Genomic DNA, 113,591 nt, shown 5'->3' with positions numbered 1-113,591 from the left:
GCCAGGGCCAGTGTCAGCACCAGCATGACCCGGTAGTCGCGCCCTGCAGCGTCCGGATGGGGCGCGCCGGGTGCGATGATGGCTGGAATCGGCAGCACAGTCAGTAGATTGAAAAGGTTGGAGCCGATCACGTTACCGATGGCGAGGTCATGCTGACGCTTCAAGGCGCTCGCGACACAGGCGGCCAGCTCGGGCAGGCTGGTACCTACCGCCACGATGGTCAAGCCGATGACGAGTTCGCTGATCCCCAGGCTGCGTGCCAGTTCGCTGGCGCCCCACACCAGGGCGCGGGAGCTGAGTGACAGCAGCAGCAAGGTGCCGATCAGCCAGGAGAGTGCGCGCTGCAGCGTCATGTCGGGTATATCATCGGTCGGGACGGCGTCAGGTGTGTCGGCGCGCACCAGCCACCAAATACTGAAAATCATCAGTACTACCAGAAGCAAGGCATCGAAGCGCCCCAGGATGCCGTTGGCCAGGGCATAACCGGTGACGCCGGTCGCACCGAGCAGTAGCGGCAATTCTCGGCGTACCAGCGAGAAGGGGACCGGGATGGGGCGCACCAGTGCCGTTGCTCCCAGCACCAGGCCGATATTGGCGATATTGGAGCCCAGGGCATTGCCGATGGCCAGATCCGGCAGGTCATCCAGCGCGGCGAACACGGCGACCACCATCTCTGGGGCCGAAGTGCCCATGGCCACGACGGTCATGCCGACCAGCATCGTGCTCATCCCGGTGCGGCTGGCCGTGGCTGCCGCAGCATTGACGAAGCGGTCGGCGCTCCAGGTGAGCACGGCAAGGCCCAGGGCGACTGTAACGAGCGGAAGTAGCATGGCATCGATCTGAGCGATGAATGAGGTCGCATATTAGACGTGTTAGGCGGTTCGGGTGCAAGCCACGATGCGGGTCGGGCTGGCGCCAGGCGGAAGAGTTAGGATACGATGTTCGATAATTTTTCCTGGATTTTAGCGGCATGATCGATTCCCTCTTCGTGGAGGTGGACAACCTGCATTTCTCGCGCGGTGAGAAGGTCATCTTCGACGGCGTTGCAATGCAGATTCCCCGTGGCCGAATCACAGCCATCATGGGCCCCAGCGGAACCGGCAAGACGACACTGCTCAAGCTGATCGGCGGACAGCTGGTGCCCGATGCCGGGCGGGTCCGGATTGCGGGTCAGGACGTGCACGCCTTGTCGCGCAAGGCGCTGTTCAGCTTGCGCCGACGCATGGGCATGCTGTTCCAGAGCGGTGCGCTGTTCTCCGACCTCAGCGTGTTCGAGAATGTGGCGTTTCCGCTGCGTGTGCATACCGATCTGCCGCAGGCGATGATTCGCGACCTGGTGCTGATGAAGTTGCAGGCGGTGGGGCTGCGCGGGGCGCGGGAGCTGATGCCGGCGGAGTTGTCGGGAGGCATGGCGCGACGTGTCGCTCTGGCGCGTGCGATTGCGCTGGACCCCGACCTGGTGCTCTACGATGAGCCGTTCGTGGGCCAGGACCCGATTTCGAAGGGCGTCCTGGTGCAGTTGATCAGGAGGCTCAACGAGGCGCTCGGCCTGACCTCCATCGTGGTGTCGCACGATATCCAGGAGACGCTGTCGATTGCGGACTACGTCTATGTGATAGCCGATGGCCAGGTCATGGCCCATGGCACGCCCGATAGTCTCGATATCGACGATGACCCGCGCGTCACCCAGTTCGTGCACGGTGAACCGGATGGCCCTGTGCCCTTTCACTACCCGGCGCCGGACTACTTCCGCGATATCCTCAACCTGGAGGGGCGGCCATGATCGGTCGCGTCATGCGCCTCGGGCGGCGTGGCTGCGATGTACTCGAAGCCTTGGGTAGAGCGGGCTTGTTCCTCGTCCAGTCATCCATCGGTATTCCCTCCCGCGAAGGGTGCTACTTGTGGCTGCGACAGATGCACTTCATCGGCGTGCTGTCGCTGGCCATCGTGCTGGTGTCGGGATTGTTCATCGGCATGGTGCTGGCGCTGCAGGGCTATACCATCCTGGTCGACTTCGGTGCCGAGCAGGCGCTGGGTCAGATGGTGGCGCTGTCGCTGCTGCGTGAACTGTCGCCGGTGGTCGCGGCGCTGCTGTTCGCCGGGCGTGCCGGCTCCGCACTGACCGCCGAGATCGGCCTGATGAAAGCCACCGAACAGCTCACCAGCATGGAGATGATCGGCGTCGACCCGCTGCGCCGAGTGGTGGCGCCACGGCTGTGGGCTGGCTTCGTCGCGCTGCCGATGCTGACCCTCGGCTTCAGTGTGGTCGGTATCTATGGCGGCTATCTGGTCGGCGTCGAGTGGCTGGGGGTGTTCGAAGGCTCCTACTGGGGCAGCATGCAGGCCAGCGTCGATTTCGTCTCCGACGTCGGCAACGGCATGGTCAAGAGCCTGGTGTTTGCCTGGGTGGTGACCTGGATCGCGGTGTTTCAGGGTTACGACCTGGTGCCGACATCGGAGGGAATCTCGCGTGCCACCACGCGTACGGTGGTTTACTCCTCGCTGGCGGTGCTGGGCCTCGATTTCGTACTTACTGCGCTGATGTTCGGAGGTTTTTCCTGATGCTCGTTGGATACTTATCGCTTAATGGAGAGGCAGCATGAAGCGCAGCAAGACAATGGAGCTGGGTGTCGGGCTGTTCATGCTGGCCGGCATTCTGGGGCTGCTGATTCTGGGTCTTCGGGTCAGCGGGTTGGCCTTCTCGGCAGCGGACGAGAGCTTCCGCCTGGAGGCCAATTTCGCCAATATCGGCGCCCTCAAGCCGCGCGCGCGGGTTACCATGGCGGGCGTCACGGTGGGGCGCGTGAGCGGCATCGAGCTGGACACCGAATGGTACGATGCCCGGGTCCTCCTCGAACTCGATGCCGAGCTTGAGGATCGCCTGCCGCGCGATACCACGGCGGCCATCCTGACTTCGGGCCTGCTGGGTGAGCAGTATGTCGGGCTCACGGTCGGTGGGGATCCCGAGATGCTGGGCGATGGCGACACTATACGCGACACCCAGTCTGCCCTCGTGCTGGAGGAACTGATCCAGCAGTTCGTGTCCAATATGGTCAGCGACTGATTCGACTACTACTTCTTGTGTCCTTATTTCATTCGAGGTCGATCCATGCCCCAGATGACGCTTTCTCTCGCTCCGTTTCGCCGCTTGCTCCTCGGGTTGGTCCTGGCCCTGGCCAGCCTGGCCGTGTCGGCTTCATCCGAGCGCAGTCCCGAGCAGGTCATTCGGCACAGCATCGACGAGCTGATGGGCCAGCTCGATGGGCGAAAGGAGTATTACGCCGACCATATCGACGAGCTCAAGTCGCTGGTGGACGACAGCCTCGCGGATATCGCCGATTTTCGCTACATCGGCGCCAGCGTGATGGGGCGCTACTTCCAGAACGCATCGCCCCAGCAGCGTTCACAGTTCGTCGATGTCTTCCGTCAGACCCTGATCGATACTTATACCAAGGGGCTGGTGACTTTCGATTATCGTGAGCTGCGCGTGCTGGAAACCCAGCGTGCGCCGCGTCACGAAGACCAGGCTTCCGTGGCCATGGAAGTCGTGGCAATGGATGGGGCCGTCTACCCGGTCAGTTACACGCTGCGTCAGTCCGATGGCCAGTGGAAGGTAGTCAACGTCATCGTCAACGGTGTCAACCTGGGTCTCACCTTCCGCAACCAGTTCGACCAGGCCATGCGTAACGAAGGTCGCGACTACGATGCGGTAATCGCCAACTGGTCGCCGGAGATTGCCACCGAGGAGTTGGAGGAGGGCAGCGGCGCATGAGTCGGCTGCTCGAGCGAGGTGGCGTGCGGTTGGAGTCCGGCCCACAGGGATTGGCCGTCAGCGGTGATGTGGATTTCGACATTGCCGCACTATTGGCCGAGGCGGGCAGCACCTGGCTGATCGAGCAGCCCTCAGGGTCGGGCGTGGTGCTCGACCTGGGCGGTGTCGAGCAAGTCAGCAGTGCCGCACTCAGTGTACTGCTCGAGTGGACGCGTCAGGCGCGTATGGCTGACGTCGAGATTCTTCACGTCAGGCTCTCGGCGCCGCTGGTTCGGCTGACACAGGTGGCAGGACTGGACGAGCTTCTGCCGCTTGCTGGCGAGGCCTGATCCGCGGTCGGCAAAGCCCGGCTCCGGCATCGCCAAGTGCGATGCTTTTCTTTACCATGTAGGGATTCTTGTTCCCGGCACTGGCCCTTGGTGGGCCTGCGTGCCGCTCCATTCGTCCCACAGGAGTTCCGTTCTTCATGCAACCCAGTGACGTCAAGGCGCTGCTCGAGGCACGCCTCGAGGATTGCGATTTCTATATCCAGGGCGAAGGCTGCAACTTCCAGGTCATCGCCGTGGGCGATGCCTTCGAGGGCTTGTCGCCGGTCAAACGACAGCAGTTGATTTATGGCGCCCTTGCTGAGGAGATTGCCTCCGGTGCCGTGCATGCCGTCAGCATCAAGACCTACACGCCGGCGCAGTGGGTTAGCGCGCCGGAGAATGCGGCTTCACCCAGCCAGGGCGCCTGACGGTCGAAAACACATGGACAAGTTGATCATTACCGGCAGTGGCCCCGTCGATGGCGAGGTCTGGGCCAGCGGTGCCAAGAACGCGGCGTTGCCCATCCTGTGCGCTACCTTGCTGGCCGACGAGCCGGTAACCATCGGCAACCTGCCGCATCTCCAGGACATTACCACCACCCTCGAGTTGTTGGGGCGCATGGGCGTCGAACCGGTGATGGGCGAGAAGATGACCATCCAGCTCGATGGCTCCCAGGTGCGCGACTGCCACGCTCCCTACGAGCTGGTCAAGAAGATGCGCGCCTCGATCCTGGTGCTTGGGCCATTGCTTGCGCATTTCGGCCATGCCGACGTATCGCTCCCGGGCGGCTGTGCCATCGGCTCGCGGCCGGTGGACCTGCACATTCGCGGTCTCGAAGCCATGGGGGCGGAAGTTCGCGTCGAAGGCGGCTATATTCGCGCCAAGGTCGACGGCAGGCTCAAGGGTGCCACCATCTTCTTCGATACCGTCACCGTCACCGGCACTGAAAACCTGTTGATGGCTGCAACCCTGGCGGAGGGCACCACGATACTCGAGAACGCCGCGCGCGAGCCCGAGGTGGTGGATCTGGCCGAATGCCTGATCAAGATGGGTGCGAAGATTCGTGGGCACGGCAGCAACAACATCATCATCGATGGCGTCGAGCGGCTGCACGGCGCTTACCATGACGTCATGCCCGACCGCATCGAAACCGGAACCTTCCTGGTTGCCGCCGCTCTCTCGCGGGGCCGTGTGCGGGTGCGTAAAACCCGTGCCGACATCCTCGAGGCGGTGCTGGCCAAGCTCGAGGAGGCCGGTGCAAAGATAACTGTCGACGATGGCTGGATAGAGCTGGACATGGAAGGGCGTCGTCCGCGTCCGGTCAACATCCGCACCGCACCGTACCCGGGCTTCCCCACCGACATGCAGGCTCAGTTCGTGGCGCTCAACGCCGTGGCGGACGGTGCCTCCCATGTGGTGGAAACCATATTCGAAAACCGCTTCATGCATGTGCAGGAATTGAACCGCATGGGAGCGCAGATTGCGCTGGAAGGCAACACTGCCATGATTGCCGGGGTCGAGCGACTCTCGGGCGCCCCGGTGATGGCAACCGACCTGCGTGCTTCGGCCTCGCTGGTGATCGCTGCGATGATGGCCGAGGGCGAGACTTTGGTCGATCGTATCTATCACATCGATCGCGGCTACGAGTGCATCGAAGAAAAGCTGCAACTGCTGGGAGCCCGGATTCGACGCATCCCCGGTTGAGGGGGCAGGCGAAGCCCGCAGCTTCCGACCATAGGCGAGACCATGAGCAAGCAACTGATTCTGGCCCTGTCGAAGGGCCGCATCCTTGACGAGACACTGCCACTGCTGGCGGATGCCGGCATCGTGCCGGCGGAGGACCTTGGCAAGAGCCGCAAGCTGCTCTTCGACACCAACCTCGACGACGTCAAGCTGGTAGTGATCCGCGCCACCGACGTGCCGACCTACGTGCAGCTGGGCGCCGCCGACCTGGGCGTAGCGGGCAAGGACGTACTGCTCGAGCATGGTGCCGAGGGGCTCTACGAGCCGCTGGATCTCGAGATCGCCAAATGCAAGTTGATGACGGCCGGCATTGATGGCGCCGTTGCCGCCCGGGCTCGCCGCCGGGTGGCGACGAAGTTCGTCAACGTGGCGCGCCGTTACTACGCTGAGCAGGGCATCCAGGCCGAAGTAATCAAGCTCTACGGGGCCATGGAGCTGGCTCCCTTGATGAACCTTGCCGACGAGATCGTCGATATCGTCGACACCGGTAACACCCTGCGTGCCAACGGCATGTCGCCGCGAGAGCTGATCGCGCCGATCAGCACGCGTCTGGTCGTCAACAAGGCCGCCATGACCATGAAGCATGAACGTCTCAAGCCGCTGATCGCGCGGCTTTCTCAGGCGGTGGAGCGACGCCGCCCGGCGGTAGAGCTCCCCACTACCTGATCGGGGAGCACGACAACATTCTTACGTGGAGGCGAATGCCATCATGAGCGAAACCCTAGCTGATTCCGTCGACATGGCCCGTCTATCCACCAAGGATGCCGACTTCGAGGCGCGCCTGGATGCGCTGCTGGCCTGGGAAGGCGTTTCGGGTACCGAGGTGCAGCAGCGAGTTGCAGAGATCATCGCGGCGATTCGTGAGCGGGGCGACGCGGCCCTGATAGAGTACACCGGGCGCTTCGACCGTCTGTCGGTATCGACGATGGACGAGTTGACCCTTGGTAGCGAGCGGTTGGAGCGGGCCTATACCGGCCTTCCGGCTGAGCAGCGCGAGGCGCTGGCGCGGGCCGCCGAGCGCATACGGGCCTATCATGAGCGTCAGAGACCGACTTCTTGGTCCTACGTCGAAGAGGACGGCAGCGTTCTCGGACAGCAGGTCACACCGCTGGATCGGGCCGGCATCTACGTGCCGGGCGGCAAGGCGGCCTATCCCTCGTCAGTATTGATGAATGCCATTCCGGCTCACGTTGCGGGGGTGCGCGAAATCGTCATGGTCGTGCCTACCCCCGATGGGGTGCTCAACGAGCTTGTCCTGGCGGCGGCCCACCTGGCCGGGGTGGATCATGTCTTTACCATTGGCGGGGCTCAGGCGGTGGCCGCCCTGGCTTATGGCACCGAGACTGTGCCGCGGGTCGACAAGATCGTGGGGCCGGGTAACATTTACGTGGCAACCGCCAAGCGGGCAGTCTTCGGGCAGGTGGGTATCGACATGATTGCCGGTCCCTCGGAGATTCTGATCGTATCCGACGGTGGTACCGATCCGGAGTGGCTGGCCATGGACCTGTTCTCCCAGGCCGAGCACGACGAGGATGCCCAGGCACTGCTGGTCAGTTGGGACGAGCGTCACCTGGCCGAGGTCGAAGCGGCCATTGCCAAGTTATTGCCGACGCTGGAGCGGGCGGAGATCGTGCGCCAGTCGCTGGCGCGTCGCGGGGCCCTGATCCGCTGCCGCGATCGGAACGAGGCCGTGCGCCTGATCAATCGTATCGCCCCGGAGCACCTCGAGCTTTCCATGGCCGAGCCGGAAGCGTTGCTGCCAGAGGTGCGGCATGCCGGCGCCATCTTCATGGGGCGTTACACGGCCGAGGCGCTCGGCGACTACTGTGCCGGACCCAATCACGTGCTTCCGACCTCGGGTACGGCGCGTTTTTCTTCACCGCTGGGCGTCTATGATTTCCAGAAGCGCTCTTCGATCATCCACTGCTCCGAGAGCGGGGCATCGGCGCTGGGTGCGATCGCTTCGGTACTGGCTCGCGGCGAGTCGCTGACGGCCCACGCGCGTTCCGCCGAGTACCGCATCAAGCCTTAGTGCCACAAACATTAGTGCCCGTAGTGCCAGGCACTCGTCAGCGCTCGTGAAGCCGGCTGGGCGGTAGCGGGCGCTCACCCACCTCCAGGTCGACGGTGAACTTCTCGCCACTGCGCACCACGGTCAAGGGAAGCGTGGCCCCTGGCTCGATGGCTGCAATGTCGCTCATGGCGGCGCGGGCATCGAGGATGGGGCGACCATCGACCTCCAGCAGCACGTCGCCTGGGCGCAAGCCGACCTCGTCCGCGGGTCCGTCCGGCACCACACCGGAAATGACCACGCCGCGTGGTGCCTGCAGGCCGAAGGAGGCCGCCAGGTCCTGCGTCATCTCCTGTGCTTCGATGCCCAGCCAGCCGCGAATCACGCGGCCCTGGGTTATCAGGGCTTCCAGGATGGAACGTGCCAGCCGCGTGGGAATGGCGAAGCCTACCCCTTGCGAGCCTCCCGAGCGGGAAAAGATGGCGGTGTTGATCCCCACCAGTGAACCCTCGGCATTGATCAGCGCGCCCCCGGAATTGCCCGGATTGATGGCGGCGTCGGTCTGGATGAAGTCCTCGTAAGCACTCAGCCCCAGGTGGCTGCGCCCGGTGGCGCTGATGATCCCCATGGTGACGGTCTGTCCCACGCCGAAGGGGTTGCCGATGGCCATGGCGATATCTCCCACTGCCACATCCCCAGTATCGGCGAGATGAATGACCGGCAGTTGGTCCAGATCGATGCGCAGAACGGCCAAGTCGCTCTCGGGGTCGGTGCCAATCACTTCCGCGAGCGTCTCCCTGCCGTCGCGCAGGGCCACCTGGATCTCGTCGGCGCCATCGATGACATGATGATTGGTCAGTACGTAGCCATCCTCGCTGACGATGACGCCGGAGCCCAGGCTCGACAGCCGGCGCTGCTGGGACGGCAGATCATCGGCGAAAAATTGACGGAAGAACGGATCCGACATCAGCGGGTGCTCCTCGCGCGCCACGACCCGCGACGAGTAGATGTTGACCACTGCCGGTGCGGCTTTTTCGACTGCTGTCGAATAGCTGACCGGCCCCTGCTGGCGCGAAAGTGGAGGGGCCTGCTGAAGCTCGGGGGAGGGTCGCGACACTTGCTGCACTTCGGTGGGCGGCGCTGATTGGGTGGGGCTGTCCGGTGCCGACGAGCTTCGCAGCAACTGTGGAAAGGTGTTCAGCAAGACAATGGCCAGCAGCACGCCGATGAGGACGGGCAGGGTATAGGCAATGAGAGAACGACGCATGCGGCGTTTCCTGGTCGGCGGGCAGTCGATGATATCCCGCTCAGTCGTTACAATGGGGCCGATTGTAACACTGTCATCGAAGTGCTGTCCGGGAGGCAGGAATGATTTTGCGAACCGACGTGGTGCGGGCCTGCGATACCCTGCTCAACGCCCCCGCGTTCAAGGACTATACCGTCAACGGCTTGCAGGTGGCGGGGCGTGACGAAGTGCGGCGCGTGATGAGTGGCGTGACGGCCTGCCAGGCATTGCTCGACGAGGCGGTGGCGTGGGGAGCGGACCTGCTGCTGGTTCATCACGGCTACTTCTGGAAGAACGAACCGGTGGCGATCACCGGCATCAAGCAGCGGCGCATTCGTACGCTGCTGCTCAACAACATCAATTTGCTGGCCTATCATCTGCCGCTCGATGCCCACGCCGAATTGGGCAACAATGCCGAACTTGCCCGCCGGCTCGGCTTTCGGGTAGAAGGTTGTGCCGACGGTGAGCTGGGCCAGGGACTGGTGTGGCTCGGCAGCCTGCCCAAGGCCGCTTCCCCCTCGGTCCTGGCTCGCCTGGTCGCTGATCGTCTGGAGCGCGAGCCATTGCTCATCGAGGCGCCCGGCGGCGGTGATATACGTCGTGTCGCCTGGTGTACCGGTGGCGCGCAGGACATGATCGTCCAGGCCTGGGAGGCCGGCGCCGAGGCGTTCATCTCGGGTGAGATCTCCGAGCGCACCACGCACCTGGCGCGTGAGCTCGGCATTCACTATCTGGCTGCAGGTCACCACGCCACCGAGCGCTACGGCGTCCAAGCCCTAGGGGCATGGTTGGAGCAGGAGTTCGACGTTGAGCATCGCTTCGTCGATATCGACAATCCGGCCTGACGTGGGAGGGGCTGGCGATTAGTAGCGCGGAGGTTGCGGAGTCGCGCTCTTGTCGTCGCTGGGCTTGAGGCCGAAGTCCTCCGATAGGGTGCCGCCGGAGCCATCGGCGTAATCGCGCGGTGCCGGTATGTCGTCGCTACCGGTCAGTGCCGGTTGGTCGGCCGACTTGAGCTGACGGGCCGATTCGAGCTGATTGGACGACTTCGACTGGTTGTTGGTGGGAGCATCGCAGTGCAGCGTGCTGGCATCCTCGGTCAGGCGATGCTCGAGGGTGCGCATTTCGCGCTGGATGTTGCTTACCATCATGCCGACTTGGCTGAAGTGTTCGTTCATGCCTTCGCGAAGCTCGTTCAGCTCGCGTTCACGCTCAGCCGCCTGGCGCCGCAGCTCCTGCGTGCGGGTGGCCGAGGCGCCAAATGCCCGATAGCCGATGGCGCCGATGCCAAGGCCGATCAGCAGGCTGACGATAGCCACGATCCAGTTCACATTGCCGTAATCCACAAAATTCTCCCTGATACAGAAACACGCCGGTGCTTTGCCACCGCCCGGTTCGGGCCATGTCTGGCCGGCCCATTATAGAAGCGTTGGCAGTCGGCGGGTCAACGCTCGGTGATATCGCCTGTGCCCATTTTTCTGCGCGCGGCGCACGAGATGCGTATAATGCAGGGCCTGCAACGATACGAGCCAGATCAGCAAGGAATCTTCCATGTGCGCGACCGTGACGTCTGCGGGTTCCCCCTCGGCTGCTGCCGGTACGCCGTTGGCACGCTACCGGGCCGACCTCGAGCGCGATGATTTTCACTACGACCCTGCTCAGGAGCAGGCCGTCGAGCATTTGCAGCGTCTCTACGACCGGCTCGTGGCCTCGCCGAGGGCCGAGTCGCGGGCCGTGACTACCGGGCGTGGCCTCAAGTCCAGGGTGGCGGGCCTATTCGGCAAGCGCGGCAAGGAGGAGGAAGAACCGGTTCTGCCTGCGATCCAAGGGCTCTACTTCTGGGGCGGGGTGGGGCGTGGCAAGACCTATCTCGTCGATACCTTCCATGAGTCCCTGCCTTTTCCGGACAAGATGCGCACCCATTTTCATCGCTTCATGCAGCGGGTGCACAACGAGTTGGAACACTACAAGGGCGAGAAGAATCCGTTGAGGCTGATCGCCGGCAAGTTCGCCGCCGAGGCGCGGGTGATCTGTTTCGACGAATTCTTCGTCAAGGACATTACCGATGCCATGATCCTTGCCACTCTGCTCGAAGCTCTGTTCGAGCGCGGCGTGGTGCTTGTGGCCACCTCGAACATCGTTCCCGACGAGCTGTACAAGGATGGGCTGCAGCGTGCTCGCTTCCTGCCGGCCATCGACCTGATCAAGCGCCACTGCCGCGTGGTCAATGTAGATTCGGGTATTGATTATCGCCTGCGTGCGCTGGAGCGTGCCGAGATATTCCATGCGCCGCTGGATGCAGCGGCGGAGCGTGAAATGGCGCGAAGCTTTCATGAAATCGCCCGGCACGACGGCGAAGCCGATGTGTCGATCGAGATCAATCATCGCGTGCTACGGGCTCGCCGCCTGCATGACGACGTGGTGTGGTTCGAGTTTCGCGAGCTGTGCGACGGGCCGCGTAGCCAGAACGATTACATCGAGCTGGCCCGCGAATTCCACACGGTACTGGTTTCCAACGTGACGAGGATGGGGGCGGCGACTGACGACCAGGCGCGCCGCTTCATCAACATGGTCGATGAGTTCTATGATCGCGGCGTCAAGCTGCTGATGTCGGCCGAGGAGCCGGCAGCGTCGCTCTATGCTGGCGGGCGGCTCGAGTTCGAGTTTCAGCGCACCCTGTCGCGACTGCAGGAGATGCAGTCGCACGAATATCTCGCACTGCCACACAAGCCGTGATCGAAAGCCAGATAAGGCTTTAATCCTTGCGCGCAATTCCTGTAGAATATGCGCTTCTCGACCGTTGTCGCTGCTTGTTGGGCAGGGCAACCAAGAAAAATAGGGATGATTCCGATGACACGCTAGGTGTTCGGGGTCCAATGCACTTGATTGATCTTGTGGTGATTTCTCCATGAAAACGTTCACTGCCAAACCGCAGAGCGTGCAGCGCGACTGGTATGTCGTCGACGCGGCGGACAAGACGCTCGGCCGTCTGGCCACCGAAATCGCTCGTCGTCTGCGTGGCAAGCACAAGCCCGAATTCACCCCTCATGTCGATACCGGCGATTACATCGTCGTGATCAACGCCGAGAAGGTGCAGGTTACCGGCAACAAGGCGAAGGCCAAGACCTACTATCGGCACACCGGCTATCCGGGCGGTCTTCGCTCCATGAATTTCGAGAAGATGATTGCGCACGCACCGGAGCGCGTTATCGAGTCTGCCGTCAAGGGCATGCTGCCGAAAGGCCCGCTGGGGCGCGCCATGTACTCCAAGCTCAAGGTCTACGCCGGCGCCGAACATCCGCACGCCGCCCAGCAGCCGCAAGAACTGAACATCTGAGGGGATCATCACCATGGCACAACAGTATTACGGTACCGGGCGCCGCAAGACATCTACTGCCCGTGTGTTCCTCAAGCCGGGGACCGGCAAGATTACCGTCAACAGCCGTGAGCTGGACCAGTACTTCGGTCGCGTTACCGGCCGCATGGTGGTTCGTCAGCCGCTCGAGCTGACCGAGACGACCGGCCAGTTCGACGTCTATGTCACTGTCAAGGGCGGCGGTGGTTCTGCTCAGGCGGGTGCCATTCGTCACGGCATTACCCGTGCCTTGATGGAGTACAACGAGGACTTCCGTCCGGCACTTCGCGCCGCTGGCTACGTTACTCGCGACGCACGCCAGGTGGAGCGCAAGAAGGTTGGTCTGCGCAAGGCGCGTCGCCGCCCGCAGTTCTCCAAGCGCTAATTGCATCAAATCGGAACAAAAAGCCCGGGCGTTTGCCCGGGTTTTTTTATTTTTATTTCAAGTGATTGCGATTCGAATTCCACCTTTGTCAGGACTGTTTCGCCTTGTACGAAGCGGCTTGATTCCTTAATATATGGCGGATTTGGTATCCGTGGCTACGGAACTCATTCCGTGCGGTTCAACGGGTAAGCTGATGGGAGAAACCATAAAATGGCAGACAACGGCGTGAACAAAGGGCGGCGCCGTCTACTCCTTGGTGCCACCACCGTCGTAGGGGCGGTGGGGGCCGTGGGAGTGGCGGTTCCCTTTGTGGCTTCCTGGCAGCCGAGTGCCAGGGCAAGGGCGGCTGGGGCGCCAGTAACGGCGGATGTCTCGAAGCTCGAGCCGGGGCAGCGCATGACCGTCGAGTGGCGCGGGAGGCCGGTGTGGGTTGTACGGCGTACCCCCGACATGATGGAGCGTACCGAGAATCTCGACCCTTCCCGTCTGGCCGATCCCGATTCCGATGAACCGCAGCAGCCAAGCTACGTCACCGGTCCGTTACGCTCGATCAAGCCCGAAATCGGCGTGCTGATCGGTATATGTACCCACCTGGGCTGCTCGCCGCTGTTCCGCCCCGAGCCGAACGCCGAGGGAGTGGGGACGGACGACTGGCCGGGTGGTTTCTTCTGTCCCTGTCACGGTTCACGTTTCGACCTGGCGGGTCGCGTGTTTCGCAACGTGCCGGCGCCGACCAATCTTGAAGTACCGCCGTACCGCTTTGAGAGCGACAGCGTGATTGTCGTCGGCGAAGATGAGGAGGCCGCCTGATGGGTAACCCGAACCGTGTCAAGGCAGAAAGCGGGTTCATGCGCTGGGTGGATGACCGCTTCCCCGCCACGCAGATGTGGCAGGAGCACCTGTCCAAGTACTACGCACCCAAGAATTTCAACTTCTGGTACTTCTTCGGCTCTCTCGCCCTGCTTATGCTCGTCAACCAGATCCTGACCGGCGTATGGCTGACCATGAGCTTCAACCCTTCTGCCGAGGGCGCCTTCGCTTCCGTCGAGTACATCATGCGCGACGTGGAGTGGGGGTGGCTGATCCGCTACATGCACTCCACCGGCGCTTCCGCCTTCTTCCTGGTGGTCTACCTGCACATGTTCCGTGGCCTGCTCTACGGCTCCTACAAGGCGCCTCGGGAGCTCGTCTGGATCTTCGGCATGGCGATCTACCTGGCGCTGATGGCCGAGGCCTTCATGGGCTACCTGCTACCTTGGGGGCAGATGTCCTACTGGGGTGCCCAGGTGATCATCTCGCTGTTCTCGGCGATCCCCGGCATTGGCCCGGACCTGGCCCAGTGGGTGCGTGGTGACTTCCTGATCTCGGGGATAACCCTCAACCGCTTCTTTGCTCTCCATGTGGTGGCATTGCCCATCGTGATCCTGGCGCTCGTGGTGCTGCACATCATCGCGCTGCATGAAGTCGGTTCCAACAATCCGGACGGTATCGACATCAAGGCCAAGAAGGACGAGGCCGGCAAGCCACTTGATGGCATTCCTTTCCATCCGTACTACACCGTCAAGGATATTTTCGGTGTGGCGGTGTTCCTGTTCGTGTTCTGCGTGGTGGTGTTCTACTTCCCGGAGGGTGGCGGTTACTTCATCGAGAAACCGAACTTCGAACCTGCCAACCCGCTGAAGACGCCTGACCATATCGCTCCGGTATGGTACTTCACGCCCTTCTACGCCATCCTGCGGGCGATCAACTTCTCGCTCTTCGGACTGGACGCCAAGTTCCTCGGCGTGGTCTTCATGGGGGCCGCCATTGCCGTGCTGTTTGTGCTGCCCTGGCTCGATCGCAGCCCGGTGAACTCCATGCGCTACAAGGGCTGGATCTCCAAGGTCATGCTGACGCTGTTTGCCATCAGCTTCGTGGTCCTCGGTGTGCTGGGCGTGTTGCCGGCAACCGATGGGCGTACCGTGCTGGCGCAGGTCTGCACGGCGATCTATTTCGCCTTCTTCCTGCTGATGCCGTTCTACACGCGGATGGAGAAGACCAAACCCGTTCCGGAGAGGGTGACTGGCTAATGAAAAAGCAACTGTTCGCACTGCTCTTCGCGCTGGTACCCTTCACGGCGATAGCCGCGGGTGGCGCGAGCGTGCCGTACTCGATGACGCCGGATCTCCACGACAAGGCGTCCCTGCAGCGGGGCATGAAGCTCTTCGTCAACTACTGCATGGGGTGTCATTCGCTCGAGCACCAGCGTTTCGCGCGTGCCGCCGAAGATCTCAACATCCCCCAGGAGCTCGTCGAGGAGAATCTGATCTTCTCTTCGGACCTGGCTTACAACGACCAGATGCATAATGCCATGAGCACAGAGGACGGGGAGAGTTGGTTCGGGGCGCCGCCCCCCGACCTTACGCTCGAGGCGCGCCTGCGCGGTACCGACTGGATCTACTCATACCTGTTGACCTTCTATCGCGACCCCGAGCGGCCTAATGGGGTCAACAACGAAGTGTTCGACCTGGTGGCTATGCCCAATGTGCTGGAGCCTCTGCAGGGCGTGCAGGAAAAGGTCTGTGCCGAGACGGATCGTCCCGTTCACGGGGCGGAGCTCGACCCGCTGACCGGCAAGTACCAGTCCTGTGAAGTGCTACAGGTAACCCAGCCGGGAAGCATGGAGCCTGAGGAGTTCGAGGAGGCGGTCTACGATCTGACCAATTTCTTGGCCTACGTAGGTGAGCCGACCAAGCTGCATGCTCAGGCGCTGGGTCCGAAAGTGCTGATTTTCATCTTCATTTTTGGCGTTCTGGCGTACCTGCTCAAGCGCGAGTACTGGCGCGACATCCACTGATTCGGTTGAATCGGTCGGTTGTGCCGCAGGGGGCGCATGGTCACATGCCATGCGCCCCCTGCGTGTTGTTTCAAGTCAGAGAATACATGCCACCCGTAGCCTGGGGGGGCGTGCTATCATGCTGGTTCGAATTGATGCGAGGATTGTTACATGGGTGTAGTGGCCAAGCGGTCGTCGATGATCTTCTACTCGGGGGGCGATGACCACCTTAGTCATCGCGTACGTATCGTGCTCGCCGAGAAGGGTGTCGCGGTCGATATCGTCGAGGTCAATGGTGACCAGCGTCCCGAGGAACTTGCCGACCTGAACCCCTACAACAGCGTGCCTACCCTGGTCGATCGCGACCTGGCGCTCTACGAATCCAAGGTCATGATGGAGTACTTGGACGAGCGCTTTCCTCATCCTCCGTTGCTGCCGGTGTATCCCGTGGCGCGAGCCCAGAGTCGTCTCTGGATGCACCGCATCGAGCGGGAGTGGTGCCCTCTCGTCGAGCAGATCGAGAGCGGCGGCAAGAAAGAGGTGGAAAAGGCGCGCAAGGAACTGCGTGAGAGTCTGGTCGGTATCTCACCGATCTTCGAGGACGTGCCTTTCTTCATGAGCGAGGAATTTTCGCTTGTGGACTGCTGTATCGCGCCGATTCTATGGCGTCTTCCGGTATTGGGTATCGAGCTTCCGGAGAAGCAGGTCAAGCCGCTCGTCGCCTACATGGAGCGATTGTTCGAGCGTGAATCCTTTGTGTCGGCGCTGAGCGAGAACGAGCGCGAAATGCGCGCCTGAACCTGGCGTCGGGTCTGCCCGACGCCGACAGTCTGGAGGGCTGAACGCAATGTTGTCGAGCCGCCCCTATCTGGCCCGAGGCCTCTACGAGTGGCTTCTGGACAATGAGCATACTCCTTACATCGTAGTGGATGCCGAGCAGCCAGGCGTCAGCGTGCCACGCCAGTTCGTGCAGAACGGTCAGATCGTGCTGAACGTCGGGCCTACTGCGGTGCGCGATCTCCATATCGCGAACGATGCCGTCAGGTTTCATGCTCGCTTCGGTGGACAACCCATGCAGGTCGTCGTACCGATGCAGGCCCTAGTGGCCATCTATGCCAAGGAGAACGGTGTGGGCATGGTATTCGGCCATGAGCCGACCATGCCGATGCCTCAGCGCGAGGAGGATGCTTCCGGGGACAAGCCCGAGCTGAGTAGTGTCGATATAGACCAAGAGCGGGACGACACGGCCGCGAAGTCGGAGCAAGACAAGGCGTTTTCCGCTGGCAGGACGACTTCCAAGAAGCGTCCTTCGCTGAGAGTGATCAAGTAACTGACGATCATGACGACTACGTAGCAGAACGGCAGGCCTCGGCCTGCCGTTCTGCATTCTGTGTTCTGAAATGTGCGTTCAGTCGAGGTAATCGAAGACCTTTACGATGCGCTGGATTCCGCCGACATCGGCAACCGCGTTGACGATGCGATCCGCCTCGGCCCGTCTGACCATGCCCATGATGTAGACCGTGGCATTCTCGGTGATGAAGCGCAGCCGGCCGGTATCGATGCTTTCGTCTGCCGCCAGGGCCGTGCGGATGCGGGTATTGGTCCAGGTGTCCGAAAGGCGCTGGCTTGCCGGCAGGTTGGCGGCGATGGAGAGTTCGTTGTGTACGTCGCGTACGTTGCGTACCTCCAAGGCCACTTCGTTGGCCTTCTGTTTCAGCTCTTCACTGGGTACCTGGCCGGTGAGCAGCACGATACCGTTGTAGCTGTCGACATTGATGCGGGCATCGCCGAGCCGCGCATCGCTGCGGCGCAGGTTGTGCGAAATCTTGGTCTCGATGCTCTCATCTTCTACTTGGGCGCCAAGCGTGCGCCTGCCGTAGTTTTCGTCGATGGTGCCGGGATTGGTGACGCCGGTTACCGCGGTACAGCCGCTAAGGGCCAGAACCAGGGAGGTCAGAAGACAAGCGAAGAGTCTGGTTGAGGTCATTGGGATTACTCGCTGCTGCCGAAGAGTTGTTCATCGATGAGGTCGCACAGACAGTGGATCACCAGCAGGTGAACCTCCTGAATGCGCGCCGTGGAAGTGGCCGGGACGCGAATCTCGCAGTCGTCCTGGCCAAGCAGGGAGGCCATGTCGCCACCGTCGCGGCCGGTCAGCGCAATGACGGCCATGTCACGGTCATGTGCGGCCTGAATGGCCTGGATGACATTGCCTGAATTGCCACTGGTCGAGATGGCCAGCAGGATGTCGCCGGGCTGGCCGAGGGCCCGGATTTGCTTGGAGAAGACTTCGCTGTAGCTGTAATCGTTGGCGATCGAAGTCAGCGTCGAGGTGTCGGTAGTCAGAGCCAGCGCCGGCAGGCTGGGGCGCTCTCGTTCGAAACGGTTGAGCAGTTCGGAGGAGAAGTGCTGGCTGTCGCCCGCACTGCCTCCATTGCCGCAGGCCAGTATCTTGCCTTCGTTGACCAGGCATTGAACCATCATCTGGCTGGCAACCTCGATGAAGGGGGGTAACACCTCACTGGCGTAGGTCTTGGTATCGATGCTGGCGTTGAAATGGCCGAGTATGCGTTGCTGAAAATCCATTCTGTCGAGTCCTGTCGCGGAACGAACGATAAGGCCGGTCAGAACGCTTCGAAGGCGCCCTGTACCCATTCGAAGTCGAGCGCGGGCGGGATGCCGGTCACGGCCAGCACGTCGAAACGGCAGGGACATGATAGCCGGTTACGCGCCAGATAAAAACGCGCCGCATGGACCAGTCGGCGCTGTTTGGAACCAGTGACGGTCTCCAGGGGATGGCCGTGGCGCGCGTCAGCGCGGTGGCGAACCTCCACGAAAACCAGGGTTTCGCCATCGCTCATAACCAGGTCCAGCTCGCCACCTTTGAAGTGCTGGTTACTGGCTATGAGAGTGAGGCCGCGTGCCGAGAGCCATTCGGCAGCGAGGCGCTCTATCCTGGCGCCACGGGCACGAGCGTCAGTGGGACCGGTCATTCGCCCTGGCCAGCGCCGAGGGGGTCAAAGGTCAGGATAGGGCGCGGTACACCGCGGTCGAAACGTGCCCAGGGCAGCTGCCGCTCGATGCGACCGTCGCGTCCGGGCACCAGCAGGCCGGTGGCACCGAACATCTCGCTTTCGGGAAGCAGCTGGAACTGCGGCAGCCGACGCGCCAGCTCGTAGGCGTCGACGCCCATTGCCGTCAGGCGGAAAGTGGAAGAGTCGGCATCCTGCTGCAGTTCCTGAAAGCTGGCGAGGTAGGGTAACGCTTCCACGCCACCCACGGCAGCGTCGGGGATCTGCCAGGGAATGTCGACGAAATTGACCTCGTCGAGGTCATGGTCCAGCAGCGGCTGAGGGCGGCCTTCGTAGAGATGCGAGGTAGCATAGATCGGTAGGTCCGCTGCATCGTAGTAGTCGAGAGTCGGCGGTACTTGGCGGGCATAGCTGGGCAGGGCCAGCAGGAACAGCATGTCGGGGCGGCCACCGGCAAGAGCCCGGCGTGTGCTCTCGGTAGCGGAGCCGCGTGGATCATAGGCGACGGTATTGGTGATAATCCCGTCACGATTGCGCCACTCTTCCTCGAAGGCGCGGCCGACCCGCGCACCCCATTCATTGTTCGGCACCATCAGGGCGCTACGGCGATGGCCATCCTCACGGGCGCGTCGGGCGACCTGGCGCGCCTCGTCCTCGGCAGACAGGCCGTATTGAAACAGCCCCTCGGCCTGGTTCATCGTACCTTCGCCGTAATTCAGCGCCAGCGTCGGCAATGGAACGCTGTCACGGGTCTCGAGTTCGCTCACCTTGTTCTTGTCGAGCGGGCCAATGACCACCTGGGCGCCAAGGTTGCGCGCTTCGCTATAGAGGGCATCGAGATTGCCCTGGCTGCTATCGAGGAATGTGAGGCGTACTCCGCCATTGCGTTCCACGCTATGTAGGTGGTGAACGCGGATGCCGGTGCGGATCGATTCGGCAACGCTGGACAGGGGGCCGTCGGTGGGCAGGAAAACGGCGATATGGCGCACTTCCTTGCCGCGCAGTTCACGCAGAGCCAGAAGTTCGGCAGGCACGCTGCGGGCTGCCGGGTGCTGAGCGTTGCGTTCACGCCAGGATTCCAGGCGAATGAACAGGCGCTCGATGTCGCCGTCGCTTTCACGCACCAGGCTGGCAAGCTCCAGCCAGCCTTGGGTGAGCTCGTCGGCGCCTTCGCTCAGGCTGGCCAGTCCGCTGGCTTCGAGACGGGAAAGCGAGGCCCAGATGAGATCGTTGAGCGCTTCCCGATCGGTACGCGCCTGCACGTACATCAGCATCTCGGCGGCGGCGCGATGCTCGTCGAGCTGTGCCAGGGCGCGGCCCATACGCTCGCGCAAGATCAGGCCGGCATCGTGCGGTAACTCGATCTCGTCGAGCAACTGGCCGGCCTGAACAACGGCCCAGGGTTCATCGAGCTCCTCGCCGAGTTCCGACAGCAGCATGGCCCAATGCAAACGGTAGTCGGGGGATAGCCGGGCATCGTCGATCTCGAGGGCAACCTCCAGCGCCTGGGTACGCTGGCCGCGGCGTGCTAGGATATCCGCCGCTTCGAGTCGGCTGAGTGCCGCCTGCTCGGGGGCTTGTTGCTCGGCTTGCTCGAGAAGGTAGCCGGGATCATCGTCGGGCACGCGCTCGATGAGGCCGGGCGGGGCGCAGCCGGCCATCAGAAGGGCGAGGAGCACGATGGCCAGCAGGCCGCGGGGCATTTTCAGCATGTATTCTTCCTTGTCTGCAGGCTCAGAGAGGCACAGGTCCGGCTCTGGGTCCGACGATCAACCATATTCGGCCAAGCCCGACAGTCTCCCTGAGGAACCGCCATGTCTGACACTGATCTGGGCACATTGTACGTGGTCGCCACACCGATTGGGAATCTGGAGGACTTGAGTCCGAGGGCAGCCAAGGTGTTGGGGGCGGTCGATCTGGTTGCTGCGGAAGATACCCGCCACACCTCTCGGCTGCTGCGCCACCTCGGTCTCTCGGTTCCCCTGCTGTCGCTGCACGAACACAACGAGGCGGCCAGGGTCGAACAGCTTGACGAGCGTCTGCGGCGTGGCGAGAGCATTGCCCTGGTCAGCGATGCCGGTACACCATTGATCAGCGATCCGGGCTTCGTGCTGGTGCGGGAGCTGCGAATGCGTGGGCGCCGCATCGTGCCCGTGCCGGGCCCTTGTGCCCTGGTGGCCGCACTAAGTGCGGCGGGTCTGCCGACCGATCGTTTCTTGTTCCTGGGTTTTCTCCCAGCCAAGCCGGCGGGGCGACGGCAGCGTCTGGAAGCGCTGGAACAGCATGCCGAGACGCTGGTCTTCTACGAGTCACCGCATCGTATCCGCGATACGTTGGCAGACATCGCGACGGTGCTCGGCGAGCGGCGGCTGGTGCTCGCCAGGGAACTGACCAAAGCTTTCGAGACGTTTCTCGACGGCAGTGCCTCGACGCTGCTGGCTTGCATGGAGGCCGACCCCGACCAGGCCCGCGGTGAGTTCGTGATCATGGTGGCGGGTGACGAGGCTCGTGAGAATAGGGACGTTGCCAGCCTGGAAGCCGATGCCGTTGTGATGGCGCTGCTCGCCGAAGGTATCGGGGTAAAGCAGGCTGCGGCGGTGGCGTCGCGCCTGTTGGGCGGTGCCAAGAAGGAGTGGTACAGCCGTGTTCAAGCACTCAAGGAAGCGCGCTGACATGCGTGGAAAGACATTGAGAGGCCTCGTGCGCGCTGGTATTCTTGCGCTCGGAGTCGGCCAGACAGTCGCCGCCGAATCGATTTCACGGTCGGTTCGGGGGAGGAAAGTCCGGGCTCCATAGGGCAGGGTGCCAGGTAACGCCTGGGCGGCGCGAGCCGACGGAAAGTGCAGCAGAGAGCAGACCGCCTACGTCTCCTGCGGGAGGCCGGTAAGGGTGAAAGGGTGCGGTAAGAGCGCACCGCGCGCCTGGCAACAGTGCGTGGCACGGTAAACCCCACCCGGAGCAAGACCAAATAGGAACCCAATGGCGTGGCCCGCGTCGGGTTCGGGTAGGTTGCTGGAGGGTCGCGGTGACGCGATTCCTAGAGGAATGGCTGTCCACGACAGAACCCGGCTTATCGGCCGACTCCCCCTGATTCGTACCCTCCGCTACCGGTCGCGGCCGGTGCATTCATCCAGTTCAAGAGACAGGAAAGTGCATGCCGCCATCCGCAGCTGAATCGAGCCGACATGGCTTTCGTCATGCCAGCGTGCTGCTGGACGGTGCCGTGGATGCGCTCGTTCACGACGCCGGCGGGACCTATCTGGACGGCACCTTCGGCCGTGGCGGTCACTCGCGTGCCATTCTCGAGCGGCTGAGCCCAGAGGGTCGCCTGCTTGCCATCGATCGCGACCCCCAGGCCGTTGCCGCGGCGGGGTCGCTGAGTGATTCCCGCTTCACCATCGAGCAGGGCGAGTTCGCCAACCTGGGCGATATCGCGCGACGCCATGGCTTGCATGGAAAGCTTGACGGAGTGCTGCTGGACATCGGTGTTTCGTCGCCGCAGCTGGACGACCCCGAGCGAGGTTTCAGTTTCCTGCGTGACGGCCCTCTCGACATGCGAATGGACCCGAGTCAGGGCGAGAGTGCCGCCGACTGGCTGGCCCGTGCCCGTGAGGCAGATATCGCGCATGTCTTCAAGGCCTATGGCGAGGAGCGCTTCGCCAAACGCTTGGCGCGGGCCGTGGTCACGCGCCGCGCGGAACAGCCCTTCCTGCGTACCGGCGACCTGGCCGCTGTGCTCAAGGCGGCCCATCCCGCCTGGGAGAAGGGTAAACACCCCGCAACGCGCGCTTTCCAGGCCCTGCGTATTCACGTCAATGGCGAGCTGGAACAGCTGGACATGGCGCTGTTGGCAGCGTTGGAAGCCTTGGCGCCGGGCGGTCACTTGGTGGTGATCAGCTTCCATTCGCTGGAGGATCGCCGGGTCAAGCGTTTCATCCGTGAACATGTGCGCGGCGATACCGATTTGCCGCGAGGCATGCCGGTACGGGAGGAGCAACTCGCCAAGCGTCTGGCGATGCTGGGCAAGGCTCAGCGGGCCACACCGGAAGAGGTCGAAGCCAACCCACGCGCACGTAGCGCGGTGATGCGCGCTGCACGCAAGCTGACGTGAGGAACGGCATGGCGCAAGGACGGTTGTCTCCTCGATTGATGCGCGTTGCCTGGCGGCCGGCTCGGCTACCGAGCGGGCGCCTGCTGCTGGTGCTGGGCCTGCTGCTGGCTTGCCTGGCCAGTGCCACGGCGGTGATCAGTACCAGCCACCAGACCCGTATGCAATATGTGCGGCTGCAGCAGCTCGAGCGTGAGCGTGACCAGTTGCAGACGGAATGGGGTCAACTGCTGCTCGAAGAGAGCGCCTGGTCGTCACCGGCGCGCATTGAGCGACTGGCCGTCGAACGCCTCGAGATGCGTCTGCCTCACGTCGATGAAGTCGAGGTCATCAGACCATGAGCACGGACGTCCGCAGCGGGGTGACGCCGCGTCGCCGGTCGCCCATGGCTCCGATGGGTGGGCTGCGCTATGGCGTTGTGCTGGGCGCGGTGATCCTCGGTTTGTTGCTGTTGACCGGTCGCATCGTGACCTTGCACGTCCTCGACCGGCCGTTTCTTCAGGGGCAGGGCGATGCGCGTACTCTGCGCACCGAATCGTTGACTGCTCACCGCGGCATGATCACCGATCGCAACGGCGAACCGCTGGCGATCTCCACGCCGGTCGTGACGCTCTGGGCCAACCCCCAGGAGGTGCCGGAGGATCGTATTCAACGTCTGATGCTGGCGCAGGCACTGGGCATGACGCTGGACGATCTCGACGCCCGGCTGGAGCGTTTTGCCGAGCGCGAATTCATGTTTCTGCGGCGCCAGCTGACCCCCGTGGCCGCCCAGCGGGTCCTCGATCTGCGCGTGCCGGGGGTCTACGCCCAGCATGAGTACAAGCGCTACTATCCGGCCGGCGAGGTGGTCGCCCAACTGCTGGGCGTGACCAACGTGGACGACGCGGGCCAGGAGGGATTGGAGCTCGCCTACCAGCCCTATCTGGCCGGCACCCCGGGTCAACGTCGGGTGCTCAAGGATCGTCGCGGGCGCTTGGTGCGCGATCTGGAAATCCTGCGCGAGGCCCAGCCGGGCGGCGAGCTGACCCTGTCCATCGACCAGCGCCTTCAGTACATGGCCTACCGTGAGCTGAAGGCGGCGGTCGCGGAAAACGAGGCCGATGGCGGCGTCGTGGTGATGATGGACGCCCGTACCGGCGAGGTGCTGGCCATGGCCAATCAGCCCTCCTACAACCCCAACAACCGCGCCGGTCTTGATCCGCGCGGTTTGCGCAACCAGGCTATCGTCGACGTCTTCGAGCCGGGTTCGGTGATGAAGCCGCTGGCCATGGCGGCGATCATGGAGAGCGGTCACTTCGACAGCGATGTGGTGGTCGATACGTCGCCGGGCTGGATGCGCATCGATCGTTTCACGATTCGCGACATCCGCAACTATGGCGAGCTCGACCTGGCCGGCATCTTGGAGAAGTCGTCGAACATCGGCATGTCCAAGCTGGTACTCGAGCTCGACGAACCGCTGGTTCCCGACCTCTACCGGCGGCTCGGCTTCGGCCAGAGCACCGAAACCGGCTTTCCCGGCGAGGCTGTCGGGCACATGCCGTCGCCGGTACGCTGGTCTAGCAGCCAATGGGCGGCACTGTCGTATGGCTATGGCCTGTCGGTTTCCGCGCTGCAACTGGCGAGCGCCTACACGGCGCTGGCCAACGATGGCGTGCGCATGGCGCCTTCGCTGCTCAAACTGGATGAGGCTCCGCAGGGAACGCCGACCATCGATCCACAGGTGGCTCATGAGCTGTTGCGAATCATGGAGCGCTCCGTTCAGCCGAGCACAGGCGGCCGGCGAGCGGCAGTGCCGGGCTACCGGGTGGCTGGCAAGACCGGTACCGTACGCAAGACCTCGTCGCAAGGCTACGAGGATAATGCCTATCGCAGCCTTTTCGCCGGCATCGCTCCCGTCTCCGACCCGCGAATCGTTACGATCGTCATGATCGATAACCCCAAGGCCGGCGAGTACTACGGCGGTGCCGTGGCGGCACCGGTGTTCTCGCGGGTCACCGGCAGCGCCTTGCGGCTTCTCGATGTGCCGCCGGACCAGCGTGCAAGATGACTCCTGCCATTTCCACGACAAAGGTGTGTCGATGCAGGTAAACGTTTCCCGTCTCCAGGCGTCGCTGCGCCGCTGCTGGCCCAGACAGGCGATGCCGGTTCTCTCCGGCGGTTCCTCGGTACGTCTGGTGCTCGACAGCCGCCAGATTGCGCCAGGAGACGTTTTCGTGGCGGTACCCGGCGTGTCCGGTGACGGCCGTGCCTTCCTGACCGAGGCCTTCCGATCGGGAGCCGTACAGGTGCTCTACCATCTTGAGCCAGACGAGGCGCTTCCCGAGTCGATGCAAGGACAGCCGGTCCTTGGTCTGCCTTTCCTGCGCCAGCGCCTGGGTGAACTGGGGCGCTTGCTCTTTGCGGTGCCCGATGCGCTGGAGCTGATTGGCGTGACCGGGACCAATGGCAAGAGTTCGGTGACGCATTACATTGCCGAACTGAGTGAGACTCTTGGCCGCAAGGCAGGCCTCATCGGGACGCTCGGAGTAGGTCGGCCCGGACGCCTCGAGGATACGGGCCTGACGACGCCGGGTCCGTTGACGCTGCAGGCAGCTCTCGGCGAGATGGCGGCAGTCGGCATCGACCGCATCGCCATGGAGGTCTCATCCCATGCGCTGGAGCAAGGGCGCCTCGATGGCGGCCAAGTCACCGCGGCTGTATTCACCAACCTGAGCCGCGACCACTTGGACTATCACGGTAGTATGGCGGCCTATGCCGCCGCCAAGGCGCGCCTCTTTCGCCGCTCCGAGCTGACCCTCGCTGTGATAAACGCCAATGACCCGCTGGCCCGCCTGATGCTGGCGGGGTTGCCTGAAGGCGTACGCGTACTGGCGGTCGGCGACGATACGGCAGCGACGCTGCGGGTGATCGACTGGCAGCCCAATCGCAACGGACAACTGGCCCTGGTGGCGACCCCGCAGGGCGAGCGTTCGCTCGAACTTCCGCTGATGGGGCGCTTCAATCTCGATAATGTCCTGCTGGCTATCGCCACTCTGCATGGCTTGGGTGAATCGCTAGACACGCTGTTCGATGCGGCTCCGCGGCTGACACCGGTGCCGGGGCGCATGCAGCGAGTGGGACGTTCCGGCCGGCCGACTGTGATCGTCGACTATGCACATACTCCCGAAGCACTGGAGAATGCCCTGGGCGCGCTGCGTGAGCACCTGCCCGGCGATGGCCGGCTGTGGTGTCTGTTCGGCTGTGGAGGCGACCGCGACAGCGGCAAGCGCCCACAGATGGGGGCGGCCGCCGAGTGCCATGCCGATAGGTTGGTGATCACCGACGACAACCCCCGAAGCGAGGACCCGGACCGAATACGCGAGCAGATACTCGCCGGCGTCTCGGCCGGGGCCAGGCCGCGTACTGAAATCATCGCTGGGCGAAGCGAAGCCATCGCCCACGCCGTGGGAAAGGCTGAAGACAAGGATGTGATACTGATCGCCGGCAAGGGCCATGAGCCCTATCAGGAGATCGCCGGCGTGCGCCATGCCTTCAGCGACATCGCCGAGGCCGAGGCCGCTCTGGCGCGACGCGAGGTAATCCAATGAGCGATTCAGGCCTGCAGACCCTGACTGCCGTTGCCGAGGCACTCGGCGTGACGGCGCCCGACCAGGACATCTCGCTGGACGATATCGTCAGCGATACGCGTCGGTTATCCCGCGGGAGCCTGTTCGTGGCGCTGCGCGGCATGCGTTTCGATGCCCACGACTTCATCACCCAGGCGCGCGAGGCGGGAGCGTCAGCGGCGCTGGTCGAGCAGCGCGTCGACGACCCGCTGCCGCAGCTGGTTGTACCGGATACCCGCCTGGCGCTGGGTCTGCTCGGGCGGGCTCGGCGCCGTGCCTGGGGTGGCCCGCTGGTGGCTGTCACGGGCAACAGCGGCAAGACCAGTGTCAAGGAGTTGTTGGCCCGGCTCCTCGGTCAGCGCGGCAAGACCCTGGCCACCTTGGGTAATCTCAACAACGACATCGGCGCACCGATCACCCTGCTGAGGCTTGGCACCGAGCACCGCCAGGCGGTACTGGAGCTGGGTGCCAACCATCTCGGCGAGATTGCCTGGACCGCGGCCCTGGCCGAACCGCAAGTCGCCGTTATCACCAATGTCACCGGTGCCCACGTGGGCGAGTTCGGCGGCATGGGCCAGATCGCCCAGGCCAAGGCCGAGATACTCGCCGGCCTGGGTCGTGACGGGGTGGCAGTGCTCAACCGCGACGACGCCTACTTTCCGGTCTGGGCACGGCTGGCCGCACCGCGCGAGGTGCTGGACTTCGGTTTTAGCCAGGAAAGCCGTGTGCGGGCCATCGAGCTGGCCTGCGACGTCCTGGGGCGCTATGCTTTCACGCTTGTCGTGGATGGTCGCCAAGTTGGCCGGGTACAGCTCGCCCTGCTGGGGCGGCATAATGTCGCCAACGCGTTGGCGGCCGCGGCGGCAGCGCTGGCATTGGGGCTGGATAACGAGCAACTGCTGACGGGGTTGGCAGCGGCGGCACCGATGCCGGGGCGGCTGAGTCCGCTGCAAGGCATTCGTGAGTGCCGCCTGTTGGACGACAGTTACAATGCCAATCCAGGAGCGGTCAATGCAGCGCTTGCGCTTCTGACCGAGCTGCCCGGCCCCAGGTGGTGTCTGCTGGGCGCCATGGGTGAACTGGGGGAAGACTCGGAACGACTGCATGCGGAAGTTGGCCATTACGCACGGAAATTGGGGATCGACGTGCTGTTGACCTGTGGGGGTCCGGCCTTGGCCGCGAGCCAGGCTTTCGGCGACGACGGGTGTCATTTCAACGATCACGAGGCGCTGACGCGCCATGTCCTGAACCATCTGCCCACCGGTGCCAGCGTACTGATCAAGGGTTCGCGCAGTGCTGGCATGGAGCGGGTGGTGGCGGCGCTACGAGCTGACGCATCAAGGTGAACGCAACACATGCTGCTTTTTCTGGCTGATTTTCTGGCGCAGTATCAGAGCGCCTTCAATGTCTTCAATTACCTGACCCTGCGCATGATCCTGGGCACCATGACGGCCCTGCTGCTGTGCCTGTGGCTGGGCCCATGGATGATCCGCCGCCTGGTCGAACGGCAGATCGGTCAGGCGGTACGCGACGACGGCCCGCAATCGCACCTGTCCAAGGCCGGTACGCCGACCATGGGCGGCGCCATGATCCTGATGTCGATCGCCGTTGGCACGCTGCTGTGGGCCGACCTGAGCAATCGCTTCGTGTGGATCGTGCTGGTGGTGACGCTGGGCTTCGGGGCGATCGGCTGGGTCGACGATTACCGCAAGGTAGTCGAGAAAAATCCCCGTGGCCTGCCGGCGCGCTGGAAGTACTTCTGGCAGTCGGTGTTCGGCCTCGGTACGGCCCTGATGCTCTACCTGACGGCAACCAGTCCGGCGGAAACCAGCCTGATCGTACCCATGTTCAAGGACATCGTGCTCCCGCTGGGCGTGTTCTATGTCGTGCTCACCTATCTGGTGATCGTGGGCAGTTCCAACGCCGTGAATCTCACCGATGGTCTCGACGGTTTGGCCATCATGCCCACCGTCATGGTCGCCATGGGGTTGGCGATCTTCGCTTACGCCAGCGGTAACGCGGTATTCGCCAACTATCTGCAGATTCCCAACATCGTCGGAGCCGGTGAGCTGGCGGTGTTCTGTGCCACCATTGCCGGGGCCGGACTCGGCTTCCTGTGGTTCAATACCTATCCGGCCCAAGTCTTCATGGGCGATGTCGGTGCGCTGGCGCTGGGCGCGGCGCTGGGCGTAGTCGCCGTCATCGTGCGTCAGGAGATCGTGCTTTTCATCATGGGCGGCATCTTCGTGCTGGAAACCATTTCGGTGATCCTGCAAGTCGGCTCCTACAAGCTGACCGGGCGGCGTATCTTCCGCATGGCGCCGTTGCATCACCATTATGAACTCAAGGGTTGGCCGGAGCCGCGGGTCATCGTGCGCTTCTGGATCATCACCGTGGTATTGGTGCTGGTCGGCCTGGCCACGCTGAAGGTTCGCTAAGCCAGGGGACGCCGGTTCCACCGAGCGAGGAGGCCGCAATGCCCAAGGTGGCGAAGGGAGAGACACTGGTGGTCGGGCTCGGCGTATCGGGTCGTGCGATCTGCAGGCATCTGGCCCGCGAGGGGGTGCCCTTCATGGTGGCCGATACCCGTGAAGAACCACCGGGGCTCGACGCGTTCCGTGACGCCCACCCTGGCGTTGGCCTACATTGCGGGCCGCTCACGGCGCTCGACATGAGCGAGGCAGAGGAGATCGTGGTGAGCCCCGGCGTCGATCCCCATACGCCGGGCCTGGCCGAGAGGCAGGGGCATCGGCGCGCCAACGGGGAGCCGCTGGTGGTCGGCGAGATCGCTCTATTCGTGCGTGCGGCGCATGCCCCGATCGCCGCCATCACCGGCTCCAATGCCAAGTCCACGGTGACCACCCTGCTCGGCGACATGGCCGAGGCAGCCGACAAGCGGGTGGCGGTCGGCGGCAATCTTGGCACGCCGGCCCTGGATCTGCTGGTCGAGGTGCCAGAGGCGGAACTCTACGTGCTCGAGCTCTCCAGCTTCCAGCTCGAGACCACGCCCTGCCTGGGAGCCGAAACCGTCGCCTTTCTCAATCTGTCCGAGGATCACCTGGACCGGCATGGCGATATGGCCGGGTATCGAGCCGCCAAGCTCGGCATCTTTCGCGGTGCCCGGCACGCCGTGGTCAACGCCGAGGACCGCATGACCTGGCCGGATGCGCCGCTTCCGGCGATGGAGCGATTCACGACCCAGCCTCCCGAGGCGGGCGAGTGGGGCATTGCCAAGCGGGGCGGCCAGGACTGGCTGATGCATGACGGCACCGCGCTGATGGCGACTGCTGAACTGGGGCTGGCCGGTCGGCACAATCAGGCCAATGCCCTGGCGGCCCTGGCGATGGGCCACCATCTCGGGTTTTCGCTCGCGTCCATGTGCCAGGTACTGCGCCAGTTCAAGGGCTTGGCCCATCGCAGCGAAGTACTCGCCGATATCGATGGCGTGCGCTGGATCAATGACTCCAAGGGGACCAATGTCGGTGCGACGCTTGCCGCCATTGCCGGGCTGGGCCCGGCTCAGCCGGGACGGATCGTGCTGTTGGCCGGTGGCGTGGGCAAGGGAGCCGACTTCGCGCCGCTGGCCGGGCCCATGGCCCGCTATGGGCGCGAGGCGATCCTGTTCGGTACCGATGCCCCCCGGCTTGCCGCCGCTCTGGAAGACAGTGTGGCCGTAACCCGGGTAGCCGACCTCGAGGCCGCCATGCAGCGCGCGCGAAAGATCGCCGAACCGGGCGATTGTGTGCTGCTCTCGCCGGCTTGCGCGAGTCTCGATCAGTTTCCCAATTACCTGGCCCGTGGCGAGGCATTTCGGCAGTGGGTCCAGCGTCTCGTCGAGGAGGGCGGACATGGCTAGAGCCAAGACGTCATCCACGCGCAGGTTCGTCCGCTTGCGTCGGCTGCGCGCGGCGCTTTCGACCCGAGATCAGCCGTTCGATGGCTGGCTGCTGTTTGCCGCGCTGGCACTGATCTTGATCGGCTGGGTCATGGTCACTTCGGCCTCCACCGAGGTGGCGGCAAGTCTCACCGGCAACCCCTGGTACTTCAGTCAGCGTCACGGCCTGTTCGTGATCATGGCGCTGTTGGCGGCAACCGCCACGTTGCGCTCGCCGTTGGCCTGGTGGCGAGCCAATGGGCCATTACTGCTTCTGGCCAGCATCGCACTGCTGTTGCTGGTACTGCTGGTCGGGCGCGAGGTCAACGGCAGCCGGCGCTGGCTATCGATTCCGCTGTTGCCTTTCAACTTGCAGATATCGGAATTGGCTAAGCTCTGCCTGATCGTTTATCTCGCCGGTTATCTGGAGCGCTTCCTGCCCGAAGTGCGCCGCAGTTGGGGCGCCTTCCTGCGTCCGCTGATGGTGATGGGCGTCATCGCCGTGCTGTTGATTCTCGAGCCCGATTACGGCGCCGTCGTCGTGATGACCGGCTGCGTGATGGGCATGCTGCTGCTGGCAGGGGCGCCGTGGGGGCGGTTCGTCCTGATTCTGATGGCGGTTGGCCTGCTTGGCTTCTACGTGGCGATCGCCGAGCCCTATCGGCTGGCGCGTCTGACCAGCTTCTCCGACCCTTGGGCCGACCAATTCGCCAGCGGTTATCAGTTGACCCAGGCTCTGATCGCCTTCGGGCGCGGTCACTGGCTGGGCATGGGGTTGGGCAATAGCGTGCAGAAGTTGTTCTATCTGCCTGAGGCGCATACCGACTTCGTTTTCGCCGTGTTGGCCGAAGAGCTCGGCCTGTTCGGTGCCGTCGCCGTGGTGGGCTTGTTCGCGCTGTTGATCTGGCGGGCATTGGCGGTCGGGCGGCGGGCCGAATTGGCAGGGCTGGGCTTTGCCGCTTTTGTCAGCTACGGCATCGCCATGGTGATCGGCGCCCAGGCCTTCATCAATATCGCCGTGAGTACCGGCATGTTACCGACCAAAGGGCTGACCCTGCCGCTGCTCAGCTACGGCGGTTCCAGCCTGCTGGTAAGTGCGGCCATGGTGGGCCTGTTGCTGCGTGTGGATATCGACACTCGCCAGGCGCTGCGGCGCGCCGGCCCGTCCGCCCCTCGTGAGACGGCGGGGCGACGCGAGGCCAGAATCAATGCACAGGGAGTGATGAAGTGAAGCGGGCGGCAACACGACGCGTTCTGATCATGGCGGGTGGCACCGGCGGACATGTCATTCCCGCGCTGTCGCTGGCGCACGGGCTGCAGGCCGAGGCGCTGGAAGTGCATTGGCTGGGCAGCCCGCACGGTATCGAGAATCGCCTGGTGCCGGCGGCCGGGCTGCCCCTGCATCGCATTGCCGTGGCCGGCCTGCGCGGTAACGGCCTGGCCGGCTGGCTCAAGGCACCGTTCAATCTGACCCGTGCCGTGTGGCAGGCGGCGCGCATCATCCGCCAGCTTGACCCGGTACTGGTGGTGGGGCTCGGCGGTTTCGCCAGCGGTCCCGGCGGGTTGGCGGCCTGGCTGCTGCGCCGTCCACTGGTGATTCATGAACAGAATGCCGTGGCGGGCTTGACCAATCGCGCCTTGGCGCGGCTGGCTCGGCGCGTCTATGCCGCCTTCCCGCAGGCGTTCGGCAGGCGGGGAGAAGTGGTGGGTAACCCGGTGCGGGACGATATCGCCGCCCTGGGCGCATTACCGCGAGAGGCTGTTGCGATGCGCGACAGGCGACTGAGATTGCTGGTGGCCGGGGGCTCGCTGGGGGCGCTGGCGCTCAACCAGCGCCTGCCCGAGGCATTGGCCGCGCTGCCCGAGGCGAGCCGCCCCGAGGTGCGCCACCAAGCCGGTCGCGACAAGGACGTGGCGACTCGCGAGGCCTACGCGGCACAGGGCGTCGAGGCCCAGGTGAGTGCTTTCATCGACGACATGGCGGCGGCCTACGACTGGGCCGACCTGGTGGTATGCCGAGCCGGGGCATTGACCGTGGCCGAGGTGGCCGCTGCGGCCAAGCCGGCCCTGTTCGTGCCCTTGCCTCACGCGGTGGACGACCATCAGACCGCCAATGCCCGCGCCTTGGTGGCGGCGGGTGCGGCACAGTTGATGCCGCAAAAACAAATGACCGCGGCGGCGCTGGCCGAGAGCCTGGCGACGCTGCTCGAACCTTACATTCTCGCCACCATGGCCCGACAGGCGCGCCGCTGTGCGCATCTCGATGCCGTCGAGCGTCTGGTGGCCGGTTGCATGGAGACAGCGCTTGAGCGATAGCACCTTGAGGCCGGTACCCGGTCAGGCAACGCTGCCACGCCACGGGCGTGGCCTGGGCATGCGCCGTATTCGACATATCCATTTCGTTGGCATCGGTGGCGCCGGTATGTGCGGCATCGCCGAAGTGCTTGCCAACCAGGGCTACCAGGTCAGCGGTAGCGACCTGAAGACCTCGCCGGTGGTGAGCCGACTGCGCGAGCATGGCATCCGCGTGGCCATCGGCCATGCCGAGGACAACGTGGCGGGAGCCGACGTAGTGGTGATCTCCACCGCCGTGGACTCGTCGAATCCCGAAATCCGCTGGGCCCAGGAGCATCGTGTGCCGGTCGTACGCCGCGCCGAGATGCTCGCCGAGCTGATGCGTTTTCGCCATGGCATTGCAGTGGCCGGTACCCACGGCAAGACCACTACTACCAGCCTGACGGCAACGCTGCTGGCCGAGGGCGGGCTCGACCCGACCTTCGTCATCGGCGGCAAGCTGACCAGCGCTGGCGCCAATGCGCGACTGGGCGAGGGGGATTATCTGGTTGCCGAGGCCGACGAGTCCGACGCCTCCTTCCTGCACCTGCAGCCGATGGTGTCGATCGTCACCAATATCGACGCCGATCACATGAGTACCTACGGCGGTGACTTCGAGCGGCTCAAGGGCACCTTCATCGAGTTTTTGCACAACCTGCCCTTCTATGGGCTGGCCATCCTGTGCATCGACGACGAGCACGTGCGCGGTCTGCTCGAGCGCATCCATCGACAGTTCGTGACTTACGGCTTCAACGAGGATGCCGACTACCGAGTCGTCGGCTTCACCCAGCAGGCCGGTGAGGTTCGCTTCACCGCGCTGCGGCCTGATGGGTTGGCCCCGCTGGACGTTCATCTGAGCATGCCGGGGCGGCACAATGCGCTCAATGCATTGGCAGCAATCGCCGTCGCTACCGACGCCGGCGTCGCCGATGCCGCCATCCTGCGTGGCCTGGCCGGCTTTGCCGGCGTGGGGCGCCGCTTCCAGGTACATGGCCATTTCGCTCCGCCCGGCGGTAGCGGCGAGGTCATGCTGGTGGATGACTATGGGCACCATCCGCGCGAGGTCGAGATGGTCATCAACGCGGTGCGGGCCGGCTGGCCACAGCGCCGGTTGGTGATGATCTACCAGCCTCACCGCTTTACCCGCACCCGCGACCTCTACGAGGACTTCGTGCGTGTGCTCGCCGGGGTCGACGTACTGCTGCTGCTCGACGTATACAGTGCGGGAGAGCCGCCCATCCCCGGCGCCGATGGCAAGACTCTTGCAGGCTCCATCCGTCAGCGCGGCACGCTCGATCCGATCTTCGTGCAGAACAAGTCGGAACTGCCATCGCTGCTGGCCAAGGTGCTACGTGCCGACGATATCCTGATCACACAAGGCGCGGGGGATGTGGGCGGTATTGCCCTTGGGTTGGCCGAGAGCCGGTTGATTCTCGACGAGGTAGAGCTATGACGCAGGCGAGCGAGTTTGGGCGGGTCGTGGTGCTGTATGGTGGTAATTCCGCCGAGCGTGAGGTTTCCCTCAGAAGCGGGGCGGCGGTACTGGCGGCGCTCCAGCGCAGCGGCATCGACGTGATCGGTTACGATCCGGCCGATGGCGGCCTGGTCGGTCTCGAGGCGCTCGCTCCCGATCGCGTCTTCATCGTCCTGCATGGCCGAGGAGGAGAAGACGGGACCCTGCAGGGTGCTCTCGAACTGCTGGGCATTCCCTACACCGGCAGCGGTGTGCTGGCATCTGCGCTGGGCATGGACAAGCAGCGCACCAAGCTCGTCTGGCAGGCCCTTGGATTGCCGACCCCTGAATCGCTGATGCTGGCGGAAGATGCCGACTGGGACGGTATCATTGCCCGGCTCGGGTTGCCGCTAATCGTCAAGCCGGTACACGAAGGCTCGACCCTGGGCATCAGCATCGTCGACAGCAAGGCGGCCCTCGAGTCGGCCTACCACGAGGCGGCACGCTTCGATGCGCGGGTCATGGCCGAGCGCTTCATCCATGGCGAGGAGTATACGGTGTCGCTGTTGGGTGGGCGCGTACTGCCGGCGATTCGCGTCGAGGTACCCAGCGGCTTTTATGACTACGAAGCCAAGTACAACTCCAACGATACGCGCTACCACTTGCCCTGTGGCCTGGATGCCGAACAAGAGGCAGCGCTGGGCGAGCTGTGCCGGCAAGCCTTCGAGGCTGTCGGTGGAGAAGGCTGGGGGCGCGTCGACGTGATGCGCGACGGCGAGGGTCGCTTCTGGCTGATCGAGGTCAACACTGCGCCAGGCATGACCGACCATAGCCTTGTGCCTCAGGCAGCCGCCCATGCCGGCATTGAATTCGATGCACTGGTGCGGAGCATCCTCGCGACTACGCTGGAGCCGCGTCAGGCATGAGCACCCGCGGCTCGACGTTGGGCATACTGCTGTTGCTGATCCTGCTGGGGGCCGGCGGTCGCGCCCTGTGGACCTGGCTCGACCGGCCCATAGAGCGCGTGGCGATCCGCGGCGAATTGCATCACGTCAGTGCCGACTATCTGCGTTCGCAGCTGGCGCCGCTGCTGAAGGGGCAAACCTGGCTGTCGGCCGATCTCCCGGCGCTGCGTCGTCGTGCACGCGACATCAATTGGCTGGCTGAAGTCCGGCTATCGCGGGAGTGGCCTTATGCCCTGGCCTTCGAACTGGTCGAGCAGGTGCCGGTGGCACGCTGGAACGACGGCTACCTGCTCAACCCGGACGGAGAACCCTTCGCCTTCGCCCCGGTGGAGCCGCCGGGAGACCTGCCGGACCTGGCCGGGCCGGTGGGTAGTGGCGCCGAGGTTCTGGCTTATCATGACCGCTTGGTTCCTCGCTTCGAAGCGCTGGGGCTGACCATCACTCAGCTGCGACTGGAGCCGCGTGGGGCCTGGCGTTTCCAGCTCGATGACGGTGTCTGGGTAATGCTGGGGCGCAGTGATCGCGAGGCTCGACTGGCCAGGCTGACGGCTGCGTGGCATCGGCAATTGGGTCCGCAGGCAACACATATTCGCTATATCGACTTGCGTTATCCCAACGGTGTGGCAGTGGCCTGGCATGGCGAAACCGACATCGAAAAGGAAGATGACGGTACGGGTTGAAACCTTTTGTCACGAACAGGCCTCATGTTGCAGCCATTGCGGTGTTTTCTTTATCTCCAATAACCCGTATTGTGAACCAGGTTTTTCATAATGGACTGGTGGTTTAACGCCAGTTGTTTCTATAATGGGCGCAATGACCATTTATCAGAATAATGGGATACCCAGCGGGTCAAGTTTCAGGAGACACTCCGGCGCATGGCAGTCACTTCCAACTCATCCAATATGGTAGTCGGACTGGATATAGGAACGTCCAAGGTAGTTGCCATTGTCGGACAGTCTACCGATGACGGCGGCATCGAGATTGCCGGGATCGGATCGCACCCTTCGCGTGGCATGAAAAAAGGCGTGGTGATCAACATCGAGTCGACCGTCCAGTCGATTCAGCGCGCCGTGGAAGAGGCCGAGTTGATGGCCGGCTGCGATATCCATTCGGTCTATGTCGGCGTGGCGGGCAGTCATATCAGTTCGATGAATTCGGACGGTGTGGTCGCGATAAAAGAGCGCGAAGTGATGTCCACCGATATCGATCGTGTCATCGATTCAGCTCGAGCGCGTGCAATCTCTGAGGGGCAGCGTGTGCTGCACGTTTTGCCTCAGGAATTCTCCATCGACACCCAAGGCGGCATTCGTGAGCCGCTGGGGATGTCGGGTGTGCGTCTCGAGGCGCGCGTACATCTGGTTACCGCTGCGCTCAATGCAGTGCAGAATATCGATAAATGCGTACGACGCTGCGGCCTGGAGGTCGATGCCATCATTCTCGAACAGCTCGCCTCCAGCATGGCGGTACTGACCGAGGATGAGCGCGAGCTTGGTGTCTGCATGGTCGACATCGGTGGCGGTACCACCGATATCGCCGTCTTTACCGAAGGGGCCATTCGCCATACGGCGGTGATCCCCATCGCCGGCGATCAGGTGACTAACGATATCGCCATGGCGCTGCGCACCCCGACCCAGTACGCCGAAGAGATCAAGGTCAAGTACGCCTGCGCCCTGACCCAGTTGGCAGCAAGCGATGAAATGATCAAGGTGCCAAGCGTCGGCGATCGCCCCGCTCGCGATCTGTCGCGCCAGGCATTGGCCGAAGTGGTGGAGCCGCGCTACGAGGAACTGTTCACCTTGATTCGCGACGAGCTGAGGCGCAGCGGCTACGAGGACCTGGTGGCAGCCGGCGTGGTACTCACCGGCGGCACCTCGCGCATGGAAGGGGTCGTCGAGCTGGCCGAGGAGATATTCCACATGCCGGTTCGTATCGCCTGTCCCCTCAACGTGCGTGGACTCTCGGACGTAGTACGCAACCCGATTTATTCCACTGGTGTAGGTTTGCTACATTACGCTCTTCAGGAGGCTCGGCAGGGGCATGGCCGCGAGAGCAGGGCAGTGGCAGCGCCACCCAGGCGCGAAGACGTCTCACAGCGTGGAGGATTGGAAGGAATGCCTGCGCTGGCAAAACTCAAGGGCTGGTTGAAAGGAAATTTCTAATAGGGCCGCGGCGCGGTCCAGGAGACGGGGCTTATGTTCGAACTGGTAGATAGCGCACCCTCGAGCAGTGCGGTCATCAAGGTCGTCGGCGTAGGTGGCGGCGGTGGCAACGCCGTCAATCACATGGTCGAGAGCAATATCGAAGGCGTCGAGTTCATCTGCGCCAACACGGACGCCCAAGCGCTCAAGCGGGTGGCCGCCAAGACCGTGCTCCAGCTTGGCAACGAGATCACCAAAGGCCTGGGCGCCGGGGCCAACCCCGACGTGGGTCGCCAGGCCGCGATGGAGGATCGTGAGCGCATCGCCGAGCTGATCAGCGGCGCCGACATGGTCTTCATCACCGCAGGCATGGGCGGTGGTACCGGCACCGGCGGCGCGCCGGTCGTGGCCCAGGTGGCGAAGGAACTCGGCATCCTTACCGTGGCCGTCGTCACTCGTCCGTTCCCCTTCGAAGGGCCGAAGCGCATGCGCGTGGCCGAAGAGGGCATGAGGGAACTGTCGGAGCACGTCGACTCCCTGATCACCATTCCCAACGAGAAGCTGCTCTCGGTGCTGGGCAAGAACGCCAGCCTGTTAACCGCCTTCAGTGCCGCGAATGACGTGCTGCTGGGTGCCGTGCAGGGGATCGCCGAGCTGATCACCAGTCCCGGCATCATCAACGTCGACTTCGCCGACGTGCGCACCGTGATGTCCGAGATGGGCATGGCGATGATGGGCACCGGTGGTGCCACTGGTGAGAACCGCGCTCGCGAAGCCGCAGAAAAAGCCATCCGCAGCCCGCTGCTGGAGGACATCGACCTGCACGGCGCGCGTGGAATCCTGGTCAACATCACGGCCGGCCCGGACCTGTCGATCGGCGAATTCAATGACGTCGGCGCTACGGTTCAGGAGTTCGCCTCGCAGGACGCAACCATCGTCGTGGGTACCTCGATCGACATGGACATGACCGACGAGCTGCGGGTTACCGTCGTGGCCGCAGGCCTCGAGGGGCGCCAGGTCAAGGCGGCTGGGCGCGAAACCGCCAAGCGCAACGAGGGTAGCGAGTATCGTCAGCGTGCGCAGCCGGCCATGCGCCAGCAGAGTGCCATGCCCAAGGCCGAGCCTCAGGAGGCGGTCAAGCCGCAGCCGGAAAAGCGTCGCTCGCCTCAGGAATTGGATGATTACCTCGATATCCCGGCCTTCCTGCGTCGTCAAGCCGATTGACAGAAGCTATTGCGAGCATAGGCAGGGCCAGGAGATGTTTTTTTGTTGAAACACTCGTTCGGTGTTATAGTGAACGGTGTTTGATAACTTACAACGGCCTGGCTACTGCCCATGATCAGACAACGCACCCTGCAAAACACCATCCGCGCCACTGGCGTTGGCCTTCATTCCGGGAAGAAGGTGTACCTGACCTTGCGTCCGGCCCCGGTGAATACCGGAATCGTGTTCGTGCGTACGGACCTGGATCCCGAGGTACAGGTGCCGGCCAGCGCTGCCCTGGTCACCGACACCACCCTGTGCACCGCGCTCTCGCGAAGTGACGTCAAGGTGGCAACCGTGGAACATCTCATGTCCGCACTGGCTGGCCTGGGGATCGACAATGCCTATATCGACCTCAGCGCGCCCGAAGTGCCGATCATGGATGGTAGCGCCGGTCCTTTCGTGTTCCTGATCCAGTCGGCAGGCATCGCCGAACAGGAAGCTGCCAAGAAGTTCATCCGCATCAAGCGTGAGGTGGTGGTGCAGGATGACGGCAAGGAAGCACGCTTCCTGCCGCATCAAGGCTTCAAGGTGACGTTCGCCATTGAATTCGATCATCCGGTGTTCGAGGATCAGAAGCAGACCGCAGTAGTGGATTTCTCCACGACCTCCTTCGTCAAGGAAGTTTCACGCGCCAGAACCTTCGGCTTCATGCGTGATCTCGAACACCTGCGCGCCAATAACCTGGCGCTGGGCGGCAGCCTCGACAATGCTATCGTCGTCGACGAGTACCGTATCGTCAACGAGGGCGGGCTGCGCTATGAAGACGAGTTCGTCAAGCACAAGGTACTCGATGCCATCGGCGATCTCTATTTGCTGGGGCATAGCCTGATCGGCGAGTTCCGCGGCGTGAAATCGGGGCATGCGTTGAATAATCAGCTATGCCGGGCACTGCTGGCCCAGCCCGATGCCTACGAGATCGTTACCTTCGAGAACGAGCGCGAGCTGGCTCCGATCTCCTACGCCCAGCCTATCATGGCCTGATGAGCCGGCGATCGACTGCATTGGCGAAGTGAAAAGCGCCGCCCTCCATGAGGGCGGCGTTTTCTTTCAGGCGAACCACGCCTTCATCGTCTGGGTAATGCTGCGCATCTCCTCGCATGACGTGATATAGGCGGGCATCGTGTAGAGCCAGCGGCCGAAAGGGCGCAGCCAGACACCACGGGCGCGAGCAAATGCCGCGACGCCCGCGAGGTCTTTGGCATCGTTGACCTCGATGACGGCGGTAGCGCCCAGTACCCGGATGTCACGCACCCGAGGGTGACTGCGAAGTGCCGGGTCTTCCTGCAATTCTTCGCGCAGCACGCGGTTGAGCACGGCGATCTTGTCCAGATAATTCTCTTCCTCGAACACGGCGAGGCTTTCCAGCGCCACGCGGCAGGCCAGGGGGTTGCCCATGAAGGTGGGGCCATGCATGAAGGCGTGCTGTGGTGTGCTGCCGATGAAGGCATCGTGAACGCGGCCGGTGGCAAGGGTTGCTGCATGGCCCAGGTAGCCGCCGGTCAGTCCCTTTGAGAGCACCATGATGTCCGGCGTCACTTCGGCGTGGTCGGCGGCAAACAGCTTGCCGGTGCGGCCAAAGCCGGTGGCTACCTCGTCGAACACAAGCAGTACGTCGAATTCGTCGCACAGTTCACGTGCGCCCTTGAGGTAGAGCGGCGAAGTCATGTTGAGACCGCCGGCGGCCTGCAACAGCGGCTCCATCAGCAGCGCGGCGATCTCATGATGGTGCTGTTCGAGCACCTTGCGCAGGGTGGCGAGGTCCTGCCCGACGGCAGCGGGCTCGGCGTCGTAAGGGGCGGTGGGAGCCGGGGAAAAGTGATGGCGGGGCAGATAGCCGGAGAACAGGCTGTGCATGCCCTCCTCGGGGTCGCACACCGCCATGCAGCCGCTGGTGTCGCCATGGTAGGCCTTCATCAGCGACAGCATGCGGTGCTTGCCGGGTTTGCCGCATAAATGGTGGTACTGCACCGCCATTTTCATGGCCACTTCCATGCCCACCGAGCCGCTATCGGAGAAGAACACGTGCTCGAGCCCGGGCGGCGTGACTCTAACCAGTTCGCGCGCCAGGCGGTCAGCGGGATCATGGGTGAGGCCGCCCAGCATCACATGACACAGAGAGTCGGCCTGTTCCTTGATGGCCGCTACCAGGCGCGGGTGCGCATAGCCGTGGATCATGCACCACCACGAGCAGGTAGCGTCGAGCAGCGCCTCGCCGTCCTCAAGGGTGAAGCGAGCGCCTTTGCCGCCGATGACCTTGGGAGCGTCTTGTTGAGTGAGCAGGTGGGCATAGGGATGCCAGACGGGGGATGCCATCATGCCTCCGTGGATGCGAATGAACGGGGTGCGAGGGTGTGCAGCAGGCACACTTCTGTGCGGCGGCGATGAGGCGCCGTCGTGAGGAAAACTGAAGATGATGTGAGCCGGAGAGGGCCACGAAGCGAGGCAAGAACGAGCCGTGATGGTGCGGATGGGGAGACTTGAACTCCCACGCCCGAAGGCACCAGAACCTAAATCTGGCGTGTCTACCAATTCCACCACATCCGCAGGGCTGGGCAGGCGTCCACATTGTACGGACCCTCGGTCGCAAGTCAATCGCCTTCGGGTAGCTCGAGGTAGGGAACCGCGGCTTCTGGCCGCCTGGCTGCGCCAACTCGGCGCAGGCGTGGCACTACGCCGAGGCAGGGTGCCCCAAGGGTGCGCTGCAGCGTGGCCAGATTGTCGGCATAGAGCGAGGCGTCACGGGCGAAGTCGGCATCGAGCAGGTTGCCGACCCAGCCGGCAAGTCTTCCCCCATCCGCACGTATGGCTTCGGCCGTCAAGCGCGCATGGTTGAGGCAGCCGAGCTTGAGGCCGACCACCAGGATCACCGGCAGGTGCAGGTGCAGCGCCAAGCCGGTGAGATCTTCGCTGTCGTTGAGAGGCACGCGCCAGCCGCCGGCGCCCTCGATGAGAACGAGGTCGCGAGGTTCGTCCAGCAGCGGTGCGACATGCTCGTAGAGCTGGGCAAGGTCGATATTCACGCTAGCTTGAGCGGCGGCCAGGTGTGGGGCGATAGCGGGCTCGAAAGCGAATGGGTTGACCTGTTCGTAGAATACTGACGGCACGCTGCGTGCCAGCAGAGCGAGGGCATCGTCGTTACGCAGCCCGGCCTCGGTACGGCGGCATCCCGAAGCAATGGGCTTGAGTCCCAGGGTGGTCAGGCCTCGTGAGCGGGCCAGCGCCAGCATGCCGGCAGTGACGAGAGTCTTGCCGGCATCGGTATCGGTGCCGGTCACGAAATAACGGGTCATGTCGGCTCCTTGTCGAGCACCAAGGTTAGTCGCTGATAGCTGACCGGCAGCCCCGCAGGCTCGCGCAGCGACTCGTAGCGGCGCTTGGCACAGGCCAGATCGGAGCGGGTGAGGCGGGCAGCGGGGCGCGGCGTCTGGGCACCGACTCCCTTGATCGAGGCCATCACTGCCGTCAGGTCGGGGTAGAAGAAGCGCTCGGCGACGTCGTTGCACTGGGCATTGAGGAAGCCGGCCAGGCGTGCGCTGGCTAGATGCCCGTCCCGCGAACGGAAGTCGAGCAAGGCGTCAGGTGACGACCAGGCGTGGCCGACCTCCTGCAGGGTGGCGGGCCCCAGACTGTTGATCACGGCACGGCCACCGGGGCGCAGCACCCGGTAGAGTTCCGCCATCACGGCGTCGAGGTCCAGGCACCACTGGATGGCCAAGTTGGAAAACACCAGATCCACCTGCCCACACGCGAGGGGCAGGGCGGTGGCGTCGGCACACAGCCAGTCGCAGCTACCCGGGGCTTCGCGACGGGCAATGTCGAGCATCCCCGGGGCCAGGTCGAGCCCAAGCACTCGGCAGTCCGGACCGAAGCGGGACGCCAGGCGTCGGCCCCAGTGTCCGGGGCCGCAGCCCAGGTCGAGCACGCAATCAGCTCGATCAGGCAGCAGTGGCCAGAGCGCTTCGCCCATCTGCTGCTGAGCCTGGGCCAGGCGGGTGTACTGGCCCGACGCTCGGGAAAACGCTCGGGCAACGTGTCGCCGCCACACGCTTGGCGTGCTTGCCTCAAGGCCGATTGAGGTGTGCACGGTGCAGGGGGTCATGAGACGCTCTGCTCCTGTCCGATGTGGTCGAGATCACTCTCGCGCGCCAGCTCGACGAGGTGATTTGCCAGGGCATCCGGGCGCGACAGCATCGGGCAGTGGCCGCTATCGGTGAGAATCCGGTCGGCCACCTGGCGTGCCGCCTTTCCCATCAGCCTGTCCCGTTCACCGGCGAGTCGATAGATCGGGCAGGGCGGCCTGGCAAGTACGTCGCTGAGGTCGAGACATGCAAGTTGATCGAGGCCCGTCGCCAGGGTCTGGCTGGAAGCGCTGGGGTGACGACCCTGGAGATCGAGCAGGCGTCGATGTGCTACGCGCGCAGCAGGCTCCCCCTTCAACTGCCAGCGCAGGAAGTGTTGCCAGGTGGTATGTGGGTCGCGATCGAAAGCGCGGCGAAAGATGGCCAGCTTGTCAGGCCTGACGCCGTCTTCGCTGCAGAAGCGTGGCCCGGTTCCCACCAGCACCAGGGCGCGGGGAGGCGGCAGATGAGACAGCAACGCGCCGGCCAGCAGGCCACCGAGCGACCAGCCGACCCAGACGATGTCGCAAGGCAGGTCGTCGCGCATCTTGCCGGCCAGAGCCGGAAGCGTCGTCGGCAGGATGTCGTGTGTTCGTTCACCGTAGCCCGGCCAGTCGGGAGTACGCACTTCCACGTCGACTGGCCAATAGGGGGCGAGCGACTGCCAGATGCGGGCATCGATGCCCCAGCCGGAGAGCAAGACCAGCGTCGTCAATTCGTTCCCTCTCCTTGCAGGCGAGCCAGATTCTCCAGCAGGTGATCCAGGGACTCTCGGCCGTGGGTGGCATGCAGCGTGATGCGTAGCCGGGCCTCGCCACACGGCACGGTGGGCGGTCGAATGGCACCGACCAGCAAGCCCGCCCGGCGCAGCTGTTCGGCCCAGTGCAGAACACGCTGGCTCTCGCCGAGGATCAGCGGTTGGATAGGAGTGAACGAGTCGGCGAGCAGAAGGTTGAGCAACGCTGCCTCGTGGCGGAAATAGGCGATAGTGTCGCGCAGGCGCTCGCGTCGCTCGGGCTCGGCGGCCAGTATGTCGAGCGCCGCGAGGGTGGCGGCGGCCACGCCGGGTGGTTGGGCGGTGGTATAGACATAGGGGCGGGCAAACTGGATCAGATATTCGATCAATGGCTCGCTGCCGGCGACGAAGGCGCCACCGGTGCCCAGTGCCTTGCCCAGAGTGCCGACCAGTATCGGGACCCGCTCGACGCCATGGGCCCGGCCGACACAGCCGTCGCCATGGGCGCCGAGGACGCCCAGCCCGTGGGCGTCATCGATCATCAGCCAGGCACCGTGCCGGGCGCTGACTTCCGCCAGGCCGCCGATGTTGGCCACATCGCCGTCCATGCTGAACACGCCGTCGCTGACCACCAGCCTGGCCGAATCGCCCGGTGTCCGGCCGAGCAAGCGGTCGAGATCGTCGAGGTCGCGATGATGGAAACGCCGCGAGCGTGCCCCGGCAAGCCCGGCGCCATCAAGCAGGGAGGCGTGATTGAGACGATCCTGAAAGACTTGGGTATGACTATCGCACAGTGCCTGCAGCGTACCCAGGTTGGCCATGTAGCCGGTAGTGAAGAGCAGGGCGCGGGGGCGTCCGACGAGTTCGGCCAGGCGTCGCTCGAGGGTCTCGTGGACCTCCAGGTGGCCACTGACCAGGTGCGAGGCGCCGGCACCGGCGCCGAAGGCGCGTGCTCCCGCCGCCTGAGCCTCGGCCAGCCGCGGGTCGCCGGCCAGGCCAAGGTAATCGTTGCCGGCGAAATCGACCAGTCCGGCCTGGAACGTGCCGCGCTGGCGCCAAAGTCCCTGGGCACGGCGCCAGGCCACGGCCTCATCGAGACGCTCATGCCAGGCGTGCGGAGGGGGCGACATCGCGTTCAGGCCCGGGTGGCGTCGTAGGCTAGCGCGGCGCTGCGGGCCTGGCTCTTTTGGCGTGCCAAGGCACCTTCGAGCGCAGCCTGCTGCCGGTCGTCGCCATGGCAGGTGTCGCGCCGCTCGGGATGCAGTCCGAGCTTGTCGAACAAGGCACGGTCGCGAGTGGCCTGGGGGTTGCCGGTGGTCAGTAGCTTGTCGCCGTAGAAGATGGAATTGGCCCCGGCGAAGAAAGCCAGCGCCTGAGTCGACTCGTCCATCTGCTCGCGCCCGGCCGAAAGTCGCACATGGCTTGCCGGCATCAGGATACGGGCAACGGCGATGGCTCGCACGAACTCGATCGGGTCGAGGTCCTCCACGTCTTCCAGCGGCGTGCCGGGCACCTTGACCAGCATATTGATCGGCACCGATTCGGGATGCGGTTCGAGCCGGGCCAACTGCTGCAGCAAGGCGGCACGGTCGCGTGGGGCTTCCCCCATGCCGAGTATGCCGCCGGCACACACTTTCATACCCGCTTCGCGTACGTTGGCCAGGGTCTCCAGGCGATCGGCGTAGGAACGGGTGGTAATGATCTCGCCATAGTATTCCGGCGAGGTGTCGAGGTTGTGGTTGTAATAATCGAGGCCGGCCTCGGCCAGGCGGCTTGCCTGCTCGCCGTCGACCATGCCCAGGGTCATGCAGGTCTCGAGACCCAGTTCCTTGACCCGGCTGACCATCTCCAGCACCACAGCGAGATCTTTCTCGCGCGGGCTGCGCCAGGCCGCCCCCATGCAGAAGCGGCTGGCGCCGGCTTCCTGGGCGGCCTTGGCCTGGGCCACCACCTTCTCGATCTCCAGCAGCTTCTCCTTGCCCAGCCCAGTGGCGTAGTGGCCCGATTGCGGACAGTACTTGCAGTCCTCCGGGCAGGCACCGGTCTTGATCGACAGCAAGGTGGAAACCTGCACGGCATTGGCGTCGAAGTTGGCGCGATGGACCTGCTGAGCGCGGAACAGCAGATCATTGAAGGGCAGGGCAAAGAGGGCCTCGATCTCGGTCAGCGACCAGTCGTGGCGGGTCCTGGGGACAGCGGGAGTGGTTTGGCCGTTCGGGCGGGCGTGCTGGGCATCGGACATGAGGGACCCTTCTTGGTCAACTCGATAACTTTGGAATGTTGACTGTGAGCGTACGTGAAAATGGCTCTCTGTCAACCTAGTGGTGTGAGCAAGTTAACGAAAGCGGCTCCGATGAACCAAGACCGCCAGCGAGCGGGAGATGGTAAGCTTCTTCGAATGAGGACAAGTGACGGAAACAGCAGGCAATGCAGCCGGAACGGAAACACGTAGCACTGCGAGACGGGGCGCCAGGGATCACCCGAATGAGCGGCTGGTTGCGGCTGCTGTGCCAGGGCGTTGACCGCGGCCTGCGCCGGGCCTTGCCGGGGCGCTGCGGCTTCTGCCTGGCACCGGCCGAGCCGGAACGCCCCTGGTGTCGGGCATGCTTCGAGGCGCTGCCGTGGAACCTCCCGGCCTGCCCGAGCTGTGCCGAACCACAGCCGCCGGGTTCGCTGGCGGGCAGGCGCTGCGGCCGTTGCCTGACGCGGCCGCAGGCTTTCGTCCGCTCGCGAGCGCCGCTGCGCTACGAGGACGAGGTGATCAGGCTGATACAGCGCTTCAAGTTTCATGGCTCGCCGCGTGCCGGCAACGTGCTGCTCGAGCTGCTGGAGCTCGGTCTGTCATCGGAGGCCCTGGCCTGGCCCGAGGCGCTGATTCCGGTTCCGCTGCATCCCAAGCGAGCGCGGGAGCGCGGCTTCGACCAGGCAGACTGGCTGGCCCGGCGCCTGGGGGCGCGCCACGGCTTGAGGCTGGCATATGCGGTGCGGCGACAGCATACCCGCACGCAGCGCGGCCTCGACCGCACCGAGCGTTACCGCAACCTGCGCGGCGGCTTCGAGGTGAGGGGGGCGCTGCCGTCGCGCGTAGCGCTGCTCGATGACGTGATGACAACCGGGGCCACGCTGGATGCGCTGGCCCAGGCTTGCCTGGCGGCCGGGGCCCGAGAGGTCGAGGCCTGGGCGGTGGCCCGCACACCGCTGCCAGTCGCATGATTCGCTGGCGCGCCCAGGCTGTTACCATGGAGTCTCCCTTCAGCCGGTGAAACACATGCAGAGCACGCCACATCCCTTCGCAGCACTTTCGCCTGCCCGTGTCGTGGCGGCCATCGAGTCGCTCGGCTTCTGGTTACCCGGTGAGCCGTTCGCCTTGAACAGCTACGAGAATCGCGTTTTCCTGCTGCATGACGACGAGGGGCGCCGCTGGGTGGCCAAGTTCTATCGCCCTGCCCGATGGAGCGATGCGCAGATTCAGGAGGAGCATGATTTCCTGGATGAGCTGGCCGAAGAGGGGGTCGCCGTGGCCCCGCCCTGGCGCGATGAGGACGGTCGTAGCCTGCATCATGCCGAGGGCTTCCGGCTTGCCTTGTTTCCTCAGCTGTCGGGCCAGGCCCCCGAACTGGAGAATCCTTCCCACCTGTTTGCCCTCGGCGAGTTGATCGGCGCCGTGCATGCGGTCGGCGAGCGTGCCGGGTTCCGGCAACGGGTCAGGCTCGACCTGGATGGCATGGTGCAAGAGGCCCGGCAGCGCGTGTTGACAGCGCCTTGGCTGGATCGTCGTCAACGCCAGGCCTACGAGCGTATCTCGGAGGCGCTGCATGGCGTACTGCAGGCTCATGCCTGGGCACCGCAGCAGACGATCCGGGTACAGGGTGACTGCCACATCGGCAACCTGCTCGGCCGCGACGATGCTTTCTCACTGGTCGACTTCGACGACGCCATGATGGCGCCCGCGGTACAGGATCTGTGGATGTTTCTCACCGCCGAGCACGAAGCGGAGTGGCATATGCAACTGTCAGAAGTGCTGGAGGGATACGAACAGCACCGAGAGTTCGATCGCCGTGAGCTGACACTGATCGAGCCCCTGCGCACGCTGCGTCTGATGCGACACAGCGCCTGGCTGGTGGCACGCTGGGACGACCCGGCTTTCCCCCCGGCCTTTCCCTGGGTAGCCGATGCTGGCTACTGGGAGGCGCACATTCGCCAACTGGAGCAGCAGCGTCAGGCACTGGGGCGCACGCCACGCTGGCTGGCCTGAAGCCGAAAGCTGCGCACCCTTCAGGGTGCGCTAGAACAGAGAGCTCAGTTGCTGTCGGGGTCGGGGCGATCGGCAGGAACTGGATTGGCTACCCCAGCGCCGTCGGCCTGGCGCCGTTGCTCGTTGATGCGAGCGGAGGGATTGTCCTGCTCCTCGATCTCAAGGCCCTTGGCCAGCTTGAGATGAAAGACGTGATCGCTCGTGAGTGCGCAGCGGGATGCATCGCACACTGCCAGGCCGTAGCTGCCGTCCATTTCGTATGCAGCTGCGGAAATTTCTCCGTTGTAGATGTCGCTGTCGCTGCCTTCGGTTTCGACGCAGGTCAGTGCCTTGGCTGTCACTCGCAGTCGATCGCCATCCTGGAGAGCATCTCCCACCACGACACAATACTCGGGCAGCTCATGGGTGGCAGCCTCATCGGCACTGACGGGGCGAAGCAGGATATCGTCACGGCGTCCGCTTTCTCCCTCCAGGACGAGGTCGTCGATCACCTGGAAGGCGACGACGGCATCCGCGGGCACGGAAAGGGTGTTGGCAGAAGCATGCAGGGGAAGCAGGAGAAAAAGGGCCAGTCCGCTGGCTGACCGTATCGCGTCTGGAATCTTGATCATATCCGGGGCTCTCGAAGGACCAGGCTGCGCGCATCGGCAGCACTGAAAGCCATGATTTTACCATAGCCGCCCAGGCATAGCAGTGGCACGAATGTCGCAGCATGTCGTTTTCAGGCATACCGACTGCGGCGAGACTTCGGTTACGGTAGAATATCGTCCAGGGGTGTAAGAAATTGTACAAGGAACAATATTGTGCATATCCTTTGTATGAGTCATAGACGATGGCCGGGCCATCACGAGATGAACGGTAACTGAGTCCAGGGCCTGACCATGAACGAAGAGCTTGCCAACTTCTACCGCCAGATTATTCTCGAGCTGGGCGAGGATCCGGATCGAGAGGGCCTGCGCGATACGCCGAAGCGTGCCGCCAAGGCAATGCAGTTTCTCACTCGTGGCTACTCCCAGACCCTCGAGGAGATCATCAACGGTGCCGTTTTCGAGAGCGAGACCGATGAGATGGTGCTGGTCAAGGACATCGAGCTCTACTCGATGTGCGAGCACCATCTGCTGCCTTTCATCGGCAAGTGCCATATTGCCTATTTGCCCAACGGCAAGGTGCTGGGGCTCTCCAAGTTTGCGCGTATCGTCGACATGTATGCACGACGCATGCAGATCCAGGAAAACCTGACGCGGCAGATCGCCGAGGCCGTGCAGCGAGTCACCGGAGCGCGCGGTGTAGCGGTGGTGGTCGAGGCACGACATCTGTGCATGATGATGCGCGGCGTGGAGAAGCAGAATTCCAGTATGACCTCTTCCGTGATGCTGGGCGCTTTCCGCGAGAACCAGTCCACACGGCAGGAGTTCCTCACCCTGGTCAGCGGCCGCTGACGGGGCGGCCCGTCCAGCGGACGTACCTTGCCCGGAGCCACGCCATGACACTGCATGTCCTGGACGATCAGCATCTCGATCACGAACTGGCCACGATTCGCATCAAGAATCTGCGCCTGCGCACTTTTATCGGCATCAAGGATGAGGAGATCCACAACCGCCAGGATGTGGTCATCAATGCCGTGATCCGCTATCGGGCCGACAAGGCCGTGGCGTTCAATCTCATCGAGCAGGCGCTCAACTATCGTACGATCAGCAAGGAAGTGATCGAGCTGGTGGAGGAGGGCCGCTTTCTGCTTCTGGAGCGCATGACGCGAGAAGTGCTCGACCTGATCATGAGCCATGAACAGGTGCTCACGGCGCAGGTCGAGATCGACAAGCCACATGCACTGCGTTTCGCCGATTCGGTTTCCATTACCCTCTCGGCAAGCCGGGACCCGCGTCGAAACCGTTGAAGTTATTCACGTCTTTCCCCAGGGTTGGTGACAAAGGGTCTTTGCGCTTAGCATGAGGCCATACTGCCGAACCGATAGAGAGACGATTCGTTGGAACGTGACTGCCCCTCCCGTGACACGCCGCGGCGCCGCCATGCCCCCTGGGCCATGACGGCCATCGTAACGGCGCTCGTCGCCCTGCTGTTTCAGGGCAGCCTGCTGCCATTGAATCTCGCCGCCGCCATCTTCGCCGTGATGGGCCTGCGCCAGGTCCAACGCCAGCCCGGGCGCTACGTTGGCCGCGCATTATGCTGGATAGCCATCGCGCTGGCCCTGATACTTGCCATACTTAACGCTATGCTTCAGCCGCCAGTACAGGAAGGCATTCCCGAGAGCGTACCCGAGCAACGCAGCAGCGAGGCCCAGTGAGAGGGGGGCAAGGCTTGGCACGAATTCACTTCACTCGGTACAGGGCCCGCTGAGGCCAGGAGAGACAACATGGAAGCCCTCAAGGAAACACAGCTTTATTGCCCTTTCGCCTATATCGACGGCAGTTGGGTAGCCGCCGACAGTGGCGAACAGATCGAGGTCGTCAATCCAGCGACAGGAGAGACCTTCGGCACCGTGCCCAGGTTGGGCCGGAGTGAGACCGAACGTGCCATTGCCGCTGCCGATAAGGCGCTGGTCGGCTGGAGAGCGCTCACCGCGCAGGAGCGGGCCGACATCTTGATGAAATGGCACGACCTGATGTTCGAGCATCAGGACGACCTGGCAATGATCATGACCCACGAGCAGGGCAAGCCGCTCAAGGAGGCCGCCGGCGAGATCGCTTATGCAGCGAGCTTCTTGCGCTGGTTCGCCGAGGAGGCCCGACGGGTCTATGGCGAGACCATTCCCGCCGCCAAGCCCAACCAGCGCATCGTGATCACCAAGCAGCCGGTCGGCGTGGTCGGTGCAATCACGCCATGGAACTTCCCCGCTGCCATGATCACACGCAAGGCCGGGGCGGCGCTGGCGGCAGGCTGTACCATCGTGATCAAGCCGGCCAGCCAGACGCCGTTCTCGGCCACTGCCATGGCGCTGCTGGCCGAGCGCGCCGGGGTGCCCCGCGGAGTGTTCAACGTGGTGCCGGGCCGTGCCGCCGAGATTGCCGCGGCCATGACTGAATCTCCGCTGGTGCGCAAGATCACCTTTACCGGCTCCACCGAGGTGGGTCGCGAGCTGATGTCGAGAGCCTCACAGCATATTCAGAAAATCTCGCTGGAGCTGGGCGGCAACGCGCCGTTCCTCGTCTTCGAGGATGCCGACCTGGATGCGGCGGTGGAAGGGGCCATGGCGGCCAAGTTCCGCAATGCCGGCCAGACCTGCATCTGCACCAACCGTTTCCTGGTTCAGTCCAGCGTGGTCAATGCCTTCTGCGAGAAACTGGCAGTGGCGATGAACAGCGAGCTCAAGGTAGGCGACGGCACCGAGCCCGACATCAACATCGGGCCGCTGATCGACGAGAATGCCGTGGCCAAGGTCAGCGAGCACGTACACGATGCCGTCGACAAGGGAGCGGAGCTGCTGCTCGGCGGCCACCCCCATCCGCTGGGTGGCAACTTCTTCTCGCCGACGTTGATCAGCTTCGCCAATGACGACATGAAGGTGGCCCAGGAAGAGACCTTCGGCCCGCTAGCGGCGGTGTTTCCCTTCGAGGACGAGGAAGACGCCGTGCGCATGGCCAACGACACCCAGTACGGGCTCGCCTCCTACTTCTACTCGCGCGACCTGGGTCGTGTGTGGCGCGTTGCCGATGCACTGGAGTACGGCATGGTGGGCATCAACACCGGCCTGATCTCCAACACCGCGGCGCCGTTCGGCGGCGTCAAGGCATCCGGCCTCGGACGCGAGGGCGGCCACCAGGGGATCGAGGAGTTTCTCGAAACCAAGTACCTCTGCATCGATCTTGGTTAATAAACGGGCTGCGCTCGGTCATACGGCGTTGAAAACTGGCTTAGAATGCTCACTTACAACAGTAAGCTCCGCTTCTTCGCCAGTTTTCGCCTTGTCTGACCGTCGCTCGCACCGTTTCTCGAGGTAGAGAAGCATAACGCGAAAACCCCACACGGGCGTCTAGCCCAGGTGGGGTTTTGCGTGCGACTTGCCACTTGCTCCTTGCAGCTCGGCGAGCGTCAGTGCCTAAAGTGGCGCATGCCGGTGAACACCATGGCGATTCCGGCCTCGTTGGCGGCGTCGATCACTTCCTGGTCGCGCATGGAGCCGCCGGGCTGGATCACTGCGGTGATGCCGGCCGTCGCTGCAGCGTCGATGCCGTCGCGGAACGGGAAGAAGGCGTCGGAGGCCATTACCGAGCCTGGCACCGAGAGGTTTTCATCGGCGGCCTTGATACCGGCGATCCTGGCCGAGTAGACGCGGCTCATCTGGCCGGCGCCGACACCGATGGTCTGGCCGCCCTTGGCATAGACGATGGCATTGGACTTGACGTACTTGGCTACCTTCCAGGCGAAGGCCAGGTCGCGCATCTCCTGCTCGGAGGGAACGCGCTCGGTGACCACGGTGAGTTCGTCACGGCCGACCATCCCCAGGTCGCGATCCTGCACCAGCAGCCCGCCGGTGACGCGCTTGAAATCGTGGGCATGCTCACGCTGGCCGGGCCAGTTGTCGCCCACGTCGAGCAGGCGCACGTTCTGCTTCTCGGCCACGATGGCGGCAGCCGCTTCATCGACCCCGGGGGCGATGATCACCTCGACGAACTGACGGTCGATGATGGCGCGGGCAGTATCGGCATCCAGTGGCTGGTTGAAGGCGATGATACCGCCGAAGGCGCTGGTTGGGTCGGTGGCGAATGCCTTGTCGTAAGCCTCACGGAGTGTAGTGCCGACCGCCACGCCGCAAGGGTTGGCATGCTTGACGATCACACAGGCGATTTCGGTGAAGCTCTTGACGCACTCGAAGGCGGCGTCGGTGTCGGCCACGTTGTTGAACGACAGTTCCTTGCCTTGCAGCTGGCGGGCGGTGGCGACGCTGGCTTCGCGGGCGTCGGCCTCGACATAGAACGCCGCGCTCTGGTGCGGGTTCTCGCCGTAGCGCATAGTCTGCTTCTTGACAAACTGTACGTTGTAGGTGCGCGGGAAGCCATCCTCGCCTCCAGGCACCCGTTGGCCCAGGTAATCGGCGATGGCGGCATCGTAGCCGGCGGTATGCTCGAAGGCCTTCACCGCCAGGTCGAAGCGCGTTGCGTCGCTTACGGCTCCGTCGTTGGAGGCGATCTCGGCCAATACTCGGGCATAGTCGCCGGCGTCTACCATGATGGTGGTGTGGGCGTGGTTCTTGGCACAGGCACGGACCATGGTCGGGCCGCCGATGTCGATGTTCTCAATGGCATCTTCGAGGGAGCAGTCCGGCTTGGCCACGGTCTGGGCGAAGGGGTAGAGGTTGACCACCACCATGTCGATGGGCGCGATGCCGTGTTCTGACATCACTTCATCATCCTGGCCGCGACGCCCCAGGATGCCGCCGTGGATCTTGGGATGCAGGGTCTTGACGCGACCGTCCATGATCTCGGGAAAGCCGGTGTGCTCGGACACCTCGGTAACGGCAATGCCCTTCTCCTGCAGCAAGCGGAAGGTGCCGCCGGTGGAGAGCAGTTCAACCCCGTGCCCGGACAGTTCTCGGGCGAAGTCGACGATGCCGGTCTTGTCGGAGACACTGATCAGCGCGCGGCGTACCGGGGTGGGGGAGGCTTGGGCCATGATGGGATGCAACTCTATGTTGATGTGGAAATGAACCGGCACGGTCAGCCGAGGCTGCCCGTGTCGGCCGGGTTCAGATCAGGTCGTGCTGCTTGAGTTTCTTGCGCAGCGTGCCGCGGTTGAGGCCAAGCATCTCGGCGGCACGGGTCTGGTTGCCCTGGGTGTATTCGAGCACGCTGGCCAGCAGCGGCGCCTCGACTTCGGCCATCACCATGGCGTAGAGGTCGGTCACGGTGCCGCCATCGAGGTGGTCGAAGTAGCGTCGCATGGCGGCGTCCACGGCTTCACGCAGTGGCTGTTCAGCCAACGTGGCCGATGGCAGTGAGAGACTGTCGAATTCCGGCAGACCGGCACAGGAGCTGGCTTCCAGGCCTGGCAGATCGGCGTTGCGATTGAAAGCTTCACGATTCATGCGGCACTGATTCCATGCGATGCCCGAGAGAGGTCGGCTCTACCCTCGGGGCAAAAGAGGTCGTCGATGAAGTCATACTGTTCGTCAGGCTGCTCGAGGGCATTGAAGGTTGCCCGAAGCTCGCGCTGCCGTTCGGAATTGAAACGGCAGTCGCTGGCGAGGTACCAACCGAGGTGTTTGCGCGCGATTCGCACACCCATGTAGTCGCCATAAAATTCATGTAGGGCGTGAAGATGCCCCTGCAATACACTGACCCTCTCCCGCGGTTCGGGCAATGGGCAGCTGCGCCCATGGCGCAGATAGTGGTCGATTTCGCGAAAAATCCAAGGGTTGCCCTGCGCGCCGCGGCCGACCATCACCGCATCCGCACCAGTATAGTCCAGAACCTGGGCTGCCTTGCGTGGAGAGTCGATATCGCCGTTGGCGAATACGGGAATGCGCACGGCCTGTTTGATGGCGGCAATGGTGTCGTATTCGGCTTCGCCCTGGTAGCGCTGCTGGCGGTGGCGACCGTGCACCGCCAGCGCCTGGATACCAGCGGCTTCCGCCAGGCGAGCGACGCGCACGCCGTTATTGCTCCCGGCACACCAGCCGGTGCGTATCTTCAGCGTCACCGGAACATCGACCGCCGCCACCACCGCCTCGAGGATCTCGGCCACCAGAGCCTCGTCGCGCAGCAGAGCAGATCCAGCGGCCTTGTTGCAGACCTTCTTGGCCGGGCAGCCCATGTTGATGTCGATGATCTCGGCGCCCTGATCGGCATTGAGGCGTGCCGCTTCGGCCAGCATGGCGGCGTCACCGCCAGCGATCTGCACGGCCCGGGGGCCGGGTTCACCGCGGTGGTCCATGCGTTGGCGCGACTTGCGCGTATGCCACAGGGCAGGATCCGACGTGACCATTTCACCGACCACCAGCCCCGCCCCCAGGCGGCGGCAGAGCTGGCGAAACGGGCGGTCGGTCACGCCGGCCATGGGGGCCAGGATGACTCGATTGGGCAGGCGGTGCCGGCCGATCTGGGGCAGCGGGCGAGTATCGGTCATGAGACGGATCGGTGAACTCGGGGTTGCTTATCATACGCCCCCGAAGGGGCAGGGTGAAGGCGATAAAGGTACCGAGGCTTAGGCCGGTCGACGCCCGCTGAGCCGGACCCAGCCTTCGCGAACGCTTGGCTCATCCATGATCAGTCCTTGGTCACGATAGGCGTCGAGCACCTCGTCGGCCTGACGCTCGAGAATACCCGACAGGGCCAACCGACCACCCCGGGCCACATGGCCGGCAATCATCGGGGCCAGCTCCACCAAGGGGCCTGCCAGAATGTTGGCCACTACCAGCGGAAAGCGACGTCCGCTATCCAGCTGTTCGGGATAGCGCAGAGTGAGTTCGTGCTCCGCGATGTCGTTACGCTCGGCGTTGTCGCGGCTGGCCTGAAGTGCCTGGGGGTCGATGTCGGTGCCGGTGGCAAGCGCCGCACCCAGCTTGAGGGCGGCGATGGCAAGGATGCCGGAGCCGCAGCCTACGTCGAGCAGCTCGATGCCATCGAGATCACCCGCCAAGGCCAGCGCATCGAGCCACTCGAGGCACAGCGCCGTGGTCGGATGGGTGCCGGTACCGAAGGCCAGGCCCGGGTCCAGGTTCAAGTTGACGGCATCCAGAACGGGAGCTTGGTGCCAACTGGGAACGATCCACAACCGTTGGCCCATGCGCAGCGGCTTGAAGTCCTCCATCCACTCGCGCTCCCAGTCGCGATCGGCGAGCAGCTCGTGCTCGATGATCGGGCAGGGGTCTTCGGGCAGGGTTTCGGCCCAGGCCGCTGCCAGACGCTCGAGCATTGCCTCGAGGCCTTCGAGGTCGTCATAAAGCCCAGTCAGCACCGTCTCGTTCCATAGCGGCGTGGTGCCGCGCTCGGGCTCGAAAACCGGGTCGTCGTGGGCATCCTGCAGGGTAATGGCGGTGGCGCCTTCGGCCAGTAGCAGCTCCTCGAGCAGTTCGGCCTGCTCCGGGGCGATGCGGGCCTTGAGTTGCAGCCAGGGCATGGCGATCTCCTGTGCATGACGCAAGCGGGGTGGCCGTGGCCACCCCGTCGGGAGCGATGTTCGGATCCACTGCTCGTCTAGGAGCCGAGCTTCTTCTCCAGGTAATGAATGTTGACGCCGCCCTGCTGGAAGTGGCCGTCACGAACCAGATCCTTGTGCAGGTCGGTATTGGTCTTGATGCCCTCCACCAGCAGCTCGTCGAGACCGTTGCGCATGCGCGTCAGCGCGATCTCGCGGCTGTCGCCCCAGGTGATCAGCTTGCCGATCAGCGAATCGTAGTGAGGTGGCACCGTATAGCCGGTGTAGAGGTGCGAGTCCATGCGCACACCCAGTCCACCCGGTGGGTGGTAGAGGGTGACTTTGCCGGGCGAAGGCATGAACGTGCGTGGGTCCTCGGCGTTGATACGACACTCGAAGGCATGGCCAAGGACCTTGACGTCCTCCTGGCGGATCGAGAGCGGCAGACCCGAGGCGATACGCAGCTGTTCGCGCACGATATCCACGCCGGTGACCATCTCGGTGACGGGGTGCTCCACCTGCACGCGGGTATTCATCTCGATGAAGAAGAACTGGCCGTCCTCGTAGAGGAACTCGAAGGTACCGGCACCGCGATAACCGATCTCGATGCAGGCTTCGCGACACGCTTCGAGTACCTTGGCCCGGGCGGCCGGGTCGATGCCGGGGGCGGGAGCCTCTTCCAGCACCTTCTGATGACGGCGCTGCAGCGAACAGTCACGATCGTAGAGGTGTATGGCGTTGCCCTGGCCGTCGGCCAGTACCTGGACCTCGACGTGACGCGGCCGCTCGAGGAACTTCTCCATGTACACCGTGCCGTCACCGAAAGCCGAGTGGGCCTCTGTGCGGGTCACGTTGATCGCCGAGAGCAGGTGGCCTTCGGCATGCACCACGCGCATGCCGCGACCGCCGCCGCCGGCGGCGGCCTTGATGATCACAGGATAGCCGATGCGCCGAGCGGTGGTGATGTTGTCGCCCTCGTCGTCGCCCAACGGACCATCCGAGCCGGGGACCGTGGGTACACCGGCCTTCTTCATGGCTTCGATGGCGCTGACCTTGTCACCCATCAGGCGAATGGTCTCGGCACGCGGTCCGATGAACACGAACCCCGAGCGCTCCACCTGCTCGGCAAAATTGGCGTTCTCGGAAAGAAAGCCATAGCCGGGGTGGATGGCACTGGAGTCGGTGACTTCGGCGGCGCTGATCAGCGCCGGAATATTGAGATAGGACTGTGCCGAAGAGGCCGGTCCGATGCACACGGCCTCGTCGGCCAGACGCACATGCATCAATTCACGGTCCGCCTTGGAGTGCACCGCGACCGTCTTGATGCCCAGTTCCTTGCAGGCGCGCAGGATTCGCAGGGCGATCTCGCCGCGGTTGGCGATGAGAACCTTGTCCAGCATAGGGAGTCCGCCAGTGTCGGTGAAAGATCAGGAAATGATGAGCATCGGCTGGTCGAATTCGACCGGCTCGCCGTCCTCGACCAGAATCGCCTCGATTACGCCGTCACGGTCGGCCTCGATCTGGTTCATCATCTTCATGGCTTCGACGATACACACGGTCTCGCCTTTCTTGACGCTCTGGCCGACTTCGACGAACGCCTTCGAACCGGGCGCCGGGCTGCGATAGAACGTGCCGACCATGGGCGAGGTCAGGGCATGGCCTTGGTAGGTGGCGCCCGGAGCTTCCTCGGCGGGTCCAGCGGCAGGAGCCGGTGCGGCGGCCTGGCTAGGGGCCGCCTGCGGGGCGCCATACTGCGGCATAGGGGCTTGTGGCCAGCTGACACCGTTGGGATGACGGCTGATACGCACCGATTCTTCGCCTTCCTGAATCTCGATTTCGCTGATGTTGGATTCTTCCAGCAGCTCGATCAGTTTTTTGACCTTACGAATATCCATGTTGAGTCTCGACCGGTGGGTAAATGGCGGGTGGGCAAGGGCGCTGTCAACCCAAGCCAACTTTCGATAGATCGCGGCAAGATGGCGGATATTGCCGTCCCTATCGGCCTTGATAAGCGTTGTTGCCGGAGTGTGCCTAAAATCGATGGGGATGTCCAGTTGGTCGGGAACACTGTTCGCGCAGGCTGCCGCCCATGCTTGGAGAGGGCAGAGTCAACTTTGCTGTCGCTCGAACCAGTCGAGTACTCCGCGCAGGTGACTGGCGAGTTCGCCGGCCCCGACTTCACCCTGGATGCGGGCTTCGCGGATCTCCTCTTCCCCGCTGAAGAATAGCAGGCTCGGCGGGCCGAACAGGCTGAAGTGGTCGAGCACTTCGCGAGTAGTGGCGTTGGTGCGGGTGACGTCAACGTTGATGCGGGTGAACTGCGATAGCGGCTCGGCGACCTGGGGGGCCGGGTAGACCTGCCGCTCCAACTGCTTGCAGGAGATGCACCAGTCGGCGGTGAAGTGCACGAAGGTGGGCTGGCCCTGGGCGGAACTCTTGCGAAGCGCGCTGCGCAGCCCCTCGAAATCCTCCACCGTTACAACTTCTACGCTGTCGACGGTGCCCTCCCTCGAGGGAAGCGAGGCCAGAGGGCGCAGTGGATCGCTGCCACCCATGGCGGCGCCGAACACCAGTGCGATTCCCCAGGCCAGCAACATCAGGCCAACGGTCTGGCGCATCCGGGGCCAGCCCTGGGCCAGGTTGAGCGAAAGCGCGCCCAGCGCCAGGGCGCTGCCGATTGCCAGTGCCGCCCACAGCAACAGGCTGACGGATGCGGGAATGAGCCGCTCGATCAGCCAGATGGCCACGCCGAGCAGCAGGATGCCGAAGGCGATCTTGACCCCGTTCATCCAGGCGCCGCTGCGTGGCAGGGCGGTGGCGCCGAAGGTACCCACCAGCAACAGCGGCACGCCCATGCCCAGGCCGAGGGTCAGCAGGGCGGCGCCACCCATCACGGCGTCGCCGGTGGAGGAGATGAACACCAGGGCGCCGGCCAGCGGTGCCGATACGCAGGGCGAGACCACCAGGACGGAGAGGGCGCCGGCGGCGGCGAGGCCCAATGGCCCGCTGCGCTGGGCGCGGGCTTGCCAGGCATCGATGCGGCCTGCAAGCCGTGGCGTCAGGCGCAGGTCGAAGGCGCCGAACATGGCCAGGGCGAAGAGTGCGAAGAGCAGGGCGAAGACGATCAGTACGGGGGCGGACTGCAGGTGCGCCTGCATATTGAGGCCGGCACCGAACAGGCCCATCAGTACGCCGACCAGGGCGTAGGTGAGCGACATGCCGGCGACATAGCTGGCGGAGAGAACGAAGGCGCGCGGGCGTGAGGGTTGCTGGCCGACGATGATCGAAGAGAGTATCGGCACCATCGGCAGCACGCAGGGTGTGAAGGTCAGGCCCAGCCCGGCGAGAAAGAACAGGCCCAGGGCCAGCGGCAGGCTGGCTTCGCCGATCAGGCTGCTGAAGCGGCCGTCCTCGCTCTGTAGAGCGGGAGGGGGCGCAGCGGAACTGTCTTCGCTGGGTTCGTCGTCCCTGTCGCCGGCGTCCCGCCAGCCGACGAAAGCGGCCGGCATGGCACTGGCGGGAGCCTGCAGTTCGACCTGCTCGGGGGGGTAGCAGAGCCCGGCATCGGCACAGCCCTGGAAGCTGACCGAGATGTCCAGGGGGCCTTCGGCATTGCCTTGCAGCGGCGCCTCGAAGACCACACGATCGTAGAAGACGTAGACGTCGCCGAGGAACTCGTCGCTCTTGAACTCACCCGCGGGAATGGATGGCTCGCCGACCTCGAACGCGTCGTCTTGGCTCTCGACTCCGAGCCGGTGTCGATAGAGGTAGTAGCCTTCGGCATTCTCGAAGCCGATATAGAGTGTTTCGCCATCATGCCAGGCACTGGGCTGGAACGCTTCCATGACCGGCAGGAAGTCGCCCTGGCCGCTGGACGACGAGGAGAACCACTGGGCTTGGGTGGCCAGCGGCAGCCAAAACAGCACGCAGCAGATCAGACGTATGGCGAGATGACGGCTAGTCAACGCAGGGTGTCCTCTGGCAGTACGAAGGCGATCGATAGTCAGGGCGGCATGATACTCGCTTGGGTTGTCTCACCAGCGAAGCGCAGAGTTCCAGAATAACTCAGTCGACGGCAGCGTTAGAACCTTACGGGTGCGCCCTGGTGTCGCATGAATACGAACGGGCCGCCCCGAAGGACGGCCCGTGGAGATGGCTGGCGAAGTCGGCTCAATCCTTTGCGTAAGCGGCCACGGATTTCTCGATGGCCTTGTGAGCGGCATCGACACCTTCCCAGGACTCCACCTTGACCCACTTGCCCTTTTCGAGGTCCTTGTAATTCTCGAAGAAGTGAGCGATTTGCTGACGCAGCAGTTCAGGCAGGTCGGTGACTTCCTGCACGTCGTCATAGAGGGTGGTCAGCTTGGCATGGGGCACGCATACCAGCTTGGCGTCCTCGCCGGCCTCGTCGGTCATGTTGAGGATGCCGACCGGGCGGGCGCGGATGATGCTGCCGGCCTGGACCGGGTAGGGCGTGACCACCAGGGCGTCGAGCGGGTCGCCGTCGTCGGCCAGGGTATGCGGAATGAAGCCGTAGTTGGCCGGGTAGAACATCGGTGTGGCCATGAAGCGGTCAACCAGAAGGGCGCCCATCTCCTTGTCGATCTCGTACTTGATCGGCGCGTGGTTGGCAGGGATCTCGATAGCGACATAGATGTCGTTGGGAAGATCCTTGCCGGCAGGGATGTGGTCGAAGTTCATCGTCGCTTCCTTCGTTAGGCGAAATTTGGAGACACCGCAAAATGCGAAGAATTATACGGACCAGGCCCGGTGATTACCAATGCGACATAGGTGAAGTGGGCCGTTGGTCGACTTGGGCTTTGGTTGACAGGTTGAGTTTGTTGCAACCGTGTATGATGGCCGACGTCAGGCGGTTCGGCCAGCCATGCGGAGTGAGCGGTGATCAGCGGCGATATCTTGAAGGAGCGTGTCTTGCCATCTAATCGACTGTCGTTGAGTGTCGGGCAGGCCTTTGTGGCGCCGGATCGTCGGCATCATCGCAGCTCCATGTCGGTGCGTATCCCCGGCGAGGCCGCTCAGTCCGCTGCCAAGGGCGCCTGTGCGGTAATCAGCGACACCAGCTCGCGCAATGCCATCGCCAAGCAGGCCGGCGATCTCAGCGTGAGGGGGTTTCTGGCCGATTATTTTTCCACGCCGGATCATTGGGACGTGAAAACGTCGGCCACTCGCGTGCTGAGGGCGCTCAACGGCTGGTGTTACAGCCAGAGCACCTTCGTCGAGGGGGGCAGCTATGTCGCCTCTCTTTCCGCCATGGTCTATCGCGGGCGTGACGCCCACCTGTTCCATATGGGCGATACCCTGGTCTTTCGCCTGCGCGGGGCCGAGTTCGAGCAGCTCACCCGCGATCACGTGACCGACCTGGGCGGTTATCGCTACCCGTCTCGGGCCCTGGGGCTTGATGGCAGTATCGACATCGACTACATGCAGCTGCCGCTGAAACAGGGTGACATCTTCCTCTTCACCACCCAGGCGGTACGCGGCACCCTGATGCCGTCCGATTACGTGCGCCTGATCCGTGAAGATGCCAGCGATCTCGATGCGGCCTGCGAAAGGCTGGCCGTGGCGGCGCGGGAAAGGGCCCAGGCGCGGGGCTATGGGGCCGACCAGTTCTGCTTCCAATTGGTGCGTATCGACCAGTTGCCCGAGATCGAGCAGGATCACCCCAGCCGCATATACGGCGACCTGCCGATCCCGCCCGAACTCTCCCCGGGAGAGCGTATCGATGGAATGGAGGTGCAGGAAGTGCTGTCGCGGACCGCCCAGTCGCGCGTCTACCGGGTTCGCGATAGCCGCACCGAGCGCGAGATGGTGATGAAGGCACCGAGCCCCGAACTGTCCAATCGTAATGCCTATCTGGAGCACTTCCTGCTGCAGCAGTGGGTGGTGGAGCGGGTCAAGTCACCGTTCCTGGCTCGGGTCATGGAGTCCTCGCGTCCGCGGCGCTACCTCTACTACCTGATGGCCTATGTGGAGGGCACGACGTTGACCGAGTGGGCCCGGCGCCATCCTCAGGCCAGCCTGGCCCAGCGACTCGATATTGCGGCGCAATTGGGCAAGGCGGTCCAAGCCCTGCATCATCGCGAGGTGCTCCATCAGCGCATTCATCCCGACAATGTCCTGATCGACACCCATGGCCAAGTGGTACTGACCGACTTCAGTGCCTGCCACATGCGCGATCTGGACGGTCATCGGCGCTCACGCGAGCTGGCCCGTCAGACCGGCCTGTCCGAGCACAGTGCGCCGGAATATGCGCTGGACGATAACGTCGGTCGGCGCAGCGACCAGTACTCGCTGGCCTCGACGGTTTACTGGCTGCTGACCGGAGAGCTCCCCTATGAGCTGAGCCCGGATCGCCTGCGCAGTCATACCGATCTCGAGCAACTCAGCTATCGCAGCTCCAGGCTGTACAATCCCGAAATCACTCCTCAGCTCGACGACACCCTGCGGCGAGCGCTGGATCCCCAGCGCTCCTTGCGCTTCCGGCGCATGTCCGAACTGCTCTACGCGTTTCGGCATAACACTGGCCGAGGCGAGTCGCAGCGTCGCAACCCTCGACGCTTCTTGCGTGAGCCGGCCAACTTCTGGCAAGGAGTAGCCGGGATTCTGCTGCTGTTGCTGGTGCTCTCCTGGTTGCTGCGATAAACAAAGGTTGTGTCGAGCGATAACCGAAACGACGAAGCCCCCGCCGATGCGGGGGCTTCGTCGTTAGCTGGGCTGCGACTCAGAGCTTGAATTCAGGCAGCTTGCGTTCGGCCTTGGCCAGCTTGAGGTTTGCCACCTTGGGCAGTCCGTTCTCGAATGGCGGGTAGTCTTCGCCCTGGATCAGCGGCGACAGGTAACGGCGACAGGCGTTAGTGATGCCGAAGCCGTCCTCGCGGATGTATTCGCGGGGCATGAACTTCTCGCGATTGGCCACCTCGGCCAGGGGGGCGGGCTCGATGCGCCATTCGTAGGGCTCGTCGCTGACCCGCTTGATGGCCGGCATCATGGCGTTCTTGCCGGCGACGGCCAGCTCCACTGCCTGCTTGCCCACGGCATAGGCCTGTTCCACGTCGGTGCGCGAAGCCAGGTGGCGTGCTGCCCGCTGCAGGTAGTCGGCTACCGCCCAGTGGTATTTGTAGCCGAGGTCCTGCTTGACCATGCCGGCCAGGGTCGGTGCCACGCCGCCCAGTTGGCGATGGCCGAAGGCGTCGGTATTGCCTGAATCGGCGAGGAAGGTACCGTCCTCGTAGCGCGCGCCCTCGGAAACCACGATCACGCAGTAGCCGTACTTCTTCACGCACTCCTCGACGCGGGCCATGACCTTGCCGCGCTCGAACGGTACCTCGGGAAAGATCACCAGGTGAGGAGGCTGGCCTTCACCTTCACCGGCCAGGGCGCCGGCGGCGGCGATCCAGCCGGCATGGCGGCCCATCACCTCGAGCACGAACACCTTGGTCGAGGTGGCGCACATCGAGGCGATATCGAGAGAGGCCTCCAGCGTGGAGGTGGCGATGTACTTGGCCACGCTGCCGAAACCTGGCGAGTTGTCGGTGATCGGCAGGTCGTTGTCCACGGTCTTGGGCACGTGGATCGCGGTCAGCGGATAGCCCATCTTCTCGGAGAGCTGAGAGACCTTGAGGCAGGTGTCGGCACTGTCGCCGCCGCCGTTGTAAAAGAAGTAGCGAATGTCGTGGGCCTTGAAGACTTCGATCAGGCGCTCGTACTGGGCGCGATGACTCTCGATGTCCTTGAGCTTGTAGCGGCAGGAGCCGAAGGCGCCGCCGGGCGTATGGCGCAGCGCGGCAATCTCTTCGACCGACTCCTGGCTCACGTCGATCAGGTCTTCGGTCAGGGCACCGATGATGCCGTTGTGTCCGGCATAGACCTTGCCGATGCTATCGGAGTGTTGGTGGCAGGCTTCGATCACACCGCAGGCGCTGGCGTTGATCACGGCGGTGACACCGCCTGACTGGGCATAGAAGGCGTTATGCTGGGCCATGGGGCTTATGTGCTCCTGGAGAATGTCCATTTCATGCTTCATTCACGACAAGGCGAAACATTTTAGACGAAAGGCGGCGAACCTGCACGCCGCTGGAGGGGGGCCGTCAGGCCGTGCTAGTCTGCCGGTTCCTTTCCGGCGGGCGCTGCCTGCCTGCTCTACCAGGTGATTAAGGTCGGAACTCCATGCACCTTCATATTCTCGGTATCTGCGGCACCTTCATGGGTAGTCTGGCCCTGCTGGCGCGCGACCTGGGGCATATCGTCACCGGCTCGGATACGGGCGTTTATCCGCCGATGAGTACCCAGCTCGAAGAGGCCGGCATCGGCCTGTATGAAGGCTATGGCGAGGCCAATCTGACGCCGCGCCCCGATCTTGTGATAGTCGGCAACGCGCTGTCGCGAGGCAATCCCGAGGTCGAGGCGCTACTCGACCAGGGCATCCCCTACACCTCGGGACCGCAATGGCTGGCAGAGCATGTGCTGTGCGGACGCCGGGTCATCGCCGTGGCCGGTACCCATGGCAAGACCACCACGGCGAGCCTGGCCGCCTGGTTGTTGGAGTCGGCCGGGCTCGAACCGGGTTTTCTGATCGGCGGTGTGCCGCGCAACTTCGGTATGTCGGCCCGTCTCGGCGCTGCGGGTTCGCCCTTCGTGGTCGAGGCCGACGAGTACGATACCGCCTTCTTCGACAAGCGCTCCAAGTTCGTCCATTACCGCCCTGATATCGCTATCCTCGGCAACCTGGAGTTCGATCACGCCGACATTTTTACCGATCTTGCTGCTATTGAGCGCCAGTTCCATCATCTGGTGCGTACCGTCCCGGGTCGCGGCCGGCTGCTGGTTGCCGATGGCGAGCCAGCGCTCGACCGCGTACTGGGCATGGGTTGCTGGACGACGGTGGAGCGCTTCGGCGATGACGACGCGAGCCCTTGGCGGCTGGAGCTGGAGCGTGATGACGCCTCGCGCTTCCGGGTAGTGCACCAGCAGGGGGAGGTGAACGAGGACGCCGTGGTCGACTGGTCGCTGACTGGCACCCACAACGCACGCAATGCCTTGGCGGCACTGGCGGCAGCCCACGCCTGCGGCGTCGATCTGGCGCGAGGCTGCGCCGCGCTGTCTCGCTTCGAGACGCCGCGTCGACGTCAGGAGGTGCGCGGTGAGGTTGCCGGGATTCAGGTCATCGACGATTTCGCCCATCATCCCACGGCTTTCGCTGCCACCCTCGAAGGGTTGCGTGCCGCCACGCCGCGCGGACGCCTGCTGGCGGTGATCGAGCCACGTTCCAATACCATGCGCCTGGGGACCATGCGCGCGCGCCTGGCGGCGAGCGTCGCTGCCGCCGACCTGGCTTTTTGGTACCAGCCGCCGGGCCTCGACTGGTCGTTGGCTCCGGTGGTGGAGGCCAGTCCTGTGCCGGCACGGATCGAGGAGGATATAGAAGTCCTGGTAACGGCGCTGGTGGCCGAGGCGCGCCCGCTCGATCGGATAGTGGTGATGTCCAACGGTAGCTTCGGCGGTATCCACGAGAAACTGCTCGCAGCACTTGAGGTGGCTCATGGCTGAGCAGACGCTGCGCCAACCGGTCACGGTTGCGATCACCGGAGCTTCGGGCGCCCAGTACGGCCTGCGCCTGGTCGAGGCGCTGGTGTTGGCTGGCCATGAGGTATGGGTGATGGTCTCCAAGGCCGCCCACCTGGTCATCGAGACCGAAACCGACGTTACACTGCCGGCGAGGCCCGAGCGGATGGCCCAGGCGCTCGTCGAGCGCAGCGGGGCCGCCGAGGGTCAGATTCGTTGCTTCGGGCGCGAGGACTGGATGGCGCCGGTGGCGTCGGGCTCAGGCGCGCCTTCTGCGATGGTGATCTGCCCCTGCTCAACCGGCACGCTCTCGGCAGTGGCTACCGGCGCCAGTAACAACTTGATCGAGCGCGCCGCCGACGTGGCGCTCAAGGAGCGCCGCCAACTGATCCTGGTGCCGCGCGAGACACCGCTGTCGGCCATTCACCTCGAACACATGCTCAACCTGACTCGCATGGGGGCGGTGATCCTGCCGGCTGCGCCTGGCTTCTATCACCGGCCAGCGACGGTCGACGACCTGGTCGACTTCATCGTGGCTCGAATCCTCAACCAGCTTGGTATCGAGCATCACTTGCTGCCGCGCTGGGGGGAGCAAGCGTCGTACCCACGCTGACGCCACCCGAGCGTCATCGAATTCTGGCAGGCTGGGCGCACAAGGACGAGTTCCGAGACCCTTCTCATGATCAAACTATCGCTGCTGTCGGTGTTCCTGCCGACCTTTCTGTTCGTCTCGCTGACGCCGGGCATGTGCATGACCCTGTCGATGGTGCTGGGCATGACCCAGGGGGTGAAACGCACGCTGTGGATGATGGGCGGCGAGCTCGTCGGCGTCGGCCTGGTGGCGGCCGCGGCCGGTGCCGGCGTGGCCACTCTGATGCTACGCCAACCCGGACTCTTTGCCGTGTTCAAGTGGCTCGGCGGCGCTTACCTCTGCTATCTGGGGGTAATGATGTGGCGCTCCCGCGGACGCATGGCCATTCCGCTCGAGAGCATCGAGCTGGCACCGGCTACACGTGGCCAACTGGCACTGCAAGGCTTCGTCACCGCGGTGGCCAATCCAAAGGGTTGGGCTTTCTTCGTCGCCCTGTTGCCGCCCTTCCTCGACGCCTCGCGCCCGCTGGCTGGCCAACTGAGCGCGCTGATTGCGGTGATCCTCACCATCGAGTTCCTGAGTTTGCTGTTGTATGCCGCTGGCGGGCGCGGCCTGAGGCGCGTGCTCGGCGAGAGCGGTAACGTAAGGCTGCTCAATCGTATTGCCGGCACGCTGATGGTCGGCGTCGGCCTCTGGCTGGCCTTTGGCTGAGGTCCGCGGCAACGCTCGTCACACGGCCGGCAGCAGCGCTACCCGAGCGCTGAGCAATACCAGCGAGGCGACTGACAGCCAGGGCCACGGGCAGGGTGAGAGCGGGGCGTGCGGCCTGCGCTGCCAGACCAGCCGCACCAGCGCGCAGACCACCAGCCCCAGCAGACCGCCGCCGATCAGATCGGTCAGCCAGTGCACGCCGACGACCAGGCGCGACAGCGCCATGGGCAAGGTCAGAGCAATGGCCAGCCAGTAGGCCCAGAAGCGTCGCTGTGAGGGCAGTTCCTGGGCGATGAAGGCGGCAGCCAGGCCATACAACACCACAGCGGACGAGGCGTGGGCGCTGGGGTAGGCCAGCGAACCGAGCAGGTAGTCGGGCGTATCGGGGCGTGGACGGCCGATTAGCGCTTTGCCCAGAATATTCAGCACGGCGAGGCCGCCGAGCCCGGCGGCGACGTGCGTCAGGGCGGCCAGGTGTCGGCGGGCCAGCAGCCAGGCGCCCCAGGGCAGGAACAGGGCCAGTATGCCGATGATATCGCCGACGCGGGCCAGTAACTGGCCCGCTTCGGGCAGCATCGGCACCACCAGGGAGTCGAAGAAAGCGTACACTTGCAGGTCGATAGGGAAGGGGCCGCGCTGGCGAATGACCGCAATGGTCAGGCCTGAAAGCCCGCCGAGCGAGAAGATCAGCAGCAGCCAACTGGCCAGGGGTATCTCGCCCTGCCAGCTCCGTTTGAGCCAGATCCGGCGCAGCAGGGGATGGCGTCTTGCGCCGCGCGCCAGCATTCGGTAAACGCGCCCGGAACGGCTCACCTGATGACGCAGCCACGAGAAGGTCACTACCAGCACCACGACGATTACAGCCAGCGTGATCAGCAACGCCTCCAGCCCCGCCGGGATCGTTAACAATTGCTGCCAGGTCTGCCCGAGTAGGTACCCTGGCAGTACATAGGCTGGTGCCCACAGGGCCGCCGAGGCCAGATTGGCCCACAGGAAGGCACGTGGTGACATATGCAGCATGCCGGCAATCAGCGGGATCACGGGACGCACCGGGCCAACGAAGCGCCCGAAGAATACCGACAGGCTACCGTAGCGTTGAAAGAAGCGAGCACCTCGCGCCAGCCATTCCGGATGGCGTGACAGTGGCCACAGCCGAGTGACCCGCTCCCGCTGGGTATAGCCCAGGGTAAAGCTGAGCCCGTCGCCGAGTATGGCACCGCTGAAGGCCGCCAGCAGCAGCGAGGTCACGGACATGTCCTGGTGGCCGGCCAGCGAGGCCGCTGCCGTCATCAGAACCACGCCGGGTAGCAGCAGACCGACCAAGGCCAGCGACTCGAACAAAGCGATGGCGCCCACGACGAACAGCAGTATTTCGGGAGAAGGGGCGAGTTGCAGCAGGGTTTCGGTCAGGCTCAAGCATCGGCTCCTTGGTTACCAGCTCCTGAACACGGCAATCGCTTCAGTTGTTACTGAGTTGTCGCGTCATGGTCAGCAGGCGCTGCTCAAAGCGCGGCCAGCTTTCCCCTGGAAGGCGCTGGCAATGGGCGATTTTCACCTGAAGCGGCCCGGTATCCACCAGTACCGTGGTTTCAAGCGCCTGACCGACGCGTTGCTGCACCATCTGGACACCGCTCTGGCTGGTATCCGGCAGTACCAGCCAGAAAGTGCAGGCACTCTGCCGGCCGAGGAAGTCGTGGCGTCGTGAAAAGCGATTGACGACCAGACAAAGCGCATCGAGCAGGGCCTGGCGCGCCCGGCTGCCGAACTGTTCACTGGCCATTTCCAACTGCGGCAGGTGAAGCGTAAGTACGGCAAAGGGCTGGCCGAGGAACTGGGTGCGCTTGTACTCGCTGGCCAGCAACTCATGCATGGCCTCGCGAGCCAGGGCGTTACAGTTAGGGTCGCGGGGGTTGGTGGCGTCCAGCAGCGCCTGTTGGCGGCGCTGCTCCCAAGGAACCAGAGCAGCCACCAGGGCCATGGCGACATAACTCAGTGCCAGGTGGACATCCAACTGCATGTCGCTGAGCAGGAGCCAGACCGGAGCCAGCAGAAGATTGAGCAGCATGGCGGAGGCGAGGGGTAGCAGTAGAACCGTGAGCAAGGGGGCGAACCCTAGCCACATGATTCCCGCCTCGTCCAGCCATGGCAGTTCCAGAGCCAGCATCAGGTAGCCGACGATCAACGCCAGATAGGCCGACAGCCGGGCCTGACTGGCGCTGGCGATGCACATCAGGCAGGCCACCAGCATGACCAGGGCAAGAGAGGCAGGCAGCAGAATGTGGTTGTAATCGCCCATCAGATAACGCCAGATCGAATAGCCGCCCAGCAAGAGGGTGGCAATCGCATAGGCAATGACGATACGCGTCATATGGGTGCGGTTGTCGTCAGCCATGGGGGCTCTCCGTCTCGATCTGGAGGTCGTCGCGCTGGCGCTCGAAGCGCTGCACCGCTTCCTCCAGGGTGCCCAGGTCGCTCAGCGGGGCGAAGCGGACCTTGGCGCTGGGACGCAACCCCTTGAGTAGCGTATGGCGCCGTTCGCTTGCCTGCTTTTTATCCCGGCTGAGCAATAGCGTGGCCAGGGTGCGGTGATCGAGGCGATAGCAGCTCTCGAACTCGTGGGTCAGGCGGCACAGGTCCTGGGCCAGCGGCCATAGCTGACGGCGCGAAGTGCGTAGCAGCATCAGTTCGGCGTGCACCCCTTCGCGCCGGCAACGCGCACGCTCCCGGCGCAGGTCGGTGGATAGCTGCTGGCCGCTCCACAAGGGGAGCCCTGGTACCAGGCGCATACGCTGACGCGCGACGGAGCGGGTCGGCAACAAGTGGCGGTTACGCGCCAGCCCAAGCAGCATGAGTGGCAGCAATACCAGGCCAGAGAACAGCGTCTGCTCGATCCCCAGCAAGTCCGCCAGCATCCACCAGGTCAGCACCGCCAACGTGCAGGTAAGGGCCAGCACCCAGCCGGGCTGAGGCAGCATCAGTAGGGCGGGCCAGACCCACAGCCACAGCGCGTGCCGTTCCGGATCGGCGACGAGCAGGCCGGCCAGCAGCAGGCTGGGCAGCAGCTGCCAGGGCACGGTGGCAGGCCGCCGGTGGCTCATCTCGAGCAGGCTGGCAGTCACCATCAACCAGACGCTGGCCAGGACCAGCAACAGGGCGCTGGACAGCCGTTCCGACAGGTATGCCAGCAGGATCAACAGTAGCGCTGCGGCCCACAGGTTCAGGCGCATCAGCCCGACTTTGTACTTGCTCTGCATGGTGCCTTACTATGGAGGTCGACGTGGAGTCGCGCCAGTATAACGCCCGCAGCGCCATGTGGCGCTCTGCCAGGAGAACTTCGTTCAGCATGTCCGCTCACGCTTCCCAAACCGAATGCACCGAAGCCGCAGTAGGTGATGTCGTCGCCTACATGACTCGCCTTGGCCAGGCGGCGCGTACCGCGGCCACCCACATGCGTCGTGCCGTCACGGGCGACAAGAATCGCGCCCTGCTGGCCATGGCCGAGCAGCTCCAGCATCGCCGCAGCGACGTGTTGGCCGCCAACGCCGAGGACATTGCACGCGGGCGTGACAACGGTCTGGAGCCTGCGCTGTTGGACCGCCTGGCACTGGATGAGGGTCGCATCGATGCCATGGTGGAAGGGTTGCGGCAGGTGGCGGCATTGCCCGACCCCGTCGGAGAGATCGAAGGGTTGCGCTACCGCCCCAGCGGTATTCAGGTGGGCCAGATGCGGGTGCCGCTCGGCGTGATCGGGATCATCTACGAATCGCGGCCCAATGTGACGCTGGAAGCCGCCAGCCTGTGCCTGAAGTCGGGCAACGCCAGCATTTTACGCGGAGGCTCCGAGGCGCGCGATTCCAACGCCGCGATTGCCGTCTGCATTCGCGAAGGGCTACGTTTGGCCGGGCTGCCGGAGGACGCCGTACAGGTGGTGGCGACCACCGATCGTGCGGCGGTAGGGCAGTTGATTGCCATGCCGGAGTATGTCGACGTCATCATTCCCCGTGGCGGCAAGTCGCTGATCGAGCGTATCTCGCGCGAAGCGCGGGTGCCGGTGATCAAGCACCTGGATGGGGTGTGCCATGTCTATATCGACGCCACGGCGGATCCCGAGAAGGCCTTGGCGATAGCCGTCAATGCCAAGACGCAACGCTACGGTACCTGCAATACCATGGAGACGCTGCTCATCGATGCGCCCGCCGCCGCAGCGTTGTTGCCGCGGTTGGCCAATGCCTATGCCGAGCACGGCGTCGAGCTGCGTGGCTGCGATCGTACTCGGGCGATTCTGGCCGATATTGCCACCGCGAGCGACGATGACTGGCATGCCGAATATCTGGCGCCGATCCTGGCGGTTCGCATAGTCGACGGTATCGATATCGCCATTGAACACATCGAGCGCTATGGCTCGCACCACACCGATGCCATCGTCACCGAGGATTACGGACTGGCGCGTCGCTTCATGGCCGAGGTCGATTCCAGTTCGGTGATCGTCAATGCCTCGACCCGTTTCGCCGACGGCTTCGAGTATGGACTGGGGGCCGAAATCGGCATTTCCACCGACAAGTTGCATGCCCGCGGACCGGTGGGGCTCGAGGGCTTGACCACGCGCAAGTACGTGGTGCTCGGCGACGGCCAGGTTCGCCGGTGACCGCTCAGCAGACCAGTGCGCTGCCGGCCCAGCATGCCGCGGTCCCCCTGGAGCCGCCGCGAGTGGCCATGCTGGGTGGTACCTTCGATCCCGTGCACCTGGGTCACCTGCGCAGTGCCGTGGAGCTGCTCGAAGTCCTGCAGTTGGATCGGGTGCACATGGTGCCGGCCAAGGCGCCGCCCCTGCGTGACACACCCCAGGTTACGCCTGAGGAGCGCCTGACGCTGCTGCGGCTGGGAATCGGCGACACCCCGGGGCTGGTCGCCGACCCTCGAGAACTCGAGCGCGACGGACCGTCGTACAGCACCGATACCCTGGCCAGCCTGCGCAGCGAATATGGCAGTCAGGCAAGGCTCGTCATGGCGCTGGGTCATGACGCCTTCCTGCGCCTGGCAGACTGGCACTCACCGCAGCGCATCTTCGAGCTGGCCCACTTGGTAGTGATAGAGCGTCCCGGCTGCGAAGCGCCGTTGTCGACCGCTTTGGCCGAGCTGATCGAGGGGCGCGAAGTCTACAGTCCCGGCGCATTGATGCGGCGCCCCGCTGGCAGCCTGCTGCGCCTTGCGCTGCCCACGCGCTTGGCAATTTCTGCGACCGAGGTTCGTCAGCGTCTCGCGTCGAATATGAGCGTCCGCTTTCTGCTACCAGAAGCCGTCGAGGAGAGAATTCACGACAACTTGCTTTATCGACGTCGTTGAGCGCTGCCAGCGGCTTCCCAAGACGCTACAATGGCGGCGACCAAGACTTCCCGTTGATGAGGGGCTATGCAGAACGATTCGCTCAAGACTCTGGTGGTAGAGGCGTTGGATGACCTGAAGGCCAAGGACGTTGCGCAGCTGGACGTATCCCGGCTGACCAGTGTTACCGACCTGATGATCGTGGCCAGCGGTACCTCCACGCGTCACGTTGCCGCGCTTGCGGAGCACGTGGTCCATCAGGCCAAGGCCAGCGGTATCCAGCCGCTGGGGGTGGAGGGGCAGGTCGGGTCCGACTGGGTCCTGGTGGACCTGGGCGATCTGGTCGTCCATGTCATGCTCCCCGAGACCCGCCAGTTATATGATCTGGAGCGGCTGTGGGCCGACTTGCCGAGCGATTCGGAGCAGCAGCAGGAACACGGTGGCGCATGAGGATCCGCCTGCTGGCGGTCGGCACACGAATGCCTGGCTGGGTCAGTGAAGGTGTCGAGGAGTATCGTAAGCGTCTGCCACGCGATTTTGCCTTGGAAGTCGAGGAAATCGCTCCCGGTCAGCGTGGCAAGAACTCCGACACGGCCAGAGCCGTGGCGCTCGAGGCCAAGCGAATTCGCGAGCGGCTGCGCGGTGATGAACTCACGGTCGCACTTGAGGTCGATGGAAAGAACTGGAGCACCGAGCGACTGGCCCGGGAGGCCGAAACCTGGCGCCATGAGGGACGCGATGTGGTGTTACTGGTCGGTGGGCCGGACGGACTGGCCCCGGAACTCTCGGCGACGGCCGACCGGCGCTGGTCGCTGTCGCCGCTGACCCTCCCGCATCCGCTGGTCAGGGTGATTGTGGCCGAACAACTCTACCGCGCCTGGACCCTGATGGTAGGGCACCCCTACCACCGCTGAACGGCGGCTTTACGACAACCTGAGTCGAGACAATTTTCGGCATGCGCGACCGCCGTAATACTTTGAAGAACCCCGAACAAGAGCTGCGCATCTTTCGCGTGCGTGCGTTTCTTGCCGTATTGACGATCCTGCTCTTGACGGGATTGCTGATGGGGCGGCTAGTGTATCTGCAAGTGGTTCAGCATGAAGTCTACAGTACCCGCTCCGAGAAGAATCGCGTACGGGTGGAGCCTTTGCCGCCCACCCGCGGATTGATCTACGACCGGAATGGTGTGCTGCTGGCTGAGAATCGCCCCACTTATAACTTGACCCTGACGCGTGAACGGGTCGACGACCTCGATATTACCCTGGACCGGTTGGAGGAGTTGCTGGAGCTGAGCCCTGAAGAGGCCGAGGAATTTCGCATTCGCGCGCGCCAGCGTCAGCGGCCGTTCCAACCGGCGCTACTGATGAGCGATCTCGATGAGGCGCAGATCGCCCGGCTGGCGGTCAACCGGCATCGCCTCCCCGGGGTCGAGGTCGAGGCCCAACTGCTGCGCTACTACCCCGACGCCCAAGTCATGGCGCATGCTCTGGGCTACGTAGGTCGTATCAATGCCGACGAACTCAAGGAGCTCGATTCCGGGCGCTACGCAGGCACCCACTTCATCGGCAAGACCGGGGTCGAGCGGTTCTACGAGGACGTGCTTCACGGCCAGGCCGGCCTGCGTCAGGTGGAGACCAATGCCCGTGGACGGGTGCTGCGCGAGCTGGGTCGCACCGACCCGGTTCCGGGGCAGAACTTGACGCTGACGCTGGATAAAGAGTTGCAGCTATTGGCTTATAAGCTGCTCGACAACCGCCGCGGCTCGATCGTCGCCATCGCCCCCCAAACCGGCGAGATCCTGGCCATGGTGTCGGCACCCGGGTTCGACAGCAATCAGTTCGTCACTGGGATAGATTTTGCCTCCTACCGCGCGCTGCAGGAGGATATCGACCTGCCGCTGTTCAACCGAGCCATTCGCGGCCAGTATCCGCCCGGCTCGACGATCAAGCCGTTCCTGGCACTGGCCGGCCTGGCCGAGGGGGTAATCACCCCGGAAAAGACCATCAACGACCCGGGGTTCTATCAGTTACCCAATGACAGCCGTCGCTACCGCAACTGGTTGCGCTGGGGGCATGGGCGTGTCGACATGGAGCGCGCCATTGCCGTTTCCAACAATACCTACTATTACTCGCTGGCGCATGAGCTGGGCATCGACCGCCTCCACGAACAGATGAGCGCCTTCGGCTTCGGCCAGCGCGTCGGTCATGACGTGTTCGGAGAGAGTAGCGCGCTGATGCCTTCGCGTGACTGGAAGCGGGCTCGTTTCAATCAGCCCTGGTATCCCGGTGAAACGCTTTCGGTCGGTATTGGCCAGGGCTATTGGCAGGTCACCCCGTTGCAGCTGGCGACGGCCACCGCCGTGCTTGCCAATCGCGGGGAATGGGTGAGGCCACGTCTGGCGGGGCGCATCGGCGATGAGGAGGTGCCGACGGAGTTGCCGGATACACCCGACGATATCGTCATCAGCAATGACGGCTGGTGGGGCCGGATCTTCACCGGCATGGAGAAAGTTCTTAGCGGGCATGAAGGAACGGCCAGACGCACCGGGGTAGGTCTCGAATACCGTATGGGCGGCAAGTCCGGCACCGCCCAGGTCTTTTCGCTGGGGCAGGATCAGCGCTACAACGCCGAAGAGCTGGCCGAGCGGCTTCGCGACCATGCGCTGTTCATGGCCTTTGCTCCGCTGGAGGATCCGCAGATCGCCGTTGCCGTGATCGTGGAGAATGCCGGCGGCGGGAGCACCCATGCCGCGCACCTGGCACGAGCCATGACCGACGCCTGGTTGCTGGAGGAGGAGGCCCCCGATGTCGAGGAGGTGCGCGAGGTGATGGAGAGCGACACCGGTAGCGTGGCGGGGAACTGAACGATGACGTTGATGGGACTGACAAAGGGACTGCGAGCCCGACCGGTGCGGGCCCCGGTAAGTGGCATCTCGCGGCGCAAGAGCATCTGGGAACGGACACACCTCGACCCTTGGCTGCTGCTGCTGCTGCTGGTATTGCTGGTCGCCGGGCTGGGGGTTCTCTACAGCGCCAGCGGCCAGCGCATCGAGGTGGTGATGGCGCAGGGAACACGCCTGCTGGTCGCGCTCGTGGTGATGCTGCTATTGGCACAACTGCCACCCGGCACGCTGTTGCGCTGGGCGCCGCTGGTCTATGGCGCCGGCCTGCTGATGCTGATCGCGGTAGCACTCGTGGGCGACGTCGGCATGGGGGCGCAACGTTGGCTGGAAATTCCCGGCGTGATCCGCTTCCAGCCCTCCGAGCTGATGAAGCTGGCCATGCCGCTGATGCTGGCGGCATGGCTGGGCCGGCGCGAACTTCCGCCACGCTGGAAGGACCTGCTGATCTGTGCGGCGATACTCGGCGTGCCGATCGTGCTTATCGCCAAGCAGCCGGACCTGGGTACTTCGCTGCTGGTGGGGTGTGCAGGAGTTTTCGTGGTGCTGATGGCGGGACTCTCATGGCGCTTCATCGGCCTGCTCAGCGTCGCCGCCGCATCCGCGCTGCCATTGTTGTGGATCAATCTGCACAACTACCAGCGCCAGCGGGTATTGACCTTTCTCAACCCCGAAAGCGACCCTCTGGGAGCCGGTTGGAACATCATTCAATCGACCACGGCCATCGGTAGCGGTGGCCTGTGGGGCAAGGGGTGGCTGCAGGGGACCCAATCCCAGCTCGAGTTCCTGCCCGAGCGACACACCGACTTCATTGTGGCGGTACTAGGCGAAGAGTTCGGCCTGGTGGGGATGTTGCTCGTGCTGTTGCTCTATCTCCTGATCGTGATTCGCGGGCTGTGGCTTGCCACCGCTGCGCACGATACCTTTGGGCGGCTATTGGGTGGCAGCATCATCCTCACCTTTTTCATTTACGTCTTCGTCAACGTGGGCATGGTCAGCGGGATTCTACCCGTTGTGGGGGTGCCTCTTCCGCTGGTCAGTTACGGTGGGACCTCCAGCGTGACCTTGATGGCGGGATTCGGTATTCTCATGTCCATTCATGGGCATCGTCGCCTGCTGCCGCGCTAATGGCCGGGTGCAGTGTGGTGCGAGTCTGGACGAAGTGGCCCCGATCAAGGAGTGGCGCAAGCATGAAGCCATCGAGAAAGTGGAAAGGGGCTGGCGGTGCGCTGGTGGCCACGACGCTATGGATGTTGGCGCCGACCTTGCACGCAGCGGACTTCGACCCTGCTCAGCATGAGGGGGCGAGGCTGCTGGTCAATGAGCTCAGCGGGCACGGCATCGAACGCGACTGGTTGGAAGCGGCACTGCATGACGCCGTATTTCAGCAGGGCGTGCTAGATGCCATGGCGGGCGCGGCGGAGCGCCGGCTGCGCTGGGACGAATACCGTGAGATATTCCTTCAGCCGGAACGAATCGCCCGTGGTGTCGCCTTCATCGAGACCCATGACGATGCCTTTTCCCGCGCCCAGGCCGAGTACGGCGTGCCGCCGGAAGTCATTGCCGCCATCATCGGAGTCGAGACCAGCTACGGCCGTTTTACCGGGCGTCACCGCGTCATCGACTCTTTGGCCACACTGGCTTTCCATCACCCGGCCCGCGGCAGTTTCTTTCGCGGCGAACTGGCCGCTTTTCTCGAAATCAGCCACGAACAGGGTGTCGACCCGGGTAGCCTCAAGGGCTCCTATGCCGGTGCCATGGGCTATCCCCAGTTCATTCCTACCAGCTACCGCGCCTATGCGGTGGATTTCGACGGCGACGGCCAGCGTGATCTATGGACCAACCCGGTCGATGCCATTGGCAGTGTAGGGAACTATTTCGCCGAGCATGGCTGGCGTCGCGACGAACCCATCTATACCGAAGCCGAAGGGCCAGACGAGCCTCCCAAGGCGATCGAGTTCAACAGCACCCAGCGGCCTTACCAGTACCTGAGTGAATTGGAGCCAGCCGGGATCATGCCTCGAGCAGAACTCGATGCAGCGACAGCGGTCATCCCGCTGGCCTTGGAAATTGACGATACGGACTGGCGCTACCGTCTTGGATTCGAGAATTTCTACGTCATTACGCGCTACAACCATAGCCACTTGTATGCCATGGCCGTGACCGAGCTGGCCGAAGCGATAGCGGATCAGCGCGCTCTCGAGCCCTTTCCGCTGTCCGCGTCCGTAGCCGCCGAGCAGGAGGGATCGCTGTGAAAATGGTGTGGGCGGTACTGATCGTGACGACCTTGGTGGCTGGCTGTGCCGGCAGCGGTTCGAACGTCCCGGCACAGCGAGACGGCGCAGCGCAGGGGCCAGCCGCGACGTCGACGGGGGGGGAGCGCTACGCTATGAGTGGCGACGCTTACCCGCAAGACCCGCCCGACGTGAGCCAGATTCCCAATGCCGTACCACGCGTTGAAGCACCCTCGCGAGGAGGCAATCGCCCGGTCTACGAGGTGTGGGGCAAGACCTATCGTGTGCTGTCGGATGCTCGCGGCTATGCGCAGCAAGGCACGGCATCATGGTATGGCGAGAAGTTCCACGGTTATGCCACATCCAACGGCGAGATATACGACATGTACAAGATGAGCGCGGCACACCGCTCGCTGCCGCTGCCGACCTATGCCCGGGTCACCAGTCTCGACAATGGTCGTTCGGTGATCGTGCGTGTCAACGATCGTGGTCCCTTTCATAGTGAACGCGAGATCGACCTTTCCTATGCCGCTGCGGCAAGACTCGATATCCTTGACCGCGGCACTGGCCGAGTGAAGGTCGAAGCGATCGATCCTGCTGTCTGGCTGGCTGAAAACGGCGGCGGTAACGCGAACCGGACAACTGCGACCGCTGTTCAAACGGCTGCCGCATCGACGCCCCGCGCGGGGGTGACACAAGCCGATGACGCGGCGGCGACTGCCGGCACGACTGCCGGCAATGCCGCACGCAGTGGAACCGGAGAGCCTGGGCGCGATGCGCCGATCTACCTGCAGATCGCTGCGCTGGGCTCGGCCGAAAATGCCCAGGCGCTCAAGACTCGTCTAGAGCACGAGTTGTCGCATCCGGTGCGTGTCGCGGATGGCACCGGAATGTATCGGGTCCAGGTTGGCCCTCTGGCCCATGCCGGACAGGTCGAGCCCGTCCGCGATGAACTGAGACGTGCCGGTTTCGACCAGGCCTTTATCGTCAAAGCCGCCGATTGATTGGCGCGCTTACCCTTGATACTTCTCGACGCATCAATGAGATCCATGCCCATGCGAGTACTGCTTTCCCGTTTCCGCTCACGGCTTCTGCCGTTGACGCTGCTGAGCCTGCTCTTGATCGTTTCCCAGGCCCTGGCCCAGGCGGTGCCGGCACCACAGCCCCAAACCGTGATACCCGCACCGCCTCAGGTTGCGGCCAAGTCGTGGATACTGATGGATGCCGATAGCGGCAGGGTGCTGGCGGAGAATAACGCCGACGAGCGTCTGCCGCCGGCGAGCCTGACCAAGCTGATGACCGCCTACCTGGTCGAGCGCGAACTCAATCGCGGCAATATCAGCATGGACGATACCGTTCGTGTCAGCGAGAACGCCTGGCGTACGGGCGGCTCCAAGATGTTCATCGAAGTCAATACCGACGTTTCGATCCGTGACCTGCTTTACGGAATCATTATCCAGTCCGGTAACGATGCCAGCATCGCCGTAGCAGAACACCTGGCCGGTGGCGAGGCGCCCTTCGCCGACATGATGAATCAGCACGCGTCCCGGCTCGGTCTGAACAATACCCACTTCGTCAATGCCACGGGACTTCCTCACCCCGAGCACTACTCGTCGGCTCGGGATCTGGCGCTGCTGTCTCAGTACATCATCGACGACTATCCCGAGCATTACGCCATCTACGCCGAGAAATACTTTACCTACAACGATATTCGTCAGCCCAATCGCAACCGGCTGCTATGGCGCGATCCGACGGTGGATGGACTGAAGACTGGCCACACCGAAGAGGCCGGATATTGTCTGGTGGCTTCGGCCGTACGCGATGACATGCGTCTGATTGCGGTAGTGATGGGTACCGACTCCGAGGAGGCTCGTGCGCAGGAGACCCAGAAGCTGCTCAGCTATGGATTTCGCTACTTCGAGACCCTTCAGCTCTACGAACAAGGGGCGGTATTGAATACGCCGCGCCTCTGGGGGGGCGAAAAGGATGAGCTGCGCGTCGGCGTCGACAGCAATGTCGCCATGACGCTGCCGCGCGCGCGTAACCATGAGCTAAGTGCTCGCCTGGACATACGCCCGGACCTTACCGCACCGATCAGTCTCGGCGATCGAGTCGGGACCCTCGAGGTGCGTCTCGGCGAGGAGGTCGTGGGCGAACAAGAGCTGGTGGCCCTCGAGTCGATCGAGGAGGGTGGACTGTTCAAGCGGCTTTTCGATCAGGTACGGCGCTTCTTCAGCAACCTGCTCAGCGGCTGGTTCTAGGTGCGGTTTGGTCGACGGGTAATAGTTGAGTAAAATGCTCGGAAATTGTCTTCGAGACCTTAGAGAGCCATGACAGACAACAAACTGCGCGATTTGCGTCAGCCAGCGGCACCGACGATCACCTTCCCTTGCGATTACCCGATCAAGGTGGTGGGGGACGCAGCCGAGGATTTCACTGCTAGCGTGTGTCAGGTGGTGCTGCGTCATGATGCCGGCTTCGATGCGTCCAGCATCGAAGTGGTGGAGAGCCGCAATGCTCGCTTCCTGTCGGTGAGACTGACTTTGCGCGCCACCGGCGAGGCCCAGCTCAAGGCGCTTTTCGCCGATCTCAAGGCCACCGGTCGCGTGCACATGGTGGTGTGACATGAGCGAGGACGGCCATTCCTCACCCATCGCTCTGCTGAACCTGGGGCGGCGCCACTATTTACCTGTGTGGCAGGCCATGCGCGAGCTTACCGACAACCGCGGCGAAGCAACACCGGATCAGTTCTGGCTGGTGGAGCATGAACCGGTTTTCACCCAGGGCCAGGCGGGTAAGCCCGAGCATCTGCTGATGCCGGGAGATATTCCGGTGGTACAGACGGATCGCGGCGGGCAGGTGACCTACCACGGCCCGGGGCAGGTGGTGCTCTATCCGCTGCTCGATGTGCGCCGGGCGCGGCTCGGCGTGCGTGAACTCGTCTCGGTACTCGAGAACGCCGTCATCGCCGTGCTGGCCGAGCATGGTGTCGAGGCACGGGCGCGCCCGGATGCGCCTGGGGTCTATGTTGGCGAGGCCAAGATCGCCTCGCTGGGCCTGCGCATCCGGCGTGGCGCGAGCTATCATGGCGTGGCGCTGAACGTCGAGGCCGACCTGACACCGTTCCAGCGCATCAACCCCTGCGGCTATGCCGGCATGGCCATGACCCGTCTGGCCGATCTGGTTGCCGAGCCGCTCTCCAGCGAGCGGGTCGGCGTGCGGTTGGCCGAGTGCCTGGCACAGCAGTTGGGCCGTAGCCTGATGCGGGTCGATGAACAGGAGCTGTCTGGATGGCCGGCTACTGCCGAGGTGGACGCCGATTGAACTGCCTGCCACGGTCGGCGGCGAACAGACCGCGACGAAGAAGGCGACCTGAGAGGTCGCCTTCTTCGTATTGGCTACTAGGTGGCAGCGTGTCAGCCGACGTTGACCGCCTGGATGCGGTTGGGCTCGGGGTCTTGCCCCGGTATCGCCGCGGGTGCGGCCAGTCCCAGGTTGTTCTTCTCGAAGACTTTGTCTGCGCGATAGCTGGAACGCACCAGCGGACCCGAGGCAACTTCCATGAAGCCTTTCTCCAGGCCCAGGCGGCGATAGCGTTCGAACTCCTCCGGCGTGACCCAGCGCTCCACCGGCAGGTGGTTGCGCGTCGGGCGCAGGTACTGGCCGAGGGTGACGATATCCACATCGATGGCGCGCAGGTCGTCGAAGGTAGCGAGGATCTCCTCGTCGGTTTCGCCCAGCCCCAGCATCAGGCTGGTCTTGGTCAGGACCTGCGGGCGATGACGCTTGGCATGGGCCAGCACGTCGAGGGTCTTGCGGTAGCCGGCACGCGGGTCACGCACGTAATGGGTCAGGCGCTCGACCGTCTCGACGTTCTGGGCGAATACCTCGAGGCCCGAGTCGACCACGCGCTCGATAGCGGTCGGATCGGCGTCGAAGTCGGGCGTCAGCGCTTCGACCACCACCGCCGGGGTATTGGTCTTGATCGCCCGAATGCAGTCTGAGTAGTGGGCGGCGCCGCCGTCTGCAAGGTCGTCGCGGTCGACCGAGGTCAGTACCACGTAGCGTAGCCCCATCAGTTCCACCGACTTGGCGGTGTTGGCCGGTTCCTCGCTATCCAGCCAGCCGCGCGGATTGCCGGTATCGACGGCGCAGAAGCGGCAGGCGCGGGTGCACACCGAGCCCATCAGCATGATCGTGGCGGTGCCGTTGCTCCAACATTCGCCCATGTTGGGGCAGTGCGACTCGGCACATACGGTGCTCAGGCGATGCTCGTTGACGTTGCGCTTCACTGCCTCGAAGCGGCCGCCGCCGGGAATCTGGGCTCGCAACCACGGCGGCTTGCGTCCCGGCTCGGGGCGCTCGTCGGCCTGGTCGCGCTGCTTCATGCCGTCCTTGATGGCGGCAAAGCCATGCTCGGTGCGAAACTTCGCACCGCTCGGCACGCGTTTTGAGGTGTTGTCGCTCATAGGGTGTGAGCCCCTCCACTCGGCGGCTGCCACAACCATGCCTGGATGCTGCGGTATGTCGTGTTCCAGCACAGCACCAACCCGCATGGCCAGCAATTGATACGATGGTCGCAGGCCCGTAATCTATCATATTCGCGCCTGCCTGGCACAGCGGCCGGAGCCGCTGCTCGGACGGTCAAGCCTTCAGCCGGGAGGTATCGGTAGGCAGACCACGCCATGATCGGGCATCGGCTGCGGTGTCGCTTTGAAATGTGCCTCGATTTCGCCCAACCGCTCACGTACGAAGCGCAGGAACAGTTCGGTAACAGGGGTGGGAAAGCGATCTCTGGGATAGACCGTGCACCAGGAACGGCGCAGGGGGAAACCCGGCAGGGACAGCTCGGCCAGTAGTCCTGCGCCGAGTTCCAGGCGTACGGCCAGTCGCGGCAAGACCGTTACGCCCAGGTGCGCCATCACCCCTTGCTTGATCGCCTCGTTGGTACCCAGCTCCATGGTATGCTGAAGCGCAACGTCCTGTTCGGCGGCAAGCTGTTCGAAGGCGGTGCGCACCCCCGAGCCCGACTCACGCATTAGCAGATAGTGCCGGGCCAGATCCTCCAGGGTGGGGGAATGAGCCTCGAGCAATGGATGGCCGGGCCAGACGATGGGAATCAGTTCATTTTCCAGGAACGGCATGAAAACCAGATTGTCGTCATCCTCGGGGACCATCGCCATGATCACCAGGTCGTCGCGGCGAGCCGCCAGCCGCTCCAGTGCCTGGCTGCGGTTACACACCTGCAGCCGCACCTGAACGTTGGGATAGTGGGCGCGAAAGCGGGCGATCAGGTGTGGCACCACGTACTGGGCCGTCGAGACGGCCGCCAGGTTGAGCTCGCCGGATATCGTACCGTCCATGTCCGACAGGGCCATCTGCAAGCGCGAGACCTGGCCGAAGATAGCCTGTGTCGATGCCGCCAGTGCATCGGCGGCCGGCAACACATGCAGGGTCTTGCCGGAATACTTGAACAGTGGCTGGCCCAGGGCTTGCTCAAGCTGGCGGATCTGCGCGCTGACTGCCGGTTGGGTCAGGCCCAGTCGCTCGGCAGCCCGCGAATAGGACTGTTGGCCATGCACGGCCTGGAACACCTGCAACTGGCGAAAGGTCAGGCGGTTCAGCAGGCTAGGCGTCGTCATCGATCAATCCGCTAGAAGGGTCGGGGAGGCCCGTTGAAGAAGCCTATTCATGCTATCACTGCCAGCGAGCAGGGTCATGCCGACAGCCTTGGCCGGCAACGGCAACTGCCGTCCGCCCCTTATCTCGATGCCCTGCGCCAGGGTGGTTGGCGTGGTGTCTTGCTTGCGGGTAGCGGGCTGGCTGCGCTGCGTGCCGGTCAGGCCTGCGTTGAACTCGAGCTGGCCTGGTGCGACAGCGCTGGCACGACCGGTGATGCCTTGGTGGCGCGAGCCCAGCGGCTGGGCTGCGACGTTGTGCATCCTGGGGAAGCGACCGCCGAGGAGCAGTGGCTTCTCGCCCGAGGCTGTTCGCATGCAGGGCTGGCTTTCATCGGTCCGCCCGAAAGCCTTGTCGCTGCCATGTGCGACGACGGTGCCTCCCAGCAGTTGATGCGCGAAGCGGGGCTACCCTTGGGGGAGGCGTCGGCGCCACAGGTCCATCTGCCGGTCTTGGCTGACTGTCGCGGCCAGGCACTGGCTCTGGTCGAGCATGAATTGCTCGGCGAGGGGTTCGCCATGGCACCCAGTGAGCGGCTGACGCCTGAGCAGCGGGCCTATCTTGGGCAGCTTGCCGTTCAGGGGGCTCGCTCGCTCGGTCTGGTCGGCCTGGCAACACTGAGTTTCTCGCTGGCCGACAATCGGCTGGGTTTTGTGGGAATGCGCCCTGGCTTGACGGGCTATGAGGGCCTAGCCGAAGTCCTGAGCGGGCTCGACCTGGCAGTGGAGCAGATTCGGCTGGTGGCAGGCGAACGCCTCAGACGTCCTCGGGTCGGGCACATGGGGCATGGCCCCGGGCGACCAGGCCAGGCACGCTGGCGCCTGCTCTCTTCAGTAACGGGTCAGTTGGGCGGTGGGCCGGGGGTCAGGCTCGACCGGCCCTCCCAGGTCATTGCCGAGACGGAAGTGCGGTTGTTGTCCTGGGGGCGAGATGGGCCGGAGGCCGGCCGTCGCGAGCGACGCGCGCTGGCCGAGTGGCGTGGCGATCAGAGGGGCATGGGGGACGCTCCTGGCGAACAGGGCTGAGCGAAACCACAGTCCAGTCACAAAAAATCGACAAAACGGCTGCGTCGAGACGGCGCAGGGCGTACTATGCTTGCTGCATCGCAGCATATTTACTCCTCCCGATGGCAATGCGTTTGCCATCGGAGAACCCTGGAGCCGAACATGAACTCACTCTTGCCGACACCCTCCAAAGAAGCCCTCAGCTTCCTGGACCCATTCGGTTTCGGCCGTGCCGCCTTCGACTACTGGCGAGACGCCGTCGAACGCAGCGTGCTGTACATGGACGTGATGCGCGAGCGTGGCAACCAGTACCTTGAACATATCGAAAAGACCAAGCCTAACGTGCTTGGCTTCGACGCTGAAGTGGTGATGGATGGCCGCAGCCTGCCACGGCCGGTGAACTACGAGCTGATGCGCATCCTGCCTCCGCCCGACGTCGAGATCGATCTCCAGGCACGGCCCTTCGTAGTCGTCGACCCGCGAGCCGGACACGGCCCCGGTATCGGCGGCTTCAAGCCGGACAGTGAAATCGGCGTTGCCCTGCGTGCTGGCCACCCCTGCTATTTCATCGGATTTCTGCCTTATCCCGAGCCTGGCCAGACGGTAGAGGACGTGGTAGAGGCAGAGATCGCTTTCCTGCACCGGGTGATCGAGGAGCATCCGCAGTCATGTCAAAAGCCCATGGTAGTGGGCAATTGCCAGGCAGGTTGGCAGATCATGATGGCGGCCTCGCTCGAGCCCGACTGTTTCGGGCCGATTCTTATTGCCGGTGCGCCGCTCTCCTACTGGGCTGGCGAGAGGGGCAAGGCACCCATGCGCTATACCGGTGGCATGACCGGCGGCAGCTGGATGACGACCCTGGCCAGCGACCTGGGCGACGGGTTGTTCGACGGTGCCCTGTTGGTGCAGAACTTCGAACGCCTCAATCCGGCCAACACCTGGTGGGACAAGCAGTATCGACTCTACGCCAACGTCGAGACCGAGGCCGAACGCTACCTCAACTTCGAGCGTTGGTGGGGTGGTCACGTAGTGCTGGGCGGTGACGAGATTCAGTACATCGTCGACAATTTGTTCGTCGGCAACCGGCTATCCACCGCGCAGTTGGTCACCTCGGACGGACGTCGTATCGACCTACGCAACGTGCGTTCACCGGTAGTGGTATTCTGCTCCCAGGGCGACGACATCACCCCACCGCCTCAGGCGCTGGGCTGGGTACGGGATCTCTATGGGGGTACCGACGACATCATCGCCAGTGAGCAAACCATCGTCTATTGCGTGCATGACACTACCGGACACCTGGGTATCTTCGTGTCGGGCAGCGTATCACGCAAGGAGCATGCCGAGTTCACCGCCAATATCGACTATATCGATGTACTGCCGCCGGGTCTCTATGAGACCACGGTGACCAGCGCTGCCGAGCGTGATGATGCCGAACTGATCGAGCGCGACTACCTGCTCGAGTTCAAGGCGCGTTCCATCGAGGGGCTCAACCGGGACGTGCTGCATCATCGCGAAGAAGACGATACGCGTTTTGCCACCGTTGCGAGAATCTCGGAAATCAACCTAGGACTCTATCGGCTGTTCGTGCAGCCCTGGATACGTGCGGTAATGACACCCGAGGCGGCACGCCTGATGCGACGCATGCATCCGATCCGCCTGGGTTACAAGCTGCTTTCCGACCGCAATCCGCTGTCTGTGCCGCTGCCGGTATTGGCCGACTGGGTACGCCAAGATCGCCACCCCGTTGGCGAGAACAACCTGTTGCGTAACCTGGAGCTGGCTGCGTCGCGGCAGATATCCCACTCGCTCGATAGCTGGCGCGAGATTCGCGACCAGAGCATCGAACACACTTTCCTGACGGTATATGGGCAGCCCCTGCTGCAAGCCATGGTGGGGCTGGGTGGCGACGCTCACGTGCATCGTCGCCAGCCCGGCAGTGAGCCGGAACATCGCCGTTTCATCGAGCGACGCCAGGATGAGCTGCTCCATCGCGTGGCCCAAGGAGGCGTACACGAAGCGGTGATGCGCTCGGTGATTCACGTACTGGGCGGTGCCCCCACGACCGACGAGCGCAACTTCAAGCGCCTTCGGGCTTCGCGCGCCGAGCTGGAACCTGGCAGCAGCCTGTCGGACTTCAAGCATCTGGTGCGCGAGCAATTCTTCATCCTCAAGCAGGATCGCGATGCGGCACTGGCGGCGATACCGCAGCTTCTGTCGAACGAGCGAGCAGAAACGATTCGCGACTCCCTGGAGCATATCGACCACGTGCTGGCTGCAAGCGGTGAGCTTTCCGAGCACGCACGCAAGCGCTACGAGCATATTCGTGAACTGTTCGGCGAGGCGCTGGAGCGTGTCGACCCGGTTGAACATCGCCAGGCGTTAGCCGAACTTCACGACGAAGTGGCGATGGGCGCCAAGGCCGAGACTGCCGCTCGCAGCGAGGTGGCGAAATTGCTCAAGGCCGATCCCGAGGCACCCAAGCCCGAACAGCCCAGGCGATCCGCCGGCGAGAAGACGCGGAAGCAGGCTTCCAAGCCCCAAGCCGTTAACCAGTCGGACGATCGCAGTAGCGCGGCAAGCAACAAGCCGGGGGCCTCGCGCAAGCCGCGCAAGCGCTGAGCACGAGGTTTTGCCTGGACGTTTCAGTGCCCCTGCCGCTTGCGGCAGGGGCGCTGGTCGTTTGGCAAGAGTGAAAGTTGCGGCAACGGTATGACCGACTTGATGCTACTTTCACATTGCTGCTTTACTGCCGCCATGGTTGAAGCGACTGGCGTGAAACAGGTTGCTGGGGTAGGGTAAGCGGATTTTTCACCCCGCGAGGATCGTCCGCCGAGGACAGGCGGGCCGGAACCGTTCAGGTGGGGCTCCAGAACCCCGCCGTGCAGAATGTGGAGCACTATGGGCAAGTCATTGGTCATCGTCGAGTCGCCGGCCAAGGCCAAGACGATCAACAAGTATCTCGGCAGCGAGTTCATCGTGAAGTCGAGCGTGGGTCATATCCGTGACCTGCCGACCAGCGGCTCGGGCAAGGCGGCTTCAGATCCCAAGGAGCGCGCGCGCCAGGCAGCGGCAACGCGCAAGATGTCGCCCGAGGAGAAGGCCGAGTACAAGAAGCACAAGGCCAAGGATCAACTCGTGCGGCGCATGGGTATCGATCCGGAGCATGGCTGGAAGGCCCACTATGAGATTCTGCCCGGCAAGGAAAAGGTCGTCTCCGAGCTGCAGAAGCTCGCCGAGAAGGCCGATACCGTCTATCTCGCGACCGATCTCGACCGCGAGGGGGAGGCCATCGCCTGGCATCTCAAGGAGACCATCGGCGGCGCCGACGAGCGTTATCGCCGTGTGGTCTTCAACGAGATCACCAAGAATGCCATCAAGGAGGCATTCAAGGAGCCCGGCACGCTCAACGTTCCCCGCGTCGAGGCTCAACAGGCCAGGCGCTTCCTCGATCGCGTGGTGGGTTTCATGCTGTCGCCGCTGCTGTGGGCGAAGATCGCCCGCGGCCTCTCGGCTGGCCGGGTACAGTCGGTGGCGGTGCGCTTGATCGTCGAACGCGAGCGCGAGATACGCGCCTTCGTTCCCGAAGAGTTCTGGGACGTGCATGCCGATCTCGTCTCGAAGGATGGCGAGCCGGTGCGTTTCGAACTGGTGCGCCAGGACGGCAAGGCCTTCCGGCCCACTTCGGAAGCCGAGACGCTCGAGCGTATCGAGCGGCTGCGCAAGGCAAGCCTTGCCATCACGGCGCGTGAGGACAAGCCCACCCGTTCGAAGCCCAATGCTCCCTTCATTACCTCGACCCTGCAGCAGGCCGCCAGCGGGCGACTCGGCTTCTCGGTGAAGAAGACCATGACGTTGGCCCAGCGCCTCTACGAGGCGGGCTACATCACCTACATGCGTACCGATTCCACCAATCTGTCGCAGGATGCGGTGGCCATGGCGCGAGAGCATATCGAGCAGGAGTACGGCAAGCGCTACCTGCCCGAGTCGCCCAACCGCTACTCGAGCAAGGAGGGCGCTCAGGAGGCCCACGAGGCGATCCGCCCCTCCGACGTCAATCGCATGGCCTCCGACCTGGCCGGTATGGAGCGTGACGCCGAGCGCCTCTACGAGCTGATCTGGCGTCAGTTCGTGGCCTGCCAGATGACCCCTGCCGAATACCTCTCCAGCACCCTGACCGTGGAAGCCGACGGCTATGAGCTCAAGGCCAAGGGCCGGGTGCTCAAGTTCGACGGCTACACGCGGGTGATGAAGCCGGCCGGCAAGAACGAGGACCAGGCGTTGCCGGATCTCGCCGAGGGCACGTCCATGCGACTCGAGGCGCTCGACCCCCAGCAGCACTTTACCAAGCCACCGGCCCGCTATACCGAGGCGAGTCTGGTCAAGGAGCTGGAGAAGCGCGGTATCGGCCGCCCTTCGACCTATGCCTCGATCATCTCCACCATCCAGGATCGCGGCTACGTCAAGCTGGAGAGCCGGCGTTTCTACGCCGAGAAACTCGGCGATATCGTCACCGAGCGGCTCAAGGAATCCTTTCCCGACCTGATGGATTTCTCCTTCACCGCGCGCATGGAAGATAGCCTCGACGAGGTCGCCGAGGGCGAGCGCAACTGGCGTGAACTGCTGGATGCGTTCTACGCCGAGTTTCGCGAGGAGCTCGAGGCGGCCGAGAGCGAGGAGGGCATGCGGCCCAACCAGCCGGTGCCCACCGATATCGACTGTCCCACCTGTGGGCGCAAGATGCAGATCCGCACGGCATCCACCGGCGTGTTCCTGGGCTGCTCCGGCTACAACCTGCCGCCCAAGGAGCGCTGCAAGACCACCATCGACCTGCTGCCCGGCGATGAGGCGGTACCCGCCGATGCCGGCGAAGAGGCCGAAACCCAGGCGCTGCGCGCCAAGCATCGCTGCCCCAAGTGCGGCACGGCGATGGACAGCTACCTGATCGACGAAAACCGCAAGCTCCACATTTGCGGCAATAGCCCCGACTGTGATGGCTATGAGATCGAACAGGGCAAGTTTCGTATCAAGGGCTATGAAGGCCCAACTATCGAATGTGACAAGTGCGGCAGCGAGATGCAGCTCAAGTCGGGCCGCTTCGGCAAGTATTTTGGTTGCAGCAACGAGTCGTGCAAGAACACTCGCAAGCTGCTGAGAAGCGGCGAGGTGGCTCCGCCAAAGATGGACCCCATTGCGATGCCGGAGCTGGCCTGCCAGAAGGTAGACGACCACTACGTGCTACGTGATGGCGCCAGCGGCCTGTTCCTGGCGGCGAGCAAGTTCCCGCGCAATCGCGAGACGCGTCCCCCGCTGGTGCAGGAACTGAAGGCTCACGCCGAAGAGCTGCCGGAGAAATACCACTATCTGCTCGAGGCGCCGAGCGAGGATCCAGAGGGTCGTCCGGCCCAGATCCGCTACTCGCGCAAGAGCAAGGAGCAGTTCGTCATGACCGAGGAGGAGGGCAAGGCGACCGGCTGGCGAGCGACCTATGATAACGGTAGGTGGCAAGTGGAGGACAAGCGCAAGTGAGCCCTCGAGCCCGTACCAATCAGTTGCTCTACCAGGCCGAGCTGATTCTGGACATTCCTCCGGGTAACGACGAGCACGGCGAAGCAAGGCGCATGGCTTCAGAGGAAGCCGCGCTGGCGCTGACCGAGCTGGCGCTGGAGTCGCTGCTGCGTGAGGTGACCGAGCATGCGCGGCTGGAGCGCCATGACTGGCGCGAGCTGTTGGGTGCCGAGGGGAGTGGAATTGCCGAATTGCATCGCTTGCGTGAGCTGGCGATGCGTCCCGAAAGCTGGCTTTGCTGGCTGTTGCAGCGCTTCGATGCGCTACATGAAAGTGCCGGCGTGGCGCGTCGGCGTAACTCTGCTCAGCCGGGACTCATCGTAGTAGGCAGTGGTGCTGCGCTAGGCGATGAATTGCGCGCCTGCCTGCATGAGGCCAAGCGGGAGATAGCATCGCTGCGCGAAACCAGCGAGGAATGGTAGCCCACCTAGCCCTGGATCCGCTTGCTTTACCAATCGCCTTTGATTGATATAAGTCAAGCGATCGCGGTGGGCATTGGCTAGGATGAAAGCAAGCAGTCGGTCATCGAGACTGGCGGAGTGTTTCGGGGGGGGCTCGTATGCGTTTTCATCAAGTCAGAGAGCTGGTGGACTGGGCGGCGGATTACCATGCCCGCCTGGCCGAACAATACTCCCGGCTGGCCGCGACCGGTGACGACGAACGGGTACGAATGGCGCTGAAATACCTGGCAGAGCGAGAGCTCAAGCTGCAAGCCGACCTGCTGGGCTATCTAAGCGATGGCAGTGACCATGGCGACGTACTGAACACCTGGTTCGACGACCCCAATGACTTTCCCCATCCTCCTGTACTCGAACGTCTGCCGGAAGGCATCGAAGTTGAGAGCGTGCAGAGCGTACTTGCAACAGCGTTGACCGCGCACAGGACCCTTCAGGATCTCTATGCCCACCGGGCCGATCTGGCCGGTGGCAATCATGAGAAAGAATTCTTCGAGGCTTTGTCCAAGGGGCATGAAGGGGAGGTGCGCCGTCTCGTGCGCAACATGCAACGGCTCGAAGACTATTGAGTTTATGTGCCAGACTGCAGATAGGCCTCACGATCAAGGAGACCGTCATGCCGGAACGATTTATGTTGAGCTCCATCTCGAACGATCTTCTCTCCCCCCAGATGCTCGGTTACTGGAACGATGGGTCGCTGCGTGAAGTGCCGGACGACTCCGGCATCTATTGCGTCTTTCGTGCAGCCGCAGACCCTGAGACGAACGTCATGGAAGTCCAACAATTACTCTACGTGGGCGAGCATCGCAACGTACGTTACGGCTTGCAGCACCATCCCGACAAGGGGAAATGGCATGCCTTCCTGCAGCCTGGTGAGGAGCTGTGGTACTCGATGGGGTTGAGTGGCTACGTCAATCGAGAACGTCTGGCTGCGGCCATGATTCATGCCCACAAGCCCCGTTTCAACGGTGACAGCGAGTACCTGGATCGCTATCCGTTCCCCGCGACCACGGTGCATATCTACGGCAAGAAGGACAAGCTGCAGAGCATTTTTACCGTGGAGCATCGCGCTTAGTGCAGGCGGTGGCATACCCGAAGAGCTCGTGTCAGTGAGTGCCCCCGACAGGCTTGCCTGTCGGGGGCACTGTGCTTGCGGGCGTCGTGAGGCCGCCGGGCTGTGGTTCACCGCGCTTGGACTAGACTGCTTCCATTGGCCGATTCTCGCCGTCAGCGTGCAGAGGAACAATCAGGGAGGAGCAAACCGTGTCCGAGAATTCCTACAATCGCCACTTGCTTCCCGCACTGTGGCCATTGCTCGAGGCGGAGCAGACAACGAAGGGGACGACGCTCGAGGCATTCGCCCTACTCGGCGATGCCCTGCGTGCCAGGGCCACCGACGTGCACCTGGATCCCGAGCATGAGGCCTACCGAATCCGCCTGCGCATCGACGGGCGTATCGTAGATGCGCTACGGGTCGATGCGGCGCAAGGTGCGCGCCTGGTGAACCAGTTCAAGGTGCTGTCCAAGCTCAATCCGGTCCCTTCCCTGTTCACCGCAGAAGGCAGTTTCCACTGGTCGCGGGAGGGGGGCGACGACAAGGAGATCTTCCTGCGCGTCACGGCGGTGCACTGCGTGACGGGTGAAAAGCTCGCGGTTCGCTTCCTGGCGCCGCCGCAGACCTTCGACGACATTGTGGCACTGGGTATCGGCGAAGAGGGAGCGTTGGGCATAAGACGCTGGATGGATGCCACAGGGAGCATGCTGCTGGTGGCCGGGCCAACCGGTGCAGGCAAGACCACCACGCTTTATACCCTGCTTGGCCAGTTGCAGTTGACCGATAGTCACGTCGTCACTCTAGAGAATCCCGTCGAGTACAGCATCCCCGGTATCAACCAGATCCAGGTGAACCTCGACCACGGTCTGGATTTCGCCAACGGCACCCGTTCGCTCCTGCGGCTCGATCCCGATTATGTGCTCATTGGTGAGATTCGCGATCGCGAGTCGGCGCATGCGTCGCTCAGCGTGACCAGTAGCGGTCGTTCGCTGATGGGCACACTGCATAGTCGCGATGCGGTGGGAGTGGTGACCTCGATGCGTCAACTCGGCCTTACCGACAGTGAGATCAGCGCCAACCTGGGGCTGATAATCGCCCAGCGGCTGGTTCGCCGGCTGTGTCAGCATTGTCGCGAGCAGGTGCCGCCTGAGCGGAGCGACTGCGAATGGCTGGAGGCGATCGGTCATGCTCCGCCTGCGCTCACCTGGAACGCCAAAGGGTGTCCGCAATGCGACGGCCTGGGTTTCCACGGTCGCATTGGCGTGTTTGAAATCTGGCAGCTTTCTCCCGAAGACCATGCCCGGATTCTGCGTCATGCCGACGAGTCCGAGCTGCGCCGCAGCCTGCTCGAGCGGGGCGTCGGGTTGATGCTGGCCGATGGGCTGGCCAAGGCAGAGGCGGGGATCACCAGTCTGCGGGAAGTGTTCCGTATGGGGGCCATTCTATCGGCTTGAGTCGTGGGCTTCTCGCAGGCATCGCACTCATGGAGTCGTCAAGATGATGGTGCACAAGTAAATGGCGCGATCTCATAAGGTGGCAAGAATATCTTGGCTGACTTCTCTCGGATCCCCTGCGATAGCCTGCCACTTGGGTAACGCGCGACCTGGTTGTCGCTCCGCCAAGGCTCGGTTACGTTAAGCGAACTGACAGTCGTCAAGCGATACGTTATAAAGCGCCTGTCGCGTACCAATCTGCCCGTGAGGAGCCGATGAGATCCGTTTCCCGCCGTCGCTTCGGCCAACTGGCCCTGCTGGCCCCCTTCACTCTGGTGATGGGTCATGAAGCCCAGGCCAACCTGATAGAAACCATGCTGGCGCGCGCTCATCTGCCTCGTCATGCTGACGAAGTGTGGGTTCTCATCGATGACAACGAGTCCGCGCTGAGCCTCTATCGCGGTGACACGCTTCTCGAACGTTTCGCTCCCATCTCGTTGGGACGTGCCGGGGCAAGCGTAATGCGGACTCAGGGGGGCAACATGACCCCGAAAGGTGAGTTTCGCGTCAATCGGTTCAATTGGGAGAGCGATTGGCACATTTTCGTCGGGCTGGACTACCCGACCCCTTCCCATGCACGCATGGCGATGGAATCAGGGCTTTACACGAAGCAGGATTACGCAGATTATTTTGCCTACTATCGGCATCACGGTTACCCACCCCAGCAAACTGTGCTCGGCGGCTTCATCGGTATTCATGGTGTCGGTAAGGGGGACCCAGAGGTTCATGCCAGGTTCAACTGGACTCAAGGATGTGTAGCGGTGACCGACAGGCAGATCGAAAGGCTTTCTGAGCTAATCGACATTGGCACTCGCGTCGTCATCCGCTAGGCTCTAGATACGCAAGGGACGTTTCGAGCTATGGACAAGCGCCGTGTGTTATTATAAAACAGCGTTTGACTCTTGTGCTTGGCAGCAGTCGCTGCAAGAATCCTGCACTGAGCAGGGGAGCCTGTACCACAGGCAACATCAACGCCGCTGTACTTAACTCGTGCAGTACCAAGGAAGACTCAAGGAGAACATCATGACTCTGAAGACCACCCTGAAGCTGACCGCCGCTGCTGCTTCTATGGCCATTCTGGCTGGTTGTGCCAGCAACGCCGCTCTGGATGAGGTTCGCCAGACTGCTGAAGCCGCCCAGGCCGACGCTGCAGAAGCTCGCAGCATCGCTACTCAGGCTCAGAACACTGCCAACCAGGCGCAGCGTGACGCCCAGGCGGCTCTGCAGATGTCTGAGCAGAACCGCGAGGAAATGAACCGCATGTTCCAGCGCTCCATGCAGAAGTAATTCTGCTGGAGCGCCGCATCGTCTTCGGGCGATGGCGGTTCTGCAACGAGAAAACCCCGCCTCGGCGGGGTTTTCTCGTTGCTCGGAGTGAACCGCAACGGAGAGGCGCGTGGCGGTTCCCCGTTGTGGGTCCAGGCTAGAGGTGACTGACTTCCAGTTCCGAGAACAGGCTGGTCTGCTGGCTGATTTCCAGCTCGGAGAACAGCCCGTCGTCGAGCGTCTCCTCCTGACTCTCCGAGGCCGGCTCTTCCTCGGCTACCCTTAGCAGCGAAACCAGGCGGCCGTCGGGCTGTTCCACGACTTGACGCAACTGGGCATAATCGATCGGTGCGGGTTCTTCGCCGAAGGCACCTGCCACGATTTCCATGGCGTTGAGGATGGGCTCAAAGGTGCCGAGGTTCTCCTCTAGCTGAGGGAACGATTGCGCGTAGAGAACTCCGTCGGCAGACCAGGCAACCTTGAACGGCTGATCGATGATATTGACCTGAGTGCCGCTCGGGACACGCTCGTAGAGCGACTCGATGTCTTCGGGGAACATGCGGATACAGCCTCGGCTGGCGCGCATGCCGACACCATCGGGTCGGTTGGTGCCATGGATCAGGTAGCTGGGCAAGCCGAGCAGGATGGCGTGGCGACCCAGGGGGTTGTCAGGGCCAGGTGGCACGACGGCGGGTGCCGGTTCGCCACGGGCGGCTGCTTCTTCACGCATGGAGCTCGGTGGCGACCAGTGGGGATCCTTTACCTTGACGGTGGTACGGGTTACGCCCACGGGAGTCGCGAAGCCGTCGCGGCCGATACTGATGGGGTAGGTCTCGACGATGCCGGGGCGCGAATAATAATACAGGCGCAGCTCCGAGAGGTTGACCACGATACCTTCCCGCGGTGCGTCCGGGAGAATGTACTGGGCCGGGATCACCACCTCGGTACCAGAATGGGGTGCCCAGACGCTGACCTCTGGATTGGCCATGCGCATCCCCTCGTAGCCCACGTTGTGGCGGCGCCCGATATCGAGCAGGGTTTCCCCTTCCTCGACGGTCACGGTATAAGCCTCGCCGATCACGTTGCCCTCGTCGGGCAGATGGAAATGGCCTCGGGGCAACTCCTGGGGGGCTTCTGTGCCTTCTTCGGCAAGGGCCGTCGTCGCCAGTATGGCGGCTAGGCCGAACAGGGCAGCGCCAAGACCGATACGCCTGGCCAGTGTCGGGTTCTTCATCTACGTCAGGATCTCGTTTCTAGGTCGCCTGAAGGACGCATGTCGACATGCCTTCTTCGGGCGACGGTCATGCGCTCTCCCGTTAGGGGGAGCGCCAGGTTCGTGCAAGGCTGCGATAAGATGCATGTGTATAGTATAGCGTTCGCGGGCGTTGCGGGAGTCCCGCCGCACCTCGCGAGAGGGCCGTTCCGCTCAGGCGGCCTGAGCCTTGAGATTGAGTGTGTCGAGTAATTGCTCCACGGCCTGAAAGCGGGCCTCTTCCTTTTCCATCTCCGCTTCGAAGCGAAGGGTGTCGGCGCCGTCGAGGCGATAACGCTGTGGTTCTGCCTGGATCATCTTGACCAGCGTCAGTGGATCGACTTGGGTCTGGCCGCCAAAAATGACCCGCCCGCGTGCGGCGCCAGCCTCCAGTCGTACTATGCCGAGACGCTCTGCGCGCTGACGCAAGCGTGTCTGGCGAATCAGGGTCTTGACCGGTGCCGGTAGCAGGCCGAAGCGGTCAATCATCTCCACTTGCAGCTCGTTGAGCTCGGCTTCATCGGCGGCGCTTGCGATGCGCTTGTACATCACCAGGCGCTGCTGGACGTCGGGCAGATAGTCGTCGGGGATCAGTGCCGGCAGGTTGAGGCTGATCTCGACGCCGTCGCTGAGCGGGGATTCGATATTGGGCGTCTTGCCGGCGCGTATGGCGGCCACTGCGCGGTCGAGCATCTCCATGTAGAGGGTGTAGCCGATGGCTTCCATCTGGCCGCTTTGCTCCTCGCCGAGCAGCTCACCGGCGCCACGAATCTCCATGTCGTGGCTGGCCAACGTAAAGCCGGCACCGAGATCTTCCGCGGCGCCGATGGCCTCCAGGCGCTTGACGGCGTCCTTGGTGATCGCCCGCGGCGGCGGCGCAAGCAGATAGGCATAGGCCTGGTGGTGGCTGCGGCCCACGCGGCCGCGCAGCTGGTGCAGCTGGGCCAGGCCGAACTTGTCGGCGCGCTCGATGACGATAGTGTTGGCGCTGGGTACGTCAATGCCGGTCTCGATGATGGTGGAGCACACCAATACGTTGTAGCGCTTGTGGTAGAAGTCCGACATGACCCGCTCCAGGGCGCGCTCGGGCAACTGGCCGTGGGCCACCGCTACGCGAGCTTCCGGCACCAGCGAGCGGATCGTCTCGGCAGCGGTCTCGATGGTCCTGACCTCGTTGTGCAGGTAATAGACCTGTCCGCCGCGCAGGATCTCGCGCAGGATGGCTTCCTTGATGATCGATTCGTCGCGCTGTTGGACGAAGGTCTTCACCGACAGCCGGCGTGCCGGCGGTGTGGCGATGATCGACAGGTCGCGGATGCCGCTCATGGCCATGTTGAGCGTGCGTGGTATCGGTGTGGCGGTGAGGGTGAGGATGTCGACCTCGGCACGCAGCTCCTTGAGCCGCTCCTTCTGGGCGACACCGAAGCGGTGCTCCTCATCGATGATGAGCAGCCCCATGTTGGGCAGTTTCATCGACTTCGACAGCAGCTTGTGGGTGCCGATCACGATGTCGGCCTGGCCGCTTTCGATACGCTTGAGCGAGGCCGCCTGGCCCTTGCCGGCGGTGAAACGAGAGATCAGCTCAATTTGCACGGCGGTGTCGGCGAAGCGGTCACGGAAGTTTTCGTAATGCTGGCGGGCGAGCAGGGTGGTAGGCACCAGCACTACTACCTGACGCTCCGAGTGTACCGCAAGGAAAGCGGCACGCATGGCGACCTCGGTCTTGCCGAAGCCAACATCGCCGCATACCACACGGTCCATGGGGCGTGGCGCCGTCATGTCACCGATCACCGCACTGATGGCGGCTCGCTGGTCCGGGGTTTCTTCGAAGGGGAAGCTGGCGGCAAAGCGGGCGTACTCCTCGTCGGGAAGGGCGCAGGCGAAGCCTTCGCGCGCCTCGCGACGGGCATAGACGTCGAGCAGCTCGGCAGCCGTATCACGAATCTTCTCCGCCGCTTTGCGGCGCGCCTTGTCCCATTGGTCTGAACCGAGCCGGTGGAGCGGGGCAAGCTCGTCGTCGGCGCCGGCATAGCGCGAGATAAGATGCAGGTTGTCCACCGGTACGTAGAGCTTGGCTTCATCGGCGTATTCCAGGGCGACGAACTCGGCCGCCTGGCCACCGGCCTCCAACCGCTCCAGGCCACGATAGCGCCCCACGCCATGGGTCTGGTGCACCACCGGGGCGCCCGGGCGTAACTCGGCAAGGTGGCGAATGGCCAGCTCGCCCATATCGGTGGCCTTCTCGCGGCGCCGGCTCTGGCGTACTACATCGCCGAACAGTTCCGTCTCGCTGACCACGGCAAGGCTGGGCTGCTCGAGCCATAGCCCGCTGCTGACCTCGCCCTCGGTGAGGGCCAGTCGCGAGCCGCCTTGGCAAAAGGCGTCGAATCCCTCGGCGTGGGGAAGTTCGAGGTGCAGCGGCGCCAGCATCTCCTCCAGCGCCTCGCGGCGACCGCGTGATTCGGCGACGAATAGCACTCGCATGTCGCGGTGCTCATCGAGGAACCTTTCCAGTGCCGCCAGCGGCTGCTTGGCACGGGCATTGATCGCTATTTCAGGCAATGTCTGCGCAGCGGCTCGATGGGCATGGCGGTGCTCTGGATCGGCGGTCAGTTCCACACGTGGGTGGCGCTTGATGGCGGCAAAAACCTCGGCAACCGGCACGAAGGCACGGTGGGGAGGCAGTAGCGGCCGGGTTGGGTCGTCGCCTAGGTTCTCGTAGCGGCTCTCGATGGCTTGCCAGTGATGCTCTGCTGCCGCAAAGGTGTCTGGCAGCAGTGCCACGCGTGTGCCTTCGGCCAAGTGCTCGAATAGCGTCGCCGTCTCCTCGAAGAAGAGTGGCAGGTACTGCTCCAGGCCGGGGGAGGGAATGCCCTTGAGCGCATCGACATACAGCGGGCACTGGCGCGGGTCGACGTCGAACAGCGTCTCGAAGCCTTCGCGGAAGCAGGCGATCGCCGAGCGTGACAGCGAATATTCGTGTGCTGGCAGCAGCTCCACTCGCTCGACCTTGTCCTCGCTGCGCTGGGTGTCGGGGTCGAAGCGCCGCAGGGTGTCGACCTCGTCGTCGAACAGGTCGATGCGAAGCGGGCTTTCACTGCCCATGGGATAGAGATCAATCAACGCACCGCGCAGGGCATACTCGCCCGGTTCGTAAACGGTCTCCACGGCCCGGTAGCCGGCGCGGGACAGGCTTTCGCGGAAGCCTTCGCGATCCAGGCGCATGCCCACCTCGAGGGTAAGTACGCGCCCGGCGATATACGCTACCGGGGGGAGTCGCTGCATCAGGGTATTGACCGGCACCAGCACGATGCCATGTTCACCATTCTGGAGGCGGCGCAGGGTCCGCAGGCGCTCCGACACGATATCCTGATGCGGCGAGAAACTGTCGTAGGGCAGGGTCTCCCAGTCGGGAAAGGGCAGTACCGGTACCTTGGCGAAGAAATTCAGGTCGTTTTCCAGCCGCTGGGCGCTGGCGGTATCCGGTGTGACGACAAGTAGCGGCGCGTCGCTGGCAAGGTGAGCCAGCGCCAGGGCAGCCGAACTGCCGGGCGGTGTCTGCCAGTAGAGGGTGTCGCGAGTCCCCGTCGGGCGGGGCGGATCGAGCGGCGAGAATTTGGGCATGATGTCGTCAGGCGTTTCGTCGGTCGTGGGTGCTGGTCGTCGAGGCCGCATGCAATGCCTGGTTGGGAGTCACTGCATCCGCTAGGTGAGCGATCATACCAGCCCGACGCAGTGCTTGTAGTCAACCATCGATTTCTGTAATCCCCCTACATCACCTGCGACCATCCTGCGATTGCCCCAGCGAAGCGCGAACGGGATAATGACGAGGAATTTACGACTATTAGAGAGGCTTCACGTGAGTCAGCAACCCCTCGAGACCGTCTTCCAGGAATGGCACGACAATCAGGCGTTTGCCGAACAAATGATCCCGCTGATCGGCAGCCTCTATCGCCACAACAACGTGGTCACCACCCTCTACGGGCGCTCGTTGTTCAACCGCTCGGTGATCCGCATCCTGAAGGATCATCGTTTCGTCAGGAAGGTTGAGGGCACCGAGCTCTCGGTGCAGGATACTCTGCCCTTGGTCCAGGCCATGACCGAGCTCAATCTGGGCCCGGCGCATGTCGACGTAGGCAAACTGGGCGTGATCTTCAAGAAGCGCGGTGGGGGCGACGCTAAGGCCTTCCTGCGCGAGGAACTGGCCGAGATCGTCGATACCCACGACCCCGATGGCAGCAACGGTCAGTCACAGGATGTGGTGCTGTACGGCTTCGGTCGTATCGGTCGCCTGCTGGCGCGGGTGCTGGTAGAGAAAGCTGGTGGCGGCAATCTTCTGCGTCTGCGTGCCATCGTCGTGCGTGGCCGGGGCGATATCGCCAAGGACCTGGAAAAGCGCGCGAGCCTGCTGCGTCGTGATTCGGTCCACGGCCCGTTCGACGGCACCATCAGCGTCGACTACGAAACCCGCACCATTACGGCCAACGGCAACGTGATCCAGGTGATCTACGCCGACAAGCCTAGCGATGTCGATTACACCGCCTACGGCATCGACAACGCCGTCGTAGTCGACAACACCGGTATTTGGCGCGACGAAGAGGGCCTCGGCCAACACCTCGAATGCAAGGGTGTCTCCAAGGCGCTGCTCACGGCTCCGGGCAAGGGCGATATCAAGAACATCGTCTTCGGTATCAACCATGGCGATATCGTGGCGGACGACAATATCCTGTCCGCGGCCTCCTGTACCACCAACGCCATCGTGCCGGTGCTCAAGGTGCTCAACGACGAGTACAGCATCGAATGCGGCCACGTCGAGACGGTTCACGCCTACACCAACGACCAGAACCTGATCGACAACTACCACAAGGGCGACCGCCGCGGGCGCAGTGCACCGCTCAACATGGTGCTGACCGAAACCGGTGCCGCCAAGGCGGCGACCAAGGCGTTGCCGGAGCTATCCGGCAAGCTGACCGGCAACGCCATTCGTGTGCCGATTCCCAACGTTTCCATGGCCATCCTCAACCTGACCCTGGGACGCGAGACCGACGCCGAGGCACTCAACGACTACTTGCGCCGCATGTCGATCGACTCCTCCTACCAGAAACAGATCGATTACGTCGATTCGCCCGAGGTGGTGTCGTCCGATTTCGTCGGTAACCGCCATGCCGGAATCGTCGATGCCAAGGCGACCATCGCCAGTGGCAAGCAAGCGGTGCTCTACGTATGGTACGACAATGAGTTCGGCTACAGCTGCCAGGTGGTACGCATCCTGCAACATATCTCCAACGTGCATTTCCTGAAGTTGCCCCGCGCTCAGGGCTGACCTCGTGCTGCCGGCCATTTCCGACCCACGGGGTCGGGAATGGCTGATCCAGGTCATCTTCATGCCATTCTGAGCAGCGCCTGTGTACGCTCGACCCGCTTCATCGGGACCCGCCTAACCCTTGATTCAAGTGCCTTTCAACGCCTCTTGAACCGTGCCGAAGCCAAGCGTAGAGCGCTTTTATACCCCCTTTTGCGACCTTAGGCCGTGTGGTCTTTGGTCGCGCTTGTCTTTATAATACTGTGGATTTTTTCGGGGTGGTCCGAAGTACTTCGGGCCTGACTGGTAACGTACTGACCCAACAAGAATTCGAATCCATTCGAACCCCTTTCCTTCGCATTTCCGATCCATCAACTGGGCGAGACTATGATCGAAGTCAAGAAAGGCCTGGATCTCCCCATCATGGGGACGCCCGAGCCGCGCATCGAGGATGCGCGAGCCGTGCGTCACGTGGCTGTCCTGGGCACCGATTACGTCGGCATGAAGCCGACCATGGAGGTCCGGGAAGGGGACAAGGTGAAACTGGGCCAACTCCTCTTCACCGACAAGAAGAACCCCGGCGTGCGCTTCACGGCACCGGCTGCCGGCGAAGTCGTCGCCATCAACCGTGGCGAGAAGCGCAAGCTGCTCTCGGTCGTGATCCAGGTCGACGAGAACGAGGACGCGATCGAGTTCACGGCCCATGGACGCGACAAGCTCGCGTCCCTCGAACGACAGGTCGTCGTCGATCAACTGGTCGAATCGGGGCTGTGGACGGCGCTGCGTACGCGCCCCTTCTCACGCAGCCCGGCCCTCGACAGCGAGCCGGTTGACATCTTCGTCACTGCCGTCGACACGCACCCCCTGTGCGCGAATCCTGCCGACGTCATCGCCGAGCAGGCCGAGGCCTTCGAAGATGGGCTCAAGGTTCTGTCCAATCTAACCCAGGGCAAAGTCTTCCTGTGTACTGCGCCCGACGCAAAGATTCCTGGCGGCGACGTGGCAGGCGTGCAGGTCGAGACCTTCGGCGGCCCACATCCGGCCGGCCTGGTCGGTACGCATATCCACTTCCTCTCCCCGGTCGCTCTGCACAAGCGTGTCTGGCACATCGGCTATCAGGACGTGATCGCTTTTGGCAAGCTGTTCGCCGAAGGCCGGCTCGACATGGCGCGGATCGTCGCCGTGGGTGGGCCGCGCGCCGAGAAGCCACGCCTGCTGCGCACGCGGATCGGCGCCAGCACCGAGGAACTGTTGGCGGGAGAAATCCTCCAACCCGAAGATACGCGCGTGATCTCCGGCTCGGTGTTCTCCGGCTTCACCGCGGAAGGCAGCCTGCGCTACCTGGGCCGCTTCCACAATCAGTTCACTCTGCTCGAAGAGGGCAACAAGCGTGCCTTCCTGGGTTGGCTGTCGCCGGGTAATAACCGCCACTCGGTGCTGGGGATCTACCTGTCGAAGTTCAAGGGGCTCAGCAACTATGCGCCCAATACTTCTACCAATGGTTCCGAGCGGGCCATGGTGCCGGTAGGTGCCTACGAGCAAGTGATGCCGCTGGACATTCTACCGACCCAGCTGTTGCGTACGCTGATCGTCGGAGACATCGAGGCAGGCATGCAGCTTGGGTGTCTGGAGCTGGATGAAGAGGACCTGGCGCTGTGCACCTATGTGTGCCCGGGCAAGTACGAATACGGTCCCATCCTGCGTGACAACCTCACCATGATCGAGAAAGAGGCCTGATGATGGGTATCCGACAGACGCTCGACAATCTCGAACCGCATTTCCACAAGGGCGGCAAGTACGAGAAGTGGTACCCGCTGTACGAGGCGGTTGACACCATCTTCTATTCACCGCCCAGCGTAACCAAGACCACGGCCCACGTGCGCGACGGTATCGATCTCAAGCGCATCATGATCACCGTGTGGTTGTGCACCTTCCCGGCGATGTTCTTCGGTATGTGGAACGCCGGCTGGCTGGCCAACAGTGCCATTGCCGACGGTTATGCCTCAATGGACGGTTGGCGCGAAGCCATCCTCATGGTGCTTGCCTCGGGCCACGACCCGGACAGCTTGTGGGCCAACTTCGTACTCGGCGCCACCTACTTCCTGCCAATCTACCTGGTGACCTTCGTCGTGGGGGGCTTCTGGGAAGTGCTGTTTGCCGTCAAGCGCGGCCATGAGGTCAACGAAGGCTTCTTCGTTACTTCCGTGCTTTACGCCCTGGTCTTACCGGCTACCATCCCGCTGTGGCAGGTGGCGCTGGGTATCACTTTCGGCGTGGTGATCGGCAAGGAAATTTTCGGCGGCACCGGCAAGAACTTCCTCAATCCGGCACTGACCGGCCGTGCCTTCCTGTATTTTGCCTACCCGGCGCAGATTTCGGGTGATGCAGTATGGGTCGCGGCCGACGGCTATACCGGTGCGACGCCGCTCTCCATCGCTTTCCAGGAGGGCATGGCAGAGCTGACCACACAGTACAGTTGGTGGGACGCCTTCATCGGATATCTACCCGGCTCAGTGGGTGAGGTCTCGGCGCTGGCTATCTTCATCGGGGCTGCGGTACTTCTATGGACCAAGATCGCCTCCTGGCGAATCATGCTGGGCTGCCTGCTCGGCATGGCGGGAACCAGCATGCTGTTCAACTTGGTCGGCTCTGAGACCAACCCGATGTTCGCCATGCCCTGGTACTGGCACTTGGTGATTGGCGGCTTCGCCTTCGGGATGGTGTTCATGGCGACCGACCCGGTGTCCGCTTCCATGACCAACCCGGGCCGCCTGATCTTCGGCATCCTGATCGGCGTGATGACCGTGCTGATCCGTGTGGTCAACCCGGCGTTCCCTGAAGGGATCATGCTGGCGATCCTGTTCGCCAACCTGTTCGCACCGTTGATCGACCACTTCTTTGTACAGGCCAACATCAAGCGTCGCATGCGGCGTGTCGGTGTGCCGGCCGAGGAGATCGCCTGATGGCACAGAGCAATAACTCCATCAAGAAGATTCTCACGGTGGCGTTCGCACTCTGTATCGTGTGTTCGGTCATCGTGTCGACCGCAGCGGTGGCGCTGCGGTCCAAACAGCAGCTCAACCAGGAGCTCGATCGCAAGACGAATATCCTGAGCGTGGCTAACCTGTACGAGCCGGGCATGGATGTGGAGGAGGCGTTCCGCGAAGTCACTCCACGCGTGGTCGACATGCGCACGGGTGAATACACCGACGAGTTCGATCCGGAAACCTTCGACCATTTCCAAGCGGCGCGCGATCCGGCCACGGGGCGCACCCTGTCCGGCGACCGCGACATCGCGGGTCTGAGCCGCGTCGAGAACTATGCCACTGTCTATCTGGTCGGCGACGCTGAGGATCCGGATCAGGTCATCTTGCCGATCCGTGGCCAGGGTCTGTGGGGGTTGATGCGTGGCTTCTTGTCGGTGGAAGGCGATGGCAATACCATCGTCGGCATCACCTACTACGAGCACAGTGAAACCCCAGGATTGGGTGCCGAGGTCAATAATCCGCGCTGGCAGGCTCAGTGGGAAGGCAAGAAAATCTTCGAAGACAGCGAGGATCTGGCCCCCGACATCCACCTGACCAAGGGCGGCGCCAATGACGAAATCGAGATAGATGCTCTGTCCGGCGCCACCCTGACCAGTAACGGCGTCACCAATATGCTGCAGTTCTGGCTGAGCCCAGAGGGTTTCGGTACGTATCTGGCGCGGTTCCGTGAGGGAATCGATCCGGAGGAAGCCCAAGAAGCTGACGTCGAACTCGAAGCTGAAGCTTAAGGAGCCTGACTATGTCCGCTGTGACTCCCAAGGGCGTCCTGACGACCCCGATCTTCAACAACAACCCCATCGCCCTGCAGGTGCTCGGCATCTGCTCGGCGCTGGCGGTGACGACCAGCATGAGCGTCTCGCTGGTCATGGCGCTGGCCGTTATCTTCGTGACGGCTTTCTCGAGCATGTTCGTGTCGCTGATACGCCACCATATCCCGTCCTCGATTCGTATCATCGTACAGATGACCATCATCGCCTCGCTGGTGATCGTGGTGGACCAGATCCTCAAGGCATACGCCTACGAGATGTCCAAACAGCTCTCGGTGTTCGTCGGCCTGATCATCACCAACTGCATCGTGATGGGGCGTGCCGAGGGTTTCGCCATGCAGAATTCGCCGGGACTGTCGTTTCTCGACGGCATCGGTAACGGGCTGGGCTACGGTTTCATCTTGATGACCGTTGGCTTCGTTCGCGAGCTGCTCGGTTCCGGCAGCGTGTTCGGCTTCACCATTCTGCCTACCGTACAGGATGGTGGCTGGTACGTGCCCAACGGCCTGCTGCTGCTGCCGCCGTCGGCATTCTTCATCATCGGCCTGCTCATCTGGGCACTGCGCTCTACCCATCCGGAGCAGATCGAGGCGAACGAGTTCAAGATGAAGGAAAACTCTCAACCGAAGGAGGCCGTGTAAAATGGAGCACTATATCAGCCTGTTCGTTGCCTCGGTCTTCGTCGAGAACCTGGCCCTGGCGTTCTTCCTGGGCATGTGTACCTTCCTGGCGGTATCCAAAAAGGTGTCGGCGGCCATCGGTCTCGGTATTGCGGTGATTGTGGTTCTTACCATCTCCGTGCCGGTTAACAACGTCATCTACAACGCGCTGCTGGCCGAAGGGGCTCTCACCTGGACCGGTATCGAAGGTGCCGAGAACATCGACCTGTCGTTCCTGGGGTTGCTCTCCTATATCGGGGTCATCGCCGCCTTGGTGCAGATCCTCGAGATGTTTCTCGACAAGTACGTGCCGGCGCTCTACAACGCGCTGGGGGTGTTCCTGCCGCTGATCACCGTGAACTGCGCCATCCTCGGGGGCGTGCTGTTCATGGTCGAGCGCAAATACGGCTTCGGCGAATCCGTGGTCTACGGCCTGGGTTCGGGCGTCGGCTGGGCGCTGGCCATCACCGCTCTGGCGGGGATTCGCGAGAAGCTCAAGTACAGCGACGTACCGGCCGGCCTGCAGGGACTGGGCATCACCTTCATCACCGTGGGTCTGATGTCGCTGGGCTTCATGTCGTTCTCCGGCATCCAGCTCTGAGCCAAGGTGCGTTTCCGGCGGTGTACTCATCGCCGGACAACAGGTCACACAGTAAATAGGAAACCGACATGGTTGGAACATCTATCATCTTGCTCGGTGTGTTCATGTTCACCGTGGTCGTCATAGGCCTCGTCCTGGTGATCCTGGCAGCCCGCAGCAAGCTCGTCAGCACCGGTGACGTTTCCATCGAGGTCAATGGCGACCCGGAACACACCATCACTACCCAGGCGGGTGGCAAGCTGCTCAACACCTTGGCAGCCAATGGTATCTTTCTCTCCTCCGCATGTGGCGGCGGCGGTTCCTGTGCCCAGTGCAAGTGCCGGGTAGAGGAGGGCGGCGGCTCTATCCTGCCCACCGAGGAGTCCCACTTCACCTTGCGGGAGAAGAAAGAGGGCTGGCGGCTCTCCTGCCAGGTGCCGGTCAAGCAGGACATGAAGATCGAGGTGCCCGAGGAGGTCTTCGGGGTCAAGAAGTGGGAGTGCGAGGTCATCGGCAACCCCAACGTGGCGACCTTCATCAAGGAACTCAATCTCAAGCTTCCCGAAGGCGAGAACGTTGATTTTCGCGCCGGTGGCTACGTGCAGCTGGTGGCACCGCCCTACGATATCAAGTTCTCCGACTTCGATATCGAGGAGGAGTACCGTGGCGACTGGGAGAAGTTCGATCTGTTCAAGATCTCCCACAAGAACACTGAGGAAGTCATTCGTGCCTACTCCATGGCGAACTATCCTGAAGAGAGAGGCATCCTCAAGTTCAACATCCGTATCGCCACACCACCTCCCGGCACCAATCATCCGCCAGGCTTGATGTCGACCTATGTCTTCAGCCTGAAGCCGGGCGACAAGGTGACCGTGATGGGCCCCTTCGGCGAATTCTTCGCCAAGGATACCGACGCCGAAATGGTCTTCGTCGGCGGTGGTGCGGGCATGGCGCCCATGCGCAGCCACATCTTCGACCAGCTCAAGCGCCTCAAGAGCGACCGCAAGATTTCCTTCTGGTACGGCGCGCGCTCCTGGCGTGAGACCTTCTATAACGACGAGTACGACCAGTTGGCCGAGGAGTTCCCCAACTTCCAATGGCATCTGGCGCTGTCGGACCCGCAGCCCGAGGACAACTGGACCGGCCCCACCGGGTTCATCCACAACGTATTGTACGAAAACTACCTCAAGGACCATCCGGCACCCGAGGACTGCGAGTACTACATGTGCGGTCCGCCCATGATGAACGCCTCCGTCATCAAGATGCTGCTTGATATGGGCGTCGAACCCGAAAACATCCTGTTGGATGACTTTGGCGGATGACCCCCTTCGCCCTCGGGCGATTCTCCGGGCTGGCTCTCGATGGGCCGGCCCGGCTCCTTTTTCCGTTGTTAGTGGTCATGGTGCTCGGCGCTTGCCGTGATCAGACCCGCGAGCATTTCATCCAGGGCACGGCTCTGGGAACGGGCTACCACATCACCCTCTATGCCGACCTCGACCATGATCAGGTCGCTGAACTCGAAGCCGGCATAGAAGGTGAACTGGCGAGTCTCGAACGGCAGCGAAGCAGCTTTACCCGAGCCTTTGATGCTGCCTTTGGCGAGTTTCGGCTGTCCTCAACGGCACTGCGACATGAAGCGGATCGCATGACACATGCGCTTGCCGTCGATCGGTTGGCGCTGTGGCTCGACGACCATCGCTTCGCTCTCTCTGCCGTGTTAGTGGAGGTAGGGGGAGTGATGCGTGGCCATGGCGCTCCTCCTGCGGGGAGCTGGCGGCTGTCGCTTGAACGAACCGGGCTACCCGCTCCGGATGGCGCCCGGCACGTCCGGATAGAGAATGCAGCGATAGTGCACCGCTTTGCTCGACAAGATGTGGTGCCACTGGTGACATTGTCGACTCCACTGGCGGTTAGTGTCATGGCACCGAGCGCCAGCCAGGCCATGCGCCAGGCAACGCAACTAATGCAGGCCTATCCAGAAGATGCTGTAAAACTGGCTGAGGCCATGGATAGCGCTGCCAGGGTTGTTGTCAAGACACCACAAGGTATCGAAATCCATCATACCGCGGCTCTCGAGCCCTGGCTCGAACACTAGCCGCCCGGGAGGGTAACCCAATGACCACTTTCTTCGTCGTACTGGGCTTCATGCTACTGATCATGGCGGCCATGGCCATCGGTGTGATCATGGGGCGTAAGCCCATCGCCGGATCCTGTGGTGGCCTCAACAAGCTGGGCCTCAAGGAAGGCTGCGATATCTGTGGGGGCAAGGACGAGATATGCGAGGAGGAGAACCGTAAGCGCAAGGGTGAGCCGGTCAGTGCACGTCGTTCCAGCGACGAGAGTCGTGGCGCAGATCTGGGCTATGACGCTTTGCGCCGCTAAGCTCAAGATATTTGGCGCGACATATGCGACGCCAACCTCCGGGAGCCGAGAACCAACATCGACAAGTGAAAGGAGACGCAAGAGCCAATGGCTGTCCACAACTACGACGTGGTGGTGATCGGTACCGGGCCCGCCGGGGAAAGTGCCGCCATCAACGCCGCCAAGCACGGCAAGAGGGTTGCGGTAGTAGAGAAGCAGCCGGTCCTGGGAGGCAATTGCACCCATTGGGGAACGATTCCCTCCAAGGCGCTGCGGCATCAAGTCAAGCAGATCATGCAGTTCAATACCAACCGCATGTTCCGCGATATCGGCGAGCCGCGCTGGTTCTCCTTTCCCAGGGTCATGGAGCGCTCGCGAATCACCATCGACCAGCAGGTCGAGATGCGCACCAAGTTCTATGCACGCAACCGCATCGATCTCTTCTCTGGTTTGGCACGCTTCAAGGACGAGCATACTCTGCTGGTGCGTGACCGGCAGGAGGCGCTGGAAGAGTTGGTTGCACAAAAGATCGTCATTGCCACGGGCTCCCGTCCCTATCGTCCTGCCGATATCAATTTCCGCCACCCGCGAATCTACGATTCCGATACCATTCTCAGCCTGTCGCATACACCGCGCACGCTAGTTATTTTCGGGGCGGGCGTGATTGGTTGTGAGTATGCTTCGATCTTCTCCGGGCTCGGGGTCAAGGTCGATCTGATCAACAACCGGGACAGCCTTCTCTCATTCCTCGATGACGAGATTTCCGATGCGCTCTCCTACCATCTCCGCAAGCACGGCGTGCTGATCCGTCACAACGAAGAGTACGAGCGAGTCGAAGGCGACGAGGCAGGTGTCGTGGTCTATCTCAAGTCTGGCAAGAAGCTGCGTGCAGACGCCTTCCTGTGGGCCAATGGACGGACCGGTAACACAGATGAACTGGGCCTCGAGAACATCGGCCTCGAGGCCAACGGCCGCGGCCAGCTTCAGGTCGACGATCATTACCGCACCGACATTCCCCACATCTATGCTGCCGGTGACGTCATCGGTTGGCCGAGTCTGGCGAGTGCCGCCTACGATCAGGGGCTCAATGCCTGCGACGAATTGCTCGAGCGGGAATACCGCTTCGTCAACGAAGTCCCGACGGGCATATACACGATTCCCGAGATCAGCTCTTTTGGGCGGACCGAACGCGAACTCACGGAAGCCAAGATCCCCTACGAGGTGGCCCAGGCCTTCTTCAAGGATACAGCTCGTGCCCAGATCACCGGCGACACCGTAGGTATGCTCAAGATCCTGTTCCATCAGGACACCTTGGAGATCTACGGCATCCACTGCTTCGGCGATCAGGCCTCGGAGATCGTCCATATCGGCCAGGCGATCATGCAGCAGAAGGGCGAGGCCAATACTCTCAACTATTTCGTCAATACCACGTTCAACTACCCCACCATGGCCGAGGCCTACCGGGTAGCGGCCCAGAACGGGTTGAATCGGGTTTTCTGAGCCGCACGTCCTTTTATCCTCTCGCTATTTAACTAGTCACTGCTCTCGTAGGAGAGCAGTTTTTTTTGCGTGCGCCAGGCATGGCGCGCAGCGCCTGACTGGCGCTGTTCCCGAGAGTGGTGTCTCGGGATGACTTGGGGGTGAAAGTCCCCTGCACGCCCGGCAAGGGGAAGTGCTAGCCGACGGCAAGGGTGTCTCCCGCGAGGGGGAATCTGAAGGAAGCCTGAGGCAAAACGCTGGCCTGACGAACAGGAAGCGGATACAAGGCGGCATGGCGGGGTGAGGTGTCAAGAGTCACTAAAGCCCGGTACTTGCACGGAACGCCATGACGTATATCCGACAGGCATAAGCGGGAAGGTCGCGCGTCTTACCCTGGGAGGTCTGGTGGTCTGCCACGGTGCTACCGGCGTCGAGAGGCGACGGGATGGGCTATCAGGCGTCAGCAGAGGCCATAGTAAGTGCCGATTCACCACGGCACCAAGGGCCGAACATGAAGAACCGCGAGTAGGCGATGACGTCTCGAGGATCGATCATGAAGACCGAAGCTGGCGCTGACACCGCCACCCACCCAGAGGGGCAGGGGCGGAACCCCGAGCCCCGGCCGGTGGGCGTCGAGACGGTTCCGGCGTCGTCATCGTGGACGAAAGCGGAGCCCGACCCGCACATGGAGGCCGCGGTAGAGAAGGCCAACATGGCGCGGGCTTACCGTAAGGTGGTCGCCAACAAAGGCGCACCGGGTGCCGACGGCATGACGGTGCACCAACTGGCAGATCACTTGAAACAGCACTGGCCGACGCTGCGTGAGCGGCTGCTGACCGGTGAGTACCACCCCAGCCCGGTCCGAGCTGTCGAGATCCCCAAGCCCAAGGGCGGGACGCGACAGCTCGGCATCCCCACGGTCACCGACCGGCTGATCCAGCAGGCGCTGCTGCAGGTGCTGACGCCGCTCTTCGATCCGGGTTTTTCCGAATCGAGCTACGGTTACCGCCCGAAGCGCAGCGCCCAGCAGGCCGTCTCGGCCATGAAGACCCATGTCACTGCCGGCCACCGCTGGGTGGTCGTCCTCGACCTGGAAGCCTTCTTCGACCGAGTGAACCACGATCTGCTGATGGCGCGGGTCGCGCGCCGCGTTCGCGACAAGCGGGTGCTGCGCCTGATCCGCCGCTACCTGGAAGCCGGGATGTTCCAGCACGGCCTGACCACGCCGCGCCGGCAGGGTACGCCCCAAGGCGGACCGCTGAGTCCGCTGCTGGCCAATATCCTGCTGGATGAGGTGGACAAGGAACTGAGTGCCGCGGCCACCGCTTCTGCCGCTACGCCGACGACGTGCAGGTATACGTCAGGAGTCGGCGGGCAGGCGAGCGCGTCATGGCCAGCCTGAGTGACTATCTCGACAACTCACTCCGGCTCACGGTCCATGGCGACAAGAGCACGGTGGACCGGCCGTGGCACCGTGGCTATCTGGGCTACGCGTTGACCCGGCACAAGCGGCCGAAGCTGACCCTGGCCAAGGCCAGCCTGCAGCGTCTGATGCAGCGTGTCCGGGAGATCCTCAAGCGCGGCAAGGGGCGCAACATCCGACGAGTGATCGAAGAACGGATCCCGGTCCTGCGGGGCTGGGCCAGCTACTTCAGCTTCGTCGATGTGAAGCGCCCGCTGGAAGCGTTGAACCAATGGATACGGCGCCGATTACGCTGCGTGATCTGGCGGCAATGGAAGCGATCCGGCACCCGGCGCCGGAAACTCCTTGCGCTGGGCCTGGACGACCCGCGAGCCTGGAAGTCAGCGGGTAACGGTCGAGGCCCCTGGTGGAATGCAGGTCCCTGCATAGGCGCCATGCCTTACCTAACCGCCGGTTCAGTCAGCAGGGAATGGTCTCGGTGCTCGATACGGTAAGAGGGCTTAGCCGTTCTTCGTGAACCGCCGTGGTACGGAACCGTACGCCCGTATATGGAGTCCTCCCCGTTTGCAAGCATGCGACTTGATGGGCGGTACGACTGCACACGTATATCCGGTCTCTTGAATGATGCCATGGGCATCGGACCCTGATGGGCTATCCGCACGTCAGCTCCCAATCGGTGGTACGAGCAACTCGCTCTTAGGCATACAGGGGTTTGCTGACGTCGGTTCGACCTGTTCGCCATCTGCAGCACACTCAGCAATCGTCGATGGTGGGCTATCTCGCTGTAATGTTGGTGAATTTATGGGGTGGTGTCACGCTGCCTGCGCTGCCAGGTCGGGGTCATAGGCCTGATCGTGGCGCGTGATCGCCCAGGCAATACGCGCCGTCTTGTTGGCAAGGGCAATCACCGCCACATTGGTATGTTTGCGCTCGGCCAGCTGCCTGGCCCAGTGGCTGAGGTTGTCCTCCTTGCCCTCGCTGTAGCGCAGCACGGCGCGCTCATCATGGGTCAGCAAGGTGCGTAGGTAACCGTCGCCGCGCTTGCTGATGCCCAGCAGGCGGTCGCGCCCGCCGGTACTATGCTGTCTTGGTGTCAGGCCCAGGGAGGCGGCAAAATCGCGCCCGCGCTTGAAAGCCTGGGCATCGCCCAGAGCGCTGGCCAACGCACTGGCGGTGAGTATGCCGACGCCACGCAGGGTCATCAGCCGCTTGGCGATGGGATCGGTCTGGGCGTGGCACTCGATGCCTTCTGTCACCGTGACAATGCGCGCATCCAGGTGGCGCAAATCCTCGGCGAGGCCTGCCAACAAGACACGGAAGTCATCAGTCAGGCAGTTCTCGGCATCCTCCAGCCAGCGTGGCAAGGCTGCTCGCAGCTGGCCGATGCCGGTGGGCGCCACCAGCCCGTACTCGCCGATCAGGCCACGAATCTGGTTGGCCTTGGCGGTACGCTGCTGAACCAGTTCACTGCGGATGCGATGCGCCGCCTGAACATCTTGCTGGGCGACCGACTTGACGGCGACGAAGCGCATGTGGGGGCGGCCCATGGCCTCGCAGATCGCCTCGGCATCGACACGATCGTTCTTGTTGCTCTTGACGTAGGGCTTGACGAACTGAGCGGCGATCAGCTTGACGTGATAGCCGCGCGCCTGCAGCTCGCGGGCCCAGTGGTGGGCGGAGGCACACGCCTCCATACTGATCTCGGCCCCATGGGGACGCGCTTGACGATGGCGTCCAGCCACTTGTCACGCTGGTACATGCCGCGCCATTGGACCTGATCATGACGATCGACGCCGTGGACATGAAAGACGGATTTGGCAATATCGACACCAACGCGTGAAATGCCCATGGGATGCGCTCCTCAGCAGGCAGCCTCACTCTCTCAGTGTGGCGCATCGGCGCCGGGGTAGGGTGGGGAGGACTCCATCCCATTGGTGGTGTGAGAGGACGGGGGAGGAGACTCCCCCCTCCTACTCGATGTATGAATTTCATTGTGAAGACCTTCACTGCGCTGTTTCGTAACGTCCATCGCTAGTAGAAAAGTACCGTATTTTTAATCAGGTCAGGAAAATCCTTACAACAGGATGACGAAAGTTTGGTGCCAAGTATGGGAAAAACCAACTACGCAAAACGCAAGTACATTTAGTAACATTCTGTAGGAAAATATAACAATGATAAAAGACTCATAGAAATGGAAAGGGAGGTCCACCATGAACTCCTCTGGCGGTAGCGTGGCCTGGAATAGTCCACCCTAAAAATTAGTTATAGGAAATTTAGAATGGAGAACGAAATTACACATGTTTGCCTAGATAATTCGATAAAGTCTCATCGAGGATACAATGACGACTCACTACAGGCCTGAAATAGATGGGCTAAGAGCCGTAGCCGTTATACCTGTTATATTGTTTCATGCTGGATTTGAAACTTTTAGTGGCGGGTATGTCGGAGTTGATATTTTTTTCGTCATAAGCGGATATCTGATTACTGGAATTATTTACAACGAAATAGTTGAAGAGCAATTCTCAATCGTGAATTTCTACGAACGGCGAGCGAGACGAATTCTACCGTCGCTTTTTTTTGTCAGTATAGTTTGCATGGCCGTGGCATGGGTGTGGATGCTGCCGGAGGAGTTCGCGAGTCTGAGCAAAAGCTTGGTAGCCGTTAATTTATTTATTTCCAACATTCATTACTGGCAGGACATGGATTACTTCGCCGGTCCAGCAGAGATGAAGCCCTTTCTGCATACCTGGAGCCTGGCCGTAGAAGAGCAGTTCTATCTGTTTTTTCCATTGTTCATGTTATTGGTAGGCTGGGTCAGGAAATGGCTGCTCATAGGCGTTTTGACGCTGTGCTTCCTCTTTAGCCTGGCCTTGTCGGATTACGCTTCAACGCATCATCCCTCAGCTAATTTCTATTTGCTGCCCACACGCGCCTGGGAGCTTCTGGCTGGGGCTATCGTAGCAGTCTTTCTCCATCGGCACAGAGCTAAGCCTCCCCTCTGGGTAAGCAGTCTGGGAGGGGTGGTTGGGATAGTGCTGCTTCTTTATGCGATATTGATATTCGATCAGAGCGTTCCTTTCCCCGGTCGGTGGGCTTTGATCCCAGTTCTAGGGACCACTCTAATCATACTCTTTGCCAGCGAGAGAGACATTACAGGAAAAGTACTTTCCTTCAAGCCCATGGTAGGTATCGGCCTGATCAGCTACAGCGCCTACC

The 113,591-nt window shown here is 63.0% G+C and carries 107 protein-coding genes, 1 tRNA gene, 1 other RNA gene and 1 pseudogene (2 of these 110 only partly in view); 78 read left to right on the top strand and 32 right to left on the bottom strand.

The annotated features are described in order from the left end of the window. On the bottom strand, positions 1-830 hold the 5' portion of the coding sequence (locus HNO52_RS13380) for a calcium/sodium antiporter (RefSeq protein ID WP_197565775.1). The gene continues 121 nt to the left of window position 1, outside the view; 830 of the gene's 951 nt are visible here — the first part of the coding sequence; its start codon is at positions 828-830; the stop codon falls past the left edge of the window. 140 nt (positions 831-970) lie between these two features. Between HNO52_RS13380 and HNO52_RS13375 the strand changes: the two genes are divergently transcribed. From HNO52_RS13375 to hisD, 9 genes are all read left to right on the top strand, one after another. Continuing rightward, the gene (locus tag HNO52_RS13375) at positions 971-1,783 is read left to right on the top strand and encodes an ABC transporter ATP-binding protein (RefSeq protein ID WP_197565774.1); all 813 of its coding nucleotides are present in this window, start codon (positions 971-973) and stop codon (positions 1,781-1,783) included. Next, complete coding sequence (gene mlaE, locus HNO52_RS13370; RefSeq protein WP_197565773.1) at positions 1,780-2,562, top strand: lipid asymmetry maintenance ABC transporter permease subunit MlaE; 783 nt, start codon at positions 1,780-1,782, stop codon at positions 2,560-2,562. The genes HNO52_RS13375 and mlaE overlap by 4 nt, the downstream gene beginning before the upstream one ends. A gap of 37 nt (positions 2,563-2,599) precedes the next feature. Beyond that, positions 2,600-3,064 carry an outer membrane lipid asymmetry maintenance protein MlaD gene (gene mlaD, locus HNO52_RS13365; RefSeq protein ID WP_197565772.1) on the top strand — a complete coding sequence of 155 codons (465 nt, stop codon included), beginning with the start codon at positions 2,600-2,602 and terminating at the stop codon, positions 3,062-3,064. 45 nt (positions 3,065-3,109) lie between these two features. Further along, complete coding sequence (locus HNO52_RS13360; protein ID WP_197565771.1) at positions 3,110-3,772, top strand: MlaC/ttg2D family ABC transporter substrate-binding protein; 663 nt, start codon at positions 3,110-3,112, stop codon at positions 3,770-3,772. Further along, positions 3,769-4,101: an STAS domain-containing protein gene (locus HNO52_RS13355; protein WP_197565770.1), complete on the top strand. Its 333-nt coding sequence runs from the start codon at positions 3,769-3,771 to the stop codon at positions 4,099-4,101. Before HNO52_RS13360 ends, HNO52_RS13355 begins: the two co-directional genes overlap by 4 nt. A gap of 137 nt (positions 4,102-4,238) precedes the next feature. Beyond that, positions 4,239-4,508, top strand: a complete 270-nt coding sequence (locus tag HNO52_RS13350; RefSeq protein ID WP_197565769.1) for a BolA family protein — start codon at positions 4,239-4,241, stop codon at positions 4,506-4,508. A gap of 13 nt (positions 4,509-4,521) precedes the next feature. Further along, positions 4,522-5,784, top strand: coding sequence for a UDP-N-acetylglucosamine 1-carboxyvinyltransferase (gene murA / locus HNO52_RS13345; RefSeq protein ID WP_197565768.1), 1,263 nt, complete (start codon positions 4,522-4,524; stop codon positions 5,782-5,784). 42 nt (positions 5,785-5,826) lie between these two features. Beyond that, positions 5,827-6,489 (top strand): ATP phosphoribosyltransferase, encoded by a 663-nt coding sequence (hisG, locus tag HNO52_RS13340; RefSeq protein WP_197565767.1) that lies wholly within the window; start codon positions 5,827-5,829, stop codon positions 6,487-6,489. Between the two features lie 43 nt (positions 6,490-6,532). Next, entirely contained in the window at positions 6,533-7,855 is a 1,323-nt protein-coding gene (hisD, locus tag HNO52_RS13335) for a histidinol dehydrogenase (RefSeq protein ID WP_197565766.1), read from the top strand. A gap of 37 nt (positions 7,856-7,892) precedes the next feature. Here the strand turns inward: hisD and HNO52_RS13330 are convergent, their stop codons facing one another. Further along, complete coding sequence (locus tag HNO52_RS13330) at positions 7,893-9,101, bottom strand: Do family serine endopeptidase (RefSeq protein WP_197565765.1); 1,209 nt, start codon at positions 9,099-9,101, stop codon at positions 7,893-7,895. Positions 9,102-9,202: 101 nt separating this feature from the next. Between HNO52_RS13330 and HNO52_RS13325 the strand changes: the two genes are divergently transcribed. After that, positions 9,203-9,964, top strand: a complete 762-nt coding sequence (locus HNO52_RS13325) for a Nif3-like dinuclear metal center hexameric protein (protein WP_197565764.1) — start codon at positions 9,203-9,205, stop codon at positions 9,962-9,964. A gap of 18 nt (positions 9,965-9,982) precedes the next feature. Here the strand turns inward: HNO52_RS13325 and HNO52_RS13320 are convergent, their stop codons facing one another. After that, positions 9,983-10,465, bottom strand: a complete 483-nt coding sequence (locus HNO52_RS13320) for a Z-ring associated ZapG family protein (protein WP_197565763.1) — start codon at positions 10,463-10,465, stop codon at positions 9,983-9,985. 205 nt (positions 10,466-10,670) lie between these two features. Here HNO52_RS13320 and zapE point away from each other — a divergent pair, with 205 nt between their 5' ends. The 8 genes from zapE (at position 10,671) to HNO52_RS13280 (ending at position 17,004) form a co-directional block, all read left to right on the top strand. Further along, the gene (gene zapE / locus HNO52_RS13315) at positions 10,671-11,855 is read left to right on the top strand and encodes a cell division protein ZapE (protein ID WP_197565762.1); all 1,185 of its coding nucleotides are present in this window, start codon (positions 10,671-10,673) and stop codon (positions 11,853-11,855) included. 172 nt (positions 11,856-12,027) lie between these two features. Then, on the top strand, positions 12,028-12,456 hold the full coding sequence (gene rplM, locus HNO52_RS13310; RefSeq protein ID WP_167111123.1) for a 50S ribosomal protein L13: 429 nt from the start codon (positions 12,028-12,030) through the stop codon (positions 12,454-12,456). A gap of 13 nt (positions 12,457-12,469) precedes the next feature. Beyond that, the gene (rpsI, locus tag HNO52_RS13305; protein WP_167111121.1) at positions 12,470-12,859 is read left to right on the top strand and encodes a 30S ribosomal protein S9; all 390 of its coding nucleotides are present in this window, start codon (positions 12,470-12,472) and stop codon (positions 12,857-12,859) included. A 210-nt stretch (positions 12,860-13,069) separates the two neighbouring features. Further along, positions 13,070-13,669 (top strand): ubiquinol-cytochrome c reductase iron-sulfur subunit, encoded by a 600-nt coding sequence (gene petA, locus HNO52_RS13300; RefSeq protein ID WP_197565761.1) that lies wholly within the window; start codon positions 13,070-13,072, stop codon positions 13,667-13,669. Beyond that, positions 13,669-14,928, top strand: a complete 1,260-nt coding sequence (locus HNO52_RS13295; RefSeq protein WP_197565760.1) for a cytochrome b — start codon at positions 13,669-13,671, stop codon at positions 14,926-14,928. The genes petA and HNO52_RS13295 overlap by 1 nt, the downstream gene beginning before the upstream one ends. Continuing rightward, complete coding sequence (locus HNO52_RS13290; RefSeq protein ID WP_197565759.1) at positions 14,928-15,695, top strand: cytochrome c1; 768 nt, start codon at positions 14,928-14,930, stop codon at positions 15,693-15,695. The genes HNO52_RS13295 and HNO52_RS13290 overlap by 1 nt, the downstream gene beginning before the upstream one ends. 150 nt (positions 15,696-15,845) lie before the next feature. Beyond that, entirely contained in the window at positions 15,846-16,472 is a 627-nt protein-coding gene (gene sspA / locus HNO52_RS13285; RefSeq protein ID WP_197565758.1) for a stringent starvation protein SspA, read from the top strand. Positions 16,473-16,521: 49 nt separating this feature from the next. Continuing rightward, positions 16,522-17,004, top strand: a complete 483-nt coding sequence (locus tag HNO52_RS13280; RefSeq protein ID WP_197565757.1) for a ClpXP protease specificity-enhancing factor — start codon at positions 16,522-16,524, stop codon at positions 17,002-17,004. A gap of 78 nt (positions 17,005-17,082) precedes the next feature. On the opposite strand, the gene HNO52_RS13275 is transcribed toward HNO52_RS13280, so the two are convergent. Genes HNO52_RS13275 through HNO52_RS13260 form a run of 4 tightly spaced genes read right to left on the bottom strand, consistent with a single transcriptional unit; the run spans position 17,083 to position 20,418 of the window. After that, positions 17,083-17,661, bottom strand: a complete 579-nt coding sequence (locus HNO52_RS13275) for a BON domain-containing protein (RefSeq protein ID WP_197565756.1) — start codon at positions 17,659-17,661, stop codon at positions 17,083-17,085. 5 nt (positions 17,662-17,666) lie between these two features. Next, positions 17,667-18,260 (bottom strand): phosphoheptose isomerase, encoded by a 594-nt coding sequence (locus HNO52_RS13270; RefSeq protein ID WP_111414259.1) that lies wholly within the window; start codon positions 18,258-18,260, stop codon positions 17,667-17,669. 38 nt (positions 18,261-18,298) lie between these two features. Next, on the bottom strand, positions 18,299-18,667 hold the full coding sequence (locus HNO52_RS13265) for a YraN family protein (RefSeq protein WP_197565755.1): 369 nt from the start codon (positions 18,665-18,667) through the stop codon (positions 18,299-18,301). Beyond that, complete coding sequence (locus HNO52_RS13260; RefSeq protein WP_197565754.1) at positions 18,664-20,418, bottom strand: penicillin-binding protein activator; 1,755 nt, start codon at positions 20,416-20,418, stop codon at positions 18,664-18,666. The genes HNO52_RS13265 and HNO52_RS13260 overlap by 4 nt, the downstream gene beginning before the upstream one ends. Positions 20,419-20,520: 102 nt before the next feature. On the opposite strand from HNO52_RS13260, the gene rsmI reads away from it, so the two are divergent. From rsmI to lpxC, 17 genes are all read left to right on the top strand, one after another. Continuing rightward, the gene (gene rsmI, locus HNO52_RS13255; RefSeq protein WP_197565753.1) at positions 20,521-21,378 is read left to right on the top strand and encodes a 16S rRNA (cytidine(1402)-2'-O)-methyltransferase; all 858 of its coding nucleotides are present in this window, start codon (positions 20,521-20,523) and stop codon (positions 21,376-21,378) included. 52 nt (positions 21,379-21,430) lie between these two features. Beyond that, positions 21,431-21,795: RNase P RNA component class A (rnpB, locus tag HNO52_RS13250), an RNA gene on the top strand. Between the two features lie 65 nt (positions 21,796-21,860). Beyond that, complete coding sequence (gene rsmH, locus HNO52_RS13245; RefSeq protein WP_197565752.1) at positions 21,861-22,817, top strand: 16S rRNA (cytosine(1402)-N(4))-methyltransferase RsmH; 957 nt, start codon at positions 21,861-21,863, stop codon at positions 22,815-22,817. Positions 22,818-22,825: 8 nt separating this feature from the next. Then, entirely contained in the window at positions 22,826-23,155 is a 330-nt protein-coding gene (ftsL, locus tag HNO52_RS13240; RefSeq protein WP_197565751.1) for a cell division protein FtsL, read from the top strand. Then, the gene (locus HNO52_RS13235; protein WP_197565750.1) at positions 23,152-24,861 is read left to right on the top strand and encodes a peptidoglycan D,D-transpeptidase FtsI family protein; all 1,710 of its coding nucleotides are present in this window, start codon (positions 23,152-23,154) and stop codon (positions 24,859-24,861) included. The genes ftsL and HNO52_RS13235 overlap by 4 nt, the downstream gene beginning before the upstream one ends. A gap of 31 nt (positions 24,862-24,892) precedes the next feature. Further along, positions 24,893-26,401, top strand: coding sequence for a UDP-N-acetylmuramoyl-L-alanyl-D-glutamate--2,6-diaminopimelate ligase (locus HNO52_RS13230; RefSeq protein ID WP_197565749.1), 1,509 nt, complete (start codon positions 24,893-24,895; stop codon positions 26,399-26,401). Beyond that, positions 26,398-27,765, top strand: a complete 1,368-nt coding sequence (locus HNO52_RS13225) for a UDP-N-acetylmuramoyl-tripeptide--D-alanyl-D-alanine ligase (RefSeq protein ID WP_197565748.1) — start codon at positions 26,398-26,400, stop codon at positions 27,763-27,765. Before HNO52_RS13230 ends, HNO52_RS13225 begins: the two co-directional genes overlap by 4 nt. A gap of 9 nt (positions 27,766-27,774) precedes the next feature. Next, complete coding sequence (gene mraY / locus HNO52_RS13220; RefSeq protein WP_197565747.1) at positions 27,775-28,857, top strand: phospho-N-acetylmuramoyl-pentapeptide-transferase; 1,083 nt, start codon at positions 27,775-27,777, stop codon at positions 28,855-28,857. 38 nt (positions 28,858-28,895) lie between these two features. Further along, on the top strand, positions 28,896-30,275 hold the full coding sequence (gene murD / locus HNO52_RS13215) for a UDP-N-acetylmuramoyl-L-alanine--D-glutamate ligase (RefSeq protein ID WP_197565746.1): 1,380 nt from the start codon (positions 28,896-28,898) through the stop codon (positions 30,273-30,275). Continuing rightward, positions 30,268-31,524 (top strand): putative lipid II flippase FtsW, encoded by a 1,257-nt coding sequence (ftsW, locus tag HNO52_RS13210; protein WP_197565745.1) that lies wholly within the window; start codon positions 30,268-30,270, stop codon positions 31,522-31,524. The genes murD and ftsW overlap by 8 nt, the downstream gene beginning before the upstream one ends. 29 nt (positions 31,525-31,553) lie before the next feature. Beyond that, positions 31,554-32,609, top strand: coding sequence for an undecaprenyldiphospho-muramoylpentapeptide beta-N-acetylglucosaminyltransferase (murG, locus tag HNO52_RS13205; RefSeq protein ID WP_232090816.1), 1,056 nt, complete (start codon positions 31,554-31,556; stop codon positions 32,607-32,609). A 58-nt stretch (positions 32,610-32,667) separates the two neighbouring features. Continuing rightward, the gene (murC, locus tag HNO52_RS13200; RefSeq protein ID WP_197569229.1) at positions 32,668-34,080 is read left to right on the top strand and encodes a UDP-N-acetylmuramate--L-alanine ligase; all 1,413 of its coding nucleotides are present in this window, start codon (positions 32,668-32,670) and stop codon (positions 34,078-34,080) included. Next, positions 34,077-35,006 carry a D-alanine--D-alanine ligase gene (locus tag HNO52_RS13195; RefSeq protein WP_197565743.1) on the top strand — a complete coding sequence of 310 codons (930 nt, stop codon included), beginning with the start codon at positions 34,077-34,079 and terminating at the stop codon, positions 35,004-35,006. The genes murC and HNO52_RS13195 overlap by 4 nt, the downstream gene beginning before the upstream one ends. Beyond that, positions 35,003-35,725: a cell division protein FtsQ/DivIB gene (locus HNO52_RS13190; RefSeq protein ID WP_197565742.1), complete on the top strand. Its 723-nt coding sequence runs from the start codon at positions 35,003-35,005 to the stop codon at positions 35,723-35,725. Before HNO52_RS13195 ends, HNO52_RS13190 begins: the two co-directional genes overlap by 4 nt. Positions 35,726-35,920: 195 nt before the next feature. After that, a complete protein-coding gene (gene ftsA / locus HNO52_RS13185) occupies positions 35,921-37,204 on the top strand; it encodes a cell division protein FtsA (RefSeq protein ID WP_197565741.1) in 1,284 nt (427 codons plus the stop codon). Positions 37,205-37,237: 33 nt separating this feature from the next. Further along, positions 37,238-38,407: a cell division protein FtsZ gene (ftsZ, locus tag HNO52_RS13180; protein WP_197565740.1), complete on the top strand. Its 1,170-nt coding sequence runs from the start codon at positions 37,238-37,240 to the stop codon at positions 38,405-38,407. 111 nt (positions 38,408-38,518) lie between these two features. Next, the gene (lpxC, locus tag HNO52_RS13175) at positions 38,519-39,430 is read left to right on the top strand and encodes a UDP-3-O-acyl-N-acetylglucosamine deacetylase (RefSeq protein WP_197565739.1); all 912 of its coding nucleotides are present in this window, start codon (positions 38,519-38,521) and stop codon (positions 39,428-39,430) included. Between the two features lie 66 nt (positions 39,431-39,496). On the opposite strand, the gene bioA is transcribed toward lpxC, so the two are convergent. The 7 genes from bioA to bioB all read right to left on the bottom strand — a co-directional run bounded on the left by bioA (position 39,497) and on the right by bioB (position 45,545). Further along, positions 39,497-40,762, bottom strand: coding sequence for an adenosylmethionine--8-amino-7-oxononanoate transaminase (bioA, locus tag HNO52_RS13170; RefSeq protein ID WP_197565738.1), 1,266 nt, complete (start codon positions 40,760-40,762; stop codon positions 39,497-39,499). A 146-nt stretch (positions 40,763-40,908) separates the two neighbouring features. Next, positions 40,909-40,993: transfer RNA gene (locus HNO52_RS13165), tRNA-Leu, on the bottom strand. A gap of 44 nt (positions 40,994-41,037) precedes the next feature. Next, the gene (bioD, locus tag HNO52_RS13160) at positions 41,038-41,739 is read right to left on the bottom strand and encodes a dethiobiotin synthase (RefSeq protein ID WP_197565737.1); all 702 of its coding nucleotides are present in this window, start codon (positions 41,737-41,739) and stop codon (positions 41,038-41,040) included. Beyond that, positions 41,736-42,548 carry a methyltransferase domain-containing protein gene (locus HNO52_RS13155; protein ID WP_197565736.1) on the bottom strand — a complete coding sequence of 271 codons (813 nt, stop codon included), beginning with the start codon at positions 42,546-42,548 and terminating at the stop codon, positions 41,736-41,738. Before HNO52_RS13155 ends, bioD begins: the two co-directional genes overlap by 4 nt. Then, positions 42,545-43,282 carry an alpha/beta fold hydrolase gene (locus HNO52_RS13150; RefSeq protein WP_197565735.1) on the bottom strand — a complete coding sequence of 246 codons (738 nt, stop codon included), beginning with the start codon at positions 43,280-43,282 and terminating at the stop codon, positions 42,545-42,547. Before HNO52_RS13150 ends, HNO52_RS13155 begins: the two co-directional genes overlap by 4 nt. Beyond that, a complete protein-coding gene (gene bioF, locus HNO52_RS13145) occupies positions 43,279-44,433 on the bottom strand; it encodes an 8-amino-7-oxononanoate synthase (RefSeq protein WP_197565734.1) in 1,155 nt (384 codons plus the stop codon). Before bioF ends, HNO52_RS13150 begins: the two co-directional genes overlap by 4 nt. Positions 44,434-44,438: 5 nt before the next feature. Then, complete coding sequence (bioB, locus tag HNO52_RS13140; RefSeq protein WP_197565733.1) at positions 44,439-45,545, bottom strand: biotin synthase BioB; 1,107 nt, start codon at positions 45,543-45,545, stop codon at positions 44,439-44,441. Positions 45,546-45,787: 242 nt separating this feature from the next. Here bioB and HNO52_RS13135 point away from each other — a divergent pair, with 242 nt between their 5' ends. Further along, positions 45,788-46,516: a ComF family protein gene (locus HNO52_RS13135; RefSeq protein ID WP_197565732.1), complete on the top strand. Its 729-nt coding sequence runs from the start codon at positions 45,788-45,790 to the stop codon at positions 46,514-46,516. Between the two features lie 55 nt (positions 46,517-46,571). Next, positions 46,572-47,558, top strand: a complete 987-nt coding sequence (locus HNO52_RS13130; RefSeq protein ID WP_197565731.1) for a serine/threonine protein kinase — start codon at positions 46,572-46,574, stop codon at positions 47,556-47,558. 44 nt (positions 47,559-47,602) lie between these two features. On the opposite strand, the gene HNO52_RS13125 is transcribed toward HNO52_RS13130, so the two are convergent. Beyond that, entirely contained in the window at positions 47,603-48,169 is a 567-nt protein-coding gene (locus HNO52_RS13125; RefSeq protein ID WP_197565730.1) for a hypothetical protein, read from the bottom strand. Positions 48,170-48,439: 270 nt separating this feature from the next. Here HNO52_RS13125 and folE point away from each other — a divergent pair, with 270 nt between their 5' ends. The 4 genes from folE (at position 48,440) to HNO52_RS13105 (ending at position 51,387) form a co-directional block, all read left to right on the top strand. Further along, the gene (gene folE, locus HNO52_RS13120; RefSeq protein WP_197565729.1) at positions 48,440-48,997 is read left to right on the top strand and encodes a GTP cyclohydrolase I FolE; all 558 of its coding nucleotides are present in this window, start codon (positions 48,440-48,442) and stop codon (positions 48,995-48,997) included. Between the two features lie 44 nt (positions 48,998-49,041). Next, entirely contained in the window at positions 49,042-49,452 is a 411-nt protein-coding gene (folX, locus tag HNO52_RS13115) for a dihydroneopterin triphosphate 2'-epimerase (RefSeq protein ID WP_167111039.1), read from the top strand. A gap of 90 nt (positions 49,453-49,542) precedes the next feature. Then, positions 49,543-49,860, top strand: coding sequence for a hypothetical protein (locus HNO52_RS13110; protein WP_197565728.1), 318 nt, complete (start codon positions 49,543-49,545; stop codon positions 49,858-49,860). Positions 49,861-49,929: 69 nt separating this feature from the next. Then, on the top strand, positions 49,930-51,387 hold the full coding sequence (locus HNO52_RS13105) for an NAD-dependent succinate-semialdehyde dehydrogenase (protein WP_197565727.1): 1,458 nt from the start codon (positions 49,930-49,932) through the stop codon (positions 51,385-51,387). A gap of 218 nt (positions 51,388-51,605) precedes the next feature. Here the strand turns inward: HNO52_RS13105 and purH are convergent, their stop codons facing one another. The 8 genes from purH to ppa all read right to left on the bottom strand — a co-directional run bounded on the left by purH (position 51,606) and on the right by ppa (position 60,350). Continuing rightward, on the bottom strand, positions 51,606-53,186 hold the full coding sequence (gene purH, locus HNO52_RS13100) for a bifunctional phosphoribosylaminoimidazolecarboxamide formyltransferase/IMP cyclohydrolase (RefSeq protein WP_197565726.1): 1,581 nt from the start codon (positions 53,184-53,186) through the stop codon (positions 51,606-51,608). A 73-nt stretch (positions 53,187-53,259) separates the two neighbouring features. After that, a complete protein-coding gene (gene fis / locus HNO52_RS13095) occupies positions 53,260-53,598 on the bottom strand; it encodes a DNA-binding transcriptional regulator Fis (RefSeq protein WP_197565725.1) in 339 nt (112 codons plus the stop codon). Next, positions 53,595-54,638 (bottom strand): tRNA dihydrouridine synthase DusB, encoded by a 1,044-nt coding sequence (dusB, locus tag HNO52_RS13090; protein ID WP_197565724.1) that lies wholly within the window; start codon positions 54,636-54,638, stop codon positions 53,595-53,597. The genes fis and dusB overlap by 4 nt, the downstream gene beginning before the upstream one ends. A 78-nt stretch (positions 54,639-54,716) precedes the next feature. After that, entirely contained in the window at positions 54,717-55,631 is a 915-nt protein-coding gene (gene prmA, locus HNO52_RS13085; RefSeq protein ID WP_197565723.1) for a 50S ribosomal protein L11 methyltransferase, read from the bottom strand. Positions 55,632-55,708: 77 nt separating this feature from the next. Beyond that, positions 55,709-57,049 (bottom strand): acetyl-CoA carboxylase biotin carboxylase subunit, encoded by a 1,341-nt coding sequence (gene accC, locus HNO52_RS13080; protein WP_197565722.1) that lies wholly within the window; start codon positions 57,047-57,049, stop codon positions 55,709-55,711. 27 nt (positions 57,050-57,076) lie between these two features. Beyond that, positions 57,077-57,544, bottom strand: a complete 468-nt coding sequence (accB, locus tag HNO52_RS13075) for an acetyl-CoA carboxylase biotin carboxyl carrier protein (RefSeq protein ID WP_197565721.1) — start codon at positions 57,542-57,544, stop codon at positions 57,077-57,079. 213 nt (positions 57,545-57,757) lie between these two features. After that, entirely contained in the window at positions 57,758-59,614 is a 1,857-nt protein-coding gene (gene dsbD / locus HNO52_RS13070; protein ID WP_197565720.1) for a protein-disulfide reductase DsbD, read from the bottom strand. 205 nt (positions 59,615-59,819) lie between these two features. Further along, positions 59,820-60,350 (bottom strand): inorganic diphosphatase, encoded by a 531-nt coding sequence (gene ppa, locus HNO52_RS13065; protein ID WP_197565719.1) that lies wholly within the window; start codon positions 60,348-60,350, stop codon positions 59,820-59,822. A gap of 306 nt (positions 60,351-60,656) precedes the next feature. On the opposite strand from ppa, the gene HNO52_RS13060 reads away from it, so the two are divergent. Then, positions 60,657-62,312: a protein kinase domain-containing protein gene (locus tag HNO52_RS13060; protein WP_442907178.1), complete on the top strand. Its 1,656-nt coding sequence runs from the start codon at positions 60,657-60,659 to the stop codon at positions 62,310-62,312. Positions 62,313-62,391: 79 nt separating this feature from the next. On the opposite strand, the gene HNO52_RS13055 is transcribed toward HNO52_RS13060, so the two are convergent. Beyond that, the gene (locus HNO52_RS13055; RefSeq protein ID WP_197565717.1) at positions 62,392-63,651 is read right to left on the bottom strand and encodes a 6-phosphofructokinase; all 1,260 of its coding nucleotides are present in this window, start codon (positions 63,649-63,651) and stop codon (positions 62,392-62,394) included. 185 nt (positions 63,652-63,836) lie between these two features. Here HNO52_RS13055 and mpl point away from each other — a divergent pair, with 185 nt between their 5' ends. From mpl to HNO52_RS13040, 3 genes are all read left to right on the top strand, one after another. After that, positions 63,837-65,216, top strand: coding sequence for a UDP-N-acetylmuramate:L-alanyl-gamma-D-glutamyl-meso-diaminopimelate ligase (gene mpl, locus HNO52_RS13050; protein ID WP_197565716.1), 1,380 nt, complete (start codon positions 63,837-63,839; stop codon positions 65,214-65,216). Further along, positions 65,209-65,844 carry a flavin prenyltransferase UbiX gene (locus HNO52_RS13045; RefSeq protein ID WP_197565715.1) on the top strand — a complete coding sequence of 212 codons (636 nt, stop codon included), beginning with the start codon at positions 65,209-65,211 and terminating at the stop codon, positions 65,842-65,844. Before mpl ends, HNO52_RS13045 begins: the two co-directional genes overlap by 8 nt. A 66-nt stretch (positions 65,845-65,910) precedes the next feature. Further along, entirely contained in the window at positions 65,911-66,534 is a 624-nt protein-coding gene (locus tag HNO52_RS13040) for a LysE family translocator (protein WP_197565714.1), read from the top strand. An 18-nt stretch (positions 66,535-66,552) separates the two neighbouring features. Here the strand turns inward: HNO52_RS13040 and HNO52_RS13035 are convergent, their stop codons facing one another. Genes HNO52_RS13035 through HNO52_RS13025 form a run of 3 tightly spaced genes read right to left on the bottom strand, consistent with a single transcriptional unit; the run spans position 66,553 to position 69,788 of the window. Further along, positions 66,553-67,950, bottom strand: coding sequence for a bifunctional DedA family/phosphatase PAP2 family protein (locus tag HNO52_RS13035; protein ID WP_197565713.1), 1,398 nt, complete (start codon positions 67,948-67,950; stop codon positions 66,553-66,555). A gap of 43 nt (positions 67,951-67,993) precedes the next feature. Next, positions 67,994-68,926: a diguanylate cyclase domain-containing protein gene (locus HNO52_RS13030; RefSeq protein ID WP_197565712.1), complete on the bottom strand. Its 933-nt coding sequence runs from the start codon at positions 68,924-68,926 to the stop codon at positions 67,994-67,996. Continuing rightward, entirely contained in the window at positions 68,919-69,788 is an 870-nt protein-coding gene (locus HNO52_RS13025; RefSeq protein ID WP_197565711.1) for a hypothetical protein, read from the bottom strand. The genes HNO52_RS13030 and HNO52_RS13025 overlap by 8 nt, the downstream gene beginning before the upstream one ends. 89 nt (positions 69,789-69,877) lie before the next feature. Here HNO52_RS13025 and HNO52_RS13020 point away from each other — a divergent pair, with 89 nt between their 5' ends. The 11 genes from HNO52_RS13020 (at position 69,878) to lipB (ending at position 80,313) form a co-directional block, all read left to right on the top strand. Beyond that, complete coding sequence (locus HNO52_RS13020; protein WP_197565710.1) at positions 69,878-71,179, top strand: glutamate-5-semialdehyde dehydrogenase; 1,302 nt, start codon at positions 69,878-69,880, stop codon at positions 71,177-71,179. Between the two features lie 68 nt (positions 71,180-71,247). Continuing rightward, the gene (gene nadD, locus HNO52_RS13015; protein ID WP_197569228.1) at positions 71,248-71,877 is read left to right on the top strand and encodes a nicotinate-nucleotide adenylyltransferase; all 630 of its coding nucleotides are present in this window, start codon (positions 71,248-71,250) and stop codon (positions 71,875-71,877) included. Between the two features lie 66 nt (positions 71,878-71,943). Further along, complete coding sequence (gene rsfS, locus HNO52_RS13010; RefSeq protein WP_197565709.1) at positions 71,944-72,306, top strand: ribosome silencing factor; 363 nt, start codon at positions 71,944-71,946, stop codon at positions 72,304-72,306. After that, the gene (gene rlmH / locus HNO52_RS13005; protein WP_197565708.1) at positions 72,303-72,770 is read left to right on the top strand and encodes a 23S rRNA (pseudouridine(1915)-N(3))-methyltransferase RlmH; all 468 of its coding nucleotides are present in this window, start codon (positions 72,303-72,305) and stop codon (positions 72,768-72,770) included. Before rsfS ends, rlmH begins: the two co-directional genes overlap by 4 nt. 41 nt (positions 72,771-72,811) lie before the next feature. Then, the gene (mrdA, locus tag HNO52_RS13000; RefSeq protein ID WP_197565707.1) at positions 72,812-74,719 is read left to right on the top strand and encodes a penicillin-binding protein 2; all 1,908 of its coding nucleotides are present in this window, start codon (positions 72,812-72,814) and stop codon (positions 74,717-74,719) included. Positions 74,720-74,731: 12 nt separating this feature from the next. After that, entirely contained in the window at positions 74,732-75,883 is a 1,152-nt protein-coding gene (gene rodA, locus HNO52_RS12995; protein ID WP_232090294.1) for a rod shape-determining protein RodA, read from the top strand. Between the two features lie 62 nt (positions 75,884-75,945). Then, positions 75,946-77,010, top strand: coding sequence for a lytic murein transglycosylase B (gene mltB, locus HNO52_RS12990; protein WP_197565705.1), 1,065 nt, complete (start codon positions 75,946-75,948; stop codon positions 77,008-77,010). A 2-nt stretch (positions 77,011-77,012) separates the two neighbouring features. After that, a complete protein-coding gene (locus HNO52_RS12985; protein WP_197569227.1) occupies positions 77,013-77,993 on the top strand; it encodes a septal ring lytic transglycosylase RlpA family protein in 981 nt (326 codons plus the stop codon). Between the two features lie 51 nt (positions 77,994-78,044). After that, entirely contained in the window at positions 78,045-79,250 is a 1,206-nt protein-coding gene (locus HNO52_RS12980; protein WP_197565704.1) for a D-alanyl-D-alanine carboxypeptidase family protein, read from the top strand. A gap of 69 nt (positions 79,251-79,319) precedes the next feature. After that, complete coding sequence (locus HNO52_RS12975; RefSeq protein WP_197565703.1) at positions 79,320-79,613, top strand: YbeD family protein; 294 nt, start codon at positions 79,320-79,322, stop codon at positions 79,611-79,613. Between the two features lies 1 nt (position 79,614). Then, positions 79,615-80,313, top strand: a complete 699-nt coding sequence (gene lipB / locus HNO52_RS12970) for a lipoyl(octanoyl) transferase LipB (protein WP_197565702.1) — start codon at positions 79,615-79,617, stop codon at positions 80,311-80,313. Between the two features lie 92 nt (positions 80,314-80,405). Here the strand turns inward: lipB and lipA are convergent, their stop codons facing one another. Next, positions 80,406-81,458, bottom strand: coding sequence for a lipoyl synthase (lipA, locus tag HNO52_RS12965; RefSeq protein ID WP_197565701.1), 1,053 nt, complete (start codon positions 81,456-81,458; stop codon positions 80,406-80,408). Positions 81,459-81,641: 183 nt separating this feature from the next. After that, positions 81,642-82,631 carry a LysR family transcriptional regulator gene (locus HNO52_RS12960; RefSeq protein ID WP_197565700.1) on the bottom strand — a complete coding sequence of 330 codons (990 nt, stop codon included), beginning with the start codon at positions 82,629-82,631 and terminating at the stop codon, positions 81,642-81,644. A gap of 33 nt (positions 82,632-82,664) precedes the next feature. Between HNO52_RS12960 and HNO52_RS12955 the strand changes: the two genes are divergently transcribed. From HNO52_RS12955 to HNO52_RS12915, 9 genes are all read left to right on the top strand, one after another. Next, entirely contained in the window at positions 82,665-83,693 is a 1,029-nt protein-coding gene (locus HNO52_RS12955; protein ID WP_197565699.1) for an ATP-binding protein, read from the top strand. A gap of 141 nt (positions 83,694-83,834) precedes the next feature. Then, positions 83,835-86,291 (top strand): DUF3141 domain-containing protein, encoded by a 2,457-nt coding sequence (locus HNO52_RS12950; RefSeq protein WP_232090290.1) that lies wholly within the window; start codon positions 83,835-83,837, stop codon positions 86,289-86,291. A gap of 279 nt (positions 86,292-86,570) precedes the next feature. Next, the gene (topA, locus tag HNO52_RS12945; protein WP_197565698.1) at positions 86,571-89,198 is read left to right on the top strand and encodes a type I DNA topoisomerase; all 2,628 of its coding nucleotides are present in this window, start codon (positions 86,571-86,573) and stop codon (positions 89,196-89,198) included. Beyond that, positions 89,195-89,659, top strand: coding sequence for a DUF6586 family protein (locus HNO52_RS12940; protein ID WP_197565697.1), 465 nt, complete (start codon positions 89,195-89,197; stop codon positions 89,657-89,659). The genes topA and HNO52_RS12940 overlap by 4 nt, the downstream gene beginning before the upstream one ends. 137 nt (positions 89,660-89,796) lie before the next feature. After that, entirely contained in the window at positions 89,797-90,261 is a 465-nt protein-coding gene (locus HNO52_RS12935; RefSeq protein WP_197565696.1) for a 2-hydroxyacyl-CoA dehydratase, read from the top strand. Between the two features lie 47 nt (positions 90,262-90,308). Beyond that, entirely contained in the window at positions 90,309-90,767 is a 459-nt protein-coding gene (locus HNO52_RS12930) for a hypothetical protein (RefSeq protein WP_197565695.1), read from the top strand. Between the two features lie 188 nt (positions 90,768-90,955). Then, a complete protein-coding gene (locus HNO52_RS12925) occupies positions 90,956-92,200 on the top strand; it encodes a GspE/PulE family protein (RefSeq protein ID WP_197565694.1) in 1,245 nt (414 codons plus the stop codon). A 254-nt stretch (positions 92,201-92,454) separates the two neighbouring features. After that, positions 92,455-93,069 carry a L,D-transpeptidase family protein gene (locus HNO52_RS12920; protein ID WP_197565693.1) on the top strand — a complete coding sequence of 205 codons (615 nt, stop codon included), beginning with the start codon at positions 92,455-92,457 and terminating at the stop codon, positions 93,067-93,069. 193 nt (positions 93,070-93,262) lie between these two features. Next, positions 93,263-93,526, top strand: a complete 264-nt coding sequence (locus HNO52_RS12915; protein WP_167110963.1) for an Lpp/OprI family alanine-zipper lipoprotein — start codon at positions 93,263-93,265, stop codon at positions 93,524-93,526. Positions 93,527-93,662: 136 nt separating this feature from the next. On the opposite strand, the gene HNO52_RS12910 is transcribed toward HNO52_RS12915, so the two are convergent. After that, positions 93,663-94,739, bottom strand: coding sequence for a L,D-transpeptidase family protein (locus HNO52_RS12910; RefSeq protein WP_197565692.1), 1,077 nt, complete (start codon positions 94,737-94,739; stop codon positions 93,663-93,665). Between the two features lie 192 nt (positions 94,740-94,931). Beyond that, on the bottom strand, positions 94,932-98,381 hold the full coding sequence (gene mfd, locus HNO52_RS12905; RefSeq protein WP_197565691.1) for a transcription-repair coupling factor: 3,450 nt from the start codon (positions 98,379-98,381) through the stop codon (positions 94,932-94,934). A gap of 235 nt (positions 98,382-98,616) precedes the next feature. On the opposite strand from mfd, the gene HNO52_RS12900 reads away from it, so the two are divergent. From HNO52_RS12900 to HNO52_RS21095, 12 genes are all read left to right on the top strand, one after another. Then, positions 98,617-100,080: a glyceraldehyde-3-phosphate dehydrogenase gene (locus HNO52_RS12900; RefSeq protein ID WP_197565690.1), complete on the top strand. Its 1,464-nt coding sequence runs from the start codon at positions 98,617-98,619 to the stop codon at positions 100,078-100,080. A 366-nt stretch (positions 100,081-100,446) separates the two neighbouring features. Next, entirely contained in the window at positions 100,447-101,796 is a 1,350-nt protein-coding gene (locus tag HNO52_RS12895) for a Na(+)-translocating NADH-quinone reductase subunit A (RefSeq protein ID WP_197565689.1), read from the top strand. After that, positions 101,796-103,022, top strand: coding sequence for an NADH:ubiquinone reductase (Na(+)-transporting) subunit B (locus tag HNO52_RS12890; protein WP_197565688.1), 1,227 nt, complete (start codon positions 101,796-101,798; stop codon positions 103,020-103,022). Before HNO52_RS12895 ends, HNO52_RS12890 begins: the two co-directional genes overlap by 1 nt. Continuing rightward, complete coding sequence (locus tag HNO52_RS12885) at positions 103,022-103,834, top strand: Na(+)-translocating NADH-quinone reductase subunit C (protein WP_197565687.1); 813 nt, start codon at positions 103,022-103,024, stop codon at positions 103,832-103,834. The genes HNO52_RS12890 and HNO52_RS12885 overlap by 1 nt, the downstream gene beginning before the upstream one ends. Before the next feature lie 11 nt (positions 103,835-103,845). Beyond that, positions 103,846-104,514 carry an NADH:ubiquinone reductase (Na(+)-transporting) subunit D gene (locus HNO52_RS12880; protein WP_197565686.1) on the top strand — a complete coding sequence of 223 codons (669 nt, stop codon included), beginning with the start codon at positions 103,846-103,848 and terminating at the stop codon, positions 104,512-104,514. 1 nt (position 104,515) lies between these two features. After that, entirely contained in the window at positions 104,516-105,133 is a 618-nt protein-coding gene (gene nqrE / locus HNO52_RS12875; RefSeq protein WP_197565685.1) for an NADH:ubiquinone reductase (Na(+)-transporting) subunit E, read from the top strand. Positions 105,134-105,201: 68 nt separating this feature from the next. Further along, positions 105,202-106,434, top strand: a complete 1,233-nt coding sequence (gene nqrF / locus HNO52_RS12870; protein ID WP_197565684.1) for an NADH:ubiquinone reductase (Na(+)-transporting) subunit F — start codon at positions 105,202-105,204, stop codon at positions 106,432-106,434. Further along, positions 106,431-107,207, top strand: coding sequence for a hypothetical protein (locus HNO52_RS12865; RefSeq protein ID WP_197565683.1), 777 nt, complete (start codon positions 106,431-106,433; stop codon positions 107,205-107,207). The genes nqrF and HNO52_RS12865 overlap by 4 nt, the downstream gene beginning before the upstream one ends. Positions 107,208-107,227: 20 nt before the next feature. Further along, positions 107,228-107,494: a (Na+)-NQR maturation NqrM gene (gene nqrM, locus HNO52_RS12860; RefSeq protein WP_197565682.1), complete on the top strand. Its 267-nt coding sequence runs from the start codon at positions 107,228-107,230 to the stop codon at positions 107,492-107,494. 87 nt (positions 107,495-107,581) lie between these two features. Then, positions 107,582-108,973, top strand: a complete 1,392-nt coding sequence (sthA, locus tag HNO52_RS12855; RefSeq protein WP_197565681.1) for a Si-specific NAD(P)(+) transhydrogenase — start codon at positions 107,582-107,584, stop codon at positions 108,971-108,973. Between the two features lie 532 nt (positions 108,974-109,505). Next, a complete protein-coding gene (locus HNO52_RS21100) occupies positions 109,506-110,354 on the top strand; it encodes a group II intron reverse transcriptase/maturase (RefSeq protein ID WP_232090288.1) in 849 nt (282 codons plus the stop codon). Further along, positions 110,342-110,869 carry a group II intron maturase-specific domain-containing protein gene (locus HNO52_RS21095; RefSeq protein WP_232090287.1) on the top strand — a complete coding sequence of 176 codons (528 nt, stop codon included), beginning with the start codon at positions 110,342-110,344 and terminating at the stop codon, positions 110,867-110,869. The genes HNO52_RS21100 and HNO52_RS21095 overlap by 13 nt, the downstream gene beginning before the upstream one ends. A gap of 318 nt (positions 110,870-111,187) precedes the next feature. Here HNO52_RS21095 and HNO52_RS12845 read toward each other — a convergent pair. Then, positions 111,188-112,224, bottom strand: a pseudogene (locus HNO52_RS12845) (IS110 family RNA-guided transposase). A gap of 490 nt (positions 112,225-112,714) precedes the next feature. Here HNO52_RS12845 and HNO52_RS12840 point away from each other — a divergent pair. Further along, a protein-coding gene (locus tag HNO52_RS12840) for an acyltransferase family protein (protein WP_197565680.1) crosses the window boundary here: on the top strand, positions 112,715-113,591 show its beginning. It continues 1,229 nt past the right edge of the window; the window shows 877 of its 2,106 coding nt (coding positions 1-877); its start codon is at positions 112,715-112,717; its stop codon lies off the right edge, out of view.

The organism is Halomonas sp. MCCC 1A13316 (genome assembly GCF_014931605.1).
In the GTDB taxonomy this organism is placed as follows: Bacteria; Pseudomonadota; Gammaproteobacteria; order Pseudomonadales; family Halomonadaceae; genus Halomonas.
Note: the sequence above shows the minus strand (reverse complement) of the source record. Positions and strands in the feature narration are given on the sequence as shown.

Bases quoted from the DNA above. Each gene is read 5' to 3' on its own strand.
- lipB (WP_197565702.1), top strand. From the start codon at position 79,615: ATGAGCGAGGACGGCCATTCCTCACCCATCGCTCTGCTGAACCTGGGG.
- rplM (WP_167111123.1), top strand. From the start codon at position 12,028: ATGAAAACGTTCACTGCCAAACCGCAGAGCGTGCAGCGCGACTGGTAT.
- mltB (WP_197565705.1), top strand. From the start codon at position 75,946: ATGAAGCCATCGAGAAAGTGGAAAGGGGCTGGCGGTGCGCTGGTGGCC.
- HNO52_RS13295 (WP_197565760.1), top strand. From the start codon at position 13,669: ATGGGTAACCCGAACCGTGTCAAGGCAGAAAGCGGGTTCATGCGCTGG.
- HNO52_RS12950 (WP_232090290.1), top strand. From the start codon at position 83,835: ATGAACTCACTCTTGCCGACACCCTCCAAAGAAGCCCTCAGCTTCCTG.
- HNO52_RS13130 (WP_197565731.1), top strand. From the start codon at position 46,572: ATGCAGAGCACGCCACATCCCTTCGCAGCACTTTCGCCTGCCCGTGTC.
- HNO52_RS13265 (WP_197565755.1), bottom strand. From the start codon at position 18,667: ATGACCGGTCCCACTGACGCTCGTGCCCGTGGCGCCAGGATAGAGCGC.
- rpsI (WP_167111121.1), top strand. From the start codon at position 12,470: ATGGCACAACAGTATTACGGTACCGGGCGCCGCAAGACATCTACTGCC.
- mfd (WP_197565691.1), bottom strand. From the start codon at position 98,381: ATGCCCAAATTCTCGCCGCTCGATCCGCCCCGCCCGACGGGGACTCGC.
- HNO52_RS12915 (WP_167110963.1), top strand. From the start codon at position 93,263: ATGACTCTGAAGACCACCCTGAAGCTGACCGCCGCTGCTGCTTCTATG.
- HNO52_RS13275 (WP_197565756.1), bottom strand. From the start codon at position 17,661: ATGACCTCAACCAGACTCTTCGCTTGTCTTCTGACCTCCCTGGTTCTG.
- HNO52_RS13375 (WP_197565774.1), top strand. From the start codon at position 971: ATGATCGATTCCCTCTTCGTGGAGGTGGACAACCTGCATTTCTCGCGC.
- HNO52_RS13060 (WP_442907178.1), top strand. From the start codon at position 60,657: ATGTCGGTGCGTATCCCCGGCGAGGCCGCTCAGTCCGCTGCCAAGGGC.
- HNO52_RS13045 (WP_197565715.1), top strand. From the start codon at position 65,209: ATGGCTGAGCAGACGCTGCGCCAACCGGTCACGGTTGCGATCACCGGA.
- bioB (WP_197565733.1), bottom strand. From the start codon at position 45,545: ATGTCCGATGCCCAGCACGCCCGCCCGAACGGCCAAACCACTCCCGCT.
- lipA (WP_197565701.1), bottom strand. From the start codon at position 81,458: ATGAGCGACAACACCTCAAAACGCGTGCCGAGCGGTGCGAAGTTTCGC.
- murD (WP_197565746.1), top strand. From the start codon at position 28,896: ATGCCCAAGGTGGCGAAGGGAGAGACACTGGTGGTCGGGCTCGGCGTA.
- HNO52_RS13030 (WP_197565712.1), bottom strand. From the start codon at position 68,926: ATGGCTGACGACAACCGCACCCATATGACGCGTATCGTCATTGCCTAT.
- HNO52_RS13235 (WP_197565750.1), top strand. From the start codon at position 23,152: ATGAGCACGGACGTCCGCAGCGGGGTGACGCCGCGTCGCCGGTCGCCC.
- HNO52_RS13135 (WP_197565732.1), top strand. From the start codon at position 45,788: ATGAGCGGCTGGTTGCGGCTGCTGTGCCAGGGCGTTGACCGCGGCCTG.
- HNO52_RS12935 (WP_197565696.1), top strand. From the start codon at position 89,797: ATGCGTTTTCATCAAGTCAGAGAGCTGGTGGACTGGGCGGCGGATTAC.
- HNO52_RS12910 (WP_197565692.1), bottom strand. From the start codon at position 94,739: ATGAAGAACCCGACACTGGCCAGGCGTATCGGTCTTGGCGCTGCCCTG.
- HNO52_RS12930 (WP_197565695.1), top strand. From the start codon at position 90,309: ATGCCGGAACGATTTATGTTGAGCTCCATCTCGAACGATCTTCTCTCC.
- bioA (WP_197565738.1), bottom strand. From the start codon at position 40,762: ATGGCATCCCCCGTCTGGCATCCCTATGCCCACCTGCTCACTCAACAA.
- HNO52_RS12865 (WP_197565683.1), top strand. From the start codon at position 106,431: ATGACCCCCTTCGCCCTCGGGCGATTCTCCGGGCTGGCTCTCGATGGG.
- HNO52_RS13105 (WP_197565727.1), top strand. From the start codon at position 49,930: ATGGAAGCCCTCAAGGAAACACAGCTTTATTGCCCTTTCGCCTATATC.
- petA (WP_197565761.1), top strand. From the start codon at position 13,070: ATGGCAGACAACGGCGTGAACAAAGGGCGGCGCCGTCTACTCCTTGGT.
- HNO52_RS13280 (WP_197565757.1), top strand. From the start codon at position 16,522: ATGTTGTCGAGCCGCCCCTATCTGGCCCGAGGCCTCTACGAGTGGCTT.
- HNO52_RS12895 (WP_197565689.1), top strand. From the start codon at position 100,447: ATGATCGAAGTCAAGAAAGGCCTGGATCTCCCCATCATGGGGACGCCC.
- HNO52_RS13360 (WP_197565771.1), top strand. From the start codon at position 3,110: ATGCCCCAGATGACGCTTTCTCTCGCTCCGTTTCGCCGCTTGCTCCTC.
- HNO52_RS13040 (WP_197565714.1), top strand. From the start codon at position 65,911: ATGATCAAACTATCGCTGCTGTCGGTGTTCCTGCCGACCTTTCTGTTC.
- sspA (WP_197565758.1), top strand. From the start codon at position 15,846: ATGGGTGTAGTGGCCAAGCGGTCGTCGATGATCTTCTACTCGGGGGGC.
- hisG (WP_197565767.1), top strand. From the start codon at position 5,827: ATGAGCAAGCAACTGATTCTGGCCCTGTCGAAGGGCCGCATCCTTGAC.
- HNO52_RS13190 (WP_197565742.1), top strand. From the start codon at position 35,003: ATGAGCACCCGCGGCTCGACGTTGGGCATACTGCTGTTGCTGATCCTG.
- folE (WP_197565729.1), top strand. From the start codon at position 48,440: ATGAACGAAGAGCTTGCCAACTTCTACCGCCAGATTATTCTCGAGCTG.
- HNO52_RS12960 (WP_197565700.1), bottom strand. From the start codon at position 82,631: ATGACGACGCCTAGCCTGCTGAACCGCCTGACCTTTCGCCAGTTGCAG.
- nadD (WP_197569228.1), top strand. From the start codon at position 71,248: ATGCTGGGTGGTACCTTCGATCCCGTGCACCTGGGTCACCTGCGCAGT.
- rsmI (WP_197565753.1), top strand. From the start codon at position 20,521: ATGTCTGACACTGATCTGGGCACATTGTACGTGGTCGCCACACCGATT.
- HNO52_RS13125 (WP_197565730.1), bottom strand. From the start codon at position 48,169: ATGATCAAGATTCCAGACGCGATACGGTCAGCCAGCGGACTGGCCCTT.
- bioD (WP_197565737.1), bottom strand. From the start codon at position 41,739: ATGACCCGTTATTTCGTGACCGGCACCGATACCGATGCCGGCAAGACT.
- nqrE (WP_197565685.1), top strand. From the start codon at position 104,516: ATGGAGCACTATATCAGCCTGTTCGTTGCCTCGGTCTTCGTCGAGAAC.
- HNO52_RS12890 (WP_197565688.1), top strand. From the start codon at position 101,796: ATGATGGGTATCCGACAGACGCTCGACAATCTCGAACCGCATTTCCAC.
- rsmH (WP_197565752.1), top strand. From the start codon at position 21,861: ATGCCGCCATCCGCAGCTGAATCGAGCCGACATGGCTTTCGTCATGCC.
- mrdA (WP_197565707.1), top strand. From the start codon at position 72,812: ATGCGCGACCGCCGTAATACTTTGAAGAACCCCGAACAAGAGCTGCGC.
- nqrM (WP_197565682.1), top strand. From the start codon at position 107,228: ATGACCACTTTCTTCGTCGTACTGGGCTTCATGCTACTGATCATGGCG.
- murC (WP_197569229.1), top strand. From the start codon at position 32,668: ATGCGCCGTATTCGACATATCCATTTCGTTGGCATCGGTGGCGCCGGT.
- HNO52_RS21100 (WP_232090288.1), top strand. From the start codon at position 109,506: ATGAAGACCGAAGCTGGCGCTGACACCGCCACCCACCCAGAGGGGCAG.
- rsfS (WP_197565709.1), top strand. From the start codon at position 71,944: ATGCAGAACGATTCGCTCAAGACTCTGGTGGTAGAGGCGTTGGATGAC.
- HNO52_RS21095 (WP_232090287.1), top strand. From the start codon at position 110,342: ATGGCCAGCCTGAGTGACTATCTCGACAACTCACTCCGGCTCACGGTC.
- dusB (WP_197565724.1), bottom strand. From the start codon at position 54,638: ATGACCGATACTCGCCCGCTGCCCCAGATCGGCCGGCACCGCCTGCCC.
- murG (WP_232090816.1), top strand. From the start codon at position 31,554: ATGGCGGGTGGCACCGGCGGACATGTCATTCCCGCGCTGTCGCTGGCG.
- HNO52_RS12880 (WP_197565686.1), top strand. From the start codon at position 103,846: ATGTCCGCTGTGACTCCCAAGGGCGTCCTGACGACCCCGATCTTCAAC.
- HNO52_RS12980 (WP_197565704.1), top strand. From the start codon at position 78,045: ATGCGAGTACTGCTTTCCCGTTTCCGCTCACGGCTTCTGCCGTTGACG.
- accB (WP_197565721.1), bottom strand. From the start codon at position 57,544: ATGGATATTCGTAAGGTCAAAAAACTGATCGAGCTGCTGGAAGAATCC.
- HNO52_RS13195 (WP_197565743.1), top strand. From the start codon at position 34,077: ATGACGCAGGCGAGCGAGTTTGGGCGGGTCGTGGTGCTGTATGGTGGT.
- sthA (WP_197565681.1), top strand. From the start codon at position 107,582: ATGGCTGTCCACAACTACGACGTGGTGGTGATCGGTACCGGGCCCGCC.
- nqrF (WP_197565684.1), top strand. From the start codon at position 105,202: ATGGTTGGAACATCTATCATCTTGCTCGGTGTGTTCATGTTCACCGTG.
- lpxC (WP_197565739.1), top strand. From the start codon at position 38,519: ATGATCAGACAACGCACCCTGCAAAACACCATCCGCGCCACTGGCGTT.
- HNO52_RS13270 (WP_111414259.1), bottom strand. From the start codon at position 18,260: ATGGATTTTCAGCAACGCATACTCGGCCATTTCAACGCCAGCATCGAT.
- ftsZ (WP_197565740.1), top strand. From the start codon at position 37,238: ATGTTCGAACTGGTAGATAGCGCACCCTCGAGCAGTGCGGTCATCAAG.
- HNO52_RS12975 (WP_197565703.1), top strand. From the start codon at position 79,320: ATGACAGACAACAAACTGCGCGATTTGCGTCAGCCAGCGGCACCGACG.
- folX (WP_167111039.1), top strand. From the start codon at position 49,042: ATGACACTGCATGTCCTGGACGATCAGCATCTCGATCACGAACTGGCC.
- HNO52_RS12985 (WP_197569227.1), top strand. From the start codon at position 77,013: ATGGTGTGGGCGGTACTGATCGTGACGACCTTGGTGGCTGGCTGTGCC.
- HNO52_RS12920 (WP_197565693.1), top strand. From the start codon at position 92,455: ATGAGATCCGTTTCCCGCCGTCGCTTCGGCCAACTGGCCCTGCTGGCC.
- hisD (WP_197565766.1), top strand. From the start codon at position 6,533: ATGAGCGAAACCCTAGCTGATTCCGTCGACATGGCCCGTCTATCCACC.
- HNO52_RS13350 (WP_197565769.1), top strand. From the start codon at position 4,239: ATGCAACCCAGTGACGTCAAGGCGCTGCTCGAGGCACGCCTCGAGGAT.
- murA (WP_197565768.1), top strand. From the start codon at position 4,522: ATGGACAAGTTGATCATTACCGGCAGTGGCCCCGTCGATGGCGAGGTC.
- HNO52_RS13225 (WP_197565748.1), top strand. From the start codon at position 26,398: ATGAGCGATTCAGGCCTGCAGACCCTGACTGCCGTTGCCGAGGCACTC.
- topA (WP_197565698.1), top strand. From the start codon at position 86,571: ATGGGCAAGTCATTGGTCATCGTCGAGTCGCCGGCCAAGGCCAAGACG.
- rodA (WP_232090294.1), top strand. From the start codon at position 74,732: ATGGGACTGACAAAGGGACTGCGAGCCCGACCGGTGCGGGCCCCGGTA.
- HNO52_RS13025 (WP_197565711.1), bottom strand. From the start codon at position 69,788: ATGCAGAGCAAGTACAAAGTCGGGCTGATGCGCCTGAACCTGTGGGCC.
- HNO52_RS13260 (WP_197565754.1), bottom strand. From the start codon at position 20,418: ATGCTGAAAATGCCCCGCGGCCTGCTGGCCATCGTGCTCCTCGCCCTT.
- fis (WP_197565725.1), bottom strand. From the start codon at position 53,598: ATGAATCGTGAAGCTTTCAATCGCAACGCCGATCTGCCAGGCCTGGAA.
- zapE (WP_197565762.1), top strand. From the start codon at position 10,671: ATGTGCGCGACCGTGACGTCTGCGGGTTCCCCCTCGGCTGCTGCCGGT.
- prmA (WP_197565723.1), bottom strand. From the start codon at position 55,631: ATGCCCTGGCTGCAACTCAAGGCCCGCATCGCCCCGGAGCAGGCCGAA.
- mlaE (WP_197565773.1), top strand. From the start codon at position 1,780: ATGATCGGTCGCGTCATGCGCCTCGGGCGGCGTGGCTGCGATGTACTC.
- ftsA (WP_197565741.1), top strand. From the start codon at position 35,921: ATGGCAGTCACTTCCAACTCATCCAATATGGTAGTCGGACTGGATATA.
- HNO52_RS13230 (WP_197565749.1), top strand. From the start codon at position 24,893: ATGCAGGTAAACGTTTCCCGTCTCCAGGCGTCGCTGCGCCGCTGCTGG.
- HNO52_RS13325 (WP_197565764.1), top strand. From the start codon at position 9,203: ATGATTTTGCGAACCGACGTGGTGCGGGCCTGCGATACCCTGCTCAAC.
- mpl (WP_197565716.1), top strand. From the start codon at position 63,837: ATGCACCTTCATATTCTCGGTATCTGCGGCACCTTCATGGGTAGTCTG.
- HNO52_RS13155 (WP_197565736.1), bottom strand. From the start codon at position 42,548: ATGACCCCCTGCACCGTGCACACCTCAATCGGCCTTGAGGCAAGCACG.
- HNO52_RS13330 (WP_197565765.1), bottom strand. From the start codon at position 9,101: ATGCGTCGTTCTCTCATTGCCTATACCCTGCCCGTCCTCATCGGCGTG.
- accC (WP_197565722.1), bottom strand. From the start codon at position 57,049: ATGCTGGACAAGGTTCTCATCGCCAACCGCGGCGAGATCGCCCTGCGA.
- purH (WP_197565726.1), bottom strand. From the start codon at position 53,186: ATGGCCCAAGCCTCCCCCACCCCGGTACGCCGCGCGCTGATCAGTGTC.
- mlaD (WP_197565772.1), top strand. From the start codon at position 2,600: ATGAAGCGCAGCAAGACAATGGAGCTGGGTGTCGGGCTGTTCATGCTG.
- HNO52_RS12885 (WP_197565687.1), top strand. From the start codon at position 103,022: ATGGCACAGAGCAATAACTCCATCAAGAAGATTCTCACGGTGGCGTTC.
- ppa (WP_197565719.1), bottom strand. From the start codon at position 60,350: ATGAACTTCGACCACATCCCTGCCGGCAAGGATCTTCCCAACGACATC.
- HNO52_RS13055 (WP_197565717.1), bottom strand. From the start codon at position 63,651: ATGGCCCAGCATAACGCCTTCTATGCCCAGTCAGGCGGTGTCACCGCC.
- HNO52_RS13355 (WP_197565770.1), top strand. From the start codon at position 3,769: ATGAGTCGGCTGCTCGAGCGAGGTGGCGTGCGGTTGGAGTCCGGCCCA.
- HNO52_RS13290 (WP_197565759.1), top strand. From the start codon at position 14,928: ATGAAAAAGCAACTGTTCGCACTGCTCTTCGCGCTGGTACCCTTCACG.
- ftsW (WP_197565745.1), top strand. From the start codon at position 30,268: ATGGCTAGAGCCAAGACGTCATCCACGCGCAGGTTCGTCCGCTTGCGT.
- ftsL (WP_197565751.1), top strand. From the start codon at position 22,826: ATGGCGCAAGGACGGTTGTCTCCTCGATTGATGCGCGTTGCCTGGCGG.
- rlmH (WP_197565708.1), top strand. From the start codon at position 72,303: ATGAGGATCCGCCTGCTGGCGGTCGGCACACGAATGCCTGGCTGGGTC.
- bioF (WP_197565734.1), bottom strand. From the start codon at position 44,433: ATGTCGCCCCCTCCGCACGCCTGGCATGAGCGTCTCGATGAGGCCGTG.
- HNO52_RS13020 (WP_197565710.1), top strand. From the start codon at position 69,878: ATGTCCGCTCACGCTTCCCAAACCGAATGCACCGAAGCCGCAGTAGGT.
- mraY (WP_197565747.1), top strand. From the start codon at position 27,775: ATGCTGCTTTTTCTGGCTGATTTTCTGGCGCAGTATCAGAGCGCCTTC.